Consider the following 115343-nt stretch of genomic DNA (forward strand, 5'->3'; position numbering starts at 1 on the left):
AATTTAGAATAAACTGGTCTACCAATCCGGCTACAACGGAAAACTGGTTTGCACCAGGAGAACCCAATAACTCTGGTCAAAACGAAGGAGCTACCCATATACTATCAGGGGGAGAAAGAAGATGGAATGATTTAGCAGGAACAGTAACCAGTTCCAACAACCGTGCAATGGACCAACTCATTGTTGAGTTTAATGAATAATTGAAACGCCATCCAATATATAAAGCTCAGAAATTTCTGAGCTTTTATTTTAATCGAAAGCTTAATCCTTTTCAACGTCAAGGATAAGACTTTTTAAAATATCACTCGTAGAATCTTCACTATAATGATGAATCGATTGCCCCACCCAGATGTTGACAAAATCATCATTCTCATTCACTTTCGCAGCCTTTCTTAATTCACCGGTTAATTTATTATGGTAAGGATAAGGCAAAATATAGTCCGAATCTTCTATAGCCTCAATAAACCTATTTTTGATCCCTCTGGCATAACGTCCGGAAAAGCTTTTGGTTAAAAGTATATCTTCTTCCTGTACTCTTTCCAGTCTGCCTTTTTCAAATGGTTTCATCGCACTTTCCTGAGATGCGAGTAAAACACTTCCTACCTGAAAACCTTGCGCACCCAATTTCTTTGAAGCCAATAATGTTTTAGCGTTATAAAGGCCACCGGCATACATTAATGGAACGCTCACGGCATCATATACCTGTGATAACAAAGATAGCCCTCCGATTTGTGGAATAGATTCAGTATCGAAAGTTCCTCTGTGTCCTCCTGCTTCAATTCCTTGTACACAGATCATATCAATTCCTGACTTTTCAAGCAGTAGCGCTTCTTTTACAGACGTGCAAGTCCCGATAAGCACGACTCCATTTTCTTTTAGTTTCTGAATACTCTGACCATCCAGATTTCCAAAAGTAAAGCTTAGTATTTTACAACCTTCCTCAATAATAATATCAATTTGCTCATGATAAGTATTGATCTTAAGATCTTCAAAATTCGGAAGATGAACTTCAAGAGAGTTCTCTTTGGCAAGCTCTTCAATAAACTCTTTGACTTCAATGAATTTTTCTTTTAAAGAATCTGTAACCTCAGGAATCTGATGAACAAAAATATTGACTGCGAATGGTCGATCTGTTAGTTGTTTCGTATTCCTGATCAATTGTGCAGATTGGTCTGGCGATAAATCGGCTAATGCCAAAGACCCTAAGCATCCTCGGTTGGATGCTGCAGAAGTCATAGCTGGTGTACTTATCCCAAACATCGGAGCCTGTATAATAGGATATTCTATACAAAGTCTTTCACTTATCGCATTTGCCCAAAACATAATACCATTTTTGATTTAAAATTTACAAAAAATGGAGTAAATACTACCACGATATTTGAAATACATTTTATTGATGTAGTCAATTAAATCAAGCAAAATATTATTCTTTCAATTAATTATACTGAGTTATCCAAATAAATTCTGTATATTGTTACCAGAACCTGAGCTATATGGAAATATTTAAAGGTCAAAATCTTATCAACTTTGGAAAAGTCTTCCCAGATGACGATTCATGTCTGGGTTATTTGTTTGACTTGAAATGGAAAGACGGCTTTCTTTGTACGAAGTGCGGTAATACCTCAGGCTGTGAAAAATCAGGCCATAAATATCATTGTTATAGCTGCAATCATGTAGAAAGTGCCACAGCAGGGACGTTATTTCATAGGGTTCGATTCGGTTTACACAAAGCCTTTCATATTGTTTTTGAAATGGTAAACAGTAGTAAAGGGATCTCGAGCATTCAGGTAGGCCTTCGCTACGGCATCCGCCAACCCACGGCATGGACATTTATGCATAAGGTAAGAAAAGCCATGGAAAGCAGTAAGAAATATCCGATGTCTGATTGGGTTCATGTAGACGAATTTGTGGTAGGGGGAATGGAAGAGGGTAAAAAAGGCAGAAGCTATAACACACAAAAAACCAAAGCTGTTGTGGCGGTTGAACTTAGCGAAAAGCATCAGGTGAAACGTGTTTACATCAAAGCCATTGATGATTATTCTGCTAAATCCTTAACGCCTATTTTTGAGCAGCACATCAGTGAATCAGCCAAAGTGGTGACCGATAAGTGGAAAGGATATCTTCCCTTGAGTAAAAAGTATAACATTGAGCAAATCTCTTCAGATCAAGGAAAGTATTTTAAACAATTACACCTGATTATCCACCAGATAAAGTCTTGGATTCGAACCATACCCACTCATGTAAGTAAAAAACATGTAGAAAGTTATTTTAATGAATTTTCATACCGTATTAACCGTTCACAAAATAGAAATACCATCTTTCATAACATTATCCAAAGAATGCTTAATGCAAAACCTTTGAATTACGATAAATTAATACGGAAATTAAGCGTATAACTCGATAATTATAATTTCAATGAAAATTAAAATTTGTCAATAAAAAAAGTTAAAAAAAACTTATTACCTTAGAGTCTGTTTAAATTTTATTCAGTAATAATTTTATGGCGGATAATTTGACCATGTTTTCAGAGGATTCCATTAAGAGTTCATAATTTCTGCATAATCTTCTATCGTTATCAAACCAAGCAAATGTACGCTCTATAATCCATCGTTTATGAATTGGCTCAAACCCTTTTACTTTTTTGTCACTCCGCATTACGATCTGAATGATATAATTAAACTTAATTCTTATTTCCTCAATAATCTCTCCTCTATAACCTCCGTCCGCCAGGATTACCTGAAGCGGAATTAGTAAATATCGCAGTGTTTTGATCAGTAACAATGCAGCCTTACTCTCATGAACATTGGCTACACTTACCATTACGGCTAACAAAAAACCATTTTTGTCTACCACAACGTGTCTCTTGATTCCTTTTATTTTTTACCTCCGTCAAAGCCATTGAGTGAACGGTTATTTCCCCAACGAACACTTTGACTGTCAATAATTCCTAAACTTGCCTGCGCTTTCTGACCCCTGTTTCGTCGTACTTCCTCTCTCAATTTTGATAATAATAAATCGAAAATCTCCAGATTTGACCATTTTGAATAATAGTAATAAACCAATTGCCATTTGGGAAAATCATGAGGTAAAAGTCTCCATTGACAGCCTGTTTTTACTAAATAACTGATAGCATTCCAAATGACAACCAAATCATATTTTCGTTTTCTGTCATCAAAATCTAATGCTTTTTTTATAAATTGCCACTGAGTTTGGGTTAAGTCCGTTGGATACATTGATGTTTTTTTCTTTTGCAACTCTAAAATGACAATTTTTATGCAACTTTTAACCCTTACTATTTTTTATTATTACTTTTTTAAACAGGCTCTTATAAAATTAAGTAGCATTTTACTTTTATGCCATCATTATTTTCACTAATTTTAGTCCTCAAAAATATAACACATGACAAAAAAAATTTTATTTTTTATGGTTTTGCCATGGGCAATATCTGCACAAGTTGGTATTAATACTACAGAACCAACAAAAACTCTCGACATTAACGGTGAATTAAGAATTCGAACTTTAAATTCAGGAACAGATGCTGATAATATACTGTCTGCGGATGCAGATGGAAATGTTCGTGTAATCTCCAGAGATGAATTAGGTGGCGGAAGATCTGGATTCAACTCGACTATTCTTGGTTATGACCCCCAACCTGTTGCTAATAGACAACAACCTCCGGGCTCTGTTTCCGGAGGAGGAACTGCAACTGAATTAGGTTGCAAAAAGTGGGCTACCAATAATCATACTTATTGTGCTTATCAGCTCTCCCAAGCAGTGACTTGGTTTAATGCCTTTAACTTTGCTAAACAAATGGGAGGTTATTTGGTAACTATGCCTAGTGATGCAGAAAGAATGTGGGTGAATACCAATATCGTAGCTTCAGGAACAGGTTATGACCTAGCCAATAATATCTGGATAGGCTTTAACAAAATTAAAAGACCTGGAAACCCTGACCAATTACAATGGATTACTGGAGAGGAATTTAGAATTAACTGGTCTACAAATCCTGCCACCACTGAAAACTGGTTTTCACCAGGAGAGCCTAATAATTCTGGAGGAACTGAAGGGGCAACTCATATACTCCCTGGAGGAGAAAGAAAATGGAATGACTTAGCAGGAACCGTTACCAGCTCAAATAGTCGATCAATGAATCAACTCATTATTGAATTTAATGAATAATATTAGATATTTTAAATATAATTAAAAGAGGCTGTCTCAAAAGGACAGTCTCTTTTTAGTATTTCATTGAAAAAAGATTTCGATATTTTGAATAAAAAAAATATCTTGGAAAAAAGAAGATATAAGTCAAAAAAGCAGTCTGTTTTAGGCTGCTTTTGACATTTTGTTCAGATTGTGGGCAATTGCGAGTATGCCGATTTCTACCTCGACTTTATTTTTTCCCCGAAGCATGAATCGTTTAAAATTTTTGTTGTGTTTGAGCTCTGCAAAAACAGGTTCAACATCATGGCATCTTTGTTTTCTGAGTTTGATGCCCTTGCTGGTATTAAGAAGTTTGAAAACCTTTTCTCTGATTTTTGCCAATTTAGGATTGTTTTGTGAAGTGGTTATTTGTCCCGATTTCTGATCTTTTCTGAAGTAATTATATTTAACATAAGCTTTTATTTTCTTAGATTTTAACAAGTTGTAATTTTCTTCTGAGCCATAACCAGCATCAGCAACAAGCTCTTTGGGAGCTTTATGATAGCTTTCTTCAAAACCCAGTAAATGAGTCGCTAATGTTTTGGTGTCTGTTGGGTTGGGATGAATTGAATAATGTAAAATGAATTGTCTATGGGTAGAAATTTGTAGATTGTAAGCGGGTTTTAGTTGTCCGTTTCGCATATGATCCTCCATTCGCATAAAAGTAGCGTCTGTATCGGTTTTGGAATAGGAATTTCTATCTTCTAATAATTCTTGCTGTTTTTTATATTTCTCTAAATTATCTGCCCAGTTTTTCTTAGCATAATTCAGTTTCTGACGAACTTTTGAAGCTACTTTTTTATCTTTCAAAACTTCATTGATCTTTTCGATGGTTTGAGTTACTTTTTCAGAATCTACTTCTTTAAAATCAATACTTTCTGTATTTTCAAGCTCGTCTTTGGCAACTGTTTCTGCATAGTTCCAAAGCTCTTCTAATTGCTCTGCAATCCTTTCTTTGTGTTTTTTGACAGCTCTTCCCCAAACAAAAGTATAGCGATTGGCATTGGCTTCTATCTTGGTGCCATCTACAAAAGTGGTTTCCAGACTTACCAAACCTTCCTTTTCCAAAAGAAGAACAATTTGTGTGAAAATAGCTTTAATCTCACCTTTCAATCGTTCACTACGGAACCTGTTTAAGGTGTTATGATCGGGACGGCTCATTGCAGAGAGCCACATAAAATGGATGTTTTCTTTCAAGGCCTGCTCCATTTTGCGGCTTGAATAGATATTGCTTAAATAGCCATAAATCAAAACTTTCAAAAGCATTTTCGGGTGGTAGCAAGATGTTCCGCCAGGTTTGTAGGTTTTAATTAAGCTTTTGATATCCAAGCCATCAATAATGTTTGAAACAATTTTCACAGGATGTCGCTCATCAATCAACTCCGATAAATTGGGAGGAAAAAGCAGATTTTCTTTGGGGGTGTAATCTTTAAAGACTACTTTTGACGTACTTAACACAATGCAAATTAATCAATTTGCAACTATTAGGAAAGCGAAAGCTTTCCTTTTTGCATAAAAAAGGCTATCTCTTTTGAGACAGCCTCTTCTTTAAGTTTTATATCCATGATTTACTATCTCATGATTTAAAAGAATAGAAAATAATTTATCGAAAGGGCTATTAATTAAATATCTGCTACAGATTTTAACATTTTCTGCTCCCATTCAGCATCTTTCGGATCAAAGAACAATCTTTTACCTGTATCCAGAGAACGAGTAGCATTCATTTCATCTTCTGTTAGTTCAAAGTCAAAGACAGAAAAGTTTTCTTCAATTCTGGATGGAGTTACAGATTTTGGAATGATCACAGATCCTTCCTGTAAATGCCATCTTAAGATTACCTGAGCAACTGTTTTGTTATATTTATCAGCAATTGCTTTCAGAGATTCATTATTTAAAAGCTCAGCATTTCCGTTTCCTAAAGGACTCCAGGGCTGTGTAATGATATTATTTTCTCTATCATATACCTGAAGTTCTTTTTGTTGGAAAATAGGATGTAACTCGATCTGATTAATAACCGGAAGAACCGTCGAGTTTTCTTTCAGTTCTTCTAGCTTTTCAACTGTAAAATTGCATACTCCTATCGCTTTTATTTTTCCTTCGTGGTATAAGTCTTCTAATGCTTTCCAGGCTCCTAAAAAATCCCCGTAAGGCCAGTGAATAAGATACATATCCAGATAATCCAGCTGCAAACGGTCTAACGTTCTCTGAAATGCTGCTTGAGCTTTTTCATAACCATGATCCTGTACCCAAAGTTTGGAAGTGATAAACAACTCATCTCTGTTTATTCCACTATTTTTGATAGCGTTTCCCACCGCTGTTTCGTTAAGATAAATGGATGCCGTATCTATCATTCGGTATCCTGTTTGGATGGCTTTAATAACAGCATCTTCACAAACTTTCAAATCATCGATCTGCCAAACTCCGAATCCTAATGCCGGAATATCAACTCCATTATTTAAAGTGACAACCGGCTGGCCGGTATATATTTTTTTCTGCATAATTCTTTATTTAGATGTTTAATATAAAGTCAAACAAATTTGCAACAAAAAATTGAAATTTTACGCTATAAATCCAGCCTTTATGAATTTTTAATTTTGTTTATTTTTGCATGAAAATGAAAACTATGTCTTACCAAATTGTAAAAGCTGGAGCAAAAGATTACCCTAGAATTATGGACATCTGGGCATCTGCAGTACAAGCTACTCATGACTTTCTTACAGAAGAAGATTTTAATTATTTTAAAGAAGTAATTCCGAGAGACTATCTTCCTCATCTGGAAGTATATCTTATTACGGACACCAATGAAACAAAAGGTTTTGCTTCTGTTTCAGAAGGCAATCTGGAAATGCTTTTCATTCACGATGATTCCCGTGGAAAAGGATATGGTAAAAAACTTTACCAATTCATGAGAGCGCAGACCGGTTTTACGAAATTGGATGTCAATGAACAGAATCCTCAGGCTATTGGATTCTACGAAAAAATGGGGTTTAAACAGGTAGGAAGATCTGAAAAAGATGGTTCCGGGAAAAACTATCCTATCATCCATATGGCTTTGTAGATGAACACGTTCAAATTCAATATGATTTCTCAGAGTTCCGAAATCCCGTATGAACTCCTTTTACTCGCTGATGAAACAAAGGAAGCGATCGATCAGTATATTTTTAAATCTGATCTCTATGTCCTGAGTGATGGCGACCACAATATTGCCGTTATGGCTTTATATAAAAACAACAATACTCAACTGGAGATCAAAAACATTGCTGTTACAGATCATTATCGTAATCGCGGGATTGGAAGTATCTTAATTGGAAAAGCTAAAGAAATAGCAGCACAACATCATTGCACGTCATTGCTTGTAGGAACTTCCGATACCGGCTTGCAACAAATCCGGTTTTATGAAAAAAATGGTTTTGCAAAAAAGGAAATACGCAAAAATTTCTTTATTGAAAACTACCCTTTCCCTATTTACGAAAATGGAATACAGATGAGGGACATGGTTGTCCTTGAATTTCTTAGACCTCACACCATAGAATAAAATTCGTGCATTTGTGGCAAAAAAAAGAATTCCACGAATGCACGAATAAAATAAGTATAGCTCCATCTTCCGAGACCACTTAGGTTCCACGTTAATATATTAGGACATTAAATTATTTTCAATTGTATAGATGGCTCCTTTATGCCCGTCAAAATCAAATTCTCTTTCAAAACTAAGTCCTATTTTTTGAAGCACTTTTATTGACGGTTTATTTTTGAGCATAGCTCTTCCCACGATCTTTTCTAGGTTCAACTTCTCAAAGCCAAAATGTATACAAGCTTTCGCACTTTCAGTTGCGCATCCTTTGTTCCAGTATTTCTCAAAAAATCTAAACCCTATATCTGTTTCTTCTAGTTTTTCATCATATTTGAGACCACACCATCCAAGAAACTCATTGTCCGACTTATTAATTACCGCCCATCTTCCAAAACCATTTTGCCTGTAATCATTATAATTTTCCAAAAAAACTTGTGCCTCTTCTATTTTTGCAAAAGAAGAGTCTCCAGTGTATCGTATAACATTAGGATTTAGATTAAGTTCGTAAAAATATTCAGCATCATTTACTGTCAGCTCTCTTAATAAAAAGCGATCCGTTTCTATAATTGTTTTCATACATGAATTAAAAATATTAAAAATTAGCTACATGCCCTAAAATAAATATTCGTGCATTCATGGCGAAAAAAAAGAATGCCACGAATGCACGAATATGATTGAGTCTAAAAATATTTTAAAGCTTCCCCATTACCTGACGGAAAAGTCCTTTGATATGAGCAATTTCAGATTGATAAGTCGTTTTTTTACGGCATCCGAAATACAAAGTATTTTCTAAAACCTTATCTCCTTCCCAGATTAGCTTTATATCACCGCTCTCGATTTCATTTTTACATAAAAAGTCAGGTACCACGGCCAATCCCGTCCCGCCTTTCAGACAACGGATAATAGAATTGAGATTAGGAACAATATAATTAGGCCGGAAATTAGGTTTATGCCCGAAGTTTAAAATCCAAAACTGGAACAGGTGTTCCATATCTCCTGTCGTTCCATACCACTTCTCCTGCTTCAGCCATTCTTCTATTTTTCCGGGATCTTTAGTTTTTAGTACCTTCTTAAAGCTATCCGTATCTACATCCTTACCACCTACCAGGATAATCTGCTCTGAAGAGAATGCTTCATGCTCAATATTAAGTGAAGATCCTTTTTTGGGAGTGATGATTAGGTCTAAAATCCCTTTATCCAACTGCTCAAGCATCTCCGGATATTCTCCAAAACTTATAATCAGATTAAAAGGCAGTGACGAAACGTATTGTTCTAAGGTCGTCTGAAAAGTTTCAAAACACATTCCGACACTTATCGTCGGCGTATGTTTTTCGGTAGATTTTTGAAAATTCTTCTCAACATTTTCTAGTTTTTGAAGAGGTTCAAAAACGGCATTATACAACACCTTCCCGCGCTCAGTAGGAATCATTTTCCTGCCGGTACGATCAAAGAGTTTATATCCTACATAAGCCTCAAGAGAACCTAAATGCAAACTTACTCCAGGTTGAGAAATAAACAAACTTTCAGCGGCTCCGGTTAAGGTTCCGGTCTTATAAATTTCTTTAAAAGTACGATACCATTCTAAATTAACCATGATACTATTTTTATGATACAAAAGTATGAAATAATTATAATTCTAATAGATAGAAGAAAACTATACCTTGCATTCATTTATATAATAGCTCCTTTTTCATTTCTCAGGAAAGAAGCATAATAATCAGGAATATCACTGTTTTCAATTTGCCTGGCAACTTTCTCCAAAGGGTAATTCAGTTGAATAATTTCCGGAATTATATGCTGTTCATTCATAGTCAGAATAAGGTAAGATGCCAATCTGTTTTCTTCTCTGGAGCGACCTACGGAGCCAGCATTAATAGCCCATTTTCCATCTGTTTTTTTTCTAAATGATATATGTGTATGCCCCATCACTATAACATCGGATTGAGAAACATTGAGCATTTCAGAAAAAACCTGATCATCTTCCGATTCATAAATATAGGTATCGTTGCTGGTTAAGCTTGAATGTACCAGCTGGATATTCCAGTTCTTTTTACCAATTTTATAATGTAGCTTTAAATCAAAAGGCAAGGCCGATAAAAAAGCTTTATGCTCATCCGTAATATTTTTCTTAGAATGATCTATCGCAGCCAATCTTGCAGCCGTCTCCTCTTCAGAATGTTTACTTAAAGGAGTTACGGGCAGGTCAAAAGCAATCCTTTCATCATGATTGCCCAACAAGCAAGGAATATTATAACGGTCGATCAATGCGATCACTTCATTTCCCCATGGAGCAAAATCTACAAGATCCCCTAAGCAGAATTTTTGTTTGATCCCTCTTCGTTCTATATCATTCAGTACAACTTCAAGAGCCGGAAGATTTCCATGCACATCACTAAAAACAGCAATCTGTATCATATCGTATTCAATTCTTTCAACAAAATTACAAGACAATAGCTATAATTAGATCTAAAACCAGCATGACATTCAACCATTATTTACAAAATCCAATCTATCATTTTTATGATACTAAACTATAATTTATATTATTTTAATCATACCATAAGTAGAAGTAACTTTGCATAGTAAAATTTAAACAATCAAAAAGCAATGAAAAAAGTATTAATAATTAACGGTGGACAAAATTTCGGACATTCCGGAGGAAGATATAACAAAACAGTTGCAGACAACACATTAGACGTCTTAAAAACTTTTGAAAATATAGATATCAAAGTCACCAACATCGCCGATGGATATGATAAAAATGAAGAAGTTCAGAAATTTGTTTGGGCAGATTATATTATATACCATACTCCTATCTGGTGGTTTCAGCTTCCCAACGGATTTAAAAAATACATTGATGAAGTCTTCACAGCCGGACATGCTAAAGGTATTTATTTGAGTGACGGCAGAACTTCAGAAAATCCTGAAATTAATTATGGAACAGGAGGAATGCTGGGCGGAAGAAAATACATGGTCACCACAAGCTGGAATGCTCCTGAAACGGCTTTTACCCTGCCGGGAGAGTTCTTCAGTGAAACAAGTGTAGATAACGGGCCATTATTTGGATTCCACAGAATGAATGCTTTCGTCTCTTTACAAAAAATGGACAGCTTCCATTTTCATGATGTGGAGAAGAATGCCAATATTGACCGTGATATGAAGTTGTATAAAGAACATGTTAAAACTGTTTTTGAAAAAGAACTAAAACCACAGTTAGCATAATGAAAATACATCTTACAGCCATCATCAAAGCAAAAGAGGAATACCAGACAGAAGTCCTTGAAGTCCTTCAAAATATGGTAAGGGAAACACGCAAAGAAGAAGCTTGTGAATTATATAGCCTGCATCAGGGAATAGAAAATAAAAATGAATTTATTTTCTATGAAATATGGAAAGATACAGCAGGTCTGGAGCAGCATAATCAGCAGCCTTATATTCAGGTATTTGGAGCCCTTATCAACGAAAAATTACAGGAAGTACCTCAAATTTATAAAACCCATATTCTTTAGAAATGAAAAAACTTGCATTGCTCATATTTAGTGTATTCATGATAGGATTGGTTCATTCACAAAATAAAAAATTAATGGCTATGAAAAAGAAAATTCTGTTCGTGGTGACGAGCCATGACAAAAAAGGAAGTACCGGTGAAAATACAGGATATTACTTAGGCGAAGTTTCTCATCCATGGGAAGTTTTACACCAGGCAGGATATGAAATAGATTTTGTCAGTCCTAAAGGCGGAACACCTCCTGTTGATGGGTTTGATCTTACCGATCCTGTCAATAAAGAGTTTTGGGAAAATAAAGACTACAAAAATAAAATAGATCATTCATTAAAACCTTCAGAGGTTAACCCTAACGAATATTCAGCGATTTATTATGCCGGAGGTCATGGTGCGATGTGGATTTAGCTGATAATACCGGATTAGCTTCCATCGCTTCAAAAATTTATGAAAATGGAGGAATTGTAGCCGGAGTTTGTCATGGACCGGCAGGTTTGATCAACATTAAGCTGGATAATGGTAAATATCTGGTAGATGGTAAAAAAATTAATGCTTTTACCAATGAAGAAGAAGCTGAAGTAAAATTAACTCAAGTGGTTCCTTTTCTTTTGGAAGATCAACTAAAATCAAGAGGAGCAAAATTTGAAAAATCAGGACTTTGGCAAACCCATGTAGTTAACGATCAAAGAGTCATTACCGGACAAAATCCACAATCGGCAAAAGCAGTAGGAGAAGCTATTCTGAAAGAATTACAAAAATAAAACAGACAAAACAATATAGAAAGTTTAGAACAAATGGAATATAGAAAATTAGGAAATACTGATCTGGAAGTATCAGTAATTACACACGGTGCTTTTGCCATCGGTGGAAATATGTGGGGTGGGAATGAAAAACAAGATTCTATAAACTCTATCCACGCATCCCTTGATAATGGAGTAACTTCTATTGATACGGCTCCTTTTTACGGCTTTGGGCTGAGTGAGGAAATGATTGGGGAAGCGATTAAAGGAAAAGACCGTTCAAAAATCCAGTTACTAACCAAATTTGGTTTAGTTTGGGACGGCAGCAATCAAGGAAAAGGAGAATTCTTTTTCGATGCGGAAGAAAATGGAAAAATACTTCCGGTTTACAAACTAGCCTCAAAAGAAAATATCATTAAAGAGGTGGAAGAAAGTCTGAAGCGTTTAAGAACAGATTATATCGACCTTCTACAATTACATTGGCCGGATAGCTCTACTCCTATCAGTGAAACCATGGAAGCTTTGGAATTGCTGATCCAACAGGGAAAAATTCGTACTGCAGGAGTAAGCAACTATAGCGTAGAACAAATGAAAGAAGCTGCTAAAACTATTCAATTAGCCAGTAACCAGGTTTCCTATAGTATGCTGAATAGATCAATCGAAAAAGATCTGGTTCCCTATTCATTAGAAAATAATACAGGAATTATTGTTTACAGCCCCATGGAAAGAGGATTGTTGACAGGTAAATATTTCAAACAGGCCCAATTAAAAGCTGACGATCATCGTAACGGATATTTTGCTCAGTTTGATCTTGAAAAAGTAAAAAGTTTTGTAGAAACCCTGGAAACAATAGCTTACGAAAAAAATGCTACCGTATCACAATTAGTATTGCGTTGGACAAGCTTACAGCCTGCTATCAGTGTCGTATTAGCCGGAGCCCGTAACGCACAGCAGGCTACTGAAAATGCACAGGCAATGTCTGTTGATCTTTCTCAAGAAGAGTTCAATTTTATTAATTCCGCACTGAAAGGCATTTAATATCAGGGAGTTGGAAAAGAAAAGCTTGAAACATAATCCTTTTCAGCTCCCTACTCCCTTCTTCATCTGTGATAGCCCAAATTCTACATTTCAATAATAATGTGTAATTTAACATAAGTATTATTCAATCTAAAATTCTAAAAATGAAGATTTTAATCCTGAAACTTTACATGGTATTGTTGACCACTTTTATTACAACCAATCTATTTTCACAACAAAATTCCAAAACGGAAATACCACGATTTAACAAAACCTCAACCGGATATATTATGGTATTACGGGAAGGTGATAATGTGATCGCTGAAATTGAAAAACTGGCAAAATCAGAGAAAATCCCCTTTGCCAGCTTTTCAGGCATTGGCTTTGCGGGAGATGTTACTTTTGGCTTTTATGATTTTGATAAGAAAAAATTTAATCCTAAAACCTTTCGCCGCGTAGAAATGGGAAATTTAACAGGATCAATTGCCTGGAACGAAAAGGGACCTTCTATCCATGTTCACGGTATTGCAACAGATGATCAATTCCAGGCCTATGGTGGACACATTTTATCATTACACGTAGGTACAGGCTCTATAGAATTATACATTACCCTCAACAATAAGAAGCTTGACCGGAACATCGAGCAGCCTTTAAATGCTAACGTTTTACAATTAAACCAAGAACCATAACATATTTTCAACTAATGGAAAAAACAACAAATCAGGGATTCACACGTGCGAATCACGTCGGGATTACCGTTAGAAATTTAGAAAAATCAATTACTTTTTATGAAGCCTTAACAGGAATAAAGGTTTCTAATATAGATGAAATCGGAGGTCAAAGAATGGCAAAAACCCAAGGATTAGAAGACACCCGAATCAAGTATGCTAACCTTCATCTGGATAATCTCAATATTGATATTCTGGAATATGTAATTCCTGAATCCGAACAGGCATCTTATAAAAATGATCAAATCAGTGCCATGCATCTTTGCTTTGAAGTAGATGATATTGATGAAGCAGTGAAAAGACTGAAGGAAATTGGTGTGGAGCCACAAGGAGAGCCTATTGTTTTCCAGGAGGAAGACGGACTGAAATCCGGTTTTGGTACAGCGGTGGCCTACTTTCAGGATCCTGACGGAACTAACCTTGAAATTATCGCACCACAAGGTCCATTCAAAAGGAAAAACCCATAATATTTCCACCTGCGGATTAAAATTATTTTACCGCCTGGCAGTAAAATGATATAATAAAGAAGAGCTTATCAGTTTTGATAAGCTCTTCTTTATTTTTTGTACTGAAAGCCTACTTCATAATAGGTAAATGCGTGCTTATCGCAATTCTGTTCCAGGCATTGATCGTTACAATAGCCATAATGATCTGCGCAATCTGCTGGTCATCAAAAAATGTTTTTGCTTTCTGATACGTTTCTTCGGTTAAACCCTTTTGGTTGATCAGGGTAATCTCTTCGGTCATAGCCAAAAGCACCTGTTCTTCTTCAGTAAACAATTCTAAAGCTTCTCTCCAGGCATTTAAAAGATAAATCCTTTGTGGAGTTTCTCCGTACTTCACAGCGTCCTTGGTATGCATATCCAGACAAAAAGCACAGCCATTGATTTGTGAAGCTCTTATCTTTATCAACTCTTTCTGAATATGGTTTAAAGAAATCGTCTGAAGATAGCCCTCCAATCCCATCATAGCTTTGTAAGCAGCGGCATCTGTTGTTGCCATATTAATTCTTGAACTCATAATATTATATTTTTTGGGTTAATTGATCTATACTTAATGAAAAACGGGGCTGACCTGCCAATAAAAATGCTGCTGCACTTCCTATCCATACAGAATAATCCAAAGGTGCTTTAATCCCTAAAGCAAAGCTCATTGACAATGCGAAAATAAACAGCAGAAAACCGGCTCCATAAGCAGCAATCCTGGTTTTATATCCCAAAATCAGCAATATTGGAATTGCTATTTCCAGGGCAGTGGCTGCATATGCAGAGAATTGGCTGATTATTTCAGGTAAGAAATAAGTAAGCTTCCTGGTATATTGTTCAAAATTCTCCCAGTTGCCCCATGCCGAATTTTTTCCCCAGAAACCGAAACGGTCTGCAACAGCTGAGAGCATCGAAACCCCAATGGCAGCTCTTAAAAATAACTGCGGGAGTTGAATATTTTTATAGGTCATCGTATTCCCCTTTTTAATTACATGACAAATTTCCGGTTTATAAATCTTAAAAATCTTAAACTGGTTTAAGAACGTAATTTTGCTCTGATCTCACTAAGATATTCAGGAGTAAACCCCAAAAAAGAAGCAATTAAATATTGTGGAATCCTCTGAATAAACCACGGGTACTGAGTACTGAAATGAATATACAGCTCCTCTCTCGTCATTTCATATAAATATCGGATCCTTCTTTCAGAAGCTGCATAGGCCTTCTGATAAATCATTCTGAAATAACGTTCCATTACCGGATGTTTTTTTAGAAGCAGTTCCTGAGACTGCAGATCAATAACCAAAACGGAAGAACGCTCAACTGCCTGAATGGTAAATTCTGATTTTATCTGCCTTTCATAGGCAAAAGTATCCGTTATCCACCAATTTTCAATTGCAAATTCTGTAGTTTGCTCTACTCCTTTTACATTAATAAAGAATTTTCTAAGACACCCCTTCAAAACAAAATACATGGACCTACACACCTCTCCGTCAAGCATGAGGTTCTGCTTCTTTTTCACATCAATTACTTCAAAAAAGGATACGATAGATCTATATTCTTCTTCACTTATATTAATGAATTTATCCAAATGAGTTTTAAAAGTTTCCATTTTACAATTTAGTAATCAAACTTAGATTTATTTTTTTAGTTTTACAATTCAAAAACAATAAATTATGGAGCTCATTGCAAAAATCTTAATTGCTTTAGTAGCATTGGAACATCTATATATTCTGTGGATGGAAATGTTTGCCTGGGAAACAAAAGGAAAAGAAGTTTTCAAAGCAGCTCTGCCTGCCGAGATGTTTAAGCCTACCAAAGGATTGGCTGCCAATCAGGGGCTCTATAACGGTTTTCTAGCTGCCGGATTGATCTGGTCTTTATTAATCAAAGATCTCCAATGGCAGACCAATATTGCATTATTCTTCTTGGGTTGTGTAGCGGTTGCCGGAATTTATGGTGCAGCAACTGCCACTAAAAAAATATTTTTTGTTCAGGCATTACCTGCCATTTTAGCCATCATAGCCGTGCTTTTAAAATAATATTGTAATTCATTCTGAAATAAATAGTAGATCATTTCTCCCGCAGATTTTGCTGATTACGCAGATCATATAAAATAAAAATCAGAGATTTTTAAGAAGCTTAGATGTACTTCCTATGCAACATGTATGTGACTTAAAGAGCCTTTAGTGTTTAAAAGCTTTTGTGACCGTTGTGGTTTTATTTTTGACCACACATTTAGCAAATGTATATAGTTATTTTTACTCTCATATTTCGCGGATCGGGCAGATCATAATTTCAAAATCTGCGAGAGTTAAAAAAACACTTTAAAAATAGTTAAACGCAATCTTTGTCATTCAGGAATGAAGCGAAGCGGAATGAAGGAATCTCAACTTAGCAGGAAAATAAAAATCTGCTAAATCCGCTCAATCGGGAGGCAATTTTAAGTTCAAATTATTCCATTATTATAAAGAGATAATTTCTTTCAGTTTTTGTTTCATGTTATCAGGCTTAAATTCTCCTTCATGATAATAAATCAAATTCTGACGGGCATCCAGAATAATCCATAAAGGATATACTGGTTGGTTTTTATTTTTAGACAAGGCTAAAGCTAATTCATGAATTCCTGAATTTCCATTGGGTAGATAATTAAATTCTTTCCCTTGGAAATGAAGCTTTTCTTTACTTTTTTCAGCTTCGAAATTAATGAAATAGAAGTCTTCATTGATAAGCTGAACCAGTTCCTTATCCTTATTCAGATTAAACGATTCTATTTTACAGATAGCACACCAATCTGTATACAGATGAATGATGATAGGCTTCTGATGTTCCTTCTCTAAAGTCTCGAGTTCAGAAAAAGTGCCTGCTCTCATCTTTTGGGAAAGACAAAAGCAGGACACTAACATTAAAAATAAAATTAAAAATATTTTCATCTTAAAGTATATCTAACTCCTAAAAAGCCTCTGATACTCTGCATAGGCGCATACCCATAAGCCGTATCAAAAGTATACCCATTCGGATTGTTAACAGGATCATCTACATGCTGATTAAAAGGATCGAACGGCCTCATCAAAGGATCTTTTGGAGTAAAATTAAAGAGATTCTTAATTCCGCAATAGACTTCAAAACCGGATTTAAAGCTTTTGGAAACCTGAATATTAGCCAAAGAATAAAATGGAGAATATTCAGGGCGGAAATCATTCGGTAATACCGGCAATCTCATAGGACCGTAAAACTGTCCTGTGAAATCTACCGTTAGGGAGTTCGGGAATTTATATGTTAAATTATAAGTTCCACTCCACTTCGGGGCGTGCAATTGTTGAATCTTTTCATTTTGATCATCCAGTTTTTGATATACATCCAGATAGGTGACTCCCAGATTAACACTTAAAGGAAAATGAAAGCTGAAATCTACATTTAAAGAAGCCCCTCTGGAGATACCATAACCACGCAGATTATCATAAATAATCTTACCCGGATCTGTATCAAAATCCCCTACAATTTTATTACTAAAATAGGTATAGAATGCGGAAGCATCCAGATTGACCAACCGGTTACCAACCGGAATTTTCCATATGTAATTTAAATTTCCATTGACTGACCTTTCAGGTTTTAAATCAGACTTGATCACTACTTCACGAGAACCTGTCAATGCTGCGTGATCTTCGGTAAATAAATTAACCACCCTAAAACCGGTTCCAAAATTAAATCTCAGTGTATGGTAAGGATTGGGCGAAAATTTCCAGGCAAACCTGGGTGAATGAACCCAATGATGAATTTTATCATAATCATAACGGTACCCAAGCAGCAACGTATTCTTGGGATTGATTTCCCACTGATCCTGTATAAAAGCTCCCAGAATCGGGGATTTCATGGGTTGGTTGATTAAACCATCCGCTGATGAAGTTCCGGGAGTATTATCATCATAAAATGTCTTCTTAAAAGTAACGCCTAAAATCAAATCGTGATTTCCAAAAGTCTTATCCCAATACGTTTGAACAAAAGTTACTTTTTGCTGGGCATCGTATGGATTGGTTCCATAAAAAGAATCCTGATTGTGATAATTATACGAGAATTGGGTAATAATCTGCTCTTTCAACGGCCACTGGTACAGCCCCAACGCTTCTACTCGATTTGTATAAATACTTTCACCATAGACCTGATTACTGCCTCTATACGATCTGTTCCATTGCATTTCTCCACCAAATCGGTCTTCATACAAATAACGAAGTGCTAAGCTTGCAAGCCGGTTTTCTTTTCTCTGAAAATTCCATTTGTTAAAAACTGAAATCCTATTTTGTAAAGTAGCATCCGTAAAATTATCTTTATTCTGATCTATTCTCTGAGTGAAATTAAAATAATTCAAGCTCAGTAATGAAGCTACTTTTTCAGCAAAATTGAATTTTGTAGAAAGATCTACATTATTTTCACTCCAGGTGCTTGTCATGACATCCACACTTAATTTCGGAGCTGTTAAGGCATTCTTTGTAATGATGTTGATCACCCCACCCATAGCTTCAGAGCCATAAATGGAAGAAGCCGGGCCTTTTACCACTTCTATTCTATCAACCAGACTATTCGGAATTCCACTCAGGCCGTACACCGTTGATAAAGAACTTACAATTGGCATTCCATCAATAAGAATCATCGTATAAGGTCCTTCAAGCCCGTTGATATGGATATCTCCCGTATTACAAACAGAACAGTTTAGTTGAGGACGCACTCCGTTAACCATAGAGATCGCTTCAAAAATACTAGGAGTCGGATTTTTCTGAAAAAACTTTTGACTATAAATCTCTACTGCTACCGGACTTTTAGACCTGCTCATGGGTTTTATAGTTCCGGTAACAACCACATCATCAATTAATTTCGTTTTAATCTCTTTTTTAGGAATAGCTGCAGAATCCTGTTTCAGATCTTTTTTGATGTGCAGGCTATCCGTTTCCTGAGAAAAACAATAAGAGGATAAAAGAATGACAGAAAATAATATTCGCTTCATGAAATAATAATTGTTAGGCAAATCTAACAATTATTTTCGAAACAAAAAACTTAATGATAAATATCGTAGAAATTAATTCGTCAAAATTTATTAAATTTGAGAAAATATAAAGGTAAAAATGAGATATAATCAAGCCGGGAATATCCCACAGAAAAGACATACGATTTTTAAATCTCCTGATGATAAATTCTACTATGAACAACTTTTCGGAACTGAGGGTTTTCATGGAATTTCTTCTTTACTCTACCACATCCATCGCCCTACCCAAATAAAATCAATTGGAGAAGCGAAAGATGTCACTCCTAAAATCGCAGTGGAGAAAAATGTAACTCCAAGAATGTTTAAGGGAGTGAATGTAACTCCTGAAGATGATTTTCTGGACAGCCGTAAAATTCTTTTGATGAATAACGATCTGAAAATGGGATTGGCCAAGCCTAGAAAATCTATGGAATACTTCTATAAAAATGCGGAATGCGATGAACTTTTATTCGTTCATGAAGGAACCGGGACATTGAAGACATTTGTTGGAAATTTAGCTTTCTCTAAAGGAGATTACCTGATCATTCCAAGAGGAACTATTTACCAGGTTGAGCTTACCTCTGACGATATGGTCTTCTTCGTACTTGAAAGCCATTCACCATTATACACTCCCAAAAGATACAGAAATGAATTCGGTCAGCTTTTGGAGCACTCTCCTTTCTGCGAACGCGACATTATCGCCCCTACTTTCGTTGAACCTAAGGACGAAAAAGGAGAGTTTCTGATCAAAGTAAAAAAAGAAAATCAAATTACCGATTTCATCTATGCAACACATCCGTTTGATGTCGTAGGATGGGATGGTTATTTTTACCCTTATAAATTTAATATCAAAAACTTCGAGCCGATTACCGGGAGAATTCATCAACCACCTCCCGTTCACCAAAATTTTGAAGGACATAACTTCGTGGTATGTTCATTCTGTGCAAGAATGTATGATTATCACCCGCTAGCCATTCCTGCACCTTACAATCATTCCAATATCGATTCAGATGAGGTTTTATTCTATACGGAAGGAGACTTTATGAGTCGTAACCATGTGGACCTGATGGATTTCAGTCTTCACCCTGGAGGAGTTGTTCACGGTCCTCACCCTGGCGCTATGGAAAGAAGTATCGGTAAAAAATTCACCGAAGAATATGCCGTAATGGTAGATCCTTTCCGTCCTTTAAAAATCACAGAGGAAGCTATGAAAGTAGAAGACCCATCTTATAAAACTTCCTGGTTGGAATAGACAGAAAAAACACCTAAAGATTCTGACTAAGAATCAGAATAAATATTATTTCAAAAAATTTAATATGTACAATTATATAAGTGCAGAGGAAGCCGTATATACAGTAAAAAGCGGGAATCGTGTATTTTTTCACGGAAGTGCATGTACTCCCAATTACCTTATTGATGAACTAGCAAGACAATCACACAGACTAGAAAATGTTGAAATGGTTTCCATTACCCAGCAAGGAAATGTTGAAATTGCCAAACCTCAGTATAAAGATCACTTTTTCGTTAACTCTTTATTTGTTTCTACACCGGTACGTGACGCAGTCAATTCGGAAAGAGGAGACTTTGTACCTGTTTTCTTAAGTGAGATTCCCATATTATTCAGAAAAAATATTTTACCTCTGGATGTAGCGCTGATCACAGTGTCTCCCCCGGATCAGCATGGATTCTGTACTTTGGGAACTTCCGTAGATGTTGCCAGAGCAGCAGTAGATACTGCTAAATTAATCGTGGCTATTGTCAATCCGTTAATGCCAAGAACACACGGAGACGGTATGATCCACATCAGCAGAATAAACAAGTTGGTATGGCATGAAGAAGAACTTCCTACTGTAGATTATGGTTCAAAGGTAGGTCCTGAAGAAATGCTGGTTGGGAAAAATGTCGCAGAGCTTATTGATGATAAATCTACACTTCAAATGGGTATCGGAACAATTCCTGACGCTGTTTTAAAATGTCTGGGCAATCACAAAGATTTAGGAATTCACACTGAAATGCTAAGCGACGGGGTTATTGATCTAATTCAGAATGATGTCATTAATAACAAATACAAAGGCTATAATGACAACAAAACCATTACCAGCTTCTGCTTTGGAACCAGAAAGCTTTACGATTATGTAGATGACAATACCGTGTTTTCTTTCAAAGATGTAAGTGACGTCAATTTCCCTATCAATATCATGCGTAACAAAAAGATGGTAGCCATCAATTCTGCCATTGAAATTGATCTGACAGGCCAGGTTTGTGCAGACTCCATAGGAACATTACAATACAGTGGTATCGGAGGGCAAATGGACTTCATGAGAGGTGCTGCATTAAGTGAAGACGGTAAACCGATTATCGCTATAACTTCCAGAACCAAAAAGGGAATTTCCAGAATTGTTCCTTTCCTTAAGCAGGGTGCCGGAGTAGTTACGACGAGAGGGCACATTCATTATGTAGTTACTGAATACGGAACAGCTTATTTGTATGGGAAAAACCTTCGTCAAAGAGCTCAGGAGTTGATTAGTATCGCGCATCCTGATGATAGAGAGATGTTGGAAAAAGCTGCTTTTGAAAGATTTAAACATTAAAAAAACAGATCCTGCAAAATAAATAGGTGCTTTTAAGAAAAGCCTCAGATAAAGGGATGGAAAGCTTTGGCAGTATTTTTGATAAATCCTTTTAAAGTTTGGACATTGAAAACCATATATAATTCAATCAGAGAAGAAATAACAAAACATTCTAAGGTCAAGAATTCTGTTTTAGGAAAAGTTAGTGAGTGGAAAAGAAGTCATTATATTATCCTTTCCGAAATCATTAAAGATGAACTATCCGGATCCGAAGAATTAAAAGGAGGAAAAAAATTTGAAGTAGGAAATACTATTTCACATGTTACACTGCAGCGTTTTTTTGAAAATGATTATCAGGACAAGACTCATAATGACCTGCGCTTTCTTAAAACACTGGATAAAATATGCATCTTTTTAGGATTTAAGGATCTGAATTCATATATCCGTTTTATACGGGAAAAGAAACAGGATAATCAATCGGAAGAGGAAGAGTTTTTCAGTAAAATGGTTCATGATTACTGCTCCACCGCTTTTGAATTTTACAAGAAATTCCCAGAACATAATCCGGAAATCTTTAAAGACCTGGTCTTTGATGATTCCCCGTTTTTAGAAAGAGCAACTCAATTCAGCAAAGAATTATGTGATAGAAAATTCGAGCTTATTACCAAGAACAACCGGTCTAATTTTGAAGTTTTCGATATCCACATGGTAACGGATGAACCCGATAAGAAAATACTGGAATCTCAGGAATTTTGGAACCTTTTATTTAAAGTAGGTGAAACAGGTGAAGAGCATTTTGTCAACCAACTCAATACTCAGATTTATTTCATCCGCAAAATAGATAATACCTGGAAAATATGGGACAATTATAATCCGGAAGCCGGACGACTCAATACAAAAAAATGAAAGCCGTAGAATTCTACGGCTTTCAAATTTTCGAAAATATTTTTCTTCCACTTGTCTTTGTATTAACAAAAATATACATCTAAATCCTAAAATAACAAACTTAAATATACTTAAACGAACTTTTCTTTAAGTTTATATAAACGGTCCGGGAGGATTTCCCATTAATACTTTTGCCATCTCTAAGATTTTTGTAATTTGCATACCAATAAAAATAAAAGTAAAGAGAAAATATGTCAACACTTACATTTGCCGAAAAAATTGCTCAAGCAGAGAATTTTTTGCCAATTAATGGTACAGATTACATTGAGTTTTATGTAGGAAATGCTAAACAGGCTGCTCATTTTTATAAAACCGCTTTTGGTTTTCAGTCTGTAGCATATGCTGGTCCTGAAACAGGAGTTAGAGACCGTGCATCTTATGTTCTTCAACAGGGAAAAATAAGATTAATCTTAACGACTGGTCTTACCTCTGAGTCGCCAATAAGCGAACATGTAAAAAAACACGGAGATGGAGTAAAGGTTTTAGCACTTTGGGTGGATGACGCTTACAAAGCTTTTGAAGAAACTACCAAAAGAGGTGGAAAACCTTATTTAGAGCCGGTAACATTGACGGATGAACATGGCGAAGTGAAAATGTCCGGAATCTATACCTATGGAGAGACCGTTCACATGTTTGTAGAAAGAAAAAATTATACAGGTCCTTTTATGCCTGGATATGAAAAATTGGAAAGTGATTACCAGCCTGAAGAAACAGGTCTTCTATACGTAGATCACTGTGTAGGTAACGTAGACTGGAACAGAATGATCCCTACCGTAGAATGGTATGAAAAAGTAATGGGATTCGTGAATATCCTTTCTTTTGATGATAAGCAGATCAATACAGAATATTCTGCTTTGATGTCTAAGGTAATGTCCAACGGAAACGGATACGCTAAATTCCCGATTAACGAACCTGCAGAAGGAAAGAAAAAATCCCAGGTGGAAGAATATCTTGATTTCTACGAAGGAGAAGGTGTACAGCATATTGCTGTTGCTACAAGAGATATTATTCATACTGTAACAGAATTGAAAAAACGTGGTGTAGAGTTCCTTTCTGCTCCACCAGAAGCATACTACGACATGGTTCCGGAAAGAGTGGGCCATATCGATGAAGATCTTAAGAAATTACAAGATTTAGGAATCCTGATTGATCATGATGAAGAAGGATACCTTTTACAAATCTTTACCAAGCCTGTGGAAGACCGTCCTACTCTTTTCTTTGAAATCATAGAAAGACATGGTGCACAAAGTTTTGGTGCAGGTAATTTCAAAGCGTTATTTGAAGCTCTTGAAAGAGAACAGGAAAAAAGAGGTAATCTTTAATCCTCAGATATCAATACTAAGTTTTGTCAGGATGTCAAGTCTTGGCAAAACTTTTTTATAAACACATATTCATATGAAAAAAATAGCATTTGGAATTTTATTGTTAAGTACATTAGGCCTAAAAGCTCAATATGGAACGCTTAATGAAATTCTTAACAGACTTGAAGCAAGAAAAGGCATTAATCAACATTTGGAAAACGTAAATATTGACAACAAAAAGTTTATATTTATTAAAGATTTTGAAGATCATACAGAACGTGATTTTATTATCATCAAAGGAAATGATGCTACCTATGTAGAGGTTTTCGATGATAAAGCAACAGGAGAAAGCAGCTCTAATGTTTTCACCGGCGATATTATCAGGAAAAAAAATATCGTTTCTTTAAGAGCAAATGTTCTGGAAGGCAAAAAAATTCCAATGCCGGTGACCAAGACTTTATTATTAACCCAACAGGATAATATTCTTTACCTGATTGATGTTAATACCAAAGACAGGTGGATCGATGAAGCCTCTTATTCAAAAAAATAATATACATATCTTGAGGGCGCTCGTTATTGCGGAGAGCGTAGTGAGAAGGTAATTTATTTAATATCTCAACATTGAAGAAACCCCATAATATACCCATTTATGGACGTTAATGAGTTTAAAAATATATAGTTTGAAAACTTAGCTTTTCTGCTGCGGCTACCCGAGATATTGAAACATACAATTTTAACAGATTTATTAATCTCAATTAAATTACAATCTTATGAAATCATTTGTAGAGTACTCCTCAAATTCAGACTTTTCCATATATAATATTCCATTCGGAGTAGCAGTTTTCAACAAAGAATATATCGGATGTTGCACAAGAATCGGTGATCAGATTGTTGATCTGGCAACCTTATATGATCTTGGCTATTTTGAAAATATTGAAGGTCTTGACGACAATATCTTCGAAGCCTATACCCTAAATGAATTTATCGAGCTGGGAAAGCCCGTAACCAATGCTGTTCGTGCTAAAATCCAGGAATTGTTACAAGAAGGTTCTATTTTATCAAAAGATCAGAAAACCATCGAAGATGCTTTCTACGATCTTGATAAAGTAAAAATGATGATGCCTATCCATATTCCGAATTATACGGATTTTTACAGCAGTATAGAACATGCAACGAATGTAGGTAAAATGTTCCGTGATCCGGCTAATGCTTTATTACCCAACTGGAAACATTTACCGGTAGGATATCACGGCAGAGCCTCCTCTATTGTTGTTTCAGGAACGGAAATTAACCGCCCGAAAGGCCAGATGAAACCTGCAGATGTTGAAAAGCCAATCTTCGGACCTTGTAAGCAGCTGGATTTCGAATTAGAAATGGCTTTTATCATCAATAAAAATACTGAGATGGGTGAAAGTATTTCCACAAAAGATGCAGAGGATGCTATTTTCGGAATGGTTGTTTTCAACGACTGGTCTGCAAGAGACATTCAGGCATGGGAATATGTTCCATTAGGGCCATTCCTGGCCAAAAACTTCGGTTCTTCTATTTCTCCCTGGGTAGTTACCCTGGAAGCTTTAGAACCATTCAGAACGGCTTCTCCAAAACAGGATCCTGAAGTTTTAGATTATCTGAAATTTGAAGGTGATAAAAATTACGATATCAACCTTGAAGTATACCTACAGCCTGAAAACGGTGAAGAAAATTTAATTTCTGAAAGCAATTATAAATTCATGTATTGGAATATGACACAGCAATTAGCTCATCATACCATAAACGGATGTAACGTAGAGGTTGGTGATATGTATGCAAGTGGTACTATTTCAGGAAGTGATCCGAAATCATTCGGTTCCATGCTTGAACTAACCTGGAGAGGACAAAATCCTATCCAACTAAACAACGGCCAGGAAAGAAAGTTCATTGAAGATAACGATACGGTTACCATGAAAGCGTGGGCTGAAAAGGATGGTATCAGAGTAGGTTTCGGTGAAGTATCCGGTAAAATTATTCCAACTTTATAAAAAACATTTAACACTTAAGTTTCTTTAAGTTAAAATAACTATGGTAAAATTCAGTTCACTTTAGTTTTTAAAAAATCTAAAGATTTTTATTTATTCGTCATTATGATTACTCAAAAATACATCAATGATCTTTCTTATAAAGTTGTTGGAGCTTGTATAGAAGTTCATAAACTTGCAGGACCAGGATTATATGAAGAAGTTTATCATCAATGCATAGAGAAAGAATTTGATCTATTGGGTTTAAAATACAAAAGTGAACTTGAAATCCCATTTTCCTATAAAGGAGAATATATAAATTGTAAATTAAAATGCGATTTCTTGATTGAAGATTTAATCGTTTTGGAATTAAAGTCTGTTGCTGAAATTCATCAAATTCATAAAGCCCAAACTATGAATTATATGAATCTTCTAAAAGTACCTCGATCAATTCTGATAAACTTCAATGTAATGAATCTTTACCATAAAGGATATGAGTCTTTTGTTTCTAAAATTTTTCAAGAACTCCCAAAAGAATGAAAATCTTTAGATTTTCAAAAACTTAAGTGTTCTTTCTAAAACGAAATCAAAAAACTAAAGTCGCTCAAGTGTTAAAGAGAAAAAAATATGAAAACAGTTATCCCATCTGAAATAACACCCGTTCAATTGCAGACCGTTATGCAGACTGCAGTTTCTCCACGACCTATTGCCTTAGCTTCAACAGTAGATAAAAATGGTACGATCAATTTATCTCCTTTCAGCTTTTTCAATATGTTCAGTACAATTCCACCGATTTTAATCTTTTCTCCATCCAGGAGAGTTCGGGACAATACAACAAAACATACACTTGAAAATATTCTGGAAGTTCCGGAAGTGGTGATCGGTACCGTTAATTTTCCAATAGTACAACAGATCTCATTGGCTTCCACAGAGTATGCAGGAGGCGTGAATGAGTTTATCAAATCCGGCCTTACAATGAAAGATGCGCATGTGGTACAACCTAAGTTGATTGAAGAATGCCCGGCTAATTTCGAATGTAAGGTTTTAGAAGTAAAATCTCTGGGGGATCAGGGGGGCGCAGGAAACCTGATTATTTGTGAAGTACAAAAAATTCATATCAGAGAAGAATACCTCGATGAACAAGGTAATCTTGATCAGAAAAAACTGGATATGGTGGCCCGATTAGGTGGAAACTGGTATTCCAGAAATAATGAAAATAACCTCTTTGAGGTTCCCAAACCTTTGGTTACCAAAGGAATCGGCTTTGATCTTCTTCCTGATGTAATCAAATACAGCAAAATATTTACAGGAAATGATCTCGGAATGCTTGCTAATGTAGAAGTCCTGCCTTCAGAAAACTGCCATGCAGATGAAACTATTCATAAAAAAGCCCAGGAGCTCTTATTAAAAAACAATATTGAAGAAGCCTGGAATATCTTAATACTTTAAGCGTATGAAAAAATATCTAGCTTTATTACTGATCCTGTTTGCATTGCAATCATGCTATTACCCGGTAAAAAAAGATTACGGTATTTACAGCAAATCCCTTGTTTTTTCAAAAGACCAGAAATGGCTGATCAACACCATCCGTACAGGTGTGGATTCTCATCACAGAGAAATGATGGATAAAGAAACGCTCAAGCTTTTTAATGAATTGAGTAATGGTCAGGCTTATACACTTCAAATGGCCAAATCACAAAACATTATACAGGACAACATTCCTTTTCAACCTGAAAATGAAGATCTGGAAACTTTGAAAAACACCAGTGATTTTAACTTTCTGGTTAATATCTCTACGATAAAAGTTAGAAATGACCTTGATACAAGTGGTGCAGGAGAACAATTTACCTATCAAAGGAATGAAACTTCCGCAATCATGGACGTTTATGATATTCGGACGATGAAGAAAGTTTATTCTTTTAAAGCTTCATCCCTGGTCTCCGTTGAAAAAGGTGAAAAGGTGACGATTTTTACGCCAACTTCAGAAATGATGACGATGAAAAACTTCAGAAGTTTATTAAAATCAATAAAAAAGAATGCTGTTAAAAGCTAACCCCAATATCATTTAATAAAAAAGCTGGTTTATTAACAAACCAGCTTTTTTATTTTTAATTGTTTAATCCTATTTCTTCGTTAAATTTTCTGATGAGCAACTCTTTATTTATGTTTTCTAAATTAATATGAAACATGGTTTCCAGCAAACTCAACAATTTCTGGGGATTATTGTAAATTCCAGTGATATTGACCACCTAATTCCTGATTAAATTGACCACTAAGAATGAAGTCAAAAAAGGTGTCTAAAAGATGGTTTAAAAATATAAAATAAATCTTTTCCCTTTTTTTAAAAAAAATATTAAAATTAAGAATAAAGACAAAGCTTTATTTTAATCTGATTATTTAAGACATCATTAAAAATCTTATTTTTGCGGTATGTTGGATTTAAGAACAGTCACTGTAATGCGTTATATTCTGCCATTAAGGGAAGGAGGATCTCTTCCTGCTCTGGCTGAAGCTGATGACGACTTCAAATATGTATTAAAATTCCGTGGTGCAGGCCATGGTGTTAAAATGTTGATCTCAGAGCTTTTGGGAGGCAAAATAACCGAAGTTTTGGGGTTAAAAATTCCGGAACTGGTTTTCATTAACCTTGATGTTGATTTTGGAAGAACAGAAGCCGATGAAGAGATTCAGGATTTATTGAAGTCTTCAGAAGGTCTCAATCTAGGACTTCATTATCTTTCAGGTTCGATTACTTATGATCCCGGAGTGGTCATTGATCCCCTTTTAGCTTCAAAGATTGTCTGGCTGGATGCCTTTATCACCAATATCGACCGGACCTATAAAAACACCAATCTATTGATGTGGCATAAAGAGCTTTGGGTAATAGACAACGGAGCTTCATTTTACTTTCATCACTCATGGCAAAACTTTGATGCCGCAGCCAAAACCCCTTTTAAGTATGTAAAGGATCACGTTCTACTTCCCAAAGCAACCAAGCTGGATGAAGCTGACCGCTGGGCACATGAGGTATTGAACGATACAATATTCAGGCAAATTGTCAATTTAATACCGGACGATTGGTTGCATTGGGACGATGCCGACGAAACCCCTGAAGAGATCCGGGAGGTATATTTCCAATTTATGAAAACAAGACTGGAGAATTCACAAATCTTTGTAAACGAAGCGAAAAATGCAAGAGGATAAAATATACGAATACGCCGTTATACGTTTGGTACCCAAAGTTGAAAGAGAAGAATTTTTCAACATTGGGCTGGTGATGTTTTCAAAGAAAGAGAAATTTATCAAAGTGGATTTTCATTTATGTCGCGATAAATTCAACCTGATGCATAATGAGCTGGATTATGATGACATCGTTCAAAATATGGAAAGCTTTAAAAAAATTGCCAATGGAGATAAAGAAGGAGGTCCTATAGCTTTACTGGATATCCCTGAACGCTTCCGGTGGCTAATAGCTGTACGAAGTTCAGTAATCCAGACCTCAAGACCTCATCCAGGTAAATCCAAAGATCTGGAAAAGACTTTTGGTAAACTTTTTGAGGAGTTAGTAAAATAGCACTCAATCTAAAAAATAGCGTATGAAATTATCTACTGACCATACATTACTACACAGGTTTTTTCTAAACCTGTTTTTTATTGTATTCCTAGGACTTTCTAATTGGGGGTTTGCACAAGATCCTGTTACTATACAGAAGAAAAAGAGCATACAGCTTTTTGAAAAAACCAATGTTTCAGAAAATATAGTTTATAAAACCAATGGTAATGGTCATTCAGTTGCTTTAGATATTTATAGTCCCAAAGGAAATTCAATTGAAAAATTCCCGGTTCTGATCTATATTCATGGCGGAGGCTGGGTGGAAGGTGATAAAATAATCCGTGCGAATAACTATGTTGAAAGTACAATTTTGAAATTAGTAGAACAGCAATATGCAGTAATCAGCATCAACTACACCTTGGTCAGTAAAGATGTTCATTTTCCTTTGCCTGTTCAGGATACTAAGGATGCGATAAGATGGGTAAGAAAAAATGCAGAAAAATATCATTTCGATACCAATAATATAGGCCTTTTCGGAACTTCAGCCGGAGCCCATCTTTCATTACTCTCAGCGTATACCCAGGACAATGAATTTATTGGAGATCCTGAGTTGTCTTCCTATTCTGCAAAAGTAAATTATGTAGTCAATAATTTCGGGCCAACCGATCTTAATAAACTCCTCAAAACCCGTGTAGGAAAAGTAGGTGCTTTTATTGTAAGTCTGTTCTCAAAAAAAATTGTAGATCTCAGGGAAAAGCTGATTCTCGGAATTTCGGGGTATGATATCAATAAAGATAAAAGAAAAATCATCGAATATTTTGAAACGATATCTCCTGTAAGCTATGTCGGTTCAGCAACCCCTACATTAATATTACAAGGCAATAGAGACAAAATTGTCCCTTTACACCAATCTAAAATACTCCACCATAAACTTATTAATGAAGGTGTAAAGAATACGCTAACTATAGTTGATGGAGGCGATCATGGGTTCAGAACCACAAACCAGGCCTATCTTGATCAGCTGGTTGATGAGATGGTTCGTTTTATTATTTCACAGAAAAAGTAAACCCTATAGAGTCAAGAGTAGTTTGATATTAAAAATATATTTACAACAATTCAAAAAAGGACGCAAATATCTGTATTTCAATATTTAAAAAATTGAAATATTTATAAATTTGCTAAATTGCTATACATATCTGTATTTTTTATTCACAAAATAATTAACTTGGCAAATGTTTAAATTATTTAAAACAGAAAGACCTAAAAAAAACATTATTTATTTATAAAAAAACAGAATGCTATGGATTTCCTAAATAACATCAATGCATTAACTTTAGTTTTTACTTCCATTCTTATTTTCGCAATAGCCTATCGCTTCTACGGAATTTTTTTAGCTAACAAAGTACTGAGGCTTAATGATAAGAATACAACTCCGGCATTGGAATTTGCAGATGGCAAAGACTATGTAGCAACCAATAAAAATGTCCTTTTTGGGCATCATTTTGCGGCCATTGCTGCCGCAGGCCCCTTGGTTGGACCTGTCCTTGCCGCTCAATTCGGATATCTTCCCGGAGCCTTATGGATTTTAATCGGATGTGTATTAGGAGGAGGAGTGCATGATATGGTAGTGTTATTTGCATCGGTACGCCATAAAGGACAAAGTTTAGCAACCATAGCATCTAAAGAAATTGGAAAAACAACCGGAACAGTTGCCGGATTTGCCATTTTATTTATTCTGATCCTTACATTGGCAGGACTCTCCCTGGCCTGTATCAATGCCATGCATGAGGCATCATGGTCTCTATTTACAGTAGTCATTACCATGCCTATTGCCATTATCATGGGACTCATCATGCGTTACCGAAAAAACAGTGTGACTTTTGCCAGTATCTTAGGTGGCGTTCTTTTGATCGCTGGAATTATCGGAGGCCACAACCTGATGCAAAATGAAACCATGAACAACCTGTTCTCATGGGACATCACAACGATCTCAATAGCAATTCCTTTATATGGTTTTCTAGCTTCTGTGTTACCGGTATGGCTTTTATTAGTACCAAGAGATTACTTATCTACTTATTTGAAAATCGGAACGATTATCATGCTCGCTATCGGCGTTATTGTTATTCATCCAACCATACAAATGCCTGCACTTACTCAGTTTGTAAACGGTGGCGGCCCTGTAATTGGTGGCCCGGTACTTCCGTTTATCTTTATTGTTATTGCTTGTGGAGCCATTTCCGGATTCCATGCAGTGATTGCAACCGGAACTACTCCAAAAATGCTGAACAAAGAAAGAGAAATCCTGTTTGTAGGATACGGTGCTATGCTGGTTGAAGGATTTGTTGCACTGATGGCATTAATAGCAGCTTGTACCCTGATGCCGGGTGATTATTTTGCAATCAATACTCCAAAAGAATCTTATGATGCCTTCCTCGCTGCACATCCTTCTCTTCATGGTGTAGATATCGATTATTTCTCTCAGAAAATAGGAATTGACCTACATGGCAGAACAGGGGGCGCCGTTTCCTTAGCCGTAGGAATGGCTCATATCTTTAATAAAATTCCATATATGGATCAGCTGATGGCCTATTGGTATAATTTTGCCATTATGTTTGAAGCCGTATTTATCCTTACTGCTATTGATGCGGGAACGAGAGTAGGCCGTTTCTTTTTACAGGAGATGCTGGGCTCTGTCATTCCAAAGTTCAATGATAAAAACTGGACTCCGGGAATTATTATCAGCAGCCTTCTTTTTACTTTCGCTTGGGGATATCTTGTATTTACAGGTAATGTAAGTAGTATCTGGCCGCTATTCGGAATCAGTAATCAACTTCTGGCTGCCTGTGGATTAATTGTATGTACCACAATGCTTATCCGCCTGAATCGTGGAAAGTATGCCCTATGTTCAGCTATTCCAGGTGTTTTTATGGCAATCATTACTTTCTGGGCAGGTTATATTCAGGTGACAGATATCTATATTCCCAAAGGGCAATACTTACTGGCAACACTGGCCGTAGTTGCCATGGTATTGATGCTCGTGGTATTTATCGGAGCCTTTAGGAAGTGGTATGAACTTTTGAAAATTACGAAATCTGAAACTGACTTTTATGGAGAAAGTGTCAAAGAACTTGTGGAAAGATGAAAGCTATGAGTTAAGAGCCTGCCGGCATTTTGCCCGATCTTATATTTTTCATACATTTGTTTTGCTTTAGGGGTATTCTAAAAAGAATTGAGAGAGTCCCTTTGAACCTGATACGGCTTACACCGACGTAGGGAAAAGCAAAAAGACATTATTGACAATGTACCTTTTGTTTTGGATTTTTTCCTGAAGCTATTTATTTTAATCAATAACAATGGAAAAAATGCTTTGGGAACAAGTACAGCTTGTCAAACAAAAATCTCCTCTGGTTCATAATATCACCAACTATGTGGTCATGAACAATACAGCCAATGCTCTTCTGGCCGTAGGAGCCTCTCCAATCATGTCTCATGCAAAATCTGAAATCCCCGAAATGATCAATATTGCCCATTCTATGGTCATCAATATTGGTACGCTTGACGAATACTGGGCAGAAGCAATGCTGATGGCAGCTAAAGAGGCTCACTCAATCGGCAAACCCTGGGTCTTAGATCCTGTAGGAGCCGGAGCAACTTCTTTCCGGGATGGTATTTTAAATCAGTTATTACAATATAAGCCGACAGTTATCAGAGGCAACGCGTCAGAAGTTATTGCATTGGCTAAGGCAAATACAACAGCTACTAAAGGAGTAGATAGTACTGCTCAGAGTAATGAAGCCATTGGTGCCGCACAGAATATCGTCAGCCAACACCATGGAATTGTCTGTATTTCCGGTGAAACAGATATTATAGTAGATTCTCAACAAACTCTTTTCATTAAAAACGGACATCCGATGATGACCAAAGTCACAGGGCTTGGCTGTTCTGCTACCGCACTTATAGGAGCATTTATCGGAGTTACAGAAAACAAAACCTTAGCTGTGACTGCTGCAATGGCGTTAATAGGTATAGCAGGGGAATTAGCATCTCAGGAAAGCAAAGGACCAGGAAGTCTTCAGCTCAACCTGACTGATAAGCTATACAACATGAGTGAAGAAGAATTTACCAGCCATTTAAAGATAGAACGATAATGAATTCTTTTCCCTATCAGCTGTATCTGGTCATCTCCGAAGCTGACTGTCATGGAAAAAGCTTCGTGGAAGTTGCTGAACAAGCCATACTTGGTGGTGTGGATATTATTCAACTGAGAGAAAAAAAAAGTTCTGACACCGAATTCCTCAGAAAAGCCCAACAGCTTATCGAAATAACGGATAAATATCATATTCCATTGATCATTAATGATCATATTATGGTTACCGAGCAAGTACATGCAGCAGGCATTCATGTGGGGAACAGTGATACTGCACCTACCCTGTTGAGACAGCGACCACTTATTCAGAACAAAATCATTGGTTATTCTGTAGAATACCTTTCCCAACTTGAAAATGAGCAAACCCGAGTATCCGATTACCTTGGAATAAGTCCCGTATTCAGGACAGACACGAAAACGGATACCGTAACAGAATGGGGACTTCATGGAATCACAAAAATAAGACAGCTTACAGAAAAGCCTTTGGTAGCTATAGGAAATATCCATCTGAAAAATTCAAGAGAAATCATTAAAGCCGGCGCCGACTGTATTGCGGTAGTCTCCGCTATATGCAGTGCTGATGATCCTCAAAAAGCAGCTTATGAATTAAAAAATGAAATTTTAAAATGAAAAAGTATACCTATCCCTCAGTGTTAACCATCGCAGGCTTCGACGGAAGTGGCGGCGCAGGTATTCAGGCTGATATTAAAACAGCCTCTGCATTGGGCTGTTTTTCCACTTCAGTCCTGACCGCTTTACCGGTACAAAATACACAGGGAGTAAGAACAATATACCCTATACCCGTGGAAGCTGTAGCCGATCAGATCGAAGCCATCCTGGATGATATTTTTCCGGATGCCATTAAAATCGGAATGGTCCACACTCCGCAACTGGTAGAAACCATTGTTTCCACCTTAAGGAAATACAAAAAAATACCAATTGTATTTGACCCTGTAATGGTAGCAACCAGTGGGCACCGGTTAATTGAAGAGGAAACCATTACCGCTATTATGGAAAAACTTTTTCCTATTGCTGATGTTATCACCCCGAATATGGACGAAGCGGCTATTTTAGCCCATATGAAAGTAGAAACCCTTGAGGATCTGTATAGTGCTGGAAAAGAAATAAAAAAGCTGGGCTGTAAAAGTATACTTCTTAAAGGCGGACATCAGGAAACCTCTACCATTACTTCTTTATTTTATGATGAAGAAGAAAATTACCATTCTTTTGAAACGACCAAATTTAAAACCAATAACACCCATGGTTCAGGATGTACACTGTCTTCTGCAATAGCTGCATATCTGGCACAGGGAAAAACATTATATGATTCTGTCTCTCTGGGACAACAATATGTATATCAAGCCATCGCTCATGGCAAAGACGTACAGACAGGACATGGAAATGGTCCGCTTAACCACTTTTTTAATCCTCAAAAATTAATCAAAAATGAAATGGTCTGAACAAACCTGGCAAGCAATAGAAGAACGTTATCAATCGATTCTGGAGATGCCTTTTATAAAAGAATTATCGGATGGTAGTTTGCCGCAGGAAAAATTCCGTTTTTATATGGCTCAGGATTCTCTATATCTTGAACATTTCGGCAGAACGTTGTCGCTGATTGCAGCCAAAATCAATGATCTCCAGGATGTGCTTGCTTTTATGAGGTTTGCTGAAAATGCGATCGTCGTAGAAAATGCATTGCACGAATCTTATTTTAAAGATTTCGGGCTTACCGGCAAAGGTATTTTAGAGCCTGCCTGCCATCATTACATTCATTTTTTAAGAAGCACCGCTGCTATTGAGTCTGTAGAGATTGCCGTTGCAGCTGTACTCCCTTGTTTCTGGATTTACCGAGAGGTTGGTAATTACATTTATCAAACTCAAAATACGATCAACAATCCTTATGAAAAATGGATTGCTACTTATGCAGGAGAAGAGTTTTCCACTGCCGTAGACCAGGCTATTTCAATCTGCGATACCATTGCTGAAAACAGTACAGAAGAAACAAAAAAAAGAATGTCAGAAGCTTTCATTATGGCAACCAGAATGGAATATTACTTCTGGGAAGCAGCTTATGAATTAAAGAAATGGGAATAAGTCTCTCCTAATCATATAATAAAACTGTTTAAGTTTTTTAATATTTCATAAAAACTTCACCTATTTTAGACCACAAAAAGTATAAAAGTTCTTATTGAAAATATTTTTTAAAACACACTTTAGTGCACTTAAGCAAGTTTAAAATAAAGCTGTATAAAAAATTCACATAAGATGAAAATCAAAGATTTTCAAAAAGCTTAAGTGGACTTAAATATAGATTAAACTTATAACTTAAATAAACTTAAGTGTCAAAACTTTTGTGTGACTTTTGTCGTTTATTTTAAAATAAGTTTAAACAACATCAATCAATAAAAACGGATCCAAAAATAATGGATCCGTTTTTTTAGTTTCAGATATAATTAAAAATTAAAATTCAGTCTCGTGAAAACGTACCTTCCATTCTGTCCAAACTGCGAAGTAGAACGTGAGTAAATAAACTGATCGTTATTAGTAGATACCGGAAGGTTTCTGGTTGGATAAATATCAAATACGTTATTCACCCCTAAAGTTAATCCTACATTTTTGGTAAACTGATATGCCACAGAAATGTCAGTAATTACTCTATCAGAAATGATCTGATGTTCATTAGGCCCAATAATTCCATCACCATTAGCATCTACCAGGTCAGCGCCGGTTACTTTCCCGAAATACGTATTTCTCAGGTAAAAACTTGCGTTCTTCCAAGATAAGCTATGGGACAAAGTCGCTTTCACTCTTGGAACAGCTTCTTCCAGAAATACCCTTGATCTTTCAGAAAAATAAGTATTTTCAAGATTAGCAGATTCTAATAAACCTGATGAATGAACATTGCCTACTTTTCTGGTCTGATTAAGATTCATGGCAAAGCTATTATCCAGCTTCACATCAGAAAATCTTGCATTATGAGCAATCACCACATCCAAACCTTTGGTTTCCGTATCAATAGCATTCGCAAAGAACTGCCCTGCACCTACCCCTGCTTCATCAAAGGCAATTTTCGCATCTTCAGGAACTGCTGCTCTGGTAAATTGATCTGTAAGAATAATTCTGTTTTTAATTTTGGTAAAATATCCATCTGCCGTAAAGGTTAAATTAACAGAAGGAATTCTGTAGGTAAATCCTACACTCGCAGATTGAGAAGTCTCCTGTTTCAATTTTGGAATTCCTAATAATCCGGCAATTCGTGAATCATTACTGAATGTTCCAACTTCCAGAAGCTGACTATTAGTAAATAATGTAGAAGTTACATTATAATAGATCTGATGAATAGACGGTGCTCTAAAACCTGTAGATCCGGCTAATCTCAAATTTAAATTTTTATCAAGTTTAACTCTTGATGCCAGTTTATAGTTGAAAGTAGACCCGAAATCCGAATAGTTTTCATACCTCGCGGCAGCATCAACCAATAGCCAATCCGTAAAGTTGAATTCAAAATCAGCATATCCTGCTACAGACTGCCTGTTTCTATTCACAGCATTTTCCGGTCGGAACCCTCCAAAAACCTGAGACCCTCCCGGAAGTGCGTTTCCGAAAAAGTCAGTAGGTCGTTGTGTTGTGCCATTCCATACATTCCCGTTGACATCGTAAGTAGCATAAGATGCCTCTTCCCCTGCAGTTATTTTAAAGTTCTCATAACGATGCTCAGCTCCGAAAGCGATATTAATCCCTTGCCACACATCATATTTTTTTGAAAAATCCAGGTTAATTGTATTTTGGGAGAATCTCAGACCACCGGCTCTAAATTCGCTTGGTGAAGCAAACCTCAGAGACGTATTTCCTGTATTTTGAATATTGTAATCAAAGGAGTTCTGTCCAAAAGTATTACTGAAATCAATATTCCATCCGTCCCAGTTTCCTTTAATTCCTGCAGAAAGTGATAAATCCTGAATATCCGTAGCTATCTGAGGTAAATAGCCATTAGGATAAATAGCCGTAAATGTTCTACTCTGGTTCGGTCTTCTGAAAAAACCACCGGACGTACCTTGTCTGAAACTGTAACCACCAAAAGTATATACCTTCCAGTCATCATTAATAGGAACCTCTATATTGGCAAAAAGTTGATGGTTGCTAAGCTTAGACTGTCCCACCTGCATATTGAAATCTTTTCGGTCTAACCCTCTGTAAGCTAGTTCCTGATCCGTTACATTAGCTCCTAAAATCCCCTGCAACGCTCCAATCGTATTAGCTCCTTGTATTTGATTTTGAAAATCCTGTGAAAAATAGTTCACATCCTGTGAATACTGATGGATATAATTAACAATCTGCTGAGAATTGGGAGTGTTTCCTATATTGGTAAATAAAGAAGATAAATTAACCCCATCATTTGAAGCCCTTTTTTCAATAGCATTATAAGCATTAAATATAGCCCCACTTTCCGTTCCGGCTCTGGAAGTCGGATTTCTGAATTGTGAAGTCCAGGTAATGTTATAAAAACCACCTTTCTTCCCTATTTTGTTTCCGTAGTTTAAATCAACCTGAAAGTTCTGTCCGTCAAAATTTCCAGTATGGTCATTAGCGGCTGGTGTCAGGTTTCCACCGTAAGTAAATTGTCCGGTCAGCTTACCGGTATCTCTTTTTAATCCAAGATTGATCACTCCGGCAATTGCATCCGATCCATACTGCGCAGCAGCACCATCTCTCAATACTTCAATCCGGTTGATTGCAAAGGACGGAATTGCATTTAAATCTGTTCCTACTGTTCCCCGCCCCGGAGTACCGTTAACGTTGACCAATGCTGAAGTATGTCGTCTTTTTCCATTGACCAAAACCAAAACCTGATCCGGCCCTAAACCTCTTAGCTGTGCAGGGTCCAGGTGATCCGTACCATCCGAATTCGTTTGAACCGTAGAAGTAAATGAGGGAGCAATAGCGTTTAAAATTTGTGAAATGTTCGTCTGAGGTAAAACCAGTGACGACTCTTTTATATTAAATACATCCACAGGAACCGGGCTGTCGACTTTTGATCTGGCTCCGCTTCTAGATCCTAATATGACTACCTCTTCTACATTGGCAGTCTTTACTGTATCTTTTTCCTGTGCATAAGCATATGTTCCCAAGAAAAATAAAACAGAAGCCGAAAAAATTGTCTTTCTATTTTTCATACATTTTATGTTAAGATTTCTTTAACTTTTTTTGAGGAGCAAATGTATGTCATATTTATTAGTCTACAAAAAAAGTGGACTAATAATTTACAGAAAATGCTAATAGCTTAAATCTATTTTTTAAATTTTGGTAAGCTTAGCGTATTTTAGAATAAGATTTTTCTCTCCTTCGTGCATGAAAATTACTTTTGCCTTGATATTTTGTGGATCAGTACCATCCAGGAAAGTAACTTCTCCAATACCAAAACGGTCATGTCTCACTCTATCTCCTACTTCAATGTCCTGCGAAGATGCTCCGCTTGGATTGATAATTTTAGCGGTACTTACAGGCTTAAGCTTTCTTGGCTCTGCTATTGGTTTTGAATTTTCGTTCTTCTCAATCGTTTTCTTCTCCACCTTTTTGAAGCTTCTGACTTCCGAAGGATGTTCATCAAAAATATTGGATTTGATCCCTGCATGGTTGATGAATCTTTTTTCCATTGCCGGATTGATGAATTCTATAAACTCATCATCCACCTCAGTTAAAAACCTTGATGGCTCAGCATCTGTAATTTTCCCCCATTGAAAACGGGAAATTGCATAAGAGAAAAAGGCTTGTTTTTCAGCTCTGGTCAAGGCAACGTAAAATAAACGTCTTTCTTCTTCCAGATCTTCTCTGGTTGCTGAGCTCATAAAACTAGGGAAAAGATTTTCTTCCATTCCTACAAGATGTACAACCGGGAATTCAAGTCCTTTAGAAAGGTGAATGGTCATTAAGGAAACCATATCTTCTTCCTCTTCTTTAGCTTGCGTATCAGCAGAAAGGGCAATATTTTCAAGGAAGTTCGATAAACTCGGGTCTCCATCTTCCAACTGCATTTGTTCTTCAATAAACCCTTGCATCGAGTTCATCAATTCCTGAACGTTCTCTACTCTGGAAATCCCTTCCGGCGTTTGATCGTCCTTTAACATTTTGATCAAACCACTTCGTTTAGCTACTTCCATAGCCACACTATAGGCTGTTTCAGTTTTTAATAATACCTCAAACGCTTTGATCATCGACCAAAAATCATTCAGCTTATTAAGAACTCCGTTATTAAAACCTAGCTGCGGTGCATACATCGGAAGATTATCAAGTACTTTCGAAACAGGAATATTCTGAGCGTCCGCAAAAACGATTAATTTATTCTGCGTAGTTTCACCAATTCCTCTTGTAGGATAATTGATGATCCTCATCAAAGCTTCGGAATCATTTTCATTGATCAGAAGGCGAAGATAAGCAATAAGATCTTTCACCTCTTTTCTTTGGTAGAAGGATAAACCTCCATATACTTTATAGGGAATATTCTTACGTCTCAGGGCATCTTCAAAAGCCCGGGTCTGTGAGTTGGTCCTGTATAGAATTGCAAAATCATTATATTTTCTCTGATCTCTGTTGCGAAGTTCCCAGATGTTCCCGGCCACAAAATTCGCTTCATCAGCATCTGAAAGTGAACGGTAAATTTTTATTTTATCCCCTTCTTCATTTTCACTGAAAACATTTTTCTTAAACTGCTGAAGGTTCTTTGCAATGACGGTATTGGCTGCATTAACAATAGTCTGTGTCGAACGATAGTTTTGCTCCAAAGAAACGGTTACTGCATCCGGATAATCTTTTTTAAAGTTCAGGATATTGTAGATATTAGCTCCACGGAATGAATAAATAGACTGCGCATCATCTCCTACTACACAAATATTTTCAAATTTTGAAGCTAAAGCTTTCACAATAAGGTATTGTGAGTGGTTCGTATCCTGGTACTCATCGACAAGGATATATCTGAACCGGTCCTGATATTTTGCCAAAACTTCCGGGAAACGGGTCAGCAATTCATTGGTTTTTAATAACAGGTCATCAAAATCCATCGCTCCGTTTTTGAAACAGGCTTCCACATATTTTTGGTAGATCTGTCCGATAAATTTCATATTTGCTTTTTCATCAGCCTCTACTAATTCCGGATTGTTGAAATAAGCTTTTACTGTGATCAGGTTATTTTTATAAGTGGAAATTCGTGCCTGAACCTTTTTAGGCTTATACAGATCTGCATCAATATTCATATCCTTCAGCACCTTTCTGATCACATTCAATGCATCCTGCTGATCATAGATGGTAAAGTTGGAAGGATATCCCAGGTAATGAGCTTCACCCCTTAGTATTCTTGCGAACACAGAGTGAAAGGTTCCCATCCATAAGCTTCTTGCATTACTCTGCCCCACAACTTTGGCGATACGTTCTTTCATTTCTTTTGCAGCCTTGTTGGTAAAGGTAAGAGCCAGGATATTAAAAGGATCAATTCCATTCGTAATCAGATGGGCAATACGCATGGTAAGCACACGCGTTTTTCCGGAACCGGCTCCTGCAAGTACCATCAATGGTCCTTGTAGAGTGGTAACGGCTTCATATTGTGATTCATTGAGTCCTTTCAAATAGTCCATACTGCAAAAAATTTTGGGAATACAAAATTAATGTATTAAAAGGAGAATTCAAATTTTTGGATCCTACTATGGTATATTTAACATAAATAGCCACTCTACTAAAAAATCGCAAAATAATTGTAACAAATGCCCTATTTTTAAGACTTATTGACAAACAATTTCTACTTTATGAAAAAACGACTTCTTTCTGTTGCTGCTGTGGCTTTCTTTGGAATGATGCTGAATGCACAACAAATCAAATTCGAAGAGTATGACTTACCCAATGGTTTGCACGTAATTCTTCATCAGGACAACACAGCACCTGTAGTTACAACAGGGGTAATGTATCATGTAGGTGCTAAAGATGAAGTAAAAGGAAGAACCGGTTTTGCTCATTTCTTCGAGCACTTATTATTTGAAGGAACACCTAATATCAAAAGAGGTGACTGGTTTAAAATTGTTTCTTCCAATGGAGGACAAAATAATGCCAACACTACGAACGACAGAACGTATTATTATGAAACTTTCCCTTCCAACAACGAGCAATTAGGCCTTTGGATGGAATCTGAAAGAATGCGTCATGCGCTAATCAACCAGGTTGGAGTAGATACTCAGAGAGAGGTGGTAAAAGAAGAAAAAAGATTAAGAATGGACAACCAGCCTTACGGAAATCTGTTTTCTACCATCCAAAAAAATCTTTTCACCAATCACCCATATAACTGGCCGACTATCGGATCTATGGAAGATCTGAATTCTGCGAAGCTGGAAGAATTTCAGGCATTCTATAAAAAATATTATGTTCCTAATAATGCTACTTTGGTAGTTGCAGGAGATATTAAGCCTGAACAAACCAAAAAATGGATTGAGGAATATTATGGTGGAATCCCAAAAGGGACTATTTATCCTAAGGACTTCCCGAAAGACGCTCCTATCACACAGGAAAAAGAAGTTACGGCTACAGACCCTAACATCCAGCTTCCTGCGTACGTTTTTGCATACAGAACACCTGCTAATAAAGAGAAAGACGCTTATGTTTTAGATATGCTTTCCTCTTACCTGAGCAATGGAAAATCTTCGGTTTTATACAAAAAACTAGTGGATCAGGAGAAAAAAGCACTTCAGGTAGCTGCGTTCAACCAGGGGCTTGAAGACTATAGTATTTTTGCCTTCTTTGCGATCCCGATGGGACAGACGACAAAGCAAACTTTACAGTCTGATATCGATGCTGAAATCAAAAAGCTACAAACGACTTTAATTTCTCAGGAAGATTATCAGAAACTTCAGAATCAGTTTGAAAACCAGTTTGTAAATCAAAACTCGAGCATTCAGGGAATTGCTGCTTCATTAGCGACAAACCATGTATTGATGGGAAATACCAACCTTATCAATAAGGAAATTGACATCTACAGATCGATCACAAGAGAAGATCTTCAAAATGCTGCTAAAAAGTACCTGAATCCTAATCAAAGAATAATCATTAATTACGTCCCTGAAAAAAAATAATCCTCAGTAACGTTGAGTTTAAAAGTGATTATAACAAACAATTATTTACAAATGAAAAAGCAATTAACATATATAGCTGTAGCATTTTTATTTACAGGAATGCTTTCCGCACAAAAGATAGATCTTAATGCAATGCCTAAGCCGGGTCCTACTCCTGCTATCAACATTGCAAAGCCAAAAACTTTCCAGTTGTCTAATGGTCTTACGGTAATGGTCGTAGAAAATAACAAGCTGCCAAGAGTAAGTGCTAATCTTTCTATGGACAGACCTCCCTATTATGAAGGAAGTGTAACCGGGGTAAGCCAGATTATGGCTGAACAGTTCGAAAACGGAACTACCAATCTAAGCAAAGATGAATTCAATAAAAAAATTGATTACCTGGGAGCTAACCTTAATTTTTCATCAGGAGGAGCTTTCGCCAGTTCATTATCAAAATATTTCCCGGAAGTTTTAGGACTGATGGCCGATGCTATCATCAACCCTAAATTCTCTGCTGAAGAAATTCAGAATTCTAAAGAAAGAGCTATTGAAGGATTAAAATCAGATGAGAAAAATGCATCATCCATTGCATCGAGAGTTTCCAATGCTTTAGCATATGGAAAAAACACGTCAAGAGGAGAATTTGAAACGATAGAATCTATCAACAAAATTCAGCTGGCTGACGTTCAGAATACCTATAAAAAATATTATACTCCCGACAATGCTTATCTGGTAATCGTGGGAGACGTAAAATATGACCAGGTAAAACCCCTGATTGAAAAAGCATTCAGTGGCTGGAAAAAATCCAATACGGCATTTACAGCTTTAGAACCTGCTTCAAATGTAGCCAAAACAGAAATCAACATTGTTGATGTTCCTTCTGCCGTACAATCTGTAATTTCTGTTGGAAACCTGAATACGTTAAAAATGAAAGATTCCAACTACTTTCCTGCGACGATTGCCAACTACATCTTAGGTGGCGGTGGAGAAGCAAGATTGTTTATGAATCTTCGTGAGAAAAACGGATTCACTTACGGGGCTTATTCAAGCATGAGTGCAAGCAAATATTCACCTGAATTCTCTGCTGAGGCCAGTGTAAGAAACGAAGTGACCGATAAGGCTGTTAAGGAATTTATGAATGAGCTCAATGCAATCTCTACAGTAAAGCCTGAGGAGTTGGAAAATGCAAAAGCTAAATTGAAGGGAAGCTTCATCATGTCTTTAGAAAAGCCGGAAACCATTGCAAGATTTGCTTTAAACCAAAAAATACAGGATCTTCCTTCTGATTTCTATACCAATTATCTGAAATCAATCGATAAGGTTACTGCAGCAGATGTTTCTAATGCGGTAAAATCAACTATTTATCCTAATCAAAGCAGAATTTTCATCGCAGGTAAAGCTTCTGATATTTCTGAAGGATTGGAAAAATTAGGATATCCGGTAAAATACTTTGATAAAGAAGCGAATCCAGTAGCAAAACCTGCAGCTCAAAAAGTAGACGCCAGCGTTACTATCGGATCTGTTGCAGATAAATACATCAATGCTATCGGAGGCCTGCCTGCTGTTCAGAAAATCACCTCGATTTCTACGGATGCTACGACCAAAGTACAGGGAATGGATATGACTATGAAAATGATCCAGGCAAAAGGAGGTAAAATGGCAATGAACATCAGCATGATGGGAAACACCGTACAAAAAATCGTTTTTGACGGTAAAGATGGTTATATGGAAGTTCAAGGTAAAAAAAAGCCTCTAAACGATAAGCAAAAGGCGGAAATGGGAGAAGAAAAAGAACTTTTCCCGGAACTTAATTTCGCCAAATCTCCTGAATATAAATTAGCCGGAATCGAAAAGTATAACAATGAAGATTCTTACGTCATAAAAGGAGCGAAAAACACCTATTATTATAGTGTAAAAACAGGTTTAAAAACCGGAGAGGTAAAATCAGGAGAACAAGGTTCAACCCCAACCAGTTATGCTGATTATAAGGAGGTATCAGGCGTAAAACTGCCTCATACGATTCTTCAGAATATGGGAGGAATGGACATCAACTTAGCCGTAAAATCTTATCAGATCAATCAGGCTAAAGATTCTGATTTTAAATAACGTACATTCGGGTTAAAATAAGAAAGGAGTTAGAAGAGGGAGGCTGGAGGCTAGTATTGAACCAGTAATTCCAGGCTTTTATTATAAAATAGGATGATAGTTATTTTTTAGAACTCAATAACTTCCCTCTTCCAGCCTCAAGCTTCCTTACTTTATAAAACAGGAATCTATTATATTCCTAGCCCAGTATAATAAAAAGCATTTATTTTAAAGAAAAAACGATAGCAATTGCTGTCGTTTTTTCTTTTTACTGAAATCTTATTTTGGTATTCGATAAAAAAAGATTAAATTTGCCCATTCAAAAAGATATCAAATTAATGGATTCTATATTTATACTATTGATGGTTCTTATTATGATTGCTAGCGTTTTACTGGTAATTATTGTTATGGCTCAAAACCCAAAAGGTGGGGGTCTTTCCAGTACTTTCGGAGGTGCATCATCTGCACAGTTTGGAGTACAAAGAACCAATGACTTTATGGAAAAGGCAACATGGACTTTAGGAGCAACAATTATCGTTCTTATACTTTTAAGTGTTGTTATTACAGGAAAGCCATCACAAACGGCTCCTATTAAGGTTCCTACTCAAAAAGAAGCTCCTGCAAAATCTGCTCCGGCTTCTCAAACAACAACGCCAGCTAAGACTCCGGCTAAATAAGCAAATAATAATTTTACATACTAAAAAGCAACTCTATTTGAGTTGCTTTTTTATTTCAGTTTGATCTTTTCTATTTGGTGGCGAAGTTTCAAACCTGCTTTTAAAAAAGAATACTGAATAGGCTTGGCTTCTTTGTAGTACTTGCTGATAAAAATTTGCATCGCACCATAGAACCTTTCCAGATATACCTCATCTTTTACAGTACTTTCTCCCTTATGATGAAGGATTGATGCCTTGCCATAATAATAATTTTTTAATCCTTGGTTCAGTAAGGTATAACACAGGTCAATATCTTCCCCATACATAAAATACGCTTCGTCTAATCCTCCTGCTTTTTTATAGATATCTTTTTTAACGAGAAAAAAAGCTCCCGTAATGACTTCCACTTCATCAATATCATATTCCCCAATATCATTACGGTAATACGATTTTGAATTGTTATTTTTAAAATTAACAAACAGCTTCTCAAAGGAGTTAAACATATCGGGAACCGACCGTTTGCTTTCGGGTAGAAAATTTCCTTTTGCATCATGCATTCTTACTCCTAAACACCCAAATTTCGGTTGATCATTGGCAAACTCAAGGATTTCTTTTATATATGATCCCTCAAGCTCAGTATCCGGATTTAAAATTAAAAGATAATCTCCTTTAGCGGTTTCAATAGCTTTGTTATTGGCTTTTGAAAATCCCTCATTCTGTTCAGAGGCAATAAAATGAAAATCCGGAAATTCAGTAATCAGCTCTTTCCATGAAGTGTCCGTAGAGGCATTATCGATAACAATGACCTCATAATGAATATCACCTATATAATGTTGAATAGATAAAAGGCAACTCCTTAATAATCGGGTAACGTTATAATTAACAATGACAATGGACAGCTGTATATTCATCTTAATCCTTTTCGTTATAAGGAAGACGGTTGATGATGGATCTTCCCAAAGAAATTTCATCGGCATACTCCAGTTCATCCCCTACTGAAATCCCCCTTGCGATACTTGAGAAATTTACATTAAAACTTTTAAACTTTTTATAAATATAGTACGCAGTAGTATCTCCTTCCATGGTTGCACTTAAAGCGAAAATAAACTCCCTTACTTTGCCGGAATTCAACTTTCTTTCTATGCTTGGGATATTCAATTGATTAGGACCTACACCTTCCATAGGTGAAATCTTGCCTCCCAAAATAAGATACTTCCCGGTATACTTTCCGGTATTTTCAATAGCGATCACATCCCGAACATCCTCCACAATACAGATCAGCTCATCATTTCTTTTAGGACTGCTGCATATTTCACAAATATCAAAATCAGAAAAATTATGACATTCTTTACAGTACTTGATTTCGTTCACAAGATTGATCAGAGAGTTTCCGAGACTTACCGCTCTGGAATTGGGTTGTTTCAGTAAGTGAAGCGCTAAACGCAAAGCAGTCTTCCGGCCAATTCCGGGAAGTCCTGAAATCTCATCCACTGCTTTTGCCAAAACTTTACTTGGGTAATCCATAATTACAAAAATAATATAAAAAGATGAGTATTTCCGGCTTTATCAGGGTAAAAATCAGCTACTTTTTGTAATAAAAAATATATCTTTGAACAAAATATGAAAAAAATCAACTAAATGGTACTTAACAACCTGAATTATCCATTGGATTTTAAATTTAAAATCACAACATTAGCCAGCGACTTCAACATTACCGACAAAAATGGAAACTATGTTGCTTATGTTCGCCAGAAAATGTTTAAGCTCAAAGAAGATGTTATCGTCTTTAATGATGAAAGCAGATCAAGAGAGCTTTTCAGAATCCAGGCTAACCAATGGATTGATTTTAATGCTTCATATTCTTTAAATGATCTGGTTGATAAAAAAAACTTTGGAAGACTGGCAAGAAAAGGAATGCGTTCTATTTGGAAATCCACCTATAATATCCTTGACGCAAAGGACCAGCCTAAATTTACCGTAACAGAAGACAATGCCTGGACAAAATTCTTCGACGGAATGGTCAGTGAGATTCCTATTATTGGTATGTTTACAGGATATTTCCTCAATCCGGCTTATACTGTAAAAGGACCTGACGGAAAAGAATATTTCAAACTTAAAAAAATGCCTTCTTTCTTTGGGAGAAGATTCCAGCTTGACAGAATGATTGATATCGATGACGAAGACGAAAGTTTAGTCGTTCTTTCATTATTAATGATGGTACTTCTCGAAAGAGCAAGAGGGTAAATATATAATATAAACCACAAATCAATGAAACACTTTATTATTATCCTTTCAGCATTATTTTTAGTTGCCTGTAAAAAAGACAAAGAAACTGGTTCCGGTTCTTCATCTAAGGATTCTCTAACGATTGTTAAGGATTCTGCCAAGACGAATGCTGCATCAGGAAAAATTTTAGTTGAAACCTTTCCTTTCCCAAAAGAGATCAAGGAGTGCTCATGTTATTTTGCGAAAAGCAAAGAAGATTTTGTAGCAGAGAAGTATATTTATGCTGATGATGCTGGCAAAACAGCTTATATGAAGCTGGATGGCAAAAGATTAGCCATGAACCTGATTTCATCAAGCGATATGGAAGTTGAAGACCAACTGAGCAAAGAAATAGAAAATGGGGATTATAAAATCTCTGTAAAAGGTAAAAAAATAAAAAGCGAAGAAACTCTATTATTCGAAGGAACACTGACTATTGAAAAGCCAGATGGTACTGTTATCACGTTACCGGTTTATGGCGAATGTGGGTGTTAGTCGATAGAAGCGGAAAGGCTGAAAGGCGAAATCGCTGAATTGTAAAAGCGTAAAATCGTAAAATTGTCATATGGATGTATAAGCCTTTTCACAATTTCGCCTTTTTGCCCTTTTCACGATTCTACAATTTTACCATAAAAAAGTATGCTCCCGAATTACGGGAGCATTTTTTATTTCGTAATTTTGATAAAAATAAAATTTTATGGAATTATCCAATATAGAACCGCAAATTATCTGGAAAAATTTCTCCAAATTAAATGCAGTTCCAAGACCTTCAAAAAAAGAGGAAAAAGTAATCGCATTCATCAAAGGATTTGGTGAAAATTTAGGACTGGAAACTACGGTAGATGAAGTAGGAAATGTAATTATTAAAAAGCCTGCCACAGCAGGAATGGAAAACCGTAAATCTATTGTATTACAATCTCATTTGGATATGGTTTGCCAGAAAAACAATGATGTTAATTTTGATTTCGAAACAGAAGGAATCAAAATGGAAATCGATGGCGACTGGGTAAAAGCAAAAGGGACTACATTAGGTGCCGATAACGGTTTAGGAGTTGCTACAATTATGTCGATTCTTGAAAGTTCTGACATTCCTCACCCAGCTTTGGAAGCTCTTTTTACTATAGACGAAGAAACAGGAATGACCGGTGCTTTAGGATTAAAGCCAGGCCAATTAAAAGGAGATATTCTTTTAAATCTTGATACGGAAGAAGATGATGAAATCGATATCGGTTGTGCAGGAGGAATAGATGTTACCATCACCCAGACTTATGAAACAGAGCCTGCTAAAGGTCAGATCGTAAGAATTGAGGTTAAAGGATTACAAGGTGGACATTCAGGAATGGATATTCATAAAGGTTTTGGAAACTCTAATGTCATTATCGGAAGATTATTATATAATGGGTTAACTAAAGAAAACATCCAGCTGATTTCAATTGATGGAGGCGGATTAAGAAATGCAATTCCAAGAGAAGCTGTAGCTATCGTATCTGTGAGAAATGCTGCCGAGTTTATCGAAGAATTGACGTCCGGACTTAAAAAAGAAATTCTGGAGGAATTTGCTACGGTTGAGCCGGGGTTACAGATCAATATTGAAAATTCTACAAGTTCTGATAAAGCAATTTCTGAAGAAGATTCCAAAAAAATTATTTTGGCTTTGAAATCTCTTCACAATGGTGTTTACCGAATGAGTCCTGATGTTAAGGATCTTGTAGAAACATCCAACAATGTAGCCAGAGTTGAATTGAAAGGAGGAAGCTTAAAAATCCTAAACCTTTCAAGATCATCCGTTGAATCTACTAAAAATGCAGTGGCTGAGCAGCTAAAATCAGTAGCTGAGCTAGCTGGAATGAATGTAGAGTTAAGCGGTTCTTATCCGGGATGGAAACCTAAACCGGGATCTGAAATCGTTCAGCTGATGGAAAAAATCTATACAGAAAAATTCAAAGAAAAGCCTCATGTTGTAGCTTGTCACGCAGGCCTTGAATGTGGGATTATCGGAGCTAATTATCCTGAGATGGAAATGGTAAGTTTCGGACCTACCATCAGAGGAGCTCACTCTCCGGATGAGAAAGCCAACATCCCTTCAGCTCAGAAGTTCTGGAGTTTCCTAAAAGATATTTTAGCGAATATTCCGCAGAAATAAAATCTTTTATACTATAACAAAAAAAATCCAAGTCATATGACTTGGATTTTTTTGCTAAGTAAAGCCCATTTCTAAAAACAAACTTTAAAAATTACTAAATAAAAAACTCCCGAAGAGGTTCTTCGAGAGTTTATATTTTAAGTTGGAATCTGACTAAGGATAAGGAGCAATTTCCACGGCAAGACCTTCCATATCGTCTGCCATATGCAGCTGACAGCCTAATCTGCTGTTATCCTGCACGTGAAAAGCTTCCGCCAGCATGGCATCTTCTTCAGCACCCATTTCCGGTAGTCCCGGATCATTAATTACGTATACCTGGCATGAAGCGCACATGGCCATTCCACCACATACCCCGATAGTTCCTTCTTCTGCTAATTCATACGAACGTATAATTTCCATTAAATTCATGGACATGTCCGTAGGAGCAACAACATCATGAGTTACACCTTCTCTATCGGTGATTTTTATATTGATATCTGACATAATTATACAAAATTAGTCAATTTTTTTCACAACTGCCTTTTCTGCTTCTTTACGGCTTCCATCAAACCCGTCTACTCCACTTACTGTAGTATATTTTAAAACGTATTTTTTACCCGGATTCAATCTGTTGTAAACACTTTGACACATCAATGTAGCCTCATGGAACCCACATAAAATCAGCTTAAGCTTTCCAGGATATGTATTGATATCTCCTATCGCATATACCCCTTCAATATTGGTTTGGTAATCTAAAGCGTTGTTTACAACGATTGCATTTTTCTCGATATTCAATCCCCAATTGGCAATATCTCCCAATTTTGGAGTTAAACCGAATAAAGGAATAAAGTAATCTGTCTCGATATCCTGAGCTTCCTCACCATCTCTCTGTACTGTAATTGCAGAAACTTTTCCGTCTCCTTTTATTCCGATTACTTCAGCTGGTGTGATTAATTTTATTTTTCCTTGATCCTTTAAATCCTGAACTTTCTCTACTGAGTCTAAAGCTCCTCTGAATTCATTTCTTCTGTGAATTAAAGTTACTTCGCTCGCAACATTCGATAAGAAAATACTCCAATCTAGAGCAGAATCTCCTCCTCCGGCAATAACTACTTTCTTGTTTCTGAAATGTTCAGGCTCTTTGATAAAGTATTCAACTCCCTTTTCTTCGTAATCAGCAATATTTTCAATGGTTGGTTTTCTAGGCTCGAAAGTTCCTAATCCTCCGGCAATCGCCACGGCTTTTGCTCTGTGAACAGTTCCCTTATTGGTAACTACTTCAAACCATTCTTCATCTACTTTTGTAAGCGTAACCGCAGTTTCTCCCAAAGTAAATCCAGGTTGAAACTGTTTGATTTGTTCCATTAAGTTATCAACTAATTCTCCAGCATTTACTGAAGGATATCCTGGGATATCGAAAATAGGTTTTTTAGGATAAAGTTCAGCCAGCTGCCCTCCTGGTTGAGGAAGTGCATCAATAATATGGCATTTCATTTTAAGCAAACCTGCTTCAAATACAGCAAAAAGTCCAGTAGGTCCGGCTCCTATAATCAATATATCGGTTGTTATCATAACAAAATTTAATTATACATATAACTGCAAATTTACTAATTTTAACGCGAAGCTGATTTAATTAAGTCTAAATAAAAAGCTGAGATTTATCAAATCGTAACAAATAACGAAATATATTAATTTTGGCAGTGTTTTTGTAAAAATTATACCATGAAGAAAATCTTTTATATCGTTGCATTATTTACATCCTTTTTAGGCTTTGCCCAAATAGACAATATTGCAGATGGCGAATCCATTACCTTTAGAATTCATTACGGGATTCTGACTGCAGGAAATGCAACACTTACCACTCAAAAAACGACATATAAAGGACTTCCGCACCTCTATGTCAGAGGAACAGGACAAACTTCCGGTGCTGTGAAAGCTTTTTTCAAAGTGGATGATTTATATGAAAGCTTCGTCAACATAGACACCGGCCTTCCCAGTTTTTACGTAAGAAATGTAAAAGAGGGGAGCTATCGTCAACATTTTGAAACAGTATTTAACCACGATAACAATACGTTAATTTTAACGGATAAAAAAACACCGGCCAATGGATCTAAAGTCATAAAATCGGTAAAAGGAATACAGGATATGCTGTCATGCTTTTACTATTTAAGAAGCCAGAGTCAAAATGACCTGAAAGTAGGAACTGTAATCAACATGAATGTATGGATCGATGATGAGATGTTTCCTTTTCAGCTGAAAGTGGTGGGAACAGAGAATCTGAAAACCAAATTCGGAACTATTAATTGTCTGAAAATCATCCCTTCAGTAATAAGCGGAAGAGTTTTTAAAGAAAAAGAAGGTGTTACGATGTGGGTATCCAATGATGCCAATCATGTTCCTATGCTGTTAAAAGCAGAACTAGCAGTCGGTTCATTAAAAGCCAGTATCGACGGATATAAAAATGTGAAATATCCTTTAAAATTCACGAAGTAAAATATTATACCTATATAGCATATGCCTGTAAATTTTACAGGCATATTTTTTATGAATAATGCCCATATTTAATTTCTTATCCATCGCACGCGAATATGATACAGTAGACAAAAAAAAGCCTCCGGATCGGAGGCTTTATATTATAAAGTTTTAAATTGTTCTAAGGTTCTGATATCATTCTCAAAAAACATTCTGATATCGCTCATTTGATAAAGAAGCATTACAATCCTTTCTATACCCATTCCAAAAGCATATCCCGAATACTTCTCCGGATCGATATTTACATTTTTAAGAACAGCAGGATCTACCATTCCACAGCCCATAATTTCCAGCCAACCTGTTCCTTTTGTAATTCTGTAATCTGTTTCTGAGTTCAATCCCCAGTATACATCAATTTCAGCACTAGGCTCAGTAAAAGGGAAATAAGAGGGTCTCATTCTTATTTTTGATTTTCCGAAAAGCTCCGTAGTAAAGAACTGAATAGTTTGTTTTAAGTCTGCAAAGCTTACATTCTCGTCAATATACAAACCTTCTATCTGATGGAAGATACAGTGAGAACGTGAAGATACCGCTTCATTTCTGAAAACTCTTCCCGGAGAAAGAATTCTTATTGGCGGCTGATTTTCTTCCATATACCGGATTTGTACAGAAGAAGTATGTGTTCTTAACAGAATATCCGGATTTTGCTCAATAAAGAAAGTATCCTGCATATCTCTTGCCGGGTGATATTCAGGAAGATTAAGAGCCGTAAAATTATGCCAGTCATCTTCTATCTCAGGCCCGTCTGCAACAGCAAAACCAATGGATTTAAAAATCTCAATAATTCTGTTTTTTACCAGGTTGATAGGATGTCTTGATCCCAGCTCCAAGGGAAAAGCAGGCTTTGTAAGATCATCTTTTTCTACGATTATAGAGGATGCAGAAGCATTTTTTAAATCTTCTAACTTTATGGCAACAGCCTGTTTCAAGGAGTTGACCTTCTGCCCGAATTCTTTCTTCTGGTCATTAGGAACTTCTTTTAATGTTTCGTAAAAATCGTTTAGAACTCCTTTCTTACCATTATACTTGATTCGGAAATTTTCTATCTCCTCTTTCGATGTAGTATTGAAGCTGTTTACCTCAACGAGTAGTTCTTCTATCTTTTCTATCATTCTTTTACCCTTTCAAAATGTTTTGCAAAAATACGATTTTCAGTTTAATAACTTATTTATTTATCATAAAAAAATCTGCCCCTTATCGGAGGCAGACTTCAATCACTTATTTCACTTAAATAAAAAAATTATTTTTTCTCTAAAGCTTTAACGTTGATCTGAAGAGTTACCTCATCTTTAATCACTCCGTCTTTAGCAGGAACCTGGAACTTAACTCCAAATTCGTCTCTCTTAATATCTTTTGGCTCAGTGGCTACAGTCACCTCTCCTTCTTTTACAGAAACATTAGCTTTCAACTGAAATGGCTTTGTAATACCTTTAATGGTTAAGTTACCATCTAAAAGAGTATTGTAATCACCTTCTACAGCCGGTGTAACTTTAGTAACTTCATAAGAAGCAGTAGGGAATTTTTCTACTTCAAAGAAATCTCCGCTTTTTAAATGCTCATTCAAATCTGCTAATTGCTTAGCATCATCTTTCAAATCTACTGATGTCAGGGAATTCATATCAGCAACGAACTTTCCGCTTTCAAGCTTTCCATCCTTTACTGTAAGATCCCCACTTTCAAACTTAATCGTTCCGAAGTGACTTGTGTTGTCAGATTTAAATACTTTATACCCCTTCCACTCTATTTTACTATTTAAAGTATCCAGTGCATATTGAGCTCCATCTTTTGTAGTTGTTACTTCACCAGCTTCACTTGTTAGTGGTTTATCTTTCTTACAAGAAACTACAACAGCCGCAGCAAAAACAGCCGGAATCATTAAAGAAAACAATCTTTTTTTCATTTTGGTATTTTTTTATTACAAGCGCTAATATAATAAAAAAAATAATTCTTTTATAAAAATAGTACATTTGTAACATGCTATTAGAAATAAACAACCTATACTTCTCACACCGTAAAGACCAGCCCTTGTTCCAAAACCTCAATATGAGATTTGAGGAAGGCAAAATCATTGCATTGGCTGGAGAAAGCGGTTGTGGAAAATCTACGTTACTCAATTTAATTTATGGTCTTTTAGACTGGGAAAGCGGAGAAATTATCTTTGATAATACTCCCTTAATGGGTCCCAAAGGGAACCTTGTTCCCGGTGAATCTGAAATGAAATTCGTTGCCCAGAATTTTGATCTGATGCCTTATTCCACAGTAGCTGATAATGTTGGTAAGTTTCTTTCGAATATCAACCTGGCTAAAAAAAGAGAAACAGTTACTGAACTACTGGAAGTGGTAGGATTAGAGGATTACAGCAATACACTACCCAAGAATCTGAGTGGCGGACAACAACAGAGAGTAGCTATTGCCCGGGCATTATCAGTATTGCCTAAACTGCTTATTTTGGATGAACCTTTCAGCAATATTGATTTTCCAAGAAAAATAGAGCTTAGAGAAAGGCTTTTCAGATATGTAAAGCGACACCATATTTCTCTCATTATTTCTACTCATGAGCTTCAGGATATTATGCCATGGCTCGACCAGATAGTAATTCTTCAGAAGGGAAGGCTTATTCAAAATACCAACCCTGAAGAAACCTATAAAGATCCTTATAATCCCTATGTGGCAAAGCTTTTTGGAGAGGTCAATATTTTTAATGAAAATGAAATGCGTGATTTCCAGATTTCTAAGTTTTTTTACTTTCCTCGTGAAATTAAAACTGCTCAGGATGGCTTTGAAGCTGAAGTACTCGAAAGCAGATTTGCAGGAAGCCATTACTGGAATAAGATCAGTGTCAAAAACAAAGAGCTGGTTATATACAGTGAGAAAAAGGTAGAAAATCCCGTTAAAATCATTTTTGAATAGAAACTAAAAGGCAAAATTGCAAAAAGGCTTACACCTACACCATATAACAATTCAACGATTTTACGAATTTACAATTCGGCGATTTCGCTTTTCAGCCTTTCCGAATTTTCACTAATCGACAGATTATCTTACTGTTATTGTTAGTTTGTGGATAAAAAATCGTTGTTACTGGAACTAGTTTTTAAAACTTTTTCTTACATTTGTATTTCCACAGTATAAGGAAATTTTTGGTTAATTCTCTTTCTGCCTCCAAGACGGACATTAGCAGGATCCTGCAATCAAGTCTTTGAAAGATTACACTGTCCAATCTTTTCCTTTTTTTATTGCTGACTACCAAGGATTATCCCGGATACAAAAATTTCATTCCTGTAAAGACAAAATCGCTGATTTGCAAAATGGTGAATTCATTGGAGTTTGTCATTTCGGTCATAGAAGAAATCTCTAAATAAGTGGTTTAAATCTTAAATGTTTAGATAATATAATACTGTATATAATATATTCAGGGTGTGCAAAGCATGCTTCACTGATTAAACTTTATGTTTGTATCCGGGATTATATTCAGTGAATATCCACTATACTTAATAAAGTATTAAGCTTTTTTTACAAACTCCGACTTTAAAGCCATAGAGCCAAAACCATCTATTTTACAATCAATATTATGATCGCTACCTGGTCTTAAACGGATATTTTTTACTTTAGTTCCTGCCTTAACTGGTTTTGGAGCTCCTTTTACCGGTAAATCTTTAATCACAACAACAGAATCACCATCTTGTAATTCATTTCCGTTGGAATCCAATATTTTTCCTTCGCTGGCAGATGCAGATGCAGCTTCTTCAGGATTCCATTCATAGAAACATTGAGAACACACCGTCATATTATCACTTGGATAGGTAAATTCGGAACCACATTTTGGACAAAGTACAATATCACTCATATTTTTATTTTTTACAAAGGTAGAGCTTTTTGAATAATGAAGGGCGAAACCGAATGTCACTAAGAGCCGAGAACCAAGAACCGAGAATAAAGAGAAAAGAATAAAGATAATTTACTATTAAGATACAATATCACCCCTTATACACTACTCTCCTAAACTCTCAAACCCTCAAACTCTAAAACTCCCAGACTCTAAAACCCTAAAACCTCAACCTCTCCAACCCCGCTATTAATTCTCAACTATAATTTGTACTTTTGCAGATTGAAAACAGCAGAAGCAATTATGGAACTTATTCACAGAAACTTAGCTATCGGAATTCACGATGCTTTACAAGAAACATTTTTTGAGAAAAATAAATATGCCGACAAAGTAATAGAAAGGCTTTTAAAAGCTCATAAAAAATGGGGAAGCCAGGACAGAGCAGTTGTTTCTGAGATTTTCTATAATATCATCCGCTGGAAAAAACGTCTGGAGTATTATATGGGAGAAGGGGTAAAACCTAATAATATCTATAAACTCATTATTGCTTATCTGCTTTGGAGTAAAACAAATTATAAAAGATTTGAAGAATTCGAAGGGATAAAAATCGCTGATATTATCACCAAATTAAAAAAAGATACTGTTCCTACGAAAGCAATTGAACATTCTATTCCTGAATGGCTGGCTGAAACTCTGGAAAAAGAACTAGGTGCTGGTTGGGAAAAAGAGATGAGAGCTTTAAACGAGCAGGCACCGACTGTTTTAAGAGCCAACTCTTTGAAAACTACTCCGAAAGAACTCATTTCAGATTTATCTGACGAGAATGTAGTTTCTTATACCGTGAAAAACTACCCTGATGCTGTACAGCTTGAGGAAAAGAAAAATGTTTTCCTTACTACAGCTTTTAAAGAAGGGTTATTTGAAGTGCAAGATGCATCTTCTCAAAAAATAGGATATTTCCTTGATGTAAAAGAAGGACAGAGAGTCGTAGACGCTTGTGCCGGTGCCGGAGGTAAAACGCTTCACCTTGCTGCTTTAATGGAAAATAAAGGACAGATTATTGCCTTAGATATTTTCGAATGGAAATTAGCTGAATTGAAACGCCGTGCTAAAAGAGCCGGAGCCCACAATATTGAAACCCGTATGATCTCTGATAATAAAGTCATCAAACGTCTTCATGAAAAAGCAGACAGACTTTTGATCGACGCACCATGTTCTGGTCTGGGTGTTTTAAAAAGAAACCCTGACAGCAAATGGAAAATTGACCAGGATTTTATTGACAGAATTAAAAAAGAACAACAACAGATTCTTCAGGACTATTCTAAAATATTAAAAAAAGGAGGTAAAATGGTGTATGCTACATGTTCTATCTTACCATCTGAAAATAATGAACAGGTAAAAGAATTCTTAAAGAACAATCCGGATTTCAAATTGATTAAAGATGAAAAAGTAATGCCTAGTGAAGGATACGATGGATTCTATATGGCACTGATTGAAAGACTTGCTTAGTAAGAACTTACTTTTCTAAATATACAACTACTCTATTTTATGGAGTAGTTTTTTTTATTCATAAAAAACCTATAGACCTTAAAGTTCAATGAGGTTTCGCCAGGCCTATTCACAAAATTTTTCTTAAAATTCACAACTTATTTTATGGCTAAAATTTATCTTTGTGATAAACTCCTATTTATGCGTCATAGAATTCTACTTGGTTTCTTTACTTTTTTATTTTTCATGAGCTATGCTCAGACTTATGAAATTCAATACATCAATTCATACAACGGAAAAGTACAAACGGAACAGCCTCCAATACTTGTATGGGCAAATGAAAAAGAGAATTTCATTCTTAACAATACCATCCGGGAACAAAAGAGTGAATATCCGTTTGAAATTACAAAAGTAGAAAAGCCTTCCAATACAATAGTTTCTTATGCTTTTTTACAACCTAATGAGCTTATCTCAACCTCTGACACGGAATCAGTAGCCAAGCAATCTTTTGAGCTAACCAAAGAAACAAAAAAGATACTGGGCTACACCTGTAAAAAAGCAGTTACTAAAATCAATTCCAACACAATTGAAGTATGGTATACGAATGATTTAAAAATCAATGGCGGGCCTTCAACTTTAGGGCAGAATTTAGGATTGGTTCTGGAAATTGAGCGAAATAAAAACTCAGTAATTACAGCTAATTCTATTAAAAAGATCAAGAAAACCAATATCGAAAATCTTATAAAGGGTTCTGTAAAGACGACAGATTTGTTAGGTTATAAAGATCTTCTCTGGAAAAGTAGATTCACAACTTTAAAGGTCTTTGAAAATGAAACCATTAACTTCTCTGATCAAACTAAATCTGATGAAAACGTAAAACGATTTGCCAATGGAACCATCATATTAAAAAAAGTGAAATTTCCTAAAATTTCCGCAGGAGAAAATATTTTCGTCGAGCTGAAACAACAGTCTAATGGAGACGCATATGACAGGACCGGAACTGTATTTTTTATCCCGCAGGATAAATCAACATCTTTTTTAGATGGTCTGGAAAAAGGGGTAAAAACACTTCCTCTTTATGAAAACGGAAACGGAAAACAATATTATGGGATTACTGCTACTGAAAATTATGATCCCGCCATTGAAATGATGCGTTTTTTTACAGCTTTCGGAATCCAGAAATTCAACCACATTCAGTTAAAAGGAAAGGACTGGCAAACCATAAGTCCTTACCGACAGGACATTACCGATTTAAAACCTTCACTTTCAGAGAAAGAGCTCTGGATCGGAACATTTATCGGAAATTATGATAAAGGCGGACATAAGGTAAGTCTTGATATTACAATTCATAAAAGCGATCAGACCGTTTATAAAAATAATACAGTGATTCCTTTATTCAATACGGTCAATATTATGGAAATGGCCGGACAGGATTACGCTACCATGTTTAACCAGGACAAAGGACTTTTCGTAGAATTTACATTAAAAAAAGATTTAAAAAATGCTCAGCTCAGATACATTACTACCGGACATGGAGGTTGGGAAAATGGAGATGAGTTCGTTCCTAAAATCAATTCTATTTTCCTCGACGGAAAACTCACCTTTTCTTTTACTCCCTGGAGAACCGACTGCGGATCTTACAGACTCTACAATCCGGCTTCAGGAAACTTTCCTGACGGATTGTCTTCTTCAGATCTAAGCCGTTCAAATTGGTGTCCCGGAACAGTTACTAATCCTAACTTCATTGCTCTTGGTGATCTGAAAGCAGGCAAGCATACCATTCAGGCTAAAATTCCTCAGGGTCCTACAGAAGGAACGAGCTTTAGCTCATGGAATGTATCAGGAACATTGTTGGGTGTTGAATAAAAAAACAAAACCTTCTCGTGATATTAATCACAAGAAGGTAAAAACACAAATGATGAAAAAAAATTATTTCGAGCCACAAAGTAAGAGTAAAAATTCATATAATAAATTATCATAGATTAATAAATATGTCATTTTAATTTCGTATGAATAGATACACCCTATTTTCAAACGAAAAATTTCCTTCAAAATCGCCATTATTATTCAAAATTGTTAATATTTTTAATTTGAAATATTTAATTAATTAAAAATATTCTATTTTAATTATTTTATATTGTTATTTTTAAATATCAAATCTACTTTTGCTATTAAATAAATAACAAAAGATGTGTGGAATAGTATGTTTGTTTGATGCCAAACAAAAAACCGAAATATTAAGACCTCAGGTTTTAGAAATGTCAAAAAAAATCCGTCACAGAGGCCCGGACTGGAGCGGTGTATTTCAAAACGAGAAAGTAGTTTTCTCTCATGAAAGACTCGCTATTGTAGATCCAACTTCCGGAAAACAACCGCTGTTTTCTAAAGATGGAAATCTTGTTTTAGCAGTAAATGGGGAAATCTACAACCACAGAGAGTTGAAGGAAGAATTTCCAGATTATGAATTCCAAACTCAATCTGACTGTGAGGTTATTTTAGCACTTTACGAAAAATATGGTAAAGATTTTATCGAAAAACTCAACGGAATCTTTGCTTTCTCATTATACGATATTAAAAACGATGTCTATCTGATTGCCCGTGATCATATGGGAATCTGCCCTCTTTATCAGGGCTGGGACAGAAACGGAAACTACTATGTTGCTTCAGAGTTAAAAGCTCTGGAAGGAATCTGTAAAACAATAGAAACTTTTTTACCGGGACATCTGGTATACAGTAAGGAAGGAAATGAACTTCAGCAATGGTACCAAAGAGAATGGGAAGAATTTGACGCGGTAAAAGACAACGAAAGTGATATTGCAAAACTTAGAAAAGGTCTTGAAGATGCCGTTCACAGACAGCTTATGAGTGATGTTCCTTATGGTGTATTACTTTCCGGAGGTCTGGACTCCTCGGTTATCTCTGCAATCACTGCCAAATTTGCAAGACAAAGAGTAGAGAGTGGTGACACACAGGAAGCCTGGTATCCAAGATTACACAGCTTTGCCGTTGGACTGGTAGGTTCGCCTGATTTAGCAGCTGCCCAAAAAGCTGCAGACCACATCGGATCCGTTCACCACGAAGTTAATTTTACAGTACAGGAAGGACTGGATGCCATCAGAGATGTCATTTACCATCTTGAAACTTATGATGTCACTACCATAAGAGCATCAACGCCGATGTACCTTTTAGCCAGAGTTATCAAATCTATGGGGATAAAAATGGTTCTATCGGGAGAAGGTTCTGATGAACTTTTTGGAGGATATCTTTATTTTCACAAAGCTCCTAACGCAAAAGAATTCCATGATGAAACGGTTAGAAAACTGGGAAAACTTCACCTTTACGATTGTTTAAGAGCCAACAAGGCATTAATGAGCTGGGGAATTGAAGGACGTGTTCCTTTTCTTGACAAAGAATTCATGGATATCGCCATGTCGGTTAACCCGAAAGATAAAATGATCGATGTTTCTGAAGGAAAAATCGAAAAATGGATTTTGAGAAAAGCTTTCGAAGATACGCTTCCGGAGTCTATTGTATGGAGACAAAAAGAACAGTTTTCTGATGGTGTAGGTTATTCATGGATCGACACTCTGAGAGAAGTTGCTGAAAAAGAAGTAACGGATGAAATGATGGTTAATGCAAAATTCAGATTCCCTTTAAATACTCCTCAAAACAAAGAAGAATACCGTTACAGAACCATCTTTGAAGAACACTTCCCAAGTGAAACCGCCGCTGCAACAGTACCATCCGTTCCTTCGGTAGCGTGTTCAACTCCTATCGCACTGGAATGGGATGAAGCATTTAAAAAGATGAATGATCCGAGCGGAAGAGCGGTAAAGGTACACGAAACCTCATATGACTAATGTAAAATACGAAGACATTTTATTAATCCTGTAGCAATACAGGATTTTCTTTTGAATTAACGATAATAATATTGACATAATTTAAGCGACAATCAAAAATATTATCTAATAAATAATTATATTTGGAAAACGAAAAAAATCAATTTTATAAAAATGAGAAGGAATATTACTATCTTTTTTGCTTTATTATCTATACATTTTACTTTTGGTCAAGGTAAATTCGGAAAATATCTTAATTCAAAAAAACTGGCTTTAACTTATAAAAGCGTAAAGGATAATGAAAAGGAAAATTACTACCAACAATATTATTGGCTGGCAAAAGCAGAACAATTAAAAACATACCCGCACCTTAAAGATGTGAAGCCTGTCGTTTTGTATGAGTTTGTAAAGAAGGTAAACCCTCAGAACCCTACCAAAAAACTGGATGCAAGAGGAAAAGAGCTTAGAGAAACAGCAGAATTATCATTAAACCAATATTTTAAAAATAAAAATTTTGAAAACAACGCGGTATCAATGTATAATCTTGAAACCTATGTAGATCCTTCCCAGGGAGAATATTTTACAAAAGTAGATCCTGAAAAAATCAAAGAACTGGTACCGAAAGAACTATTTTCCTTCAATTCTTTAAACAGAAAGACCCAGGAAGAGAAGACCTACTACCTGTGGATTGATAAGAAAAAAGATGACTTTAATATCGTAGATATTATCCCGGGAGAAGATGATAAAAAATTCTACACTTCTCTGAAGCAGTATCTTCCAGGGTATAAATTTTCAAAGTATGTGCCTTCTGTGAAAAAAGGAAACAAAACAGACAAAACGGATGTCGACTATTATTACATTATGCCATTTGAACAGAATACAGACAATATTGAATATAAAACAAAAGATTTCAAAACTTTTATTTTGAGCCAGTACAGAAAAGCCGGGGATGAATGGAAAGGAGTAGAAAAAACCAAAAAATAATTAAAAAAGTCTTGTGAAATTTCACAAGACTTTTTTAATTTTATAGATATTTCTTTATCTAAGATTCGGGCTGGCTTAATATACCATCCCATTATTCATTAATCCAGTCAAAGACATCATAAAAACTTTGATGGATTTAATTATTTAAAGATTCTAGCTGATACACAATGTCTGAAACCAATTCGTCACCAACGTCTGTTAAAAAGATCCTTCCATTGATTCTTGCTACTGCGATTTTCATGCAAATGCTGGATTCAACGATTCTTAACACTTCTTTACCTTCCATCGCCAAGGATCTGAAAGAATCTCCTCTTAATATGCAGAATGCCATTATCAGCTATGTGTTAACGCTGGCGGTTTTTATGCCTGCAAGCGGCTTTTTGGCAGACCGGTTCGGAACAAAAAAAGTATTTATTTTTTCATTGGTATTATTCAGCTTGGGATCTATGTTTTGTGCTATATCTCAGAACCTTACCCATTTGGTTATTTCAAGGGTAATCCAGGGCGTCGGAGGAAGTCTCATGACTCCGGTTGGTAAGCTTGCCCTGATTAAGACATTTGATAAAAACGAGCTGTTAAAAGCCATGAATTTCGCCATTATTCCAGCGTTAATAGGACCTGTATTAGGACCTCTTGTAGGAGGATATATGGTCGATTATCTTTCCTGGCACTGGATTTTTCTAATTAATATTCCTATTGGGATTCTGGGGATTATTTTAGGGATTAAATTTATGCCCAATTACAAATCGAAGGACGTGGATTTCGATTTAAAAGGTTTTATGATTTTCGCCGCTGCTTCCCTCCTGTTGTCCATTTCACTGGAACTTTTCGGAGACCTGCAAAATACCACTCCGGTACTCTTAGTATTTATATTAGGCTTCCTATTTTTATATTATTATTACAGACATGCAAAAAGGGGTGGGAACCCTATATTCCCTTTAAACCTGTTCCAGGTGCGGACGTTCCGTGTTGGAATTGTGGGAAACCTTGCTACCCGCTTAGGGATCAGCGCTGTTCCCTTATTACTCCCGTTGATGATACAGATCGCCTACAAACAATCTGCCGTTACATCAGGCTGGATCGTAGCTCCAATGGCCTTAACCGCCATATTCGGAAAATCCTCAGTTATTAAAATCCTGGATAAATTCGGATACCGCCAAACATTGATGGTTAATACATTTATCATTGGAACATTAATATGTATGTTAGCTATACCCAACATTCATACTTCCCTATTCTGGTTTATTCCTATCATAGCAGTTTTAGGATTTTTCAATTCTATTCAGTTCACCTCAATGAACACCATCTCCATTGCTGATTTAAGAAATTTTCAAACCAGCAGTGGTAATTCGCTGATATCCGTCAACCAACAGCTTGCCATTGGTTTCGGAATTGCTTTCGGACTTATTGTTTTAAAAATATTTGAAAGTACCGACCTTATCCAGGGGGAAATACATAATGCATTTCGTCTTACTTTTCTTACGGTAGGCCTTCTGACGATCTTATCCGGACTTGTATTCAGGAGGCTTCATATTTCGGATGGTAAAAACATGAAATCCAAAGAATAAACCTTATCTTTTCTGATACATACATCAACAGGAATCAGGCATATCCGAACTTATCACAGATCAATGTAATTGGCTGCGATCTACCCTATTTTTGTGTATATAAAAAATCAACAGTATGATGACAACTAAAAAAGTAGAAATCGTAGTATCACCAAAACCTGCACATTTTGTAGGAGATGGCTTTAGAGTTCACAACTTTATCCCAAGCGCATACCGATTGGATATGAAAAGAATGGATCCGTTTATTATGCTGGATTATAATTCAAAATTTCATTTTAACGGATCAGATAAACCAAGAGGTGTAGGAGTACATCCACATAGAGGTTTTGAAACAGTAACAATAGCTTACCAGGGAAAAGTAGAACATCATGACAGCTCAGGTGGCGGAGGCGTTATCGGAGAGGGAGATGTACAGTGGATGACTGCTGCAAGAGGAGTTCTTCATAAAGAATACCATGAAACAGAGTGGTCTAAAACTGGAGGAATTTTCCAGATGGTTCAGCTTTGGGTAAATCTTCCGGCAAAAGATAAAATGAGCAAGCCAAAGTATCAGGCTATTAAAAGTTCGGATATGAAATTAGTAGACCTTGGTGACAATGGATTAATAGAAGTCATTGCCGGAGAATATAACGGAAATAAAGGTCCTGCTTTTACATTCACTCCTGTAAACATGATGAATGCTAAATTAAAAACAGGTGGAAAAGCAGATTTCAATTTTCCAGCTCAGTACAATACGGCAGCCCTTGTTATTGAGGGAAGTATCACTGTCAACGGTACTGAAAAAGTAGCAGCCGATCAGTTTGTATTATTTGAAAATAAAGGAGAACAATTTACCATTGAAGCTGGTGAAGATGCTATTGTTTTAATCATTAGCGGAGAACCTTTAAATGAACCTATTTTTCCACATGGTCCTTTTGTAATGAATACAAGAGAAGAAATCATGCAGGCATTTGAGGATTTCAATACCGGAAAATTCGGGTATTTAGAAGACTAAATTTACACATGAGGCAATAATTAAATAATCTTAATCTGGTTATTTAATTATTGCTTTTTTATTACCTTTATCAAGGCAGTTTTTATACATAAAAAAATAAAATAATGAAACCGGAGTTTGAAAATATTCCTTTAGTAAAAAATGAATCTAAAAAAAGATTTGAAATAGAGGTCGATAAACATTTTGCATTTATTGACTACCGCGAAACGGATGATCAGATTATTTTAGTTCATACAGAAGCAGATCCTGAATTGGCAGGTACCGGAGCAGCCGCAGCTGTTGTAGAAAAAACCTTACAGTATATTGAAGAAAGTACTAAGAAACTGTTACCCTTCTGTCCTTATGTTTTTGCTTATATCAAAAAGCATCCGGAATGGAAGCGTATTGTTGACGAGAGATTTGAAAGATATGATCAACTTTAAGATCATTAATACATCAACTTTGTTTTAATTATTTAAGATTGAGATTAAGACTATGAAGAAATTTTTCACTTTGTTCGGAATGACAAATTTTCGTTGATTTTGCAGCTTTACAATTCTGCGATTTAGCTCTTTTGCCTTCACAAAAAACCTCTCTTATCTTAATCAACTTAAACAAGCATCTATTAACTTTAAAAGACAACATTATTTATGTCAAATATTGGACTTATCATAGAAGAAAAAGCAGCAGATATAGGAAATTTTTTAGTGGGAAGACTTTTGCCTTTCCGTGAAAAAAGAGCAGTCGGCCCTTTTGTTTTTATAGATCATATGGGACCATCCGAATTAAAAGATTATCAAAACCTGGATGTTCCACCTCATCCACATATCGGATTATCCACTTTAACTTACCTCCTTGAAGGATCTATATTCCATCGGGATAGTATCGGGAGCGCTATGGAAATAAAACCAGGAGCTGTTAACTGGATGACTGCCGGAAAAGGGGTTGTGCATTCAGAAAGGACTCCTGAATATTTAAGAGATACCGATAAAAGGCTTCACGGCTTTCAGATATGGGTAGGTCTTCCCAAAGATCTGGAACAAAGTGAGCCTACATTCCATCATACGGAAGCAGATGAACTTCCAACCTGGGAGGAAGGAGATGTACATTATAAGTTAATTGCAGGAGAAGCATTCAGCAGAACATCTCCGGTTCCTGTACATAGTAAATTATTCTTCATTGAAATTAAAACTAAAACTGCACAAAAAATAAGTATCGGCAAGGACTTATATGGTGAAGCAGCTATGTATGTCTTAGACGGAACAGTGAATATAGAAGGCAATACTTATGGTTCGAAACAGCTTTTAATAGCTAAAGACACCCAACTTTGCGAGTTTGAAATGAGCGAAAACGCAACAGTTTATCTTTTTGGAGGAGAGCCGTTCGATGAGGAGCGCTTTATATTCTGGAACTTTGTGAACTCAGATAAAGAATTATTGGAACAGGCAAAAGTGAATTGGAACGATCAGAACCATGATGCTTTTCCTTTAGTTCCGGAAGATGATCAGGAATATGTCCCGCTTCCCAAAGCAATTCTAAACAGAAAATAACCACTTAAGGTAACTATTAAAATAAACCATGAAAGTATTAGCATTTGCAGGAAGCTCCTCTTCCACTTCCATCAACAGGGAGCTGGTAAAATTTGTGCTGAAAAGTTTTCCGGATGAGGATATTAATTTAATTGACCTTAATGATTACACCATGCCCATTTTTTCTGTAGACCTTGAAAAAAAAGGATTTCCTGAGGAAGCCCATCAGTTTTTAAAAAGGATAGAAGAATGTGATATCATTATCTGTTCTCTTGCTGAACACAATAGATCATACAGCGCTGCATTTAAGAATATTTTTGACTGGTCGTCCAGAATTAATGTCAAGGTCTTCCAGAATAAACCCATGCTTCTTATGAGTACTTCTCCGGGAGGCTATGGCGGAGGCAATGTCATGAATACTGCAAAAACATTCTTTCCTCAATTTGCTGCGGAAGTGAAAGATACTTTTTCCTTACCAAAGTTTTACGAAAATTTTGATTTGGAAAACGGAATTATTAATCCTGATATGCTTAAAGAGCTTAATGAAAAAATAGAAAACTTCAAAAATCAGATTAAAGCCTAATGACAAAAGGAAGACTGGAAGCTTTCAGTGATGGTGTTTTAGCAATTATCATCACCATAATGGTTCTTGAACTCAAGGTTCCGGAAGGGAATAGTTGGGCAAGTCTGAAGCCTATTCTTCCAAAACTTTTGGCTTATATTTTCAGTTTTATTTATGTCGGAATCTATTGGAATAATCACCATCACCTCTTTCAGGCTGCTAAAAGAATTAACGGAACCATTCTATGGGCAAATCTGCATTTACTTTTCTGGCTCTCTTTAATGCCTATTGCGACGGAATGGATCGGAACCACTAATTTTGCCAAAAATCCTGTTGCTGCTTATGGAATAGGATTGATTATGTGTGCTATTGCATATACCATTCTGGAAAATTTAATTGTTAAATGCGAAGGCGAGAATTCAAGACTAAAAGAGGCTATACACGCTAAGTTTAAAGAATATATTTCTATTATATTTTATATTTTAGGGATAGCCACTTCATTTTTTTATCCTTATATTGCTATCTGTTTTTATTATATAGTTGCTCTTATATGGCTTATTCCGGATAGAAGAATCGAAAAATTATTAAAAGAAGAAGATAATGGAAACACACGAATATAATAACGGAAATATTACCGTGATCTGGATGCCTAAAAAATGTATCCACTCTGGTATCTGTGTGAAAATGCTGCCTCAGGTTTACAATCCTAAGGACCGGCCTTGGATAAAAGCCGAGAATGCAACAGCACAGGAACTTAAAAATCAAATCGAAAATTGTCCTTCAGGGGCGCTAACTTACAAATTCAATACTGAACAATAATGGGGGTAACGGTAAAAGCAAGTTTAGGAAAAACAAAATATTATACGGAAGTAACCGCTGGTGAAAACAAAATCATCACGGATGAACCTGTAGACCTGGGAGGGCAAAATAAAGGATTCAATCCTTTTGAAATTCTGGCCACTTCTCTGGCAAGCTGTACAGCAGCTACTTTAAGAATGTATATTGACCGAAAAGGATGGGATATTGAAAACATTAATGTAGAAGTCAATCTGGATAACTTTCCACTCACTAAAAGAGCTATTTTCGAAAGAGCCATCAGCTTTGAAGGAACAGATCTGGATGAAGATCAGCTTAAAAGACTTCATGCTATTGCAGACGCCTGCCCTATCCATAAAATTTTAAATAACGATATAGAAATACTAACCAAATTCTCATAATATGACAGAAGTAAAACAAAACAACGACGAAAAACACGGAAGTTTTGAGGCTTTCATAGACGGAAACCACGCAGGCCTGATGACTTATACCTGGGCTGGAGAAGGGAGATTCATTATAGATCATACAGAAGTAGAGGAAGCATACAACGGGAAAGGCGTTGGTAAGGAAATGGTTTTAGCGGCGGTAGACTTCGCAAGAAAAGAAGGCAAAAAAATAATTGCTCTTTGTCCTTTTGCGAAAGCTACTTTCCAGAAAAACGAAGATCTACAGGACGTCCTGGTCTAGTTGACACAAGAAAAAATTACAGAAAAACCTTTCAGGCTAAATACCTGGAAGGTTTTTTCTTTTTTCATCAGACCATAAAAAAAGTATATTTGTAAAATTTTAATTCAAGAAAAATATGTCTCCAGTTATATTACTGTCCATTATCATTGTGTATTTCGCGCTACTTCTTTGGGTAGCTTATAAAACAGGTAAAGGAAGTGACAATGAGAGTTTCTTTATTGGAAACCGAAAAAGTAATTGGATGCTTGTTGCATTTGGAATGATAGGAACTTCTCTTTCAGGAGTTACTTTCGTCAGTGTTCCCGGCGCAGTGGGAAAAGATAGTTTTTCTTATTTGCAGATTACTGTAGGGTATCTTATCGGTTATATTATTATCGCTTATGTATTACTGCCTTTATATTACCGTCTGAAACTAACTTCCATTTATGGCTATCTTCAACAGAGAATGGGCCAGCTTTCTTATAAATCAGGAGCATGGATTTTTATTGTCTCAAGATTAGTCGGGGCAACTGCCAGGCTATATCTGGTTGTAAACATTCTCCAGGTTGCGATCCTGGACAGTTTAGGAGTCCCTTTTATTGTAACTACTTTAGTTATTCTCTTCATGATCATCCTGTATACGTATGAAGGTGGAGTAAAAACGATTGTATGGACGGATACATTACAAACTTCCTGCATGCTTTTAGGACTGATTATCTGTACTGTTTATATGCTTAATCATTTAGGTCTGAATGTTGGAGAAAGCCTTACAGCTATGCAGTCAAAAGGATACACTAAAATCTTTGATTTCGATCCGAACCAGAAAAGCTTTTTCATTAAGCAGGTTTTAGCAGGTGCTTTTATCACGATAACCATGACGGGAATTGATCAGGAAATGATGCAGAAAAGCCTTTCCGTAACCAGGCTGAAAGATTCTCAGAAAAATATGGTGAGCTTAGGATTTATTCTTTTAGGGGTTATTTCTTTATTCTTATATATGGGAGGTCTTCTTCATTTGTATGGTGCTGAACAAAATGTTGCCAGCTCTGGAGATCAACTTTTCCCTGATATTGCATTGAATCATATGCCCGGATTTATTTCAATCATTTTTATTATCGCTTTAATTTCAGCGTTATTTCCGAGTGCAGATGGTGCGATGACGGCGCTTACCTCTTCGTTATGCATTGATGTTTTCGGAATGAAGGAAAAGAAAGAATGGAATGAGCAGAAAAAAGAACGTTTCAGAAAAAATGTTCACCTCATCGTAGCCCTTTCTTTTTTAGTCATGGTGGTCATTTTTAAAATGATTAATGACAACTCTATGATCGGTTTAATTCTGAAATTGGCAGGGTTCACCTATGGACCTCTGTTAGGGCTTTTTGCTTTTGGAATTTTCACAAAATACAAAGTCAAAGACAAGCTGGTTCCATATATTTGTATTGCAGCACCTGTAATTTCCTTTTTTATAGATAAATACCAGGAAAACATTTTCGGAGAATTTAAAATCGGTTTGGAATTACTGATCATTAATGGATTGCTAACTTTTATTGGCTTATGGCTGATCAGAAAAAAATAACATCAACTACCCCTATTCAATAGGATTTAAGCTCAATAAATGAAACCTATTTCATAAGTAAAACGAGTGGTGAGTATATAATAAAATTAATTTTTAGAATGATTCATAAAAGATTAATAATATGATCACTGAGTTTTAAGATCCTTTATCAGAGGCTGTTAAAAGCAATAAAATCTTTAAATAATTCAAAATCCGGGGGTTTCGTCCGGATTTTACATTTCGCTAAGCCGTTAAAAAATTGTAAATTTGTGTGTAAATAAATCAGATATAATGAGTAAAAGTATTGAAGAGCTAAAATCTCTTGCTACACAAATCAGAAGAGACATTTTAAGAATGGTTCATGCTGTTAATTCAGGACACCCGGGCGGAAGTTTAGGATGTACGGAGTTCTTCACAGCACTTTACGGAAAAGTAATGAACTATCATCTTCCTTTCACTATGGAAGGTAAAAATGAAGATCATTTTTATCTTTCAAATGGTCATATTTCACCGGTTTTCTATTCTACTTTAGCCAGATTTGGCTTTTTTCCGGTAGAAGAATTAAAGACTTTCAGAAAATTGAATTCAAGATTACAAGGTCACCCGACTACTCACGAGGGCTTACCTGGTATTCGTGTTGCTTCAGGATCTTTGGGTCAGGGACTTTCAGTAGCTATTGGTGCTGCTTTAGGAAAAAAACTGGATGGTGATCAATCATTGGTGTACTCTCTTCACGGAGATGGTGAGCTACAGGAAGGACAGATTTGGGAAGCTTTGATGTTTGCTGCAGCTAAGAAAGTTGATAATATCATTTCAACAATCGATTATAACGGACGTCAAATAGATGGTGATACGGATGATGTATTAAGTTTAGGAGATCTACATGCTAAATTAGCGGCATTCGGATGGATCGTTTTAGAAGAGAAAAACGGTAATGATCTTGAAGCGGTAATTCATATTCTGGAAAGAGCAAAAGCTGAAACAGGAAAAGGAAAACCTGTAGCAATCATGCTGCATACAGAAATGGGTTCCGGAGTAGATTATATGATGGGAAGCCACGCTTGGCATGGTAAAGCTCCTAATGATGAGCAGTTGGAAGCAGCATTTAAACAACTTTATCTGGAAGCTCCGGCAGACTACTAATCAATGATGGATAAATGATTTCTTAATTTTATTTAATCATTTAGTCATTCATTATCATTTATGATTTATCAACAATCAAACATTCTAGTAAAAAATGAAATATACATATACAGAAAAAAAAGATACACGTTCAGGATTCGGTGCAGGATTAGCTGAGCTTGCTGACAAGAATCCAAATGTAGTAGCACTTTGTGCGGATCTTATTGGTTCTTTGAAGATGGAAAAATTCATTGAAAAAGCACCTGAGAGATTCTTCCAGGTAGGAATTGCAGAAGCTAACATGATTGGTATAGCTGCAGGTCTTAGCATCACAGGAAAAATTCCTTTTACAGGAACCTTTGCTAATTTTTCTACTTCCAGAGTCTATGACCAGATTCGTCAGTCTGTAGCTTATTCCGGTAAAAATGTAAAAATCTGTGCTTCTCACGCTGGTCTTACTCTTGGAGAAGATGGAGCTACACACCAGGTATTGGAAGATATCGGTATGATGAAAATGCTTCCGGGAATGACTGTGATCAATCCTTGTGATTACAATCAGACAAAAGCAGCTACTATTGCTATTGCTGATTTTGAAGGACCTGTATATTTAAGATTCGGAAGACCTACAGTTCCTGTATTTATTCCTGAAGATATGCCTTTTGAAATCGGTAAAGGAATTCTTTTACAAGAAGGTAAGGATGTAACCATTGTTGCAACAGGACATTTGGTTTGGGAGTCTCTTGTAGCAGCAGATGAGCTTGAAAAAGAAGGTATTTCTTGTGAGGTGATCAATATCCATACGATCAAACCTTTGGACGAAGAGATCATCTTAAAATCAGTTGAGAAAACAGGAAAAATCGTTACAGCTGAAGAGCATAACTATTTAGGTGGTTTAGGAGAGTCTATTGCCGGAATGTTGGCAAGAAGAAGACCTACCAGACAAGAATTCGTAGCGGTAAATGACAGTTTCGGAGAATCTGCTACTCCTGCTGAACTGATGAAGAAATATAAAATTGACGCTGCAGCTGTAAAAGAAGCGGTTAAAAGGATTTTAGAGAAGTAATCAATCTTACTATATATAATAAAAGCATCCCAATGGGATGCTTTTTTGATTATACACCTTTGAACTTTCGTTCTTCTTCTTTTATCGGAAGATCATTAATGCTTGCATATCTTTTCTTCATCAGACCATTCTCATCAAATTCCCAGTTTTCATTTCCATAAGCTCTGAACCAATCTCCATTTTCTCTCTGATATTCATATTCAAAGCGAACTGCGATGCGGTTATCAGTGTGTGCCCAATATTCTTTTCTGAGTTTATAGTTCAATTCTTTAGCCCATTTTTCACGAAGAAATTCAACAATTTCTTCTCTTCCATTAATAAACCTATCTCTGTTTCTCCATTCACTGTCTACAGTATAAGCTTTGGACACTCTTTCAGGATCCTGGCTGTTCCAGGCATCTTCTGCCATCTGAATTTTTTCTTTCGCCGTTTCAAGAGTAAAAGGCGGAAGCGGATGTTTCTGTTCCATTTTTATTGTATTAAATTGGTGATAAGTCTTTTTGATACTTCTATTAATTCATTTGATCTGAACATTTGGCTTTCTATAATACTGCTTTCGAAAAGCAGGTAAACATGATCAGATAGTTCCTGATTATTTAGCAGTTCCAAAAAATAGCTTCGTAAATCTGATTTATGATTTTGAATAACTGCTAATATTTTCTGATTATCCATTGGAATTTCGGATAAGGTATTAAGAAAGCTACAGCCCCTGAAATCCTCCTTTTTGTTCATAAAGATCAGGAAGTCAAAAGATGCAATTACTTTGGAATTCACCCTCGTTTCTGACGCTGTAAAGCTATTTAGCGCATTAAACCAATAGGTATGTCTGGCATTAAGAAACTCTACACACAAATCTTCCTTAGACTTAAAATATTGGTAAAAGCTTGCCTTCGCAACATTTGCTTCTGAAATAATCTGATTAATCCCTGTAGTATTATATCCTTGTGTTGAAAATAATCTTAATGCAGTTTCTATAATTCTTTGCTTTGGAGACGTCATTGCCGGTATTTAATAATACAAAGTTATCATAATTTTCAATACAGACAGACAAGTCTGTCTGTTATTTTCAAAAAAAGTTTTATTCCTATTCTGTTTACATATAAAAAGGACAATAAAAAAAGAGGCTGTCTCAAAAGGACAGTCTCTTTTTAGTATTTCATTGAAAAAAGATTTCGATATTTTGAATAAAAAAAATATCTTGGAAAAAAGAAGATATAAGTCAAAAAAGCAGTCTGTTTTAGGCTGCTTTTGACATTTTCTTTAGATTGTGGGCAATTGCGAGTATGCCGATTTCTACCTCGACTTTATTTTTTCCCCGAAGCATGAATCGTTTAAAATTTTTGTTGTGTTTGAGCTCTGCAAAAACAGGTTCAACATCATGGCATCTTTGTTTTCTGAGTTTGATGCCCTTGCTGGTATTAAGAAGTTTGAAAACCTTTTCTCTGATTTTTGCCAATTTAGGATTGTTTTGTGAAGTGGTTATTTGTCCCGATTTCTGATCTTTTCTGAAGTAATTATATTTAACATAAGCTTTTATTTTCTTAGATTTTAACAAGTTGTAATTTTCTTCTGAGCCATAACCAGCATCAGCAACAAGCTCTTTGGGAGCTTTATGATAGCTTTCTTCAAAACCCAGTAAATGAGTCGCTAATGTTTTGGTGTCTGTTGGGTTGGGATGAATTGAATAATGTAAAATGAATTGTCTATGGGTAGAAATTTGTAGATTGTAAGCGGGTTTTAGTTGTCCGTTTCGCATATGATCCTCCTTCATTCGCATAAAAGTAGCGTCTGTATCGGTTTTGGAATAGTAATTTCTATCTTCTAATAATTCTTGCTGTTTTTTATATTTCTCTAAATTATCTGCCCAGTTTTTCTTAGCATAATTCAGTTTCTGACGAACTTTTGAAGCTACTTTTTTATCTTTCAAAACTTCATTGATCTTTTCGATGGTTTGAGTTACTTTTTCAGAATCTACTTCTTTAAAATCAATACTTTCTGTATTTTCAAGCTCGTCTTTGGCAACTGTTTCTGCATAGTTCCAAAGCTCTTCTAATTGCTCTGCAATCCTTTCTTTGTGTTTTTTGACAGCTCTTCCCCAAACAAAAGTATAGCGATTGGCATTGGCTTCTATCTTGGTGCCATCTACAAAAGTGGTTTTCAGACTTACCAAACCTTCCTTTTCCAAAAGAAGAACAATTTGTGTGAAAATAGCTTTAATCTCACCTTTCAATCGTTCACTACGGAACCTGTTTAAGGTGTTATGATCGGGACGGCTCATTGCAGAGAGCCACATAAAATGGATGTTTTCTTTCAAGGCCTGCTCCATTTTGCGGCTTGAATAGATATTGCTTAAATAGCCATAAATCAAAACTTTCAAAAGCATTTTTGGGTGGTAGCAAGATGTTCCGCCAGGTTTGTAGGTTTTAATTAAGCTTTTGATATCCAAGCCATCAATAATGTTTGAAACAATTTTCACAGGATGTCGCTCATCAATCAACTCCGATAAATTGGGAGGAAAAAGCAGATTTTCTTTGGGGGTGTAATCTTTAAAGACTACTTTTGACGTACTTAACACAATGCAAATTAATCAATTTGCAACTATTAGGAAAGCGAAAGCTTTCCTTTTTGCATAAAAAAGGCTATCTCTTTTGAGACAGCCTCTTTGTATTCATATTATTTAAAGAATTTCCATTTGGGAATAATAGCGAGCATTCCGAATCCTGTAAACAGGAAAAGGTTGGTCACATCTGTATATAAGAAGGTAGACAGGTAATAGCTATGCATAAAGAAGTGCAAAACCAATAATACCGGAAACGTAAAGATTCCAATTTTCTTATAAAAAAACATTAAGACAAGACTGAGCATCATCAGGATATCTATAGAAAAAATAACATAAAAATACCACCTCGGAATATTAAGGTAATCATGTTGCAGATATTCATCTACATCAATTCCCAACCCCATGATTGTAAATAACATCAGAGATGCAAATGCTAAAATAAAACCCCATCCTTTCTTTGGATCTTCATCAAAGTAACTGTATTCTTCCATAGCTACAAAAATAAAGAACTTATGAGTAATTTCATAAGTTCTTCTATAAATATTCGTTTACAATTTGATTAGATAGAAATAGCGTTGATCAATCTATTTTTATCGCTTAAGTATTCTTCCATAGAGATCATACTTTCAGTTCTCATTACATCCTGAATATCGTCTATTTGATAGATGATTCTCTTTGCGTCATCAGTATTCTTCGCTCTTACTTTACAGAAAATATTGTATTTTCCAGAAATCACACTCGCTTCAATTACATTAGGAATTGTTGATAATTCCTTCAATACTTCTTGAGTACGGTTTGATTTAGTTAAAAGAATTCCAATGAAGGCTGTAAAGTGATAGTCCAACTTACCATAATCGATATTAAGGGATGATCCCAAAATAATACCTGCATCTTCCATTTTTTTCACTCTTACGTGAATTGTCCCTGCAGAAACATCCATCTGCTTAGCAATTTCAGTAAAAGGCATTCTTGTGTTTTCTACTAAGAAATCAAGAATCTTTTTGTCTATTTCGTCCAGTTGATAGTTCATATTAGTTAAATTACAATTTTCTTAAAAAATCTATGTATTTTTTGCAAATTTATAAAAAATAATTTAACTAAAAAAATTATAACAAAGATTAACAATAATTAACACAGATGATAAAAATCATTAAAATATTCAGATTATTTAACCGATGATTTTACAGAATCTGTTTTTATTCGTTCATTTGCTACTGGTTGGTTTTTATCTTTTTTCTTTCTTTTGAATAAAGAATTAAAGCTTTTACTCCAAACAACACCTCCTCCATAGGCCTGATTTGCAGATCCATTAGTCCCGACACCTAATCCCGATCCTACTCCACCAATATTTGAAGGCTTAGAGTAACCTCTTAGGATTAAACTACCGTCATTCTTTTTAGAGATATCGTATTCTATGGATCCTTCACCAGAAAGATAATTGGTTTCTGTATTTTCAGTTTTGGTTAATGGAATTCCCAGACCGGTCTTCACCTTGATACGCGGAGAAAGTGCAAAACTCACTCCGGCATTAGCTCGATCTCCTACATTAGAGCTCTGATCTCCTTTTACATAATTTAAATCGATCTGGAACTCATTACTCATCGTATTTAAAACTGAACCCAGCTGTTTTAAAAGCATATTATATCCGGAAGATTCCGCTACTCCAGCAAAATCTACTCCCACCCCTCCCGTATTTGAAACATTAAAACTATTAAGTAGTAATACGGAACCAAACTGAAGTACTTTTTCTCCATCCTGACTCATTTTAGCCGCAAGAGTTTCTTTAACCTGGCTGGATACATCTAAAGCAGAAACACCAAGGTCTATCTTCGGGTCAACAAGAGATTGCGTAATATTGGCCTGTAGCAATATACTTATCGGTTGAAGACTACCCATATTCAAATAGTCTCCCGCATTAGAAACCATTCTTACATAGTTTGCTGTAATATTTAGTGCAGGCTTCATGGCATCACCATCCCAACGGATACTACTGCCTTTTTCAATCTGGAAAGTCTTGTTAAGGATCGCTTTGGAGATAAAAGTTCCGTTATCTACCTTATACGTTCCGTTCATAGCAATATTCCCTTGTCTGCTCATCTGGAATTTTAGCCTGTCCGCCTCACCCTTTACCGTAATATTTCCTACATCATCTCCTACCAAAACATTTACAGTCGTTCCTTTATCAACATCCAGACTAAAGTCTATATTCATATTCGCTCCTGTCTTCTTCTTCTCTTCAAGCGTAATCAATCCGTCTTTTCCTTCTTTCAGGAATCTAAGCATCTTAAATTCCTCAACATTAGAAGTAGAACTCGAGTTAAAAGTAAATGTACTTCCGTTAAGTGCCTTCATATTAGGTGTTGAAATACTTAAACCTGATACAGGACCATCCACATATAAATCTCCCTGTCCGTATACCCTTCCCCAGAATAAGTCAAAATCTTTCTGAGTCGTATTCAGCATAAGTAAATTATCTGCCCTCATTACGAGGTTGACCCCCATCGAAGAAAGTGTTTCAAACTGGATAGCTCCTGATATGTTTCCTTTAGAATTTGATCTTCCATCATGAACCTCAATACTATTAAGAATCGCTAAGCCTCTTGTTAAAGGTATTACAGTATCATCAAACGAATAATCTACACCGGTAAACAGAAGCTTTAAACCAAATTCCTTTAAAGCAATGTCTCCACTGTAATCCAGATCTTTAAGAGTACCGCTAATCTTAAGATCCCCGGTTGCTTTTCCTCTTAAATTTCCAAAGATGGTCTGTACAAATTGCTGCGCAAATGAAACATCAAATTCTCGCATGGCAGCTACAAGATCGATTTTCGGTGTAGCAGTATTATTATTTACGGTTCCTGTAACATGTAAATTATTATTTCCGATTACTCCTGCTGAAGTAACCTTAATATCTATATCATAAACATTTAAAGAGAAACTGTTGGTAGCAGAAATGGTAAGATCTCCCATATCATTTCCGTTCATCTTGATATCATCGACAGTTAAGTCTATCAATGGCTGGAGCGTACTCTTATCCATTCGTATCTTCACTGTTCCATTAGCCAGACCTTTAATATCCAGGGAATTTCCTCCGGACTGCATCTCTAATAGCTTTTCAATAGAAAACTCATTAATCTCAGCATCTACATAAAAGTCTTTGGCTGATTTAAACGTAGACTCCTTAATGAACAAGACACTTTTATCGGAATAAATCTTAAGATTTCTAATCTCAAAATCACTTGTTTTTTTCCTATAGGTAATGGAATGATCGAGCTCCGGACTTGTGTCCACAGCCCAGGTAACATCATTAAATTTCATCTCTGTTGGATCAAATTTGAATACATAATCCCCCGAATCATTCGTAGATTGATTGACATTAATGGCATACTCTTTTAAGTTGTCATCCAATGCATCCTCAACACTGCCATGTTTAAACTTAGTCGCCAGGTGTAAAACAGTATTATTCTCATTGCTTCCACTTAAAGTAAGCTCTTTAAGAATGTTTTTATTATATTCTACTTTACTTATTCTGGCATATATCTGTTCATCGAGGTTAGCTGTATTTACCCGTACTATTACACTATCAACCATAGCGCTATCCCTGGTCATATTTTCATGTTCATTAATTTTGTAAGCAGGATTTGCTTCAGCCAAAGCCTTATCGGCTTCGGCAATATCGACTTCCTTATTTATTATATACTTTAATGAAGCAGCCTCCACATTAAGGATCAAATCGTTAGAATTCCCGTCATATTTTCCATCTACATAGGCACCCTGAGGTAACTTTAAATCCGGCATAAAATAACTAACCAACCCCTGCTGAACATCAAAATTCATAATGAAGTTTTGATCTCTGTATAATTTTCTTGGTGGTGGCCCTACTAATATTCTTCCTAATCCGTTCTCCACCATTCCTGTAAGATCTGCCAGGTTATATTTACCGGAAATTTTTCCAGTAACAGCTCCCGGTGCATCGACAGAAATAACCCTTCTTCCATCTTCTATAAAAGTTTTAAGTTTTGCATTTGGAACAACATACTTTTGAGTTGTCGTGGCAAAATTGATATTGTTGGCTTCAACATCTACCGTCAGATCATTAATAGATGACATTGCCATCTTGCCGTTTACCTGTCCGCTTACAATCTGGTTTCCGGGCTTATCTGTGAAATAATTCATATTCAGATAAGTCACATCTGCATTAACGTCCATGGCAATCCTTGAGGTACTGAAATCAATCAATCCTTTTACGGTAGCTTTTGCCTGTTCATCATTCACCGTGATGGTTCCATTATATTTTTTGTGATCCAATAAGCCATCTAAATAAAGATTATTAATTTCTTTATTCATGATTTCAATGCTGGCAATCTGAGATTTTGTAGTCAGTCTCATGGTATTCACATCAAAACTTTGTCCGCTGATATCAAATTTTCCCGAAATCAAACCTACTGACTTATTTTTTGTGATGACCGATGTATTTAAGTCTTTTACCTCTACATAACCGGAATATTTAGGCAGGTTTGTACTATAGTCTGTCAGCGAAAGCTTAGTTATGGTAGCTTGTCCAATCCCTGTTATTAAGCTCCCATTCGGAATATAAACCTGATTAGGATTTACCCTTGCCGCTCCATTATATTTTAACCGTCCGAAATCATCCGCAAAATTCTTCATTTTTCTGGAGATAAATGTAGGCATCATAGCTTTCAGATCCTTATAGGTAAAATCTGTGGAAAGACGATTGGTTTCTATTAAAAAATTTCCTTTCAGAAGATTATTCACCTTCATGGTATTGGTAGCAATATTCACCTCCGGGTTTCTGATAAGAAAGTTATCCAAATGAAATTTATTCAAAGGACCTGTCATTTTCCCGGAAAGATTGAATGGCTTAAAGTTATCCCAATTGGTTACAAAATAACTGATGTCATAACCGCTAAGCTGGCTACCTTGCTCAATATTCATGTCCCAGCGTACTTTATCAGCAAAATCTGCCCATGAACCATGGTTCAGATTAAATTTAATATTTCCTTGTAAAAGGCTATGGTCCGTATTGAATGTTAAATCTTTAAGGGAAAGAAAATCCTCAGTCATCGACAGTTCCGTAGAGAAAGTATCTACTAAATGAGATTTACCCCATCTTGTAGTGACGAAGGAAAAATTATTAATTAATGCTGAGATATCAGCGCCATTAATCTTAACATTGGGAGCTTTTAAATTTACCTTGGTAGCGGTTAACCATTTCCCCGCTTCTCCGGGTGAGTTTTGATTAACGATAGAAACTTTGGAATCAATGATCTGTACGCGAGAGTTTAGCTGAAAAGGAGGCTTTTTAGGATCTCTCTTTTTGCCATTATCAAATAATTGTGTGAATCGGATAAAGTTAGAAATACTATCTCCTTTATAAGTAATTACTTTAACATCCGCGTTCACCATTGTGAGTGAATTAAAGCTCAATGAATTACTTTTTCCTGAAATGGCTCCCACAGCAAGTGATATCCAATCGGAATTGGCCCTGAACACTCTTGCCTTAATAAACTCAAAGCCTTTGTAATCTTTAACTCTCAGCCCTCTGATCGTAACGTTTCCAAAATAATTGACCTCCACACTTTCGGTGGACATATCTGCTTTAAAATCTTTATTGACAATCTGTAATGCCTGATCGGCTGCCCACTGTTTTGTAACAGGAAGGTTAATAATCACAATAACAGCCACAACAAGAGAAAATCCTAACCAGAATAAAATCAACAAAAGTTTTGCCCACCAGGAATAACTGGTAACATCCTTCGCAGCCTGTTTTCCAAACTCATGAGCCGTTTCTACAGGATGCTGAATAGCATCTGAAGCTAATTCTGACGCTTCCTTCACCGTATCCTTTACCCTTCCTTCAACATTTTCAACAGCTTTCTGAACCTGATCACCTAAGTTGTCAGCTACAGATTTTTTATTCTCATTTTCGTTATTATTCTCTAACTTTGCCATTATTATGAGCGAGTCTATAATTTTAGGTATCGAGTCGTCTTGTGACGACACATCAGCAGCTATCATCAGGGGAAATACCATTCTCTCTAATATCGCTGCAAATCAGGCAATTCACAAAGAATATGGTGGTGTAGTTCCTGAATTGGCTTCAAGAGCCCATCAGCAAAACATCATCCCCGTTGTTGAAAAATCTCTGACCCAAGCAAATATACAACAAAATGCGATTTCTGCTATAGGATTTACACGTGGACCAGGACTTTTAGGTTCTCTTCTTGTAGGAACATCCTTTGCTAAGTCGCTGGCTATGAGTTTAGACGTTCCTTTAATCGAGGTAAACCATCTCCAGGCACACATTTTAGCCCATTTTATTGACGATGCAAATCCTATGCCGCCCAAATTTCCATTTTTATGCCTTACCGTAAGTGGTGGCCATACTATGATTGTGTTGGTAAAAGACTATTTCGACATGGAAATCATCGGTAAAACTACGGATGATGCAGCAGGAGAAGCATTTGATAAAATAGGAAAAATTTTCGATCTCGATTATCCTGCAGGTCCTATCATCGACAAACTGGCTAAAGAAGGAAATCCAAATGCCTTTGCATTCAATAAACCGAAGTTGGAAAACTACAACTATTCTTTCAGTGGAATCAAAACTTCTGTACTGTATTTCATTCAAAAAGAAGTAAAGAAAAAACCTGATTTCATTAAGGAAAACCTCAACGATCTATGTGCTTCTGTTCAAAAGTCTATTATTGAGATTTTAATGAACAAACTTGAAAAAGCAGCAAAAGAATTAAACATCAAAGAAGTGGCTATTGCCGGTGGCGTGTCCGCTAATTCAGCATTGCGAAAAGTAATGCAGGACAACCATGAAAGACTGGGCTGGAATATTTATATTCCAAAATTTGAATACACCACTGATAACGCTGCAATGATTGCCATGGTAGCCCAACTAAAATTTGAAAGAGGAGAGTTTACGGATTTAAGAACTAGCGCTACTTCGAAGTATGATTTATAGAATACACTAAAAGCAAAAAGGCTAAAAAGCTGAATTGCTAAATTGCACAGAGATAAACAAAATGATGAAAAAAAATGCATACTTTCTATTTTGAAAAACTGGTTGTCTGGAATAATGCTAGAATATTGGTTAAGGAAATTTATATGATTACCGGTACCTTTCCTGATGATGAAAGATTTGGAATTACCAATCAGATCCGGAGGGCAAGTACTAGCATAACAGCAAATATTGCAGAAGGAATGTCTAGACAAACTGACAAAGAAAAATCACGGTTTATAAATATCTCATTTAGTAGCTGTATTGAAGTCATCAATTTTCTAATTATTTCAAATGATTTAGGTTTTTTAGATGACAGGAATTATGAGCAATTACGAATGAGAACAGAAAGCATTTCAAATCAACTTAATGCTTTACATAAAATATTAAATAAAATAGTATAAGCTATTTAGCAAATTTGCCCTTTTGCCTTTTTGCTATTTCATTTTAAACACGTTATGAAATTATTTTACGGAGACATAGAAAACAATAAAGTGATCATCAATGATGATGAACAACAGCATATTTTAAAGGTTCTCAGGATGAAAAACGGGGAAGAAATCCATGTAACAGATGGAAAAGGTAACCTTGCATCCGGAAAATTGGTTTTAGAGGGGAAAAAAGCCAGTCTGGATATTGTGGAAATAAAGACCGCTCTCCCGGATTTTAATCCAAAGCTACATATTGCTATCGCTCCTACCAAAAATATTGACCGAATCGAGTTTTTCGTAGAAAAGGCTATAGAAATGGGTATTTCCGAAATCACTTTTTTGACAACAGAAAAAACAGAACGTAAAAATCTGAATACAGATAAAATCAGAAAACAAGGTATTGCTGCTTCTAAGCAAAGTCTTAGATTCCACTTCCCAGTTATACATGATCCTGTAAAATTATCCGACTTTCTTAAAAATATCAATCCGGAAAATACTTTTGTAGCTCATTGCCATGAAAATCTGGAAAGAATCGCACTGAATGATATTCCGAAATCTGATCAATATACTTTTCTTATCGGTCCTGAAGGAGATTTCTCTGAAAAAGAAATTCAATATCTGGCAGACCATAAGGTGAGAGCTACCTCTCTTGGAAACCAAAGATTGAGAACGGAAACAGCGGGAATATTTGTAGCTTCCTGGAATTATCTTAACCTAAAGTAACCTGAGATTCTGTGTTAATACCCATAAGTACGCAATATTTGTCATTCCGAGGAATCGAGGAATCTCACAGATTCTTTATTCCACTCCGTTTTGTTCAGAAACCGAAGGTTCGACGTAGTCAATGACAAAGATTGTGTTTAGCCTGAATTAATCACTGACAGAAAACATCTGCAGGATCATAAAAGATTCAGCCCTTGCTGAGTGAAACGCCTTTGCGACCCTAAAAAACAGATTCCTTTTAAAATCCTTTGCGACCTTGCGCTTAACTCCCTATGTTGAGATTCCTTCATTCCGCTGCGCTTCATTCTGAAATCGAAGATTAGACGTAGTCAATGACAAACTGCATGGTTATTCGTTCGGGCCGAGATTATGCCGAAACAGATATTCCTCTATCTGCCCTTTGTCATAAAAAGAGGCCGTAAAAGATGGTATGGAAAGAAAATAACAATCAGAAAGTAATTCGCATTTTCGAAATCCGCCAGAACAAACATGGTGGTATATGCATGAAAAATATAGAGGAAAATTAAAAAGAAAGTAAGCAGTTTCCTGTTAAAAGCTCCCAGAAAGCAAAAGAATTGAGTTAGAATTCCAAGCACTGTGATGACTACCCAAAAATTTTCATAAGCATAAATGTTCTTGAACGATTCAGGAATCGCCATGTCTGCCATCCAGTAATTATCATAGGTATTTAGCTTTGCTGCGTTTTTATCGAGCCATGTCAGCTTATCAGTATGCTTAACCACGTTCTTTATCGTTCCAAGGATCTTACTCATCCCTGCTAAAGTATAGGTCATCAAAATTCCCAGATAAAAATATTGAACTAGTTTATAATCTTTATCCTCAAGCTTTCGAGGTAGTAAAAAGATGGTGAGGAAAAATCCGAGAATGATTATGTGCCCATCATGGTGAACCCCAAAATTAGCTGAAATGGGTAAATTAATGATCGCAACTAATAGAAATATAAAGACATTGAGTATATAGGAGGGTTTAAAAATCGTAATGATAAGAAGACTTGCGCAAGCTACTAGAAAGCCTGCAAAAACAAAAGTACTTGGAAACTCAGGAAATATTAGTTTTTCCATCCAAAAAACAGGTTCATAAATAGTCGCTGGCCTCTCTTTTAATTTAATGAATGTCAAATATTGTGCAACAAGCCAATACAAACCGAAAAGCCTTAAAATATAATAAGCAACCTTATAATTAAATACAGTAAGTTGAGGGTATTTCATTACAGTTTTATGATCAGTTTTTTATTAATGTTCATCTTCGTCTCACCAATTTCCTTAGGATTATACGTTTCCTTATAAAGTAGATATCCCTCGTATTTTGGTTCTGTATCTTTAGCAAAGGCAAGCAGTTTTACTCTACTACCTTCTCTATTATCATTTTCCTCTATTTTTTTTCCATAAGTCCCAACAATCACGGCTTTATCATTCGCTTCGTAGCTGTAGGCAGGTGTATTTGTAATTCGTACAGTATCACGATCCCTTATTCCATACAATCTATATTGTTCCTCACTACCTTCTCCTCCACTGGGCACAGCAAATAACTTCCAGCTGTAAAACGGATACATTTCCTTATAGCCCTTCTCCATAATAGCAAGGCTGATAAGCGACATCACAAACGAAAAGATAAATAAGTGTTTGGTATATTTTTTCATCAGACGAAGAATTTTACGTTTTTAAATACTGCTCCAGGATTTGATTACCACTTCTTATTGAATTAACAGCCCATCGGATTTTCATCTGCAAAAGTTTTTCTTCATTAAGTTTATATTCAATACCCGATTTAAGAAGCTTTTGCTTTAATTCATACATACATATTCCGGCGGCCACTGATACATTAAAACTTTTAGTAAAACCATACATAGGAATAGCCAATGTTTCATCTGCAAAGTCAAGTACTTCCTCCGAAACACCTTCCAGCTCTGTACCAAAAACCAAAGCAATGGGTTCTGTAATTTCATAATCAGGAAGCATAGCCGCATTCTTTTCCGGGGAAACTGCCAGAATCTTATACCCTTCATTTTTAATTTCCTGAAGTGATGAAATAGTTTTGGGCATTTTTTTCACTTCCACCCATGTTTCAGCTCCTTTTGTTACGGTAAGATTAGGGTTAAAAACATTTTCCTCTTCCATTGCTACTACTTTATGAAACCCGCAAGCCTCAACAGACCTTACGATTGCAGCTGCATTTCTAAACTGATAAATATCCTCCATTACAGGAAGTACAAAATCAGAGCTATCTTGAGAAAAGTGCTCTATTTTTCTTAATCTTTCGTCTGTTAAGAACTGCTTTAAATATTCAAAAGTTTGTGCTACATCTTTCATCTGCATTAGTGTTTCCTTTTTTTATAGCTCGATGTAACGCTAACAATTATAACCAGATTTTTATAAAATTTTTCCATAAGCGTTTCATTCATTTTCAAATCTTTGCAAATTAACGTAATTTTGAGATTATAAACCTGAAGCAGATTCAACTTCTTAACAAAAAGTAATACATGAAACGAAAAGTTCTGTTGATATATACCGGTGGTACGATTGGTATGGAAAAAGACTATGAAACCGGAAGCCTTCGCGCATTTGATTTTGGAAATATTTTTGAGAAAATGCCTGAAATGAAATTAATGGAATGTGAAGTTTTTGTACATCCTTTTGCTAAACCGCTTGACTCTTCAGACATGGGACCAGAGGAATGGAAAATTATTGCTCATTATATCCATAAGAATTATGATCAATATGACGGGTTCCTGGTTCTTCATGGTACTGACACCATGTCTTATACCGCTTCTGCACTAAGCTTTATGCTAAAAGGGCTAAAGAAACCAGTGATCTTTACCGGATCTCAACTGCCGATAGGAGACTTAAGAACTGATGCTAAAGAAAACCTTTTAACAAGTTTATATTACGCAAGCTTGTATGAAAATGATGAAGCTGTTATTCAAGAGGTTGCTATCTATTTTGAATATAAATTGCTAAGAGGAAACAGAACATTGAAGTATTCTGCCGAATATTTTGATGCTTATGCAAGCCCCAACTACCCTATTCTCGGTCAATCAGGAGTTCATCTCAATATTATAAAGGATAACCTGCATCGATGCGAACCCAATGTAGACTTTCATGTTGACGACCATATTTCTGAAGATATTTTATTCTGGAGAATTTTTCCGGGAATGCATCTGAGCCATTTCAAAGAAATTCCTAAAATGAAAGTCCTTATTCTTCAGGTTTTTGGATCTGGTACTATTTTCAGCAGTGAAAAAACGCAACAAACTCTCCAGGAAATCCGAAATAACGGAACTGAAATCGTAGTGGTAAGCCAGTGTATTTCGGGTGGTATCTCGTTTGGAAAATACGAAAACAGTAATATTTTCTCAAGGATAGGCGCCATAAGCGGTAAGGATATGACAGCGGAAACTGCGATTACTAAAGCAATGCATTTGGTAGGCAATCCAAATTACTCTGGAAATTTTGCTGACAACTTTTCTAAGAGTTTATGTGGGGAAATTACAGACTAATTCATTTAATTATTTGTTAATTCAAGAAAATACATTACTTTTGCAATCTCGAAATAGAGAGGTGTCCGAGTGGTTGAAGGAGCTACCCTGGAAAGGTAGTATACGGGTAACTGTATCGAGGGTTCGAATCCCTTCCTCTCTGCAAAATAACGCACTGTAAATCAGTGCGTTATTTATTTTTACACAGTAATATTATTGTCCTATATTTTTTTTCATAGCTTTATATAAGTACAAAATAGGTACTAAATACTCATTTTTTACATTATTTTTACACAACAAATATTACTATGAAAATCAGGTTTTACATTGACAAACCATTGACAACAAAGAAGGCCATCCATTAGAATTACATGTATATTTACATATCTTCCAAAGATTGAAAGTATCCATTTACAGAATATTCTTCACATACAAAGGATTGGGATTTCAACAAAGAGGAACCAAAGAAATGCCATCCATTATATAATGCCATCTACGATTACCTTCTAAAAAATCCAAGAAAAATTATTAAATTATTAAATTCTCGAGAATCTAAAAACGCATTAGCAAATTGAAAACTACGTAATAGGCAACTCCGAAAGTTTATATGAGTTTGGGGAACTTAGAATAAAAGAACTGCAAGAACATAAGATTAATAGTTCGAAGACCGATGTTAAAAAGTGGAAGCAGCACAGAAAAGTATATTAATAATCTGAATGTTTTTAAGGGCCTATAAAAAGAATCTTTCCTTTTCAGAAATTTCACTCATTTATATTGTGATGAAGCATTTTTGATTTCTAATATTATGAATACAGAAAAGTGGCTCAATAAGGAATTAAGAGACAAAAATCCCCAATAAAAAGCCCATCCGAAGAAGGGCGTAAAAAAATTTGCAATTTATTTCAAAGGTGATAAAAAACTCAAATTTATCGAGAAGTGTTATTATATATATGAATGATCTCCTCGATGTTATTATAAGTAAAATCTTTATTACTTTTTAATGCGGCCAAAACAACTGGACTATCTGCAAGATAGGTTTTCAATTGATTTATGAATTTGCTTTTTTTACTTTCTAAGCGCACATACATTTTTTCTTTATCTCTTTTTACGAAATAAAAAGTTCTAACTTTTTTGAGATATCCTGATAAACTACTCCCCTCACTACCCGAAAGATCTGCTACAGAAGATGAAATTTTATGAACCTTATCTCTTGAAGACAATGCCAGCGTAACCTTGTAGAGCTTTACATTCCCAGTATCTAAAATTTTAGCAAAAGCCCTGTTTATAACTCTTTTTCGCATAAAAACCACAAAATTAATATTTTCAATAGTTTGAAACCGATTATCTCCCATTTTAAAACTACTACATTTTGCAACATTTATACTCACTGGTTTTTCACCAAGTTCCTTTTTAAACAAAAAGTTCTCACAGTCAGACTCATTAAATGATATTAGTCCTTCAACTTTATGCTGTGCCGAATCAATAAAATAACCATGGAGGTATTTATTTTTATCCCCAAATACATGCCCCTTATAAGTATGAGGTAAAAAAGAATAAAATAATATAAGACAAAAAAATAAGCTTAATATTTTCATTTTTTATTGAAATTTTATGTTATTTGATTCTTAGAGCCTATTAAAACAAATCACTCTTGAAAAACCATTATTGATATGTTTTCAAGATTGACATTTGCATGATCAGCAAAGTCTAATTTGATTTCAATTTTATTATCTTTCATTGCAATCGTAAAATTAATATTATTTCATTACCAAGAAAATTTTTAATCCATAAATAATAAAAAAGTCAAAAATTTCCTAATACCACTATGTTTGGGCCGAATTTCTACGCTAACAACATATCTTGACGTATAATATATATATTTGCACTTCAAATCTACTTTTAAAATGATTACAATGTAAAAAAGGTGAAAAATAAAATTTACAAATATTTACAAAAAATATGGTTTTTACATCTTTTTTACAAACAACCAAACAAAAATTAGCCACACAACTCTAATTTACAATTCTTTATAAACAATACTCTCTACCCTGGAAAAGTAGTATACAGGTAACTTTAATGAGGGTTCGAATCCCTTCCTCTCTGCAAAAACAATTGATTATCAATTAAAACATTCACACCCAATAAATTGGGTTTTTTTTTTATAAATTAATCATAAAAAATAATGTAACATAAAAAAACGACTTCTATAGTAGAAGCCGTTTTTTTAATATTTTTCTTGAGAATTATTTTTTCAGATCTGCTTTTACATCTTTATAACCATCTGAAACTGCATCTGCACCTTTTACAGCGGTCTTTTTAACACTTTTCGCACCTTTGGTTGCCGTTTTACCAACCCATTTCGTGCCTTTTTTAACACCTTTTTTTGTAGCTTTTGCTCCCTTTTTAGTTTTATCTCCAACCCATTCTGCACCATCTTTCACTCCCTCTCCTGTTGCTTTTGCTCCTTTTTCAATCGCAGTACCAACATTTTTTGCTTCTTTTTTTACAGTTTCCTGAGCATTAATAGCTGTTGCAAATAAACCAAAAGCTAATAAGGCAAATAACTTCTTTTTCATATTTTTATTTTTAAAATTAATTTAATAAATATAACATAAAACAAGCCAAATGTGTACGACCAAAAAAGATTAATGAAAATAATTTAATCAAATTGAAGAGATAACACATGACAAACAAGGCTTTGCTTGGGTTCAGGAGAATGCAGTCTGCTCAAAACTCTTGCAATTTTTATTGATCGGAAAGCTTGATACTATATTTTGGTTTACTTTTAATTGTCATGTCTAATACAATGTCATAAAACCCATCTTCTTTAATATTGATGTTGTAGCCATCATAGCATAAACTTTCATCATCATTGTTTAAAGCCAAACTGTTACCCCAATCACTATTTAATCTAAATCTTAATTCTCCAGTTTTTAATTTATAATTTTTGAGATAATAAAAATCGGGATTATCTTTTCTTGTTTGTAAGATAATGTCTTTTCCGTCCCAACCACTTGGTGTTGCATTGCCTATAATTCCCCAAGGAAAAGTATTAGATATTTTTTCAGCATTCTTCACACCCATAGGATTACTTACTGTAATGGATTTTACTTTTCCTGTTTGATCAGTATTAAAATTAAAAGTATTGTTTTCGTAAATTTTATAGAACGTTTTTGTAACAGGGTTCAGTGGTATTCTCGGAATAATATCTCCATTGATTATAACCATTCCATCAATAATATTTACATAAAAAGTCGCCTCAGGTGAAGAATATATTCCTTCAATACCATATAAATCTTCTTTATTTACTTTACCAATTGTAGTTTTCTTATAAGGTTTGTTATATACAATACTTGTAATATCTTCACTGATTTTGTCACCGGGAATCATCTCGGAATTTATTAATACAATTATTGCAATATCCTGTTCTACATCTCTTATAAACCTACATCTATAACCAGGACCACCTCCACTATGACCAACTAAAACTTTATCCAAATTTGGTGTCTTATAAATTTCCTGCCCAAAACCATAGCGCTCGTTTAAATAAGGAGTGTACATATTTTTAACCACATTTGCTTCTAAAATCTGTCCCTTATAAAATGCTTCACTAAATTTATACAAATCCTCAACGGTAGAATACATTGCTCCTGCTGCAAAAGGATGGTCTGTTTTAAAACGTAGCGCTTCATTAGAATTTTCTCCTGACATAAATTCATAACCAAACGCTTTATTCTCATTTTCCAATTGGTTGAAATGAAAGCCACTATGAGTCATTTTTAAAGGTTTCAAAATAAACTCTTCAATAGCTTGGTCATATTCTATGCCTGTTACTTTTTTGATGATATAGCCCAATAAATAATAGTTTGAATTGGAATAATTCCAACCTTTACCTGGAGAAAAATCCAAAGGTTTTCTAGTAAGGCATTTTAATAAAGTTTCTTCGTTTACAGTATATTCAGACCCCTCTGCTTCCTGTGGAATTCCGGAAGTATGTGATAACATATTTTTTATGGTAATACTATCTCCTTTTGGAAATTTGGGATAATACTTTGAAAGTTTATCATCTAGGGAGAGCTTACCTTGTTGTTCCAATTTTAGAATAACTGCGGCCGTGAAAATTTTTGTGGTAGAATAAATACGATATAAACTATTGTTTGTATTATTTTCTTTTTTGGGAGCATTTCTATATCCATAACTTTTTTCAAAAATTATCTTTCCTTTTTCAGCAACTAGTACGGAACCATTGAACTGATAGGCTTTTTCGTAGGTAGTTAATAATTCATCTATTTGTCTGCTCTTTTGGGAATAAACAGAATTACCTGCGAAAATTAAAAGCAAAGCGACTAAAAGGTGTTTCATAATTTTTGTTATCGTTGATATGTATAGTTTGTTTGGATAAAATTATAGGCAACTCAAAAAATACAGACAGTGTGTACATTTTGAATATTTCAAGCAATATTAATGAATTTCAAAGCACCAAACAAAACTTGATTTACATCCATTAGGGACTCTCTGAATTTCAATGAGAAAATTTAGCTGTGTAATATCTTCAAAATGAAAAAAGATGTAGCTGAAGCTGCATCTTTTATCTGTAATACTATTTTTATTTCCCTGTTCATCATAAGTTCAAACAAAAACTGCATTTCTGAATCGTGAGTGACTTCCTCCTTCTCTAAAAAATAAAACACTGAAAATCAGTGCTTTATTTTTAATATTTCAATATTGTAAATAATATATTTACACAAGTATCTTATAAACGGCTGACCGTTAATTGGTACGTTTTAGCCACATTCCCATTATTAGTAATAGTATACGAATCAGCGGTTGTTTTCATAACAGTAAAGTCAAATTGCGTACCTGTCCCTCCATCTCCACAGTTGGTAATATTAGGAAAAACTACACTCCATGTTCCGGAAGTATTAGCAGAAGGAGCAATAGGGGCAATTGTTGGATTCCCTATTTTATCCCTTGCAACTCCCGATACATATCCCAGAGACAAACCATTATATACAAAGGTTGTAATCATAGATCTTGCACATCCATTTGTAGATTTTACAATGAAAAGACCCGTCGCTATATTCACGGTTGAAGGTACGGTTACTGTTGCACTCGCTGCGGGAGCTACTGTTACACTTTCAGTATAGCTATAAGAAGTTGCAACTACATCACTGGTAGTCAAATCTCTTGTCAGTATATCATAACTGGCAGGTACTTGTCTGATAAGATTCCGAATTCGAAGACTTTGATTCTTAGCATCCACATCCAACGATCTTTGAGGACTGGCATTACCAATACCTACATTCCCGGTAGCAGTTACTACAAAATCGTTTGCCTCTTGAGCAGCGGTTGGTGCACCAGTAGCAGCATTATCCTTTGCACCATCAACATGTAAAACGGCCTGAGGATTGGTTGTTCCAATTCCAACTTGCGAATAATAGGATACTGATAAACATAAACAGTAGAAAATAATTGATTTTTTCATAATTTGATTGGTATTTAAGATTAATATATTATTATGATTTAATGACAAATAACTTGAATGAAAAAAAAACAAATTGTAGTACAACCTAATTCAACTGCTCTATATCTTAATAAGAATAATATCAATGATATACTCAAAGATATGAAAAAAAATCATCTGAAATTCATTATAAAAAAAGATAATAGACTAACATCTTTTCTATTGATTATTTCACTTATATAGAATACAAAAACACATTATCCACTCCTTTTTTAGAAGTAAATTTTTAAGCAATTTCACAAAATTTAATTAAATTGTATACCAGAACTCTTACCATCTATGATTTTACAAAAAATAGCTGTTGCTACTTTTAGTTTCATTTATGTCATTTCGGCGGCACAAAGTGACAAGAAAAAAATGTCAAAACTTATTCGGGATGAATTTGAATTTGCAGATAAGCAATACAAATATCTGATGAAATCTATTCCACCGGATAAAATGCCACAATCTTATAACGCTTCTACGCAGAAAGTTAGTACTAGAGATATTACCTGGTGGTGTTCGGGGTTTTATCCTGGTTCATTATGGTTAATTTACGAACAGACTAACGATCCGGAAATAAAAAGAGAAGCGGAACGGGTTTTAAGAATAATAGAGCCAAATAAAACATTTACAAAAGACCATGATCTTGGTTTTATGATGTTCACTAGCTTTGGTAACGCATACAGAATTACAAAAGACCCTGCTTATAAAGAAATTATCATCACTTCTGCAGAGTCTCTATCTACGAGATTCAAACCCGGAATGCAAGCTATTTTGTCTTGGGATAAAATGGCAGATTTCAAAGGTCCGGTGATCATTGATAATATGATGAATCTTGAGATGCTGATATGGGCAGCAAAAAATGGCGGGAATAAAAAGACCGAAGAAATAGCCATCGCCCATGCCAATACCACGATAAAAAATCATTTCCGTTCTGACTACAGTTCTTATCATGTGATTGATTACAACATAAATACGGGTGAGGTTTTAGGAAAGAAAACTTTTCAAGGTTATTCTGATTCGTCTGCATGGGCAAGAGGGCAAGGATGGGCATTGTATGGCTACACGATGATGTACCGGTTTACAAAAGATGAAAAGTATTTAAACCAAGCTCGCCATATTGCAAAATTTATCTTAAATAATCCGACTCTACCAAAGGATAAAATTCCATATTGGGACTTCAATGATCCAAAAATCCCAGACGTTCCACATGATGCTTCTGCTGCGGCCATTATAGCCTCTGCATTATTAGAATTGGGACAATATGTAAAAACAGAAGAAAAGGAAGAATATGTATATAATGCCCAGCAAATACTTGTAAATTTATCTGGAGAGCAATATCAGGCACAACCGGGAGAAAACGGAGGATTTCTTCTGAAACACAGCACAGGAGGACTCCCTCTTAATTCAGAAATTGATGTTCCTCTTATTTATGCAGATTATTATTTTCTGGAAGCATTGAAAAGATATAAAGACTGGTATTTATAAATTGAAATTAATGAAAATTATCCGATGGGGCCTGATAATGATAGGTATAACGTCATTGTTTGATGCCCAACAACCCACTCTATTATTGAAACTGGAGCTTAAAAATAGTTTAAGTATTTCGCGAAATTTACAATCTGTAGAGATTCCTTATCATAAAGTGAAGGTACTTTCTGGTAAAAATTTCAGTATTACTGAAGTTTCTACAAAAAATGAAATTCCCTACCAATGGCTTGCGAATGGAAACCTTCTTATTCAGGAAGATTTTAATACTAGGGAAACAAAAAAAATAGAGTTTTATCAGACACCATCAAAATCTTTCGCGTCTAAAGTGTATGGAAGATTTGTCCCGGAACGTTTGGGAGATTTTGCCTGGGAAAATGATAAGATTGCCTTCCGTATGTATGGTAAAGAATTGGAAAAAGTTCCTGAACAAAATGGTTGGGGAATGGATGCCTGGGCTAAAAGATCCAATAGAATGGTGATCAACGAATGGTATAAACGTAATAATTATCACCAGGATAATGGGGATGGCTTAGACTTTTTTCAGGTTGGAAATACTTTAGGAGCAGGCGACATTCTACCTTTCATCAATGAAAATTTTGTGTATCTTGGTAACTACATGTCCTATAAAATTATAGAAGAGGGACCACTTCGCTTTACATTTGAGCTTAGCTATTCTGAGGTAAAAAAAGATGGTTATGAAATTATGGCCGTCAAAAGACTTAGTCTGGACGCAGGTTCTCAACTTAACAAATCAGTAGTTACCTATCAATTTTCAGGTAGAAAAACACTTCCTGTCTTTGCAGGTATTGTTCACTGGAATGGCAAAGGTGAAAAAACATTGGACCAGGATAACCACTTAGCTGTTTACTGGCCTGAAAATTCAAAAAGTGGAATTGTTGGGACCGCGATTCTTTTCCCTAATACAGATTATCCTATTGTGGATAAACAAAAACACTTGGGCTCGGAAATCAACTTAAAAAATAAACAACCTGTTGTTTTCTATGCCGGTGCTGTATGGAATCAGCCAGGAGAAATCACCTCTCAAAAAGATTGGCAAAAATATCTACAGGAGTTTTCTTTAAAGCTAAAATATCCTATCCAAATCTCTAAGTACAAAAAACAAAATCCTGATCAATGACCAGGATTTACCTGTTCGAAAAATAGCAAAATATTAATCGAACCATAATTGAGTTATAATGAATGTTCTGGTGTCTTTTGTCGTATTAATTACACATTGTAAGAAACTGATGGCTCATTTGCACTTTGAATCTCGCATCTGATTTTAGCTTACTATAAATCGTATTTTCTATGGAGTGCACAGATCTTAATTTCTGATCGATAAAATCCGCAATTTGAGCAACAGAAAATATAAAATCCCTGTATACTGCAATATCAACAGTCTGTCCATAGCAAGGCAAATACGCTTTTAAAAAGGAGATTGTCCGCTGATGCAGATTATAATTCACACAATAACCAGCTCCTTCTTTAGAAGTAATAATTTCATAATTATTGATATAATCAAGAATATTTTCGCTTTTTGGAGACATCTCATTTTTGATAAAATGACGATTAATTTTATCCAGAACATGCTGGGCATATTCCATCATGGTAATGCTTTTCCATTCAAAAACATGATTCATACTGCTTTTATTGTCCTTCTGCCTTTTTCCATTATCGCAACTTGTACAAAAAGATAAACCTATTTTTTCATAATAAGGGAAAAAACAATTTTTGATTCGAATAGAAGCATCAGCCTGAATTCTGTCATTTGCAAAATTATAATACAAATATGGACGATATATATCTGCCACATTTTTCAGAAAATCAGTTTCACTGGTATTGTGATACTCTTCAAACCATTTTTCAAGGTTATCGTAATAATGCGTAACAAAATCTTTATAATTTAAGTAAAACGGGAATTCCATAGCTTTATATTTTGATGAGACAAAGCTATTTCAGTAATGCGACAAAACTCGACGTGTTATTTTTATTTATTGAAAGATTGAATGATTAAAAAATTTAAAGATTAGAAAAGAATCCAGTGTAAGGATGAATGATAACACCATCTCATTACTTATTACTTATTACTTATTACTTATCATAATTCCTCATTATATACTCAAAGTAAAGAATCATTTTCATATAGTTTTCTATACTGATATATTCATTAGTACTGTGAATACTCTGTTTTTCTGCATCAGTGATCTTTATTGGCATAAATCTGTAGATATTCTTACTTACAATTTGGTATTTATAAGCATCTGTTCCAGCCATTGTAAGATAGGGTGTCGTAACCGCATTCGGGTAAATTTGTTTGATCCCCTGCTGAATTAATTGGTATGCCTTAACATTTGTAGGTGATACAGCAGATGCTTCCCTTGTATTATCAATTTCTTCAACTTCAACATCAAAACCTTTTGTTGCTTTTTTGATATGTTCTCTGATATCTTTAACAGAATCTCCTGAAAGAAGTCTGAAATTAACAACAAACTCAACTTCCGGAGAAAGCACATTCGTTCCATCGCTACCTTTCATCATCGTAAGGGCTGTCGTTGAACGTATTAATGCATTAGTAGAATTATTTTTAGCCAACTGGGAAAGTAATACAGATTTTAAAAGCCATTGATTGGAAATAGCAAGCCTGTTTACAAAAGGCATTGTTCCACCAATATTATCAAAAAACTCTTTTATAAGAGGTGTAATCTTTGGCTTCATCTGATCTTCTTCTAACCGCTGCATAATAACTGCAGCTTTACCAATAGCACTTTGCATCGGAGGCATGGAAGAGTGTCCCCCCAAACCTTTTACTTTTATTTTAGCTGAAAGAAATCCTTTTTCGGCACAGCCTATCACCGCAACATCAGAATCAATCCCTTTGATACTCCCTTTTTCTAATATCAGCCCTCCTTCATCATATACCGCATCAAACTTTAATCCTTTTTTCTTAAAAAACTGGGCGATCTGCATGGCTCCCTTTCTTCCACCTACTTCCTCATCAAATCCAAATGCCAGATAAATATCCCGTTGAGGAATAGATCCGCTTTTTATCATATTGGTCATAGATTCCATTAAAGAAAATAACATCCCCTTCATGTCTATTGATCCTCTTCCATAAATTCTGCCATCGGCAACTGCTCCGGAAAAAGGGGCAAAATCCCAATCTTCAGCTACTTTCTTTACCGCGGGCAGTGCTTTATCATCAGGTCTGAAAATACCCTCTTCTTTATTTTTGACATCAGCATCACCAGGAGCGACAACATCCATATGTGAAAGAAAAACAATAGGTTCAAGAGCTGCATTACTCCCTTTTAGTCTGAAAACCAGACCGTACTTATTGATTTCGTAATTTTCCGTGTTTTGGTAGATTAAGGGATAGGAGTTCTTAAGATATTCTTTAAATTGATCAAACGGAGCATAATCAAAATTACCGAGATCACCTGCTGATACTGTAGGAATTTTAATTCCATCTGATAATCTTTGAACAGCAGCATTATCTTTCACCCATTTTACGTCAGCCTGTGATCCTTGTTCATTTTTCTTGAAAGGATAAGTAAAAGTTCTGATCAGCAATACAGCGGCTAAAATAATTAAGATACCCAGGATAATTAAAAGAATTCTTTTCATGGTGATTGTATTTTTACATGGTAATTTTCAATAATAAATATAATAAACATATCTCTATTAAAAAATTCCAAAATAAAAATCTATGTAAAAAAACCTTTTATGCCGGGTTTAATCCTGAAAAATTATTCTTACTATCCAGTTCCTGTTTTCTTTTTCTTACAAAATCAGTTGGGCGTATACCATTAATTTCGTAAAACAAATCTGAAAAATTTTGTCTTGAAGCAATTCCGCATTCCTTAGCCAATGTTTCAATCCTGTATTTAAGATATTCTTTATTTTCGAATAGCAACACAGTGATATAATTGATTCTCAATTCACTGAGATATTTATTAAAATTCATCCCTTTACAATCATTAATGACCTGAGAAAGGTAATTGGAATTGGTTCCCAACTGGCTGGCCAACTTATTAATGGTAAGCCCTTTTTGGATAAATTCTTTTTTATCTTCAAATGATTTTAATTTTCTCAGCAATTCTTCTACTTTTCCTTCGTCCAGTCCAGATTTTTTTTCTTCTACAATTGGGAAAGGCTTTTCAGCCGTTAAGCTGTGTTGTACTGCAAATCTTTCTTCCAGCAACAGGTACTTCTTCTGGATATCTTTTTCTTTTCTGTACCTTACAATTAACAGAATAGTTAACGCTATTGCCAATATAATTAACCCCACGATAATAAAGGTTCCCCAGGAATTTGCTTTTTCTAATTCTTTTTTTTCTTCTAATAAAGTCTTAGTATCATATTCTTTATGAATTCTCGGCGACAGGTAGACAAAATCTTTTGCGATGACACTATCTGCTTTTAATAGCTGGCTTGTATAATATAATTGTTGCTTTTCATCATCTCTCTGTTTAAAATGATTGATTAAAATTTCATAATTCCCCCTTAGTTCAGGAAGGATAAATTGATGCTTTTGAAAGATTGAATCTACCTTTCTAAAATAATTAATTGATTCTTTATCATTTTTCAGGCCAAGATAACTTTTGCCTATATAAAAATAGTTCACGGAAAGCCAGGCAAAATCCCCGCTTTTTTTAATAGGCTCTATTGAACGTTCCAAAAAATCGGCCGCTAATTGAAATTCATTTTTTTTATAATCTGAAATCCCTTTGGATAGAAGGAAATATCCTTTTTCCTGAGCGTAATCAGCATTATCCCTTGTTTCCTCAAGCCCTTTTTGTATGGCAGAATCTGCTTCTTTTATCTTTCCTAAATTCTGATAGCAGACAATCAACTGTCTTAAGCTATTGAGATATCCTTTTTTATTATTGTAAATCTCATTAGGATGAAGATTCGATTTTGCTTTAGGAAGGTAGTAAGCGATACACTGCTTAAAAAGATCAGATGCCTCTTCGTAATATCCCAAATAACTTTTTACAACCCCTATATGATATAAATTCTGGAATCTCAAAAAATCATTTTTAGTGTCTTTTGAATACTCATACGCCAAAAGATATTCATTAAGTGCGGCCTGGTATCTTTTATAATGATAATAATAAATAACGCCCTTTTCAATATATGCACTGCTTACTAAATCTTTATTTTCAGATAATTTTGCAGCTTCTATCATGCTATCCGCATAAGCCAGCTTTCTTTCATTTGATGATGAATAAAAGACCCCATCCTTATATCCCTGAACCAACTTCTCGTAGTCCTTCTCATCTTTAGCTTTACTAACATACGATTGAACATAAGGAAATGCATTGGTATCATTTTCTTCAAAATTTTCGTATTTCATCCTCAATTTGTAATACTCACTGTATCCTTCCTGGGAAAAGAAAAGTTTAAAAATTACTAAAGAGAATATAAAAATCAGTTTTTTGATCACATTTAATGATTATAGAGGGAACATTTCTGTATCAAAAATACATAAAATCATTTAAACTCTGTCAAACTATAATGAATTATTATTCACAGTTCCATAATTCGAAAATACAAGTTTAAATACCTGATCATCAACATATTAAAATAGTCCTAATTCATGAATTAGGACGTCTCAATTTCCGAATAATGACCACATATGTTTTTTTATATCATATTATGCCTATAATTTCGGAGTCAGAATTCTGAACAATAAACCTGGCCGGGATAACCTTTAACTCTGAAAATTTATGAAAAAGATTATCTCATTAAAAACATTTTCAATAGTAGCTTTATTAGCAATCTCAACGATGTTGGGATCTTGCAGACAAGATGATGAAAGTGATTTTCAAAAAACAGAAACCAGTTCTATTAGTAAAGTAAATAACAGCTATCAATCAAAAGCTAGTGTTTCCATGGATCTTAATGAATCAGATCCGCCTGTGAAAAATGGAACGCACTGGAAGACACAAAATTAATGCCAAAAAAGCAGGTATTTTGTACCTAATTATGACGAACTAACAACCATGTTTATATATAATTTAGTTGCTATTAATGCAGGTAAATTGCAAAGGGCCCAGTTTACTGGGCTCTTTTGATTTATCTTCAAAAACTTCCGTGAAAAGTAATTAAAAGATCAATATCAATTAATCGGAATAAAATTTTCATAAAAAAAGAGGCTACCAATGGCAGCCTCCCTTCTATTAAAAAAAACATTAAGGATTTATAATCACTTCCAGCCTCCGCCTAAGCTCTTATAAATATCAACAACCGTACTCAGTTGTTTTTGTTTAGCTTCCACCAATTCCATCTTGGCATCTAAAGCATCTCTTTGATTTAAAAGTACCTCAAGATAATCTGCTCTTGAATTTCTAAATAATTGATTAGCAATATCAATAGATTCATCCAGTGCTTTTGTTTCCTGCGATTTTAGCTGATAATACTGATCTATATTTTTCACTTTTGACATCAGATTGGCAACATCCAGATAGGCATTCAAAATTGTTTTATCATATTCATATAATGCCTGGATCTGTTTAGCATCCGCCGTCTGAAAATTAGCTTTAATAGCTGTTTTATTAATAAGCGGCCCAGCCAATTCTCCTGCCATATTATAAGCAATAGACTCAGGCATTTTTACCAAATAGGAAGGTTTAAATGCTTCTAAGCCTAATGTTGCTGAAATTTCCAGAGAAGGATAAAATTCCTTTCTCGCGGCCTCAACATCTAGCTTTGCAGACTTCAATTCCAATTCAGCCTGTTTAATATCCGGACGATTAGCCAGTAATTGTGAAGGAATTCCAGTATACACAGTCTGTGGAATCGTTGACATAAAGCTTTCTTTCGTTCTTACAATCGACTGCGGGAACCTTCCTAATAATGCGTTGATTCCGTTTTCTTTTTCAGTAATCTGCTGACGGATGGTATATTCTGTCGCTTTAGATTTAGCCAATTCTGCTTCGAACTTCTTCACGGCTAATTCCGTAGTTGCCGCTGCCTGCTTTTGTATTTTAGATATTTCCAATGCTTTCTCCTGCAGCTTAATATATTGCTGAATAATATCCAATTGATTATCAATGGACAACAATTCATAATAACTATCCGCTACTTCTTCAATAAGGTTAGAAAGAACAAAGTTTTTTCCTTCTACTGTCGAAAGATAATGAGCGACTGCAGACTCTTTTTCCGTTCTTAGTTTTTTCCAGATATCAATCTCCCAGTTAGCCATTAATCCGCCTTCAAAATTCCCAAGTGGGTCAGGCATCTCTCTTCCGGGTTCGATCTGTGTAGTGGCATCACCAGCCCCTTCACTGGTGTAACGGCCGGCTTTATTCACACCGGCTCCTAATTTTGCTGCAACAATTGGGCTTAACTTTCCTTTTTTATACAGAACTCCACTTTTTGCAATTTCAATTTCTTGTAGAGTAATCATCAGCTCCTGATTATTTTTCAGAGCAATCTCAATTAAACTTACAAGGTTAGGATCAGTAAAAAATTGTCGCCACGGCGTTGTTCCACTATTGGTATTAGCATCCTGCGCTTCATTTTCTCCAAAATTTTGAGGTACACTTTCTTTTACCTCGTCTTTTATAACAGTAGCCATTGGTGCTTTGCAGCTTGCCAGAACAAGCGATACGACAATAGCTGTAATAATTGGTTTAATCTTCAAATTTGCCATCATGTTCATAAGGTTCAGTTTGTTCTGTTAAGGGATTTTCTTCTTCATATCTCGCCAGTCTGGATTTTTCTGCAATCGTTCCGAAGATGTAGTATAGTCCCGGAATGATCATCAACCCGAAAATAGTACCGATCAGCATCCCTCCTGCTGCTGCAGTTCCTATGGTCCTGTTTCCAACTGCCCCCGGTCCCGTCGCCATTACTAATGGAATTAACCCGGCAATAAATGCAAATGAAGTCATCAAAATCGGACGGAAACGAATAGCAGCACCTTCTATCGCGGCTTTCACTACCGGAATTCCTTCTTCTGCTTTTTTCTGTACTGCAAATTCTACAATTAATACAGCATTTTTCCCTAGAAGTCCGATCAACATTACCATAGCTACCTGAGCATAGATGTTATTTTCAAGACCTAGAAGTTTTAAACATAAAAAGGCTCCAAAAATCCCCGTTGGTAATGAAAGGATAACCGGTAATGGAAGAATGAAACTTTCATATTGTGCAGAAAGAATCAGGTAAACAAACCCCAGACATACCAAAAATATAAATACAGCTTCGTTCCCACGGCTTACTTCGTCTTTTGAAATCCCTGCCCAGTCGATTCCAAATCCTCTTGGAAGCGTTTTATCTGCTACTTCCTGAATAGCCTTGATTGCCTGACCACTACTATAACCCGGTGCAGGCGTTCCACTTACTTCCGCAGAATTATACATATTATGCCTTGTGATCTCAGATAAACCATATACTTTTTCAAGTCTCATGAAATCAGAATATGGAACCATTTGATCCTTATCATTTTTTACATACAGTTTCAGTAAATCACTTGGTAAGGCACGATACTGTGGTCCAGCCTGAACAATTACTTTATAAGGTCTGTCAAAACGAATAAAGCTGGTCTCGTAATTTGAACCGATTAATGTCGATAGGTTATCCATCGCACTTTCAATTGTAACTCCTTTTTGCTCTGCCAGATCATTATCTACTTTTAGCATATATTGTGGGAAACTTGCTGAATAAAAAGTAAATGCAGAACCTAGCTCAGGACGTTTTTTCAGTTCCCGTACAAAGTCATTACTTACCTGTTCCATTTTATGATAATCTCCACTTCCTGCTTTATCCAATAAACGGAGTTCAAAACCACCGGCAGCACCATATCCCGGAATTGAAGGAGGTTGAAAAAATTCTATATTCGCTCCCGGAATATTTTTAGCTTTTTCTTCCAGCTTTTCAATAATTTCGGCAGCTGATTCTTTACGGTCTTCCCAACTCTTAAGATTGATCAGACAGGTTCCTGAATTGGATCCCGTTCCTTCTGTCAAAATCTCATATCCTGCCAGTGAAGAAACCGATTGTACTCCGTCAATCCCTTCAGATTCACGTAAAAGTTCTTTTGCAATCTGATTGGTCCTTTCTAAGGTAGATCCCGGTGGCGTTTGGATAATTGCATAGATCATTCCCTGATCTTCACTCGGAATAAATCCTGAAGGAAGAGAGTTGCTTAAAAAGAAGGTACATAAACAAAATGCCAATAACAAAGGCAATGTAATCATCTTCTTAGTCACAGTCTTATTCAGTAACTTTTCGTATTTACCCGCCCCTTTAGTGAAAAGAGCATTGAACTTATCCAGAAACAAGGTTACCGGAGTTTTCTTTTTAGCCTTTCCATGGTTATTCTTTAATATTAAGGCACATAATGCCGGAGTCAGTGTAAGCGCTACTACCCCTGAAAGAATAATTGCAGAAGCCATCGTAATGGAAAACTGACGGTAAAAAACCCCAACAGGTCCGGACATAAATGCAATAGGAATAAATACGGACGCCATTACCAATGTGATCGCGATAATCGCACCACTAATCTCATGCATCGCTTCTTCTGTAGCCTTCAGCGGTGATAAATTTTTCTCTTCCATCTTGGCGTGAACAGCCTCAATAACAACAATCGCATCATCTACCACAACACCGATTGCCATAACGAGGGCAAAAAGAGAAATCATATTTAGCGTAATTCCAAAGGCAGACATGACGAAAAATGTTCCTACTAATGAAACCGGAACTGCCAGAGCAGGAATCAATGTAGAACGCCAGTCTCCTAAGAACAGAAATACTACAATAGCTACCAGAATAAATGCTTCAAACAAGGTGTGAACCACTTTTTCAATGGATGCATCCAGGAACCTGGAAACATCATAGCTGATATCATAATGCATCCCCTTAGGAAATGTATTTTTCTGAAGATCATCCATCAATGTTTTTACATTCTTGATTACATCGCTGGCATTAGAACCATAAGATTGTTTTACAGTAATTGCAGCAGACGGCTTACCATTCAATGTTGAGTAAATATCATACATCGAACTTCCAAATTCTATATCCGCCACATCTTTTAATCTTACAAACTCTCCGGCAGATTTCGCTTTCAGAATGATATTTCCGTAATCTTTCTCATTATTAAAACGACCGGGATATTTCAGAATATATTCAAATGATTGAGAACGCTTTCCTGAACTTTCACCGGTTTTGCCCGGAGAAGCTTCCAAACTCTGCTGATTCAAAGCTTCCATTACTTCATCTGCTGAAATATTATAAGCTGTTAATCGATCAGGTTTTAACCAGATACGCATAGCATATTCACGGGTTCCTAAAATATCAGCAAAACCTACTCCGCTTACCCTTCTCAATTCAGACATTACGTTGATATCCGCATAATTGAAAAGGAACTTCTGATCCGCTTTCGGATCATCACTGTACAGGTTGATGTACATTAACATATTAGGCTCTTCCCTGGTAATTTTAACTCCTTCACGAACTACCAGAGGAGGTAGTTTATTAACTACAGAAGATACACGGTTCTGAACGTTAACCGCTGCAACATTCGGATCCGTCCCCAGATCAAAAACAACCTGAATGGAAGCTTCACCATCATTTCCAGCGTCAGAAGTCATGTACTTCATACCCGGAACCCCGTTCAAACCTCTTTCCAGAGGGATAACTACGGATTTTATGAGCAATTCGTTATTAGCTCCCGGATATTCTGCAGTAATATTTACTTTAGGTGGAGAAATAGAAGGAAATTGAGTAACCGGCAATTTGACCAGTGACAGAACTCCTAAAAATACAATAATCAATGAGATTACTATAGACAGAACAGGTCTGCGAATGAATTTCTTAAACATACAACTTCATTTTAAGTGTAGACTACTCTGCTTTTAATTTCAATGATTGAATTACTTTTCTCGGATCCTGGAATCTCACTTTTACTTTTTGGTCATCTTTTACCTTCTGAACTCCTTCCAATAGTATTTTATCTCCCTGAGACAGTCCTGATGCAATCACATATAAGTCGGGAAGTTCATAAGCTACTTTTATATTTTTAGACTTAGCCACTCCCTTGTTATCAATAACAAATACATATTTTTGATCCTGAATTTCATAGGTTGCTTTTTGTGGGATGATTAATGCATTTCTAAGTGGCAGTGTCATTCTTACTTTTCCGGTTTCTCCATTTCTCAACAGTTTATCCGGATTAGGAAATTTAGCCCGAAAAGCAATGTTTCCGGTTTCATTATCAAATTCCCCTTCAATGGTCTGGATTTCTCCTTTTTGAGGAAGAGCATCTCCATTCGCCATAATTAAAGTCACCTGGTTACTTCCTCTGTCAGCAGCATGAGTCTGGTGATTCAGATATTCAGGTTCTGAAACATTAAAATAAGTATACACATTGGTATTATCAGACAGACTTGTTAGCAAATCTCCTTCATCTACTAGGCTTCCCAACTTCAAAGGAATCCTGTTAATGATTCCAGAGAAAGGAGCTTTAATATCTGTAAATGATAAATGGATCTGCGCTAATCTCATCTCTGCATTCGCAGCATCCAGTTTAGCTTTTGCCATTGCTTTTTCATTCTTGGAAACAATGTTATTGTTAGCCAATGTACTAGCATTTTTCAATTCAATATTGGCCTGTTCTACTTCCGCTTTAGATTTCATGAGCTCAGCCTGGTATAGCTGAGGCATAATGCGGAATAAAGTTTGTCCTGCATGAACATATTGGCCTTCATCTACATAGATCTTTTCCAAAAAACCTTTTTCCTGAGCCCGAATTTCAATATTTTTTACCGATTGAATCTGAGTAACATATTCTTTATTGATCACCGTATCCATTTTTACTGGAGAAGTAACCGGATACGTTGTGACTTCTTCTTTTTCTTCTTTTTTGTTGTTACAGCCAACAAAGAACAAGAGTGTGCTTAGCGCTATGCTTGAGGCAGCTCTTTTCATCATAATTTTTAAATTATATAAATCGTTAATGTTTAATAGAATAGAATGGTACTAAAGTGGATCGTTATGATGGTACCAGCATACACAACGCACAGATGTTCCGCTCTATCATAAGAGCAGAATAATATGAGTAAAAAAGAAGTTTAAATTCTAATAGAACGTATTAGAATGAATTTTTTAACAGAACGATAATTACAAACGGAATCCGGGATGACTGCCTTTACACGTTTATAATTAAATAATCCAAAAAAGTAGACCAGGCTAAAAACACTTACAAACAGAATAGCATTCTGCACGGTATCAGATAATTGAAAATCATCTTCAGTAAGTTCCAGAGAGAAATTCCCTAAATCATCAGCCATTTGCTGAACTGACAGTTTCTCGTAGGTCTGGTTTAAGCGGTTTGCTTTTTTAGGAAGGTTATTGGAAACCGGATAATGGTTTTGCAATGTTTTGACATTGATTTTACTTTCCACTATAAAAAGCAGAAATAAACTCGTCAAAAAATACACTATATAGTTTCTCATTTCGAAGTGGCAAAGGTAAGCTTAGATTTGAATATTATTATATAGATTAACAAAATTTAACTCTCCTTTAAATATTCTGAGCATAAATCCATCATGATATAAATGAAAAACAAAATAAGGTAGGGTAAGACTTTTACACGATTTATTATTTTTTCATGAGCTAAAAACGGATAGTACATACAACGAAAATATTTCTCAGTTTAGGGAATATTAGTGGAAAACGTAAAAATACCATTCCGAAAACCCATTTATTTAATTAGAACAAGTATGAATATTTAATTAATTTATAAAAAATTAACAAATATTAGCTAAAAAAATCGTAATTTTACCGATTATAAACATTAACCAATGAAACACTTAATCATTTACAATTATGAAAAAAATAGTTCCCTCATTCCTCATTATCCTGGCTGTTGCATCAGTAACAGCATGTAAAAGCTCAGCAAAAGATGAGCCTGAAATTGTTGCCAATAACCCTGTAGAAACGACTGATGAAATTACTAAAGATGTTTTTACAGATAGCTACGGTGACAAAATAGAAGTCACCATCAACAACACTGATAATACGGCCATTATCCATTTGGCTGGTAAATCTTATGAGTTGAAAAAAAACAAAGATTTACCTAATTACACGGCATCTAACTCAGAATACCAGTATTCTAATATTAAAGGAAATATTACTTTCCTGAAAAGAAATGTTGATGTAGTTTTATTCCATCACAAAGCTCAAAAAAAAGATTCCTCGCCCAGTAAAATGGCTTCCTATTAAATAAAAAACTCAGATTTAACATTTAAAACTATAACTATGAAAAATATACACACCTATTTATTAGGGCTTTCAATCTTGGTACTTCTTGTATGTTGTACAACCAAACCTGTTCACCAGGCTACTAATGATATTACCGGAAAGACCTGGAAGCTTTCAGAAATTAACGGACGTCCCATACAGCTTAAGGATCCTAAACACAATCCTTACTTTTCACTGAATACAACTGACATGAGATATTCCGGAAATGCTGGTTGCAACGGTGTAGGAGGTACCTTTGAGATCAAACAGGACATCATGCGTATAAAATTCAATCAGGGAATGTCTACAATGATGGCTTGTGAAGATCTGGAAACAGAACAACTATTTACAAAGGCCCTACTTGCTGCGGATAATTATTCAGTTAATGGAAATACATTGACACTTAACAAAGGGAAAATGGCCCCATTAGCAAAGTTTGTATTGCAAAAATAAAATGTAAACACAATAAAAAAGACGTCTATCTGATGATAGGCGTCTTTTTTTAGAAAAACTCTTATTTCTTATAAATAGTATAGCAAATGAGAAGACTGATATTCATACAAACAGCAAAAGAATTCGATAAAATAATAGGAAGCTCATCCTTAACAATCCCATACCATACCCATAATGATAGACCTGATATAAGTACCAGGAGCATTACCCAAGAGATATCATCTACATTTTTCTCTTTCAAAACTTTTATCAACTGTGGAATCATAGATACAGAAGTCAGTACACCTGCAACAATTCCAAGAATATTTTCATTCATTTTATTTAATTCGCATTCTTGAAGTTAATAATTTTCACCAAACAATAGAAAATTAAATTAAAACAAAAACACAAAGCTATTATTTACTTAAATCTTGTTAACAAAACCTCTTCAGGTAAAGAAATACTCTCCTCGATGAACTGGAATAAACGGTTCGAAAAATAGCACCCATTTAAAATTCCCCGGGCCCCTAACCCATTAAAAACATATAAATTATGATGTTCAGAATGTCTTCCGATAATAGGCCTTCTATCTTTTACCGTAGGCCTAAATCCAAAATTGACTTCACTTACCTCAAAGTCATAAGGATATACTTCTGATAATCCTTTAACCAATTGCTCTACCGCAGAATCATCGATATGATGATGCAGTTGTTCCCTGTCATAAGTTCCCCCATAAAAATAAAGCCCATTATGTAAAGGGAATAAAAAATGCTTCTTTTTAATGGTGACATTTTCCTGAACAGGCTCTGAAAGCTTTACTCTTATATGATGTCCTTTATTGGGTTGTACAGGAATATCAGAAAAATAGGGATTATCCTTTACTCCCATTCCTTCACAAAATATAATATGTTTAAAAGAAATGTCTTTATAAACAGACTCCGATATGTTCAATTGGCTGTAATCAAACTTCTCGCTTATTAGCTGACTATTTGATTGAAAATAATGGAAAAAATCAGTGAAAAATTGACTAACATCCAGTCTCGCCGATTGGTTTACTTTTCCCGTATTAAAAGGATTAGTAACCCCTTCCAGATGTTGGAATTCTTTATTTAAAAAACCGGAAAGATCAGCATTATCTGACTTTTTAAGCCATAGATTCTGCTCATTTTCATCATGAAAAACACGATGAATCGGAGCGTCAATTAAATAATTCTTACCGGTATAGGATTTTATCTCCTCAAGCGTAATTTTCAGAAAATCGATCTGGTCCTGCGCAAGCCAGAATGTGGTAAACTTTTTAAGAACTACCGGATTGATAATTCCCGCCGACACCTGTGAAGCCCCTCTTCGTCTCTCAGAAAATATTAAAAAAGATTTGTTATTCTTAATTAACTGATGTGCAAAAAAAAGACTGGCATATCCATCTCCTACAATAATATAATCTACATTTTCCATAATAAAAAAACCTGAGTAAAAGTACTCAGGTTTTGTATAAATATCAAGTGAAATCTAATAATTCCACATATCATTTTCCATTTCAAGAATCTGCGCTTTAATTCTATCGCTTTCTTCTATCTGCTCATCAGCATTTCTTGGAATATAATCCTTGATTGTACCATCTCCCAAACCATTTGAAGATTTGTAAATGATAGACGAGAATCGTCTCGCATTAATGATATCATCAAAAGATAAATCAGCAGAAGAGTTTTTTCTGTTATACACAAAATTGTTAGCTAATATTTCTCTTGCACTTGGATAGTAGATCCAGAAAAGGTCGATAAGCTCATTAGCACCTGCCAAAGGCTGCCCGTCCGGTCCTGTTCTTCCTTGTACAGCAGGGTCAGGTCCCATAGCAGCAATACCTAATGGTCTGTACTTCATTTGACCATCTCTTTTATCAATAAACCACATTCCCATAATTTTAAGAACCTTAACTTTATCAGTTGTGGTTTTAAAGATATCTGTATATTCTTTCTTCTCCTGGTCAGTTAATTGTCTTCCAGAGTTCAGGATATCAATAGCAGCATCAGAAACTCTTACACTTTCCAATCTCTTTTGAATTCCTTCAGGAGAAAGTCTGTCTACAAAGTTTTCATCGTTATATACCTGCTCAATCTTACCCGTCAATGCAGCATCCAATAATAATTGGTATAAAGATCTCGTCTGAGTAGCTAGTAAACCATCCGGATTATCATAATACAACGGCTGATTAATCTTGTCGTTCATATCAATGATCTCCCAAACGAACATACTTTTCAAGATATCTTTATCTTCTACAAAACCATACTCCAAAGGCTTTACAGTTTTATCGATGATCGTGTCCCCAACTTTTTGTTTATTTTCAGCTCTCATTTGTCTGAATTCTTCCGGAGAGGAAGCATTCAGAATAGTTTGGGAAAAAGCAAATCCCGAAACTAATACTAAAAAAGTGCTTATATATTTTTTCATAATATTATTTTAACTTATTAAAATTACTGAACATTGATTACAACAGGAGAAATATTTTTCAATGTTTGATTTCCTAATCCTGTAGCGGTTGCTTTAATATCGAAAACATAAACGACATCACCTGTTCTAAGATTTTTAACTAATCCGGCAGCTTCGTCAAGACTATTTCCTTTGATTAATAATGCAGCCTTACCAGGTACTTTAACCATAAACTGATTAACAGTGAATGATACCGGGAAGTCAAAGTCTGGTAATGCAGCCTGTACCATCTGATTTGGAATCGAAGTAGCAGGAATATTCAATACCGTTTGACCTCTCATTTGACCTTGTGGAGGAGGAACATTCTTAATTCTGTATTCAAATACCTGAGAAACAGTTTTACCATTAGGATCTGTTCCTGATAATGTCATTTTAACCGTAGTTCCTGTAGAAGGTGTCACTGTCCATTTTCCTGGACCAGTTCCTTTTACAACAGCGCCCGGAGCAGATAATGATAGTCTTGAATTATCAGCACCTAAGATAGCTCCCGAAACCGGGTTTTCCAATCCTCTGTACATTACATTCATTTTATCCGCAGAAAGTAGCAATCCTTTTTCAAGTTTTACTTCTCTTGGTCCTGCAATAACATTATACGTATGAGTCCAAGGGAAAGTTTCTGGTTTTCCAGAAGCATCTGTTAAAGTAATCATTCCTTTTAAAGTATGCTCTCCAATACCATTTCCTGAAATAGGAATAATACCTTTTCCATTCTCTACTTTGCTTACACCAGTAATATTGATTTTATTACTATTAGAATACGTTCCTAGCATTACTTTAACTTCAGCTTGCTTACCAGCCTGAATATCAACAGGCCCTGAAACAATTGGCTCATAGCTGCTGAATTTAATACTAGCATCCACTTTTTCCTGAAGTAACAATGCTAAAGCATCAGATTGTACATTTCTAGCATCATTCTGGATAATTTCCAGATTAGACACCGCTGCGATTAACGGTTGATGATAGAATTTATTCTGAAACCAAGTCTTCTCATTAGGTGATTTTCCTTTTGGATATTCAGCAATCAGAGATTTATTGGCTCTTTCAACTAAATCCTTTAGCTGAGCATTATTTCCGAAAGTAGTAACAATATAATTTCTTACATCATCAATTCTAAACTTCAAATCTAAAGCTCCTTTTGAAGGTGCATTTTCATCTCCATCTTTGAAGAAATATTTTGTTGTTGCATCATTATTATTAAGAGCTGCAAAGTTTTCACTCACATCAACATCTTTTCCTGTTTTAGGATCCTTATCATGAAAGTCTGACTGCTTTTTAAGTTCAGTCTTAATACCTTGAGCAGAGTTGACTAATGCGTCAATTTTACCTTTTAAAACTTTATATTGCTCCCAAGGCTGTGCATAAGTATCAGGTACTTGCTGTGCTTTGGCTTCAAGAGTTCTTTCAAAAATTTTCTCGTTTTTTCTTTCTGTTAAAGTTCTGGTTTCATTGAGAGCTTTAGTTGAGTCATAATAGGATCTGATGATTTCTGCATCAATATTGAGGGCCATCATAGCGATGAACACCAAATACATAAGGTTGATCATCTTCTGACGTGGAGTCTGTTTTCCTTGTGCCATTCTTTTCTTTGTTTTGGATTAAAAATTTATTTAGAAATGGTTTGGAAATTAAGACTTCATAGCAGTTAACATACCACCATAAACTCTGTTTAAGTTATTTAAGTTAGATGTTAAACCTTGTAATTCTTGATTGAATTTTTCTGAATGTTCAGCAGATTTTTGCATATCTGCTACATATTTGTTAGCAAACTCTGATTGTCTCTTACCGTTCTCCAACTGCATTGTATACAAAGCATTCATACTTTCCATGTGCTGAGCAGCTTTATTAAGTTGGTCATTATATTTATGAGTAGAAGCAGAAACATCTACCGTTTGGTTGATCTGATCTACAGAGTTCGAAAATTTATCAATTCCTGTTCTTAATCTTTCAAATAGTTGAACATCTAATTTAGCATCCTGCAACATTTTATCCAATTTTGTAGAAAGCGTGTTTTCTAATTCTGCAAATTGAGCAGCTGCATTATTTCTTGAAGAAACATTAGAATGTAAAGGGTTTGGATTAGCATGTTTATCTAATAACTCAGGATATACATTTTCCCATGCATAAGACTCTTCAGATTTTGGAGGGTCAAAAGCGAAAATAATGAAAATAATAGCTTCGGTAATAAGCCCAACTGTAAGAGCAACATTACCAGTGATTGGTCCAATATTAATGTGAGTAATCTTAAGCCAAGCTCCAAGAATTACAATTGCAGCACCGAATGAATAAAAGAAATTCATCCAAGCATCTTTAGTCTTAAACATATAAGTTAGTTTTTTTAATGATTAAAAGTAAATGGTATTGAAAAATAAATTATGTATCTGATTATCTGCTAACCCTTCTTGGCTTAACAGCAGCTTCAGGAATATCCTGTACGGTTCTAAATCCAATATAACTTCTAGCCGAATCTTTTCTTTCCCAATCTCTTGCACCTGTCATAAGCATTGCACCTATGTCTTTCCAAGAACCTCCTCTCACTGATTTTTTAGTATCTGTTTTATTTTTAGTAGAAGGATTTAAAGTAGAAGAAAATCCGTATGAAGAATTGTTATAAGAAGATTCCGTCCATTCAGAAACGTTTCCAGCCATATCAAATAACCCAAATCCATTTTTCTTAAATTTCTTTACTGGAGCTGTATATGTATAAGTACCTTTCTTATCGTCTTCCATATAATTACCTCTCTTAGGCTTAAAGTTTGCTAAATAGCATCCTCTGTCATCCATTAAATATGGACCGCCCCAAGGATATGTAGCATTCTGCATTCCGCCTCTTGCTGCATATTCCCATTCTATTTCGGTAGGTAAACGGAATTGTAATGGTCTTTGTTTTTTTCTTTTTAAGCTTTCATTGTAATCTGTTTTCAATTTAGATCTGAAATTACAATACGCTCTTGCCTGATCCCAAGTCACCCCTACTACTGGATAATCTTTATAAGCTTTATGCCAGAAGTATTGCTCAAATAAAGGCTCGTTATACGCAAAATGGAAATCTTTTACCCAAACAGTAGTATCAGGATAAACGGCAATGCTTTTACTTCTAAGGTAGTTAACTCCTCTTTCGTTGTCAGCAACTGCTGCATCCATATCTCCCCACTGATAATTATATTTTAATTTACTAACATCTAGGATTCTTTCATTACCCATTCTGGAAGAAACCGGTAAATACATAGACTCGAGAACCTCTGCATATTCCACATCAGGATATTTAGCAGTACTCCAATGTAATGGAATTTTCCAGTCTAATCTTTTAGTAGCATCATAACCACCGTCGTCTCTACCTCCTTGTCCTTCTAGGTATTCCTGGTATGGAGTAAGGTTTTCTTCTTTTTTGGCAAGGTATGCATAATCACCTATGCTTGCTCCTCTACCACCACCTTCACCACCTTCTCCGGCAGCTTCAGCAAGTAGAGTTCTAGCTATAGAGTCTCTTACGTAATTAATAAATACTCTGTATTCTGCATTGGTAGTTTCTGCTTCATCCATAAAGAAAGAGGAAACAGTTACTGTTTTCAATGTTGCTTTTTCAGGGGTATGTGTAATATCCTGATCAGCTAAACCTGCAATAAATGAGCCTGCAGGAATGGCAACCATACCATATGGTCTTTCAGCAACAAATGATTTAGTTTTTTCTCTTGGTATCAATTCTCCTTTTGTTCCGGGCTTCCCTACAGAAGAGCTCCCACCACCTGAACAAGATACCGACGCTACCGACGCAGACAATAATAAAAGAAATATCCTTTTCATGTTAATTTTTATAATTAAGCCGTAAATATATAATTTTTTTTAAGAAACTTTTAAGATTTTTTATGAAATAACGTAAAATATCTAAATTTATTTTATTTCCAAGTATTTTTATTCTACAGTCACGGATTTAGCTAAGTTTCTCGGCTGATCTACATTGGCTCCTCTGTATACAGCGATGTAATAAGCAAGCAATTGTAAAGGTACTGAAGCAACGATTGGAGAGAAGCATTCTGAGGTCTCAGGGATCTCAATAACATAGTCTGCCATTGCACTTACTTGCTGATCTCCTTTATTGACTACAGCAATAACTTTTCCTTTTCTAGCTTTTATCTCTTGTACATTACTTACAATCTTATCATAATGCCCTTTTTTAGGAGCAATAATAACAATCGGCATATTTTCATCTATCAATGCAATAGGGCCATGTTTCATTTCTGCAGCAGGGTACCCTTCAGCATGAATATAAGAGATTTCTTTCAGCTTTAATGCACCTTCCAATGCTGCAGGATAATTATATCCTCTTCCTAGGTATAGGAAATTGGTAGCACCAATGAAGTCTTTTGCAATCTCCTGAGTAAGCTCATGAGTAGCACTCAATACATCTTCAATTTTCTTAGGAATTGCATCTAGTTCTGAAATAAGGCTCATAAATTCAGCATTACCCAGGTTACCGTTATGTTTTCCTAATTTAAATGCAATTAAAGTAAGAATAGTAAGCTGAGCTGTAAAAGCTTTCGTAGAAGCTACTCCAATTTCAGGCCCTGCATGGGTATATGAACCTGCATCTGTAATTCTTGCAATAGAAGAATCTACCACATTACAGATACCATATATAAATGCACCTTTTTCTTTAGCTAATTTTAAAGCAGCCATTGTATCAGCAGTTTCCCCGGATTGAGAAATCGCGATCACAACATCTTTATCTGTAATAATAGGGTTTCTGTATCTGAATTCTGATGCATATTCCACTTCAACAGGGATTCTTGCATATTCTTCTATAAGATATTCCCCGATAAGACCTGCATGCCATGAAGTTCCACAAGCAATAATAATGATTCTGTTTGCATTTTTGAATTTCTCAACATGATCCCAGATTCCTGCCATTTTGATCACTCCTTCATCCACCAACAATCTTCCTCTCATCGTATCATGAATAGACTTCGGCTGTTCGAAGATTTCCTTAAGCATGAAATGCTCATAACCTCCTTTTTCGATTTGTTCCAGGCTTAATTTTAGCTCCTGAATTTCCGGTTCTATTTTAGAGTTTTCGTTAATCGTTCTGATATCCACTCCTCCTTCTAAGGAAATAGTAGCCATATGTCCTTCTTCAAGATATATAGCCTCCTTTGTAAACTCTACAAAAGGAGAAGCATCAGATGCGATAAAGTATTCTTTATCACCAATTCCTATTGCTAAAGGAGAACCTAATCTTCCTACCACTAAAACTCCTGGATAGTCTTCATGCATCACTGTGATAGCATAAGCCCCATATACTTCGTTAAGAGCATATCTTACCGCTGTTGGGAAATCAGTTTCAGCATTGATATCCATAAAATACTGGATAAGGTTTACCAATACTTCAGTATCTGTTTCGGATTTGAAAGTAAATCCTTTTTCTACAAGCATCTTTTTTA

112 protein-coding genes, 1 tRNA gene and 1 riboswitch (2 of these 114 only partly in view) are annotated in these 115343 nt (G+C 35.5%); of the genes, 64 read left to right on the plus strand and 49 right to left on the minus strand.

Translation table 11 applies throughout. From position 1 onward, the window contains the following. On the plus strand, nt 1-200 hold the 3' end of the coding sequence (locus CJF12_RS09450) for a C-type lectin domain-containing protein (RefSeq protein WP_095591117.1). It extends 556 nt beyond the left edge of the window; the window shows 200 of its 756 coding nt (coding positions 557-756); its start codon lies off the left edge, out of view; its stop codon occupies nt 198-200. 61 nt (nt 201-261) lie between these two features. On the opposite strand, the gene CJF12_RS09455 is transcribed toward CJF12_RS09450, so the two are convergent. Next, nucleotides 262-1323, minus strand: a complete 1062-nt coding sequence (locus CJF12_RS09455; RefSeq protein ID WP_034688362.1) for an NAD(P)H-dependent flavin oxidoreductase — start codon at nt 1321-1323, stop codon at nt 262-264. 170 nt (nt 1324-1493) lie between these two features. Here CJF12_RS09455 and CJF12_RS09460 point away from each other — a divergent pair, with 170 nt between their 5' ends. Then, complete coding sequence (locus CJF12_RS09460; protein ID WP_095591118.1) at nt 1494-2396, plus strand: IS1595 family transposase; 903 nt, start codon at nt 1494-1496, stop codon at nt 2394-2396. Between the two features lie 79 nt (nt 2397-2475). Here the strand turns inward: CJF12_RS09460 and CJF12_RS20180 are convergent, their stop codons facing one another. Both CJF12_RS20180 and CJF12_RS20185 read right to left on the minus strand, forming a co-directional pair. Continuing rightward, a complete protein-coding gene (locus tag CJF12_RS20180; protein WP_262485055.1) occupies nt 2476-2853 on the minus strand; it encodes a transposase in 378 nt (125 codons plus the stop codon). A gap of 20 nt (nt 2854-2873) precedes the next feature. Further along, nucleotides 2874-3233 (minus strand): transposase, encoded by a 360-nt coding sequence (locus CJF12_RS20185; RefSeq protein ID WP_228423542.1) that lies wholly within the window; start codon nt 3231-3233, stop codon nt 2874-2876. A 166-nt stretch (nt 3234-3399) separates the two neighbouring features. Here CJF12_RS20185 and CJF12_RS09470 point away from each other — a divergent pair, with 166 nt between their 5' ends. Then, nucleotides 3400-4179 carry a C-type lectin domain-containing protein gene (locus CJF12_RS09470; RefSeq protein ID WP_095591119.1) on the plus strand — a complete coding sequence of 260 codons (780 nt, stop codon included), beginning with the start codon at nt 3400-3402 and terminating at the stop codon, nt 4177-4179. 144 nt (nt 4180-4323) lie between these two features. Here CJF12_RS09470 and CJF12_RS09475 read toward each other — a convergent pair whose 3' ends face one another. Continuing rightward, nucleotides 4324-5658, minus strand: a complete 1335-nt coding sequence (locus CJF12_RS09475; RefSeq protein WP_095591120.1) for an IS1182 family transposase — start codon at nt 5656-5658, stop codon at nt 4324-4326. A gap of 164 nt (nt 5659-5822) precedes the next feature. Beyond that, nucleotides 5823-6698 carry an aldo/keto reductase gene (locus CJF12_RS09480; RefSeq protein ID WP_034681238.1) on the minus strand — a complete coding sequence of 292 codons (876 nt, stop codon included), beginning with the start codon at nt 6696-6698 and terminating at the stop codon, nt 5823-5825. Nucleotides 6699-6823: 125 nt separating this feature from the next. Between CJF12_RS09480 and CJF12_RS09485 the strand changes: the two genes are divergently transcribed. Then, nucleotides 6824-7258 carry a GNAT family N-acetyltransferase gene (locus CJF12_RS09485; RefSeq protein ID WP_034681235.1) on the plus strand — a complete coding sequence of 145 codons (435 nt, stop codon included), beginning with the start codon at nt 6824-6826 and terminating at the stop codon, nt 7256-7258. Then, nucleotides 7259-7735 (plus strand): GNAT family N-acetyltransferase, encoded by a 477-nt coding sequence (locus CJF12_RS09490; RefSeq protein ID WP_051887162.1) that lies wholly within the window; start codon nt 7259-7261, stop codon nt 7733-7735. 99 nt (nt 7736-7834) lie between these two features. Here CJF12_RS09490 and CJF12_RS09495 read toward each other — a convergent pair whose 3' ends face one another. From CJF12_RS09495 to CJF12_RS09505, 3 genes are all read right to left on the minus strand, one after another. Further along, a complete protein-coding gene (locus CJF12_RS09495) occupies nt 7835-8347 on the minus strand; it encodes a GNAT family N-acetyltransferase (RefSeq protein ID WP_034681234.1) in 513 nt (170 codons plus the stop codon). A gap of 115 nt (nt 8348-8462) precedes the next feature. Next, a complete protein-coding gene (locus CJF12_RS09500) occupies nt 8463-9365 on the minus strand; it encodes a LysR family transcriptional regulator (RefSeq protein ID WP_034681231.1) in 903 nt (300 codons plus the stop codon). A 77-nt stretch (nt 9366-9442) separates the two neighbouring features. Next, nucleotides 9443-10186, minus strand: a complete 744-nt coding sequence (locus CJF12_RS09505) for a metallophosphoesterase family protein (RefSeq protein WP_034681229.1) — start codon at nt 10184-10186, stop codon at nt 9443-9445. 192 nt (nt 10187-10378) lie between these two features. On the opposite strand from CJF12_RS09505, the gene CJF12_RS09510 reads away from it, so the two are divergent. The 7 genes from CJF12_RS09510 to CJF12_RS09535 all read left to right on the plus strand — a co-directional run bounded on the left by CJF12_RS09510 (nt 10379) and on the right by CJF12_RS09535 (nt 14225). Further along, on the plus strand, nt 10379-10993 hold the full coding sequence (locus tag CJF12_RS09510; RefSeq protein ID WP_034681227.1) for an NAD(P)H-dependent oxidoreductase: 615 nt from the start codon (nt 10379-10381) through the stop codon (nt 10991-10993). After that, nucleotides 10993-11280: a putative quinol monooxygenase gene (locus tag CJF12_RS09515; RefSeq protein ID WP_034681226.1), complete on the plus strand. Its 288-nt coding sequence runs from the start codon at nt 10993-10995 to the stop codon at nt 11278-11280. The genes CJF12_RS09510 and CJF12_RS09515 overlap by 1 nt, the downstream gene beginning before the upstream one ends. An 80-nt stretch (nt 11281-11360) precedes the next feature. Beyond that, nucleotides 11361-11681 (plus strand): type 1 glutamine amidotransferase family protein, encoded by a 321-nt coding sequence (locus tag CJF12_RS20190; protein WP_228379041.1) that lies wholly within the window; start codon nt 11361-11363, stop codon nt 11679-11681. Next, complete coding sequence (locus CJF12_RS20195) at nt 11672-12034, plus strand: type 1 glutamine amidotransferase domain-containing protein (protein ID WP_228379040.1); 363 nt, start codon at nt 11672-11674, stop codon at nt 12032-12034. Before CJF12_RS20190 ends, CJF12_RS20195 begins: the two co-directional genes overlap by 10 nt. 33 nt (nt 12035-12067) lie before the next feature. Then, nucleotides 12068-13051 (plus strand): aldo/keto reductase, encoded by a 984-nt coding sequence (locus CJF12_RS09525; RefSeq protein WP_034681225.1) that lies wholly within the window; start codon nt 12068-12070, stop codon nt 13049-13051. A gap of 143 nt (nt 13052-13194) precedes the next feature. Further along, nucleotides 13195-13719: a PPC domain-containing DNA-binding protein gene (locus CJF12_RS09530; RefSeq protein ID WP_034681224.1), complete on the plus strand. Its 525-nt coding sequence runs from the start codon at nt 13195-13197 to the stop codon at nt 13717-13719. Between the two features lie 14 nt (nt 13720-13733). Then, complete coding sequence (locus CJF12_RS09535) at nt 13734-14225, plus strand: VOC family protein (RefSeq protein WP_034681223.1); 492 nt, start codon at nt 13734-13736, stop codon at nt 14223-14225. Between the two features lie 109 nt (nt 14226-14334). Here CJF12_RS09535 and CJF12_RS09540 read toward each other — a convergent pair whose 3' ends face one another. The 3 genes from CJF12_RS09540 to CJF12_RS09550 form a co-directional block, all read right to left on the minus strand. Then, nucleotides 14335-14778: a carboxymuconolactone decarboxylase family protein gene (locus CJF12_RS09540; protein ID WP_051887161.1), complete on the minus strand. Its 444-nt coding sequence runs from the start codon at nt 14776-14778 to the stop codon at nt 14335-14337. 4 nt (nt 14779-14782) lie between these two features. Further along, nucleotides 14783-15214, minus strand: coding sequence for a DoxX family protein (locus tag CJF12_RS09545; RefSeq protein WP_034681221.1), 432 nt, complete (start codon nt 15212-15214; stop codon nt 14783-14785). Nucleotides 15215-15279: 65 nt separating this feature from the next. Further along, nucleotides 15280-15852, minus strand: coding sequence for a Crp/Fnr family transcriptional regulator (locus CJF12_RS09550; RefSeq protein ID WP_034681220.1), 573 nt, complete (start codon nt 15850-15852; stop codon nt 15280-15282). Between the two features lie 64 nt (nt 15853-15916). Here CJF12_RS09550 and CJF12_RS09555 point away from each other — a divergent pair, with 64 nt between their 5' ends. Beyond that, the gene (locus tag CJF12_RS09555; protein ID WP_034681217.1) at nt 15917-16282 is read left to right on the plus strand and encodes a DUF1304 domain-containing protein; all 366 of its coding nucleotides are present in this window, start codon (nt 15917-15919) and stop codon (nt 16280-16282) included. Nucleotides 16283-16705: 423 nt separating this feature from the next. Here CJF12_RS09555 and CJF12_RS09560 read toward each other — a convergent pair whose 3' ends face one another. After that, the gene (locus CJF12_RS09560; protein WP_228379039.1) at nt 16706-17113 is read right to left on the minus strand and encodes a thioredoxin fold domain-containing protein; all 408 of its coding nucleotides are present in this window, start codon (nt 17111-17113) and stop codon (nt 16706-16708) included. Nucleotides 17114-17169: 56 nt separating this feature from the next. Beyond that, nucleotides 17170-19239: a TonB-dependent receptor plug domain-containing protein gene (locus CJF12_RS09565; protein WP_034681215.1), complete on the minus strand. Its 2070-nt coding sequence runs from the start codon at nt 19237-19239 to the stop codon at nt 17170-17172. 118 nt (nt 19240-19357) lie between these two features. Here CJF12_RS09565 and CJF12_RS09570 point away from each other — a divergent pair, with 118 nt between their 5' ends. From CJF12_RS09570 to tenA, 17 genes are all read left to right on the plus strand, one after another. After that, nucleotides 19358-20509, plus strand: coding sequence for a homogentisate 1,2-dioxygenase (locus tag CJF12_RS09570; RefSeq protein ID WP_034681214.1), 1152 nt, complete (start codon nt 19358-19360; stop codon nt 20507-20509). Between the two features lie 64 nt (nt 20510-20573). Beyond that, nucleotides 20574-21848, plus strand: a complete 1275-nt coding sequence (locus tag CJF12_RS09575; protein ID WP_034681213.1) for an acetyl-CoA hydrolase/transferase family protein — start codon at nt 20574-20576, stop codon at nt 21846-21848. Between the two features lie 105 nt (nt 21849-21953). Next, a complete protein-coding gene (locus CJF12_RS09580) occupies nt 21954-22733 on the plus strand; it encodes a hypothetical protein (RefSeq protein ID WP_034681616.1) in 780 nt (259 codons plus the stop codon). Between the two features lie 230 nt (nt 22734-22963). After that, nucleotides 22964-24094 carry a 4-hydroxyphenylpyruvate dioxygenase gene (gene hppD / locus CJF12_RS09585; protein ID WP_034681211.1) on the plus strand — a complete coding sequence of 377 codons (1131 nt, stop codon included), beginning with the start codon at nt 22964-22966 and terminating at the stop codon, nt 24092-24094. Between the two features lie 73 nt (nt 24095-24167). Next, on the plus strand, nt 24168-24623 hold the full coding sequence (locus CJF12_RS09590; RefSeq protein WP_034681209.1) for a hypothetical protein: 456 nt from the start codon (nt 24168-24170) through the stop codon (nt 24621-24623). Between the two features lie 220 nt (nt 24624-24843). Continuing rightward, nucleotides 24844-26091, plus strand: coding sequence for a fumarylacetoacetase (gene fahA / locus CJF12_RS09595; RefSeq protein ID WP_034681207.1), 1248 nt, complete (start codon nt 24844-24846; stop codon nt 26089-26091). A gap of 102 nt (nt 26092-26193) precedes the next feature. After that, complete coding sequence (locus CJF12_RS09600) at nt 26194-26607, plus strand: GxxExxY protein (protein WP_051887160.1); 414 nt, start codon at nt 26194-26196, stop codon at nt 26605-26607. Nucleotides 26608-26694: 87 nt separating this feature from the next. Then, the gene (locus CJF12_RS09605) at nt 26695-27516 is read left to right on the plus strand and encodes a flavin reductase family protein (protein ID WP_034681202.1); all 822 of its coding nucleotides are present in this window, start codon (nt 26695-26697) and stop codon (nt 27514-27516) included. 4 nt (nt 27517-27520) lie between these two features. Continuing rightward, nucleotides 27521-28120 carry a hypothetical protein gene (locus CJF12_RS09610; protein WP_034681200.1) on the plus strand — a complete coding sequence of 200 codons (600 nt, stop codon included), beginning with the start codon at nt 27521-27523 and terminating at the stop codon, nt 28118-28120. Between the two features lie 377 nt (nt 28121-28497). Beyond that, a complete protein-coding gene (locus CJF12_RS09615) occupies nt 28498-29271 on the plus strand; it encodes a HipA family kinase (RefSeq protein ID WP_034686371.1) in 774 nt (257 codons plus the stop codon). Then, entirely contained in the window at nt 29258-29641 is a 384-nt protein-coding gene (locus CJF12_RS09620; RefSeq protein WP_034686372.1) for a DUF3037 domain-containing protein, read from the plus strand. Before CJF12_RS09615 ends, CJF12_RS09620 begins: the two co-directional genes overlap by 14 nt. A gap of 22 nt (nt 29642-29663) precedes the next feature. Next, nucleotides 29664-30686 (plus strand): alpha/beta hydrolase, encoded by a 1023-nt coding sequence (locus tag CJF12_RS09625; protein WP_034686373.1) that lies wholly within the window; start codon nt 29664-29666, stop codon nt 30684-30686. Nucleotides 30687-30920: 234 nt separating this feature from the next. Further along, nucleotides 30921-32762, plus strand: a complete 1842-nt coding sequence (locus tag CJF12_RS09630; RefSeq protein WP_185097169.1) for a carbon starvation CstA family protein — start codon at nt 30921-30923, stop codon at nt 32760-32762. A gap of 58 nt (nt 32763-32820) precedes the next feature. Continuing rightward, nucleotides 32821-32913: riboswitch (TPP riboswitch) on the plus strand. Nucleotides 32914-32973: 60 nt separating this feature from the next. Next, nucleotides 32974-33768, plus strand: coding sequence for a hydroxyethylthiazole kinase (gene thiM / locus CJF12_RS09635; RefSeq protein WP_185097170.1), 795 nt, complete (start codon nt 32974-32976; stop codon nt 33766-33768). Next, complete coding sequence (gene thiE, locus CJF12_RS09640) at nt 33768-34397, plus strand: thiamine phosphate synthase (RefSeq protein WP_034686376.1); 630 nt, start codon at nt 33768-33770, stop codon at nt 34395-34397. The genes thiM and thiE overlap by 1 nt, the downstream gene beginning before the upstream one ends. Next, complete coding sequence (gene thiD / locus CJF12_RS09645) at nt 34394-35227, plus strand: bifunctional hydroxymethylpyrimidine kinase/phosphomethylpyrimidine kinase (protein WP_034686377.1); 834 nt, start codon at nt 34394-34396, stop codon at nt 35225-35227. Before thiE ends, thiD begins: the two co-directional genes overlap by 4 nt. Further along, nucleotides 35214-35864 carry a thiaminase II gene (gene tenA, locus CJF12_RS09650; RefSeq protein WP_034686379.1) on the plus strand — a complete coding sequence of 217 codons (651 nt, stop codon included), beginning with the start codon at nt 35214-35216 and terminating at the stop codon, nt 35862-35864. Before thiD ends, tenA begins: the two co-directional genes overlap by 14 nt. Nucleotides 35865-36223: 359 nt before the next feature. On the opposite strand, the gene CJF12_RS09655 is transcribed toward tenA, so the two are convergent. Both CJF12_RS09655 and CJF12_RS09660 read right to left on the minus strand, forming a co-directional pair. Continuing rightward, a complete protein-coding gene (locus tag CJF12_RS09655; protein WP_034686381.1) occupies nt 36224-38944 on the minus strand; it encodes a TonB-dependent receptor plug domain-containing protein in 2721 nt (906 codons plus the stop codon). A gap of 120 nt (nt 38945-39064) precedes the next feature. After that, nucleotides 39065-41395: an ATP-dependent helicase gene (locus tag CJF12_RS09660; RefSeq protein ID WP_034686382.1), complete on the minus strand. Its 2331-nt coding sequence runs from the start codon at nt 41393-41395 to the stop codon at nt 39065-39067. A gap of 168 nt (nt 41396-41563) precedes the next feature. On the opposite strand from CJF12_RS09660, the gene CJF12_RS09665 reads away from it, so the two are divergent. The 3 genes from CJF12_RS09665 to secG all read left to right on the plus strand — a co-directional run bounded on the left by CJF12_RS09665 (nt 41564) and on the right by secG (nt 45618). Then, nucleotides 41564-42877 carry a M16 family metallopeptidase gene (locus tag CJF12_RS09665; protein ID WP_034686383.1) on the plus strand — a complete coding sequence of 438 codons (1314 nt, stop codon included), beginning with the start codon at nt 41564-41566 and terminating at the stop codon, nt 42875-42877. Between the two features lie 51 nt (nt 42878-42928). Beyond that, nucleotides 42929-44962: a M16 family metallopeptidase gene (locus CJF12_RS09670; protein WP_034686385.1), complete on the plus strand. Its 2034-nt coding sequence runs from the start codon at nt 42929-42931 to the stop codon at nt 44960-44962. Between the two features lie 317 nt (nt 44963-45279). Further along, nucleotides 45280-45618 (plus strand): preprotein translocase subunit SecG, encoded by a 339-nt coding sequence (gene secG, locus CJF12_RS09675; RefSeq protein WP_034686436.1) that lies wholly within the window; start codon nt 45280-45282, stop codon nt 45616-45618. Between the two features lie 50 nt (nt 45619-45668). Here secG and CJF12_RS09680 read toward each other — a convergent pair whose 3' ends face one another. Together CJF12_RS09680 and recR are read right to left on the minus strand one after the other, a co-directional pair. After that, nucleotides 45669-46508 carry a glycosyltransferase family 2 protein gene (locus CJF12_RS09680; RefSeq protein ID WP_034686386.1) on the minus strand — a complete coding sequence of 280 codons (840 nt, stop codon included), beginning with the start codon at nt 46506-46508 and terminating at the stop codon, nt 45669-45671. Between the two features lies 1 nt (nt 46509). Then, on the minus strand, nt 46510-47121 hold the full coding sequence (gene recR, locus CJF12_RS09685) for a recombination mediator RecR (protein WP_034686388.1): 612 nt from the start codon (nt 47119-47121) through the stop codon (nt 46510-46512). A gap of 114 nt (nt 47122-47235) precedes the next feature. On the opposite strand from recR, the gene CJF12_RS09690 reads away from it, so the two are divergent. From CJF12_RS09690 to CJF12_RS09700, 3 genes are all read left to right on the plus strand, one after another. Further along, nucleotides 47236-47841, plus strand: a complete 606-nt coding sequence (locus tag CJF12_RS09690; RefSeq protein ID WP_034686389.1) for an LURP-one-related/scramblase family protein — start codon at nt 47236-47238, stop codon at nt 47839-47841. A gap of 24 nt (nt 47842-47865) precedes the next feature. Beyond that, nucleotides 47866-48357: a hypothetical protein gene (locus tag CJF12_RS09695; RefSeq protein WP_034686390.1), complete on the plus strand. Its 492-nt coding sequence runs from the start codon at nt 47866-47868 to the stop codon at nt 48355-48357. 202 nt (nt 48358-48559) lie between these two features. Next, the gene (locus CJF12_RS09700) at nt 48560-50005 is read left to right on the plus strand and encodes an aminoacyl-histidine dipeptidase (protein ID WP_034686392.1); all 1446 of its coding nucleotides are present in this window, start codon (nt 48560-48562) and stop codon (nt 50003-50005) included. A gap of 153 nt (nt 50006-50158) precedes the next feature. Here CJF12_RS09700 and CJF12_RS09705 read toward each other — a convergent pair whose 3' ends face one another. Further along, nucleotides 50159-50488: a 2Fe-2S iron-sulfur cluster-binding family protein gene (locus CJF12_RS09705; protein ID WP_034686394.1), complete on the minus strand. Its 330-nt coding sequence runs from the start codon at nt 50486-50488 to the stop codon at nt 50159-50161. Nucleotides 50489-50500: 12 nt separating this feature from the next. Beyond that, nucleotides 50501-51556 carry an NAD(P)/FAD-dependent oxidoreductase gene (locus CJF12_RS09710; protein ID WP_034686395.1) on the minus strand — a complete coding sequence of 352 codons (1056 nt, stop codon included), beginning with the start codon at nt 51554-51556 and terminating at the stop codon, nt 50501-50503. Between the two features lie 150 nt (nt 51557-51706). On the opposite strand from CJF12_RS09710, the gene CJF12_RS09715 reads away from it, so the two are divergent. Beyond that, entirely contained in the window at nt 51707-52477 is a 771-nt protein-coding gene (locus CJF12_RS09715; protein ID WP_034686396.1) for a DUF3108 domain-containing protein, read from the plus strand. A 140-nt stretch (nt 52478-52617) separates the two neighbouring features. Here CJF12_RS09715 and pheS read toward each other — a convergent pair whose 3' ends face one another. Then, nucleotides 52618-53628: a phenylalanine--tRNA ligase subunit alpha gene (gene pheS / locus CJF12_RS09720; RefSeq protein ID WP_034686397.1), complete on the minus strand. Its 1011-nt coding sequence runs from the start codon at nt 53626-53628 to the stop codon at nt 52618-52620. A gap of 128 nt (nt 53629-53756) precedes the next feature. Further along, nucleotides 53757-54416, minus strand: coding sequence for a YceI family protein (locus CJF12_RS09725; protein ID WP_034686398.1), 660 nt, complete (start codon nt 54414-54416; stop codon nt 53757-53759). Between the two features lie 74 nt (nt 54417-54490). Here CJF12_RS09725 and CJF12_RS09730 point away from each other — a divergent pair, with 74 nt between their 5' ends. Further along, nucleotides 54491-55426 (plus strand): sulfate/molybdate ABC transporter ATP-binding protein, encoded by a 936-nt coding sequence (locus CJF12_RS09730; RefSeq protein WP_034686400.1) that lies wholly within the window; start codon nt 54491-54493, stop codon nt 55424-55426. A 589-nt stretch (nt 55427-56015) separates the two neighbouring features. Here the strand turns inward: CJF12_RS09730 and CJF12_RS09735 are convergent. Then, complete coding sequence (locus CJF12_RS09735) at nt 56016-56360, minus strand: zinc ribbon domain-containing protein YjdM (protein ID WP_034686402.1); 345 nt, start codon at nt 56358-56360, stop codon at nt 56016-56018. A gap of 282 nt (nt 56361-56642) precedes the next feature. Between CJF12_RS09735 and CJF12_RS09740 the strand changes: the two genes are divergently transcribed. From CJF12_RS09740 to CJF12_RS09815, 16 genes are all read left to right on the plus strand, one after another. After that, nucleotides 56643-57848 carry an RsmB/NOP family class I SAM-dependent RNA methyltransferase gene (locus CJF12_RS09740; protein ID WP_034686438.1) on the plus strand — a complete coding sequence of 402 codons (1206 nt, stop codon included), beginning with the start codon at nt 56643-56645 and terminating at the stop codon, nt 57846-57848. A 180-nt stretch (nt 57849-58028) separates the two neighbouring features. Then, nucleotides 58029-59693 (plus strand): GLPGLI family protein, encoded by a 1665-nt coding sequence (locus CJF12_RS09745; RefSeq protein WP_034686404.1) that lies wholly within the window; start codon nt 58029-58031, stop codon nt 59691-59693. Between the two features lie 323 nt (nt 59694-60016). Then, complete coding sequence (gene asnB, locus CJF12_RS09750; protein WP_034686406.1) at nt 60017-61687, plus strand: asparagine synthase B; 1671 nt, start codon at nt 60017-60019, stop codon at nt 61685-61687. 153 nt (nt 61688-61840) lie between these two features. Next, on the plus strand, nt 61841-62650 hold the full coding sequence (locus CJF12_RS09755) for a hypothetical protein (RefSeq protein WP_034686408.1): 810 nt from the start codon (nt 61841-61843) through the stop codon (nt 62648-62650). Nucleotides 62651-62817: 167 nt separating this feature from the next. Next, nucleotides 62818-64218, plus strand: a complete 1401-nt coding sequence (locus CJF12_RS09760) for an MFS transporter (RefSeq protein WP_034686411.1) — start codon at nt 62818-62820, stop codon at nt 64216-64218. 118 nt (nt 64219-64336) lie between these two features. Continuing rightward, on the plus strand, nt 64337-65212 hold the full coding sequence (locus CJF12_RS09765) for a pirin family protein (protein ID WP_034686440.1): 876 nt from the start codon (nt 64337-64339) through the stop codon (nt 65210-65212). Nucleotides 65213-65316: 104 nt separating this feature from the next. Then, complete coding sequence (locus CJF12_RS09770; RefSeq protein WP_034686413.1) at nt 65317-65634, plus strand: GNAT family N-acetyltransferase; 318 nt, start codon at nt 65317-65319, stop codon at nt 65632-65634. A 207-nt stretch (nt 65635-65841) separates the two neighbouring features. Beyond that, nucleotides 65842-66741 carry a pirin family protein gene (locus CJF12_RS09775; RefSeq protein ID WP_034686415.1) on the plus strand — a complete coding sequence of 300 codons (900 nt, stop codon included), beginning with the start codon at nt 65842-65844 and terminating at the stop codon, nt 66739-66741. Between the two features lie 28 nt (nt 66742-66769). Continuing rightward, complete coding sequence (locus CJF12_RS09780) at nt 66770-67303, plus strand: NADPH-dependent FMN reductase (protein WP_034686416.1); 534 nt, start codon at nt 66770-66772, stop codon at nt 67301-67303. Continuing rightward, nucleotides 67303-67902: a TMEM175 family protein gene (locus tag CJF12_RS09785; protein WP_034686417.1), complete on the plus strand. Its 600-nt coding sequence runs from the start codon at nt 67303-67305 to the stop codon at nt 67900-67902. Before CJF12_RS09780 ends, CJF12_RS09785 begins: the two co-directional genes overlap by 1 nt. Next, nucleotides 67883-68101 carry a (4Fe-4S)-binding protein gene (locus CJF12_RS09790; RefSeq protein ID WP_084675675.1) on the plus strand — a complete coding sequence of 73 codons (219 nt, stop codon included), beginning with the start codon at nt 67883-67885 and terminating at the stop codon, nt 68099-68101. Before CJF12_RS09785 ends, CJF12_RS09790 begins: the two co-directional genes overlap by 20 nt. Next, entirely contained in the window at nt 68101-68499 is a 399-nt protein-coding gene (locus CJF12_RS09795) for an OsmC family protein (protein ID WP_034686422.1), read from the plus strand. Before CJF12_RS09790 ends, CJF12_RS09795 begins: the two co-directional genes overlap by 1 nt. Before the next feature lies 1 nt (nt 68500). Next, nucleotides 68501-68785: a GNAT family N-acetyltransferase gene (locus tag CJF12_RS09800; protein WP_034686424.1), complete on the plus strand. Its 285-nt coding sequence runs from the start codon at nt 68501-68503 to the stop codon at nt 68783-68785. Between the two features lie 115 nt (nt 68786-68900). Next, nucleotides 68901-70340, plus strand: coding sequence for a sodium:solute symporter (locus CJF12_RS09805; protein ID WP_034686426.1), 1440 nt, complete (start codon nt 68901-68903; stop codon nt 70338-70340). A gap of 270 nt (nt 70341-70610) precedes the next feature. Beyond that, nucleotides 70611-71462 (plus strand): transketolase, encoded by an 852-nt coding sequence (locus CJF12_RS09810; protein WP_034686428.1) that lies wholly within the window; start codon nt 70611-70613, stop codon nt 71460-71462. Between the two features lie 94 nt (nt 71463-71556). Then, complete coding sequence (locus tag CJF12_RS09815) at nt 71557-72504, plus strand: transketolase family protein (RefSeq protein WP_034686429.1); 948 nt, start codon at nt 71557-71559, stop codon at nt 72502-72504. 49 nt (nt 72505-72553) lie between these two features. Here CJF12_RS09815 and CJF12_RS09820 read toward each other — a convergent pair whose 3' ends face one another. The 6 genes from CJF12_RS09820 to CJF12_RS09845 all read right to left on the minus strand — a co-directional run bounded on the left by CJF12_RS09820 (nt 72554) and on the right by CJF12_RS09845 (nt 81037). After that, nucleotides 72554-72973 (minus strand): nuclear transport factor 2 family protein, encoded by a 420-nt coding sequence (locus tag CJF12_RS09820; protein WP_034686430.1) that lies wholly within the window; start codon nt 72971-72973, stop codon nt 72554-72556. 2 nt (nt 72974-72975) lie between these two features. After that, nucleotides 72976-73503 carry a TetR/AcrR family transcriptional regulator gene (locus tag CJF12_RS09825; RefSeq protein ID WP_034686431.1) on the minus strand — a complete coding sequence of 176 codons (528 nt, stop codon included), beginning with the start codon at nt 73501-73503 and terminating at the stop codon, nt 72976-72978. Between the two features lie 238 nt (nt 73504-73741). Next, a complete protein-coding gene (locus tag CJF12_RS09830; RefSeq protein WP_095591122.1) occupies nt 73742-75079 on the minus strand; it encodes an IS1182 family transposase in 1338 nt (445 codons plus the stop codon). A 98-nt stretch (nt 75080-75177) separates the two neighbouring features. Further along, a complete protein-coding gene (locus CJF12_RS09835) occupies nt 75178-75555 on the minus strand; it encodes a hypothetical protein (protein WP_034682044.1) in 378 nt (125 codons plus the stop codon). Between the two features lie 68 nt (nt 75556-75623). Further along, nucleotides 75624-76094, minus strand: a complete 471-nt coding sequence (locus CJF12_RS09840; RefSeq protein WP_034682046.1) for an Lrp/AsnC family transcriptional regulator — start codon at nt 76092-76094, stop codon at nt 75624-75626. 134 nt (nt 76095-76228) lie between these two features. Next, on the minus strand, nt 76229-81037 hold the full coding sequence (locus CJF12_RS09845; RefSeq protein WP_034682048.1) for a translocation/assembly module TamB domain-containing protein: 4809 nt from the start codon (nt 81035-81037) through the stop codon (nt 76229-76231). 4 nt (nt 81038-81041) lie between these two features. On the opposite strand from CJF12_RS09845, the gene tsaD reads away from it, so the two are divergent. The 3 genes from tsaD (at nt 81042) to CJF12_RS09860 (ending at nt 83248) form a co-directional block, all read left to right on the plus strand. Beyond that, nucleotides 81042-82058 carry a tRNA (adenosine(37)-N6)-threonylcarbamoyltransferase complex transferase subunit TsaD gene (gene tsaD, locus CJF12_RS09850; RefSeq protein WP_034682051.1) on the plus strand — a complete coding sequence of 339 codons (1017 nt, stop codon included), beginning with the start codon at nt 81042-81044 and terminating at the stop codon, nt 82056-82058. A gap of 74 nt (nt 82059-82132) precedes the next feature. Continuing rightward, nucleotides 82133-82498 (plus strand): four helix bundle protein, encoded by a 366-nt coding sequence (locus CJF12_RS09855; RefSeq protein ID WP_034682054.1) that lies wholly within the window; start codon nt 82133-82135, stop codon nt 82496-82498. A gap of 54 nt (nt 82499-82552) precedes the next feature. Further along, nucleotides 82553-83248 (plus strand): RsmE family RNA methyltransferase, encoded by a 696-nt coding sequence (locus CJF12_RS09860; protein ID WP_034682056.1) that lies wholly within the window; start codon nt 82553-82555, stop codon nt 83246-83248. 389 nt (nt 83249-83637) lie between these two features. Here CJF12_RS09860 and CJF12_RS09865 read toward each other — a convergent pair whose 3' ends face one another. The 3 genes from CJF12_RS09865 to CJF12_RS09875 are packed head-to-tail and all read right to left on the minus strand — an operon-like array spanning nt 83638 to nt 85584. Continuing rightward, on the minus strand, nt 83638-84477 hold the full coding sequence (locus CJF12_RS09865; protein WP_034682059.1) for a hypothetical protein: 840 nt from the start codon (nt 84475-84477) through the stop codon (nt 83638-83640). Further along, nucleotides 84477-84869, minus strand: coding sequence for a hypothetical protein (locus tag CJF12_RS09870; RefSeq protein WP_131329491.1), 393 nt, complete (start codon nt 84867-84869; stop codon nt 84477-84479). The genes CJF12_RS09865 and CJF12_RS09870 overlap by 1 nt, the downstream gene beginning before the upstream one ends. Before the next feature lie 52 nt (nt 84870-84921). Next, nucleotides 84922-85584 (minus strand): TrmH family RNA methyltransferase, encoded by a 663-nt coding sequence (locus tag CJF12_RS09875; RefSeq protein ID WP_034682062.1) that lies wholly within the window; start codon nt 85582-85584, stop codon nt 84922-84924. A gap of 164 nt (nt 85585-85748) precedes the next feature. Between CJF12_RS09875 and CJF12_RS09880 the strand changes: the two genes are divergently transcribed. Both CJF12_RS09880 and CJF12_RS09885 read left to right on the plus strand, forming a co-directional pair. Beyond that, on the plus strand, nt 85749-86765 hold the full coding sequence (locus CJF12_RS09880; protein WP_034682065.1) for an asparaginase: 1017 nt from the start codon (nt 85749-85751) through the stop codon (nt 86763-86765). A gap of 55 nt (nt 86766-86820) precedes the next feature. Next, a tRNA-Ser gene (locus tag CJF12_RS09885) sits at nt 86821-86907 on the plus strand. Nucleotides 86908-87670: 763 nt separating this feature from the next. On the opposite strand, the gene CJF12_RS09890 is transcribed toward CJF12_RS09885, so the two are convergent. The 4 genes from CJF12_RS09890 to CJF12_RS09905 form a co-directional block, all read right to left on the minus strand. Continuing rightward, nucleotides 87671-88339: a hypothetical protein gene (locus CJF12_RS09890; protein WP_034682067.1), complete on the minus strand. Its 669-nt coding sequence runs from the start codon at nt 88337-88339 to the stop codon at nt 87671-87673. Nucleotides 88340-88987: 648 nt separating this feature from the next. Then, nucleotides 88988-89320 carry a hypothetical protein gene (locus CJF12_RS09895; protein WP_034682070.1) on the minus strand — a complete coding sequence of 111 codons (333 nt, stop codon included), beginning with the start codon at nt 89318-89320 and terminating at the stop codon, nt 88988-88990. Nucleotides 89321-89489: 169 nt separating this feature from the next. Next, nucleotides 89490-91106, minus strand: coding sequence for a serine hydrolase (locus CJF12_RS09900; RefSeq protein WP_034682073.1), 1617 nt, complete (start codon nt 91104-91106; stop codon nt 89490-89492). Nucleotides 91107-91497: 391 nt separating this feature from the next. After that, complete coding sequence (locus CJF12_RS09905) at nt 91498-92229, minus strand: hypothetical protein (protein ID WP_131329493.1); 732 nt, start codon at nt 92227-92229, stop codon at nt 91498-91500. A 396-nt stretch (nt 92230-92625) separates the two neighbouring features. On the opposite strand from CJF12_RS09905, the gene CJF12_RS09910 reads away from it, so the two are divergent. Together CJF12_RS09910 and CJF12_RS09915 are read left to right on the plus strand one after the other, a co-directional pair. Beyond that, on the plus strand, nt 92626-93738 hold the full coding sequence (locus CJF12_RS09910) for a glycoside hydrolase family 88 protein (protein ID WP_228379059.1): 1113 nt from the start codon (nt 92626-92628) through the stop codon (nt 93736-93738). A gap of 10 nt (nt 93739-93748) precedes the next feature. Continuing rightward, nucleotides 93749-94879: a DUF4861 family protein gene (locus tag CJF12_RS09915; RefSeq protein WP_034682077.1), complete on the plus strand. Its 1131-nt coding sequence runs from the start codon at nt 93749-93751 to the stop codon at nt 94877-94879. An 85-nt stretch (nt 94880-94964) separates the two neighbouring features. On the opposite strand, the gene CJF12_RS09920 is transcribed toward CJF12_RS09915, so the two are convergent. From CJF12_RS09920 to CJF12_RS09930, 3 genes are all read right to left on the minus strand, one after another. Next, a complete protein-coding gene (locus CJF12_RS09920) occupies nt 94965-95666 on the minus strand; it encodes a hypothetical protein (protein ID WP_034682080.1) in 702 nt (233 codons plus the stop codon). A gap of 166 nt (nt 95667-95832) precedes the next feature. Further along, nucleotides 95833-97365: a M20/M25/M40 family metallo-hydrolase gene (locus CJF12_RS09925; RefSeq protein ID WP_034682081.1), complete on the minus strand. Its 1533-nt coding sequence runs from the start codon at nt 97363-97365 to the stop codon at nt 95833-95835. Nucleotides 97366-97462: 97 nt separating this feature from the next. Continuing rightward, complete coding sequence (locus tag CJF12_RS09930) at nt 97463-99097, minus strand: helix-turn-helix domain-containing protein (RefSeq protein WP_084675599.1); 1635 nt, start codon at nt 99095-99097, stop codon at nt 97463-97465. 373 nt (nt 99098-99470) lie between these two features. Here CJF12_RS09930 and CJF12_RS19915 point away from each other — a divergent pair, with 373 nt between their 5' ends. Further along, the gene (locus CJF12_RS19915; RefSeq protein ID WP_131329495.1) at nt 99471-99698 is read left to right on the plus strand and encodes a hypothetical protein; all 228 of its coding nucleotides are present in this window, start codon (nt 99471-99473) and stop codon (nt 99696-99698) included. Between the two features lie 251 nt (nt 99699-99949). Here CJF12_RS19915 and CJF12_RS09935 read toward each other — a convergent pair whose 3' ends face one another. The 4 genes from CJF12_RS09935 to CJF12_RS09950 all read right to left on the minus strand — a co-directional run bounded on the left by CJF12_RS09935 (nt 99950) and on the right by CJF12_RS09950 (nt 106187). Next, nucleotides 99950-101407, minus strand: a complete 1458-nt coding sequence (locus tag CJF12_RS09935; protein WP_034682082.1) for a TolC family protein — start codon at nt 101405-101407, stop codon at nt 99950-99952. Beyond that, entirely contained in the window at nt 101379-104570 is a 3192-nt protein-coding gene (locus tag CJF12_RS09940; RefSeq protein ID WP_034682083.1) for an efflux RND transporter permease subunit, read from the minus strand. Before CJF12_RS09940 ends, CJF12_RS09935 begins: the two co-directional genes overlap by 29 nt. 22 nt (nt 104571-104592) lie before the next feature. After that, entirely contained in the window at nt 104593-105675 is a 1083-nt protein-coding gene (locus CJF12_RS09945; RefSeq protein ID WP_034682084.1) for an efflux RND transporter periplasmic adaptor subunit, read from the minus strand. Between the two features lie 143 nt (nt 105676-105818). Continuing rightward, the gene (locus tag CJF12_RS09950; RefSeq protein ID WP_228379062.1) at nt 105819-106187 is read right to left on the minus strand and encodes a hypothetical protein; all 369 of its coding nucleotides are present in this window, start codon (nt 106185-106187) and stop codon (nt 105819-105821) included. Nucleotides 106188-106575: 388 nt separating this feature from the next. Here CJF12_RS09950 and CJF12_RS09955 point away from each other — a divergent pair, with 388 nt between their 5' ends. Together CJF12_RS09955 and CJF12_RS09960 are read left to right on the plus strand one after the other, a co-directional pair. After that, on the plus strand, nt 106576-106971 hold the full coding sequence (locus CJF12_RS09955) for a hypothetical protein (RefSeq protein WP_034682089.1): 396 nt from the start codon (nt 106576-106578) through the stop codon (nt 106969-106971). A 36-nt stretch (nt 106972-107007) separates the two neighbouring features. Next, nucleotides 107008-107442 (plus strand): META domain-containing protein, encoded by a 435-nt coding sequence (locus tag CJF12_RS09960; protein WP_034682092.1) that lies wholly within the window; start codon nt 107008-107010, stop codon nt 107440-107442. Nucleotides 107443-107503: 61 nt separating this feature from the next. Here CJF12_RS09960 and CJF12_RS09965 read toward each other — a convergent pair whose 3' ends face one another. The 7 genes from CJF12_RS09965 to glmS all read right to left on the minus strand — a co-directional run. Beyond that, nucleotides 107504-107758 (minus strand): SemiSWEET transporter, encoded by a 255-nt coding sequence (locus tag CJF12_RS09965; RefSeq protein ID WP_034682093.1) that lies wholly within the window; start codon nt 107756-107758, stop codon nt 107504-107506. An 83-nt stretch (nt 107759-107841) separates the two neighbouring features. Next, nucleotides 107842-108876, minus strand: a complete 1035-nt coding sequence (locus CJF12_RS09970) for an NAD(P)/FAD-dependent oxidoreductase (protein WP_034682097.1) — start codon at nt 108874-108876, stop codon at nt 107842-107844. A gap of 54 nt (nt 108877-108930) precedes the next feature. Then, nucleotides 108931-109869: a type IX secretion system ring subunit PorN/GldN gene (gene porN / locus CJF12_RS09975; protein ID WP_034682100.1), complete on the minus strand. Its 939-nt coding sequence runs from the start codon at nt 109867-109869 to the stop codon at nt 108931-108933. A 23-nt stretch (nt 109870-109892) separates the two neighbouring features. Further along, the gene (gene porM, locus CJF12_RS09980) at nt 109893-111485 is read right to left on the minus strand and encodes a type IX secretion system motor protein PorM/GldM (protein WP_034682101.1); all 1593 of its coding nucleotides are present in this window, start codon (nt 111483-111485) and stop codon (nt 109893-109895) included. A gap of 48 nt (nt 111486-111533) precedes the next feature. Beyond that, a complete protein-coding gene (gene porL / locus CJF12_RS09985; protein WP_034682103.1) occupies nt 111534-112229 on the minus strand; it encodes a type IX secretion system motor protein PorL/GldL in 696 nt (231 codons plus the stop codon). Between the two features lie 61 nt (nt 112230-112290). Beyond that, nucleotides 112291-113709 (minus strand): T9SS ring complex lipoprotein PorK/GldK, encoded by a 1419-nt coding sequence (gene porK / locus CJF12_RS09990; protein ID WP_034682104.1) that lies wholly within the window; start codon nt 113707-113709, stop codon nt 112291-112293. A 108-nt stretch (nt 113710-113817) separates the two neighbouring features. Then, a protein-coding gene (gene glmS / locus CJF12_RS09995; RefSeq protein WP_034682105.1) for a glutamine--fructose-6-phosphate transaminase (isomerizing) crosses the window boundary here: on the minus strand, nt 113818-115343 show its 3' portion. 328 nt of this gene lie beyond the right edge of the window; 1526 of the gene's 1854 nt are visible here — the last part of the coding sequence; its start codon lies off the right edge, out of view; it ends in the stop codon at nt 113818-113820.

This window comes from Chryseobacterium piperi (assembly GCF_002285635.2).
GTDB lineage: Bacteria > Bacteroidota > Bacteroidia > Flavobacteriales > Weeksellaceae > Chryseobacterium > Chryseobacterium piperi.

What these genes read in the sequence shown, in the direction of transcription:
- CJF12_RS09455 (WP_034688362.1), bottom strand. Translation starts at nt 1,323, where the DNA reads ATGTTTTGGGCAAATGCGATAAGTGAAAGACTTTGTATAGAATATCCT.
- CJF12_RS09460 (WP_095591118.1), top strand. Translation starts at nt 1,494, where the DNA reads ATGGAAATATTTAAAGGTCAAAATCTTATCAACTTTGGAAAAGTCTTC.
- CJF12_RS20185 (WP_228423542.1), bottom strand. Translation starts at nt 3,233, where the DNA reads ATGTATCCAACGGACTTAACCCAAACTCAGTGGCAATTTATAAAAAAA.
- CJF12_RS09470 (WP_095591119.1), top strand. Translation starts at nt 3,400, where the DNA reads ATGACAAAAAAAATTTTATTTTTTATGGTTTTGCCATGGGCAATATCT.
- CJF12_RS09480 (WP_034681238.1), bottom strand. Translation starts at nt 6,698, where the DNA reads ATGCAGAAAAAAATATATACCGGCCAGCCGGTTGTCACTTTAAATAAT.
- CJF12_RS09485 (WP_034681235.1), top strand. Translation starts at nt 6,824, where the DNA reads ATGTCTTACCAAATTGTAAAAGCTGGAGCAAAAGATTACCCTAGAATT.
- CJF12_RS09490 (WP_051887162.1), top strand. Translation starts at nt 7,259, where the DNA reads ATGAACACGTTCAAATTCAATATGATTTCTCAGAGTTCCGAAATCCCG.
- CJF12_RS09495 (WP_034681234.1), bottom strand. Translation starts at nt 8,347, where the DNA reads ATGAAAACAATTATAGAAACGGATCGCTTTTTATTAAGAGAGCTGACA.
- CJF12_RS09500 (WP_034681231.1), bottom strand. Translation starts at nt 9,365, where the DNA reads ATGGTTAATTTAGAATGGTATCGTACTTTTAAAGAAATTTATAAGACC.
- CJF12_RS09505 (WP_034681229.1), bottom strand. Translation starts at nt 10,186, where the DNA reads ATGATACAGATTGCTGTTTTTAGTGATGTGCATGGAAATCTTCCGGCT.
- CJF12_RS09510 (WP_034681227.1), top strand. Translation starts at nt 10,379, where the DNA reads ATGAAAAAAGTATTAATAATTAACGGTGGACAAAATTTCGGACATTCC.
- CJF12_RS09515 (WP_034681226.1), top strand. Translation starts at nt 10,993, where the DNA reads ATGAAAATACATCTTACAGCCATCATCAAAGCAAAAGAGGAATACCAG.
- CJF12_RS20190 (WP_228379041.1), top strand. Translation starts at nt 11,361, where the DNA reads ATGAAAAAGAAAATTCTGTTCGTGGTGACGAGCCATGACAAAAAAGGA.
- CJF12_RS09525 (WP_034681225.1), top strand. Translation starts at nt 12,068, where the DNA reads ATGGAATATAGAAAATTAGGAAATACTGATCTGGAAGTATCAGTAATT.
- CJF12_RS09530 (WP_034681224.1), top strand. Translation starts at nt 13,195, where the DNA reads ATGAAGATTTTAATCCTGAAACTTTACATGGTATTGTTGACCACTTTT.
- CJF12_RS09535 (WP_034681223.1), top strand. Translation starts at nt 13,734, where the DNA reads ATGGAAAAAACAACAAATCAGGGATTCACACGTGCGAATCACGTCGGG.
- CJF12_RS09540 (WP_051887161.1), bottom strand. Translation starts at nt 14,778, where the DNA reads ATGAGTTCAAGAATTAATATGGCAACAACAGATGCCGCTGCTTACAAA.
- CJF12_RS09545 (WP_034681221.1), bottom strand. Translation starts at nt 15,214, where the DNA reads ATGACCTATAAAAATATTCAACTCCCGCAGTTATTTTTAAGAGCTGCC.
- CJF12_RS09550 (WP_034681220.1), bottom strand. Translation starts at nt 15,852, where the DNA reads ATGGAAACTTTTAAAACTCATTTGGATAAATTCATTAATATAAGTGAA.
- CJF12_RS09555 (WP_034681217.1), top strand. Translation starts at nt 15,917, where the DNA reads ATGGAGCTCATTGCAAAAATCTTAATTGCTTTAGTAGCATTGGAACAT.
- CJF12_RS09560 (WP_228379039.1), bottom strand. Translation starts at nt 17,113, where the DNA reads ATGAGAGCAGGCACTTTTTCTGAACTCGAGACTTTAGAGAAGGAACAT.
- CJF12_RS09565 (WP_034681215.1), bottom strand. Translation starts at nt 19,239, where the DNA reads ATGAAGCGAATATTATTTTCTGTCATTCTTTTATCCTCTTATTGTTTT.
- CJF12_RS09570 (WP_034681214.1), top strand. Translation starts at nt 19,358, where the DNA reads ATGAGATATAATCAAGCCGGGAATATCCCACAGAAAAGACATACGATT.
- CJF12_RS09575 (WP_034681213.1), top strand. Translation starts at nt 20,574, where the DNA reads ATGTACAATTATATAAGTGCAGAGGAAGCCGTATATACAGTAAAAAGC.
- hppD (WP_034681211.1), top strand. Translation starts at nt 22,964, where the DNA reads ATGTCAACACTTACATTTGCCGAAAAAATTGCTCAAGCAGAGAATTTT.
- CJF12_RS09590 (WP_034681209.1), top strand. Translation starts at nt 24,168, where the DNA reads ATGAAAAAAATAGCATTTGGAATTTTATTGTTAAGTACATTAGGCCTA.
- fahA (WP_034681207.1), top strand. Translation starts at nt 24,844, where the DNA reads ATGAAATCATTTGTAGAGTACTCCTCAAATTCAGACTTTTCCATATAT.
- CJF12_RS09600 (WP_051887160.1), top strand. Translation starts at nt 26,194, where the DNA reads ATGATTACTCAAAAATACATCAATGATCTTTCTTATAAAGTTGTTGGA.
- CJF12_RS09605 (WP_034681202.1), top strand. Translation starts at nt 26,695, where the DNA reads ATGAAAACAGTTATCCCATCTGAAATAACACCCGTTCAATTGCAGACC.
- CJF12_RS09610 (WP_034681200.1), top strand. Translation starts at nt 27,521, where the DNA reads ATGAAAAAATATCTAGCTTTATTACTGATCCTGTTTGCATTGCAATCA.
- CJF12_RS09615 (WP_034686371.1), top strand. Translation starts at nt 28,498, where the DNA reads ATGTTGGATTTAAGAACAGTCACTGTAATGCGTTATATTCTGCCATTA.
- CJF12_RS09620 (WP_034686372.1), top strand. Translation starts at nt 29,258, where the DNA reads ATGCAAGAGGATAAAATATACGAATACGCCGTTATACGTTTGGTACCC.
- CJF12_RS09625 (WP_034686373.1), top strand. Translation starts at nt 29,664, where the DNA reads ATGAAATTATCTACTGACCATACATTACTACACAGGTTTTTTCTAAAC.
- CJF12_RS09630 (WP_185097169.1), top strand. Translation starts at nt 30,921, where the DNA reads ATGGATTTCCTAAATAACATCAATGCATTAACTTTAGTTTTTACTTCC.
- thiM (WP_185097170.1), top strand. Translation starts at nt 32,974, where the DNA reads ATGGAAAAAATGCTTTGGGAACAAGTACAGCTTGTCAAACAAAAATCT.
- thiE (WP_034686376.1), top strand. Translation starts at nt 33,768, where the DNA reads ATGAATTCTTTTCCCTATCAGCTGTATCTGGTCATCTCCGAAGCTGAC.
- thiD (WP_034686377.1), top strand. Translation starts at nt 34,394, where the DNA reads ATGAAAAAGTATACCTATCCCTCAGTGTTAACCATCGCAGGCTTCGAC.
- tenA (WP_034686379.1), top strand. Translation starts at nt 35,214, where the DNA reads ATGAAATGGTCTGAACAAACCTGGCAAGCAATAGAAGAACGTTATCAA.
- CJF12_RS09655 (WP_034686381.1), bottom strand. Translation starts at nt 38,944, where the DNA reads ATGAAAAATAGAAAGACAATTTTTTCGGCTTCTGTTTTATTTTTCTTG.
- CJF12_RS09660 (WP_034686382.1), bottom strand. Translation starts at nt 41,395, where the DNA reads ATGGACTATTTGAAAGGACTCAATGAATCACAATATGAAGCCGTTACC.
- CJF12_RS09665 (WP_034686383.1), top strand. Translation starts at nt 41,564, where the DNA reads ATGAAAAAACGACTTCTTTCTGTTGCTGCTGTGGCTTTCTTTGGAATG.
- CJF12_RS09670 (WP_034686385.1), top strand. Translation starts at nt 42,929, where the DNA reads ATGAAAAAGCAATTAACATATATAGCTGTAGCATTTTTATTTACAGGA.
- secG (WP_034686436.1), top strand. Translation starts at nt 45,280, where the DNA reads ATGGATTCTATATTTATACTATTGATGGTTCTTATTATGATTGCTAGC.
- CJF12_RS09680 (WP_034686386.1), bottom strand. Translation starts at nt 46,508, where the DNA reads ATGAATATACAGCTGTCCATTGTCATTGTTAATTATAACGTTACCCGA.
- recR (WP_034686388.1), bottom strand. Translation starts at nt 47,121, where the DNA reads ATGGATTACCCAAGTAAAGTTTTGGCAAAAGCAGTGGATGAGATTTCA.
- CJF12_RS09690 (WP_034686389.1), top strand. Translation starts at nt 47,236, where the DNA reads ATGGTACTTAACAACCTGAATTATCCATTGGATTTTAAATTTAAAATC.
- CJF12_RS09695 (WP_034686390.1), top strand. Translation starts at nt 47,866, where the DNA reads ATGAAACACTTTATTATTATCCTTTCAGCATTATTTTTAGTTGCCTGT.
- CJF12_RS09700 (WP_034686392.1), top strand. Translation starts at nt 48,560, where the DNA reads ATGGAATTATCCAATATAGAACCGCAAATTATCTGGAAAAATTTCTCC.
- CJF12_RS09705 (WP_034686394.1), bottom strand. Translation starts at nt 50,488, where the DNA reads ATGTCAGATATCAATATAAAAATCACCGATAGAGAAGGTGTAACTCAT.
- CJF12_RS09710 (WP_034686395.1), bottom strand. Translation starts at nt 51,556, where the DNA reads ATGATAACAACCGATATATTGATTATAGGAGCCGGACCTACTGGACTT.
- CJF12_RS09715 (WP_034686396.1), top strand. Translation starts at nt 51,707, where the DNA reads ATGAAGAAAATCTTTTATATCGTTGCATTATTTACATCCTTTTTAGGC.
- pheS (WP_034686397.1), bottom strand. Translation starts at nt 53,628, where the DNA reads ATGATAGAAAAGATAGAAGAACTACTCGTTGAGGTAAACAGCTTCAAT.
- CJF12_RS09725 (WP_034686398.1), bottom strand. Translation starts at nt 54,416, where the DNA reads ATGAAAAAAAGATTGTTTTCTTTAATGATTCCGGCTGTTTTTGCTGCG.
- CJF12_RS09730 (WP_034686400.1), top strand. Translation starts at nt 54,491, where the DNA reads ATGCTATTAGAAATAAACAACCTATACTTCTCACACCGTAAAGACCAG.
- CJF12_RS09735 (WP_034686402.1), bottom strand. Translation starts at nt 56,360, where the DNA reads ATGAGTGATATTGTACTTTGTCCAAAATGTGGTTCCGAATTTACCTAT.
- CJF12_RS09740 (WP_034686438.1), top strand. Translation starts at nt 56,643, where the DNA reads ATGGAACTTATTCACAGAAACTTAGCTATCGGAATTCACGATGCTTTA.
- CJF12_RS09745 (WP_034686404.1), top strand. Translation starts at nt 58,029, where the DNA reads ATGCGTCATAGAATTCTACTTGGTTTCTTTACTTTTTTATTTTTCATG.
- asnB (WP_034686406.1), top strand. Translation starts at nt 60,017, where the DNA reads ATGTGTGGAATAGTATGTTTGTTTGATGCCAAACAAAAAACCGAAATA.
- CJF12_RS09755 (WP_034686408.1), top strand. Translation starts at nt 61,841, where the DNA reads ATGAGAAGGAATATTACTATCTTTTTTGCTTTATTATCTATACATTTT.
- CJF12_RS09760 (WP_034686411.1), top strand. Translation starts at nt 62,818, where the DNA reads ATGTCTGAAACCAATTCGTCACCAACGTCTGTTAAAAAGATCCTTCCA.
- CJF12_RS09765 (WP_034686440.1), top strand. Translation starts at nt 64,337, where the DNA reads ATGACAACTAAAAAAGTAGAAATCGTAGTATCACCAAAACCTGCACAT.
- CJF12_RS09770 (WP_034686413.1), top strand. Translation starts at nt 65,317, where the DNA reads ATGAAACCGGAGTTTGAAAATATTCCTTTAGTAAAAAATGAATCTAAA.
- CJF12_RS09775 (WP_034686415.1), top strand. Translation starts at nt 65,842, where the DNA reads ATGTCAAATATTGGACTTATCATAGAAGAAAAAGCAGCAGATATAGGA.
- CJF12_RS09780 (WP_034686416.1), top strand. Translation starts at nt 66,770, where the DNA reads ATGAAAGTATTAGCATTTGCAGGAAGCTCCTCTTCCACTTCCATCAAC.
- CJF12_RS09785 (WP_034686417.1), top strand. Translation starts at nt 67,303, where the DNA reads ATGACAAAAGGAAGACTGGAAGCTTTCAGTGATGGTGTTTTAGCAATT.
- CJF12_RS09790 (WP_084675675.1), top strand. Translation starts at nt 67,883, where the DNA reads ATGGAAACACACGAATATAATAACGGAAATATTACCGTGATCTGGATG.
- CJF12_RS09795 (WP_034686422.1), top strand. Translation starts at nt 68,101, where the DNA reads ATGGGGGTAACGGTAAAAGCAAGTTTAGGAAAAACAAAATATTATACG.
- CJF12_RS09800 (WP_034686424.1), top strand. Translation starts at nt 68,501, where the DNA reads ATGACAGAAGTAAAACAAAACAACGACGAAAAACACGGAAGTTTTGAG.
- CJF12_RS09805 (WP_034686426.1), top strand. Translation starts at nt 68,901, where the DNA reads ATGTCTCCAGTTATATTACTGTCCATTATCATTGTGTATTTCGCGCTA.
- CJF12_RS09810 (WP_034686428.1), top strand. Translation starts at nt 70,611, where the DNA reads ATGAGTAAAAGTATTGAAGAGCTAAAATCTCTTGCTACACAAATCAGA.
- CJF12_RS09815 (WP_034686429.1), top strand. Translation starts at nt 71,557, where the DNA reads ATGAAATATACATATACAGAAAAAAAAGATACACGTTCAGGATTCGGT.
- CJF12_RS09820 (WP_034686430.1), bottom strand. Translation starts at nt 72,973, where the DNA reads ATGGAACAGAAACATCCGCTTCCGCCTTTTACTCTTGAAACGGCGAAA.
- CJF12_RS09825 (WP_034686431.1), bottom strand. Translation starts at nt 73,503, where the DNA reads ATGACGTCTCCAAAGCAAAGAATTATAGAAACTGCATTAAGATTATTT.
- CJF12_RS09835 (WP_034682044.1), bottom strand. Translation starts at nt 75,555, where the DNA reads ATGGAAGAATACAGTTACTTTGATGAAGATCCAAAGAAAGGATGGGGT.
- CJF12_RS09840 (WP_034682046.1), bottom strand. Translation starts at nt 76,094, where the DNA reads ATGAACTATCAACTGGACGAAATAGACAAAAAGATTCTTGATTTCTTA.
- CJF12_RS09845 (WP_034682048.1), bottom strand. Translation starts at nt 81,037, where the DNA reads ATGGCAAAGTTAGAGAATAATAACGAAAATGAGAATAAAAAATCTGTA.
- tsaD (WP_034682051.1), top strand. Translation starts at nt 81,042, where the DNA reads ATGAGCGAGTCTATAATTTTAGGTATCGAGTCGTCTTGTGACGACACA.
- CJF12_RS09855 (WP_034682054.1), top strand. Translation starts at nt 82,133, where the DNA reads ATGCATACTTTCTATTTTGAAAAACTGGTTGTCTGGAATAATGCTAGA.
- CJF12_RS09860 (WP_034682056.1), top strand. Translation starts at nt 82,553, where the DNA reads ATGAAATTATTTTACGGAGACATAGAAAACAATAAAGTGATCATCAAT.
- CJF12_RS09865 (WP_034682059.1), bottom strand. Translation starts at nt 84,477, where the DNA reads ATGAAATACCCTCAACTTACTGTATTTAATTATAAGGTTGCTTATTAT.
- CJF12_RS09875 (WP_034682062.1), bottom strand. Translation starts at nt 85,584, where the DNA reads ATGCAGATGAAAGATGTAGCACAAACTTTTGAATATTTAAAGCAGTTC.
- CJF12_RS09880 (WP_034682065.1), top strand. Translation starts at nt 85,749, where the DNA reads ATGAAACGAAAAGTTCTGTTGATATATACCGGTGGTACGATTGGTATG.
- CJF12_RS09890 (WP_034682067.1), bottom strand. Translation starts at nt 88,339, where the DNA reads ATGAAAATATTAAGCTTATTTTTTTGTCTTATATTATTTTATTCTTTT.
- CJF12_RS09895 (WP_034682070.1), bottom strand. Translation starts at nt 89,320, where the DNA reads ATGAAAAAGAAGTTATTTGCCTTATTAGCTTTTGGTTTATTTGCAACA.
- CJF12_RS09900 (WP_034682073.1), bottom strand. Translation starts at nt 91,106, where the DNA reads ATGAAACACCTTTTAGTCGCTTTGCTTTTAATTTTCGCAGGTAATTCT.
- CJF12_RS09905 (WP_131329493.1), bottom strand. Translation starts at nt 92,229, where the DNA reads ATGAAAAAATCAATTATTTTCTACTGTTTATGTTTATCAGTATCCTAT.
- CJF12_RS09910 (WP_228379059.1), top strand. Translation starts at nt 92,626, where the DNA reads ATGTCAAAACTTATTCGGGATGAATTTGAATTTGCAGATAAGCAATAC.
- CJF12_RS09915 (WP_034682077.1), top strand. Translation starts at nt 93,749, where the DNA reads ATGAAAATTATCCGATGGGGCCTGATAATGATAGGTATAACGTCATTG.
- CJF12_RS09920 (WP_034682080.1), bottom strand. Translation starts at nt 95,666, where the DNA reads ATGGAATTCCCGTTTTACTTAAATTATAAAGATTTTGTTACGCATTAT.
- CJF12_RS09925 (WP_034682081.1), bottom strand. Translation starts at nt 97,365, where the DNA reads ATGAAAAGAATTCTTTTAATTATCCTGGGTATCTTAATTATTTTAGCC.
- CJF12_RS09930 (WP_084675599.1), bottom strand. Translation starts at nt 99,097, where the DNA reads ATGAAATACGAAAATTTTGAAGAAAATGATACCAATGCATTTCCTTAT.
- CJF12_RS19915 (WP_131329495.1), top strand. Translation starts at nt 99,471, where the DNA reads ATGAAAAAGATTATCTCATTAAAAACATTTTCAATAGTAGCTTTATTA.
- CJF12_RS09935 (WP_034682082.1), bottom strand. Translation starts at nt 101,407, where the DNA reads ATGAACATGATGGCAAATTTGAAGATTAAACCAATTATTACAGCTATT.
- CJF12_RS09940 (WP_034682083.1), bottom strand. Translation starts at nt 104,570, where the DNA reads ATGTTTAAGAAATTCATTCGCAGACCTGTTCTGTCTATAGTAATCTCA.
- CJF12_RS09945 (WP_034682084.1), bottom strand. Translation starts at nt 105,675, where the DNA reads ATGAAAAGAGCTGCCTCAAGCATAGCGCTAAGCACACTCTTGTTCTTT.
- CJF12_RS09955 (WP_034682089.1), top strand. Translation starts at nt 106,576, where the DNA reads ATGAAAAAAATAGTTCCCTCATTCCTCATTATCCTGGCTGTTGCATCA.
- CJF12_RS09960 (WP_034682092.1), top strand. Translation starts at nt 107,008, where the DNA reads ATGAAAAATATACACACCTATTTATTAGGGCTTTCAATCTTGGTACTT.
- CJF12_RS09965 (WP_034682093.1), bottom strand. Translation starts at nt 107,758, where the DNA reads ATGAATGAAAATATTCTTGGAATTGTTGCAGGTGTACTGACTTCTGTA.
- CJF12_RS09970 (WP_034682097.1), bottom strand. Translation starts at nt 108,876, where the DNA reads ATGGAAAATGTAGATTATATTATTGTAGGAGATGGATATGCCAGTCTT.
- porN (WP_034682100.1), bottom strand. Translation starts at nt 109,869, where the DNA reads ATGAAAAAATATATAAGCACTTTTTTAGTATTAGTTTCGGGATTTGCT.
- porM (WP_034682101.1), bottom strand. Translation starts at nt 111,485, where the DNA reads ATGGCACAAGGAAAACAGACTCCACGTCAGAAGATGATCAACCTTATG.
- porL (WP_034682103.1), bottom strand. Translation starts at nt 112,229, where the DNA reads ATGTTTAAGACTAAAGATGCTTGGATGAATTTCTTTTATTCATTCGGT.
- porK (WP_034682104.1), bottom strand. Translation starts at nt 113,709, where the DNA reads ATGAAAAGGATATTTCTTTTATTATTGTCTGCGTCGGTAGCGTCGGTA.